Consider the following 95,222-nt stretch of genomic DNA (forward strand, 5'->3'; position numbering starts at 1 on the left):
TCGTTGATGCCGAACAGATAGGATGACCGTGCGGTGCGAATAGTGAAAATACGGGCATCTTCCAAATAGCCGATCGGCACAGCGATCACTCCTCTTAGGTGTAAGTTAATTTATTTATAGATCGTGAAAATCAAATCCGTATCCAGCTGAGGCGACCAGGTTTGCCCGCCGTCGCCGGAATACTGAGCGTTCCCGCCGGCATAAACGTCACCGCTGTAGGCGAAGCCGTATTTGTTATCGGTGGACCCGTCATCCAGCGAATTCGGCGACCGCAGAATAAATCCGTACTTCTTCGTCGTATCGAGTCCGCTCAGCCTCGGGTAAATCGAGTACGGCTGCGGGGAGCCCATGAGATTATAAGGCGGAACGGCCGCGCTAAACAGCTTCTTCACCGGTTGCATGTTGCTACCCAGCTCCACGATGTCGATATACAGATTGTCTTCCGGCACTTTGCTGACATAGCTTTCGTAATAATACACGTCCATCTTAGGCAGAGATTCGCTCGTCAGCGTGAACGTTTGCATCCTCTGCGTTTGCGCGCGGATGTCCGAATAGCTCCAGAACGAACCGTTGCTATCGTCCTGCGCGATGACGGAACCGGTATTGCCCGGAATGTTGTACGCTTCGATTTCATTGACGGAGCCAAGCCAGTGGCTGGATTTCATATAAAGTCTGATTTTCGAAGTCGTGACCGTCTTGAAGTCCAGCTCTCTCCTGTCTCCAAGCGTCAGCCCTTTGGTCAAGTCGACATATTGCGATGCAGCGTCATCCCAATATTGGAGCGCATAATTCCATGTTTCATATTCCTGCTTACCGTAACCGTACTCGCTGACAACGACACGGTTGACGCTAGTCGGAGCGCCGAAATTGATCTCGAGCCACTGGTTGCCAAAATCATTATTCGCCGGCCAGCCTGCGCTCCAGCGGGTGGATAGATTGCCGTCAATCACGTTCGAGGCTTCGAAACCAGCCCCATAGAATGTGGATGCCGAAGCTGTAGCCCCTGTGCCGAGCGCCAAGTTGACGGGTGCTCCCGGGTTGCTGCGTGAGCCTTTACCCGAGATGCGAATCATCACGGATTCGCCTGGTCTTAGCGTGCGTGAATAGCTGCCGCTAAACGTTCCCAGCGTCGTCTGGCTGTACAACTCGGAGAGCGTGTACGCCTTGTCCGCGCCGAGATGCAGATCTTTGAATGGAACTGTTACAGGCTTGCTGTTGTTCATATCCCAATTGGAAATGCCGACGATGACGTCGCCATTCTTATCGTTCAGATACAGGGCCTCCGGCGAATGCTCGCCTTTCAAATAGAAATTCGTCATGCTAAGCGGTCTTGCCGCTTGGCCTAAGTCCGCAACGTCCAGCAGTTCCTTGTTCATGACGAGCGTCTTCATCCGGTCCTCCGAGATGAACGGAACATCGTCGCCAAGCAGCAAATGACCGCCGCCCATCACGATCGCGGTCGTGAGCAGTGTTGCTTGATTCAGCGTATTTTTTCCGTAAACGCCTTGCACGATATTTTCGGGCATCGACATGTCCGCGTCGTTAAAGGCGTATAACGTGTCATTGGTCCACCACGATGCAGCCGCATTGAATGCTTGGCGTTCAATGCCGGAATAACGGATGCCGGCGCCGTCATCGAGGCCGATGGCCGTGTCGCAGCCGGTTCTTCTGCCATGGGCATAGCCCGAAGGCAGCAGCGGCGCGATCGATTCGTCGATGAAGATCTTCTGCCGCGCGCCGAGCAGCGCATCGCGCATAACCTTCATGCCGATCCGGTAGGCCTGTATCCCGTTCTTGCTCTTGTCGTAGAAGCTGCCTTCGTACATGCCGAGATCCAGAAAGTCGAGTTTGACGTAGTCGAAGCCCGGCTCGACTTGATTGGTGTTCATCAGCCACTTCAAGTACGCCTGCCCGCCCTGATGCGTCGCATCGACAATCGGCGTATTGAGATAGGACATGATCGGATTGCCGTTCGTATCCTTCAGCGCGATTTCGCCGAACGTAAAGTTCGTCGTAGGTACAAGATCCGTCAGCTTATTCCAGATCGCAAAAGGCGCTTCATAGGAGCCGGCTTTCATGCCTTTGCTATGGACATAAGTAACGTAATCCTTCAAATTCCGGATTTGCTCCTGCCCTTTGATCCCCTGATAGCTGGCGTCCAAATTCATATAGTTATAGCCAAGCGACTTCAGATGCGCGACGAAGTAATCCGTCATGGCATACATCGCATCGGCTGTGGCGTACTGGCTGTAGAAGTTGTACCAGGTGTTGTAGCCCCTCGGCACGTCGTCTTTCCACTGCAGCATCGGCTCTTGGACGGCGTAGGCTTGTCCGAAAGTCTCAAGGCCCGTCTCATAATCATCGAAATACCCAATAAAGAAGGCATCCGACGACACAGAAGTGCCGCTCTGCTGTCCGCCGGCATTGTAGACGGAGAAGCCGGACAGCGGACCGTTCGGTGCTGCCGCCTGGCCTAGATGCTGCATGCTTTTCCAAGCTTTTGCCGTAGCCGCTCCGGCTATGATGCCGTTCTTTGCCGCATTGTCAAATACCGCCGTAACCCAGTAGCTTGTTCCGTTGAACGCGCTCCACTGATCCTCTACGCCGTAGGGGCGATCATAACCGTTCTGGCTTTTGCCGAAATTATCGACGGGCGCTACGCCGAAATCATAGTTATTGGTATAAGGCGTCGTATAGATCCGTTTGTCCGTGCCCGAACCGATATCCAGATTGTCGGATGCAATCGGCTCCAGCACGTCAATCGTTTGGCTTGCCGCACTGCTCACTGTCATGTCGGACAGAAAATAAGGCTGGTCCTCGTACATCGTCAGCCTCAGCGTGATGGTCGAGCCTGAATCGAGTACGCTCTTGATCGTAATGCGCTCGCCGTGCTTGCCGTATTCGTCATTGCCGATTGCCTCCCACTTCGCCGAACGCTTACCGGGATCGTAGGAATGAATGCGGGAAGTCGTCCCATACAGCTCATAATCGGAATAGAAATTCGAGATCAGCGTTGTACTGCCTTGCTTAAAGCTGCCGCGCCCCGTCGACAAATCGTACGTGAGCGAAATCGAGCCGTTGTCGGCGGTTATGACGGATCCCGTCTGTCCTACAGCTACTTTGGTTGGTTTAGCTTCCGCAACGTTAATAGGTCCAATCATCGTAAATATGAGCAGCAAAACGAACAATCCTTGAAAGCTTCGTTTCATTCTGTACGTCCCTCCCATAATGATGATTCTTCTTTATCCTTTAATAGCTCCTGCTGCGATGCCTTTAATAATGAATTTCTGCATGAAGAGGAAGAACACAATAATCGGAATAAGCCCCATTACGGCATAAGCGAATGCCAAATTCAAGTCGCTGCTGTACTGCCCGAAGAAGTAATACTGCTGCAGCGGAATGGTGCGATACGCTTTATCCTGCAGATACAGCAGCGGGAGCAGGAAGTCGTTCCAAATATACAGCGCATTCAGTACGACGACGGTAGCGGTGACCGGCTTGAGCAGAGGAAGTACGATGCGGGCAAATATGCCCGGTGTCGAACAGCCGTCGATCCGCGCCGCTTCCTCGATCTCAAGCGAAATCCCCCGGATGAAGCCCGCATAGAACAGCACCCCCATCTGAACGCCGAAGCCGCCGTAAATCAAAGCAATTCCCCAGTGGGTATCGATCATATGAGCCATCTTGCCCATCTTATATAGCGGAAGCATGATGACTTGGAATGGAACCATCAGCCCGGAAAGAAACAGCACGTAGATGAATTTATAAATGGGTTTGTTCCGCCGGGCAATAGAGTACCCCGCAAGCGCGGATACGAATATGATCAGCGCTACGGAAATGAGGTTGACCCACAGACTGTTGCGAATCGCGGACGGATACTTCGACGTTTTCCACGCATGCACGAAATTATCAAGATGCAAGGTCGACGGCAGCGCGTAGAAGGAGTCGAAGGTTTCTTTCGCGGATTTCAGCGCCATAAGCAGTGCGACATACAGCGGAAAAACGAAAATGAGCGCCAGCAAGGCAATCAGCGTAAGGACGATCGCATGCGTCAGTTTCATTACATATCCACCTCCCGTCTTCTAAAAATAGCCAACTGCACGATGGTGACAATGACGAGAATGAGGAAGAACAGCATCGATAACGCCGTACCGTACCCCGCTTTAGCGGAGTTGAATGAGACATTGTAAATAAACGTCGAGATGACCTCGGTCGAGAAAGCCGGACCTCCGCCGGTCGTCAGGAAGACGAGATCGAACACTTTAAGCGATCCGGTCAGCACGAGCAGCAAATTAATCGTGATCGAAGGCGCAAGCAGCGGCAGCGTAATATGACGGAAAGCGCCGAACGCGCCCGCGCCGTCGATCCGAGCGCTTTCGGTCAGCTCTCCCGGAATGCCCTGCAAACCGGCAATATAGATGATCATCGGAGAGCCTACCCCTTGCCACAGCGAGATAACGATGAGTGCCGTCATCGCATGATCCGGATTGCCGAGCGGGCTTGTCATATCGACGCCGAAATAGCTGAGCAGCTTCGGCAGACCGTTACTGTAGTTGTAGCTCCAAATATAAGCCGACAGCACCGTGGAGATCGCAACGGGCAAGAAGAAGATCGTGCGGAACACTTTTCTGAATTTCAAATAAGAATCAAGCAATACGGCAAGCAGCAGCGACACGAGGTTCACAAGCACCGTTACCAGTATCGCGTACTTGAACGTGTTGCGAAGCGCCGCCCACAGGTCAGGATCGCGCAATGCCTGCGCGTAGTTATCCCATCCGATATATTTCGCGGTAGGTGCGACGCCGTCCCAATCCGTGAACGAATATTTCGCGCCAATGACTAACGGGACGATCACCGCAAACGCAAACAGACACAACCCCGGGAGTATAAACAGCACATACCACATTTCGCTGCGGATCGATCGCTTTAAGCTATTCATAGACGATTTCCTTTCCTATAGGTAACGGCATAGGCGCCGCCTATGCCGTCATCTGGGATACAATTATTTATGGTTCTTGGACACCCAGTCATCCAGTGCGGAAATAACTTGGTCCGGCGTTTCTTTCTTAAAGAACATTTTTTGCAGATGCTGGATGAGCTGACCGGTCCAATCGATCGTCGTTTTCGACATGTAGGCTTGCGAGTTGTACAGCTGGCCGTTATCGAAGTAAGGCTTTAGATCGTTCAACGCCGGCGCGATATCGGTCGTTGCGCCTTTTACGTAGCTCAGCGTGTTCGTATTCTTAACCCAAGCGTCTCCGCCTTCTTTGCTCGCCATGAACGCAAGGAATTTCATTGCCGCGTCTTTGTGCTGGGATTTGCTGCCGAGCGCAAGCGATGCATCCGGGTTAAACTCCAATTTGTTCAAGCTTTCGTCATTGCTGAATGGATACGGGAAGTACCCGATGCCGGTATTGTACAAATCCGGATTCTTCTTCTGGATATCCGCAAGCGGCCAAGTACCCATGTACATCATGCCGACATCGCCTTTGGCGAACAGGTCGACGACGTCGTTGTAACCGAGACCGAGCTGGTCCTTGTTGCCGAGATCGAATATTTGCTGGGCATGATCAAGCGTTGTTTGCATCGCCGGATTGTCAGCGAATTTGGAGCCGCCCGTCTCCAGCTTGTCGAAGAAGTCCGGCTGGTTCACAGCAAGCGCCGTGTTACTCGGCAAATCGCGGCCGATCCACATGCCGAGCGGCCAGCCGTCCTTCCAACCGAGCGCGAACGGCGTTTTGCCCGCTTCCTTAATCTTCTTCGCATTCTCGATCATGGCGTCGAACGTTCTCGGCACCGTAAGATTCAATTCATTGTATATATTCTTGTTATAGAAGACGGCGATCGGTCCGGCGTTCAGCGGCATAATATAGTTCTTCCCGTCCGTTGCCTGCGATGTCAGCACGTCCGCATCGAAATTGTTCAGGAACTCCTGCCCGGTCAAATCCTCAACATAACCGCCGTCTACAAACAATTTTGCTTGCGCGCCGGCATTCAACGTGAACACGTCCAGGATGTCTCCGCCTGCCAATTTCGTTTTCAGAATGGTGTAATAATCGTCATATTTCACGGGCTGAACATCGACTTTGATGTTCGGATTAGCCGCTTCGAACTGATCAACGATTTTCTGTATGCCGTCCGTCACGTCGCTCTTGAAGTGCATGAACGAGATCGTTACCGGTTCCGTGCTCGCTTCCGGTGCATTAGTCGACGCTGTGTCGTTGGAAGCCGTGTTCGAAGCAGCATTGGAAGTGTTCTCCGTTGAAGACGTATTCGTATTCGAAGCTGCAGTTGAAGATGTATTCTCGGAAGACGACGCATCATTGTTCGTGTTACCGCATGCCGCAAGAGAAAGCATTGCGATAATGGCACTCAGACCGACCAAACTCTTTTTCATTTTCCAGTCCCCTTTTCGTGTATTGTCTGAGGACGTTGTTTCGTCCATGAGTCTATCTTATCGGTCGGCTGCTTTTCGCGTAATGAACTAATTTGTGTTTGCAATGTTCAATTTTTTGTTATTTCCGTTGCTTCAATGATTCCATCCCGGTATTCGGAAGGCGTCTGCCCGGTAAACCGCTTGAATACCTGGCTGAAATAACGCTGATTCTCGTAACCGACCAGCTCGGATATTTCGTTGATTTTGCACTCGGACGATTTCAACAGCTCGCAAGCCTTCTCCATGCGTTTGCGCGTGACATATTCGGTGAAATTCTCGCGCGTGATGCTCTTGAACAGCTTGCTCAAATACGCGGCATCCATATGGAACCGCGTCGCAACGTCGATGAGACTGAAATCCTCAAAGTAATGCTCGTCCAGGAACAGGGCGATTTCGCGAACCGAGCGAACATTCTCCGCCTCACCGGCGCTGGCACAGTAGGTTTCTATAGCTTGAGTAAGCAGGCTGAGGAACGTCTGCAGCTCCTTCATATCCAAAATTCGGGACACTTCTTCAGCGTCGAGCAATACGGACTGCGTTGCCTCGATCCCCTTCAATTCGGACAGCGACAGCTCTATCATCTGTCTCAAATCGCGTTGGATCTGGCGAATGGTGACACGAGGCTGCCTGCCAACCTTCTCGCAGTAATCGTTCAGCAGCCGCTTGAAGTCTTTCGCATTATTGGCTCCGATCGCTTGCCTCATCGATTTCAAATCGAAGGAGCCCAGCAGCTCAACCGGCTGTACCGCTCCCGGGCTTTCAGCCGATGAGAATGCGAATGAATCCCCCAGCAGGCGATTGTTTCGGAGCGCATCATTGGCCCCTTGATAAGCGGCAGGCAGCTCTTCGAGCTTTGCATAAGTACGGCTAAGCCCGGCTACCACGCCGACGAGCAGCATTTTACTGACAGCTTCATGATATTCATTCAATAGCTGCTGAACCCTTTGTTCATCATAGGAAGCGGCGGGGAAGAGCAGGCAAATACGAGTACGGTCATCCGATTTATAGACAAGCAGCTTGTCCTCCCGCATCACTTCGTACAAAATATTTTCCAAACTGAACAAGAACAGATCTGCGTTACCGTGAAACTTGGTTCGGGACACCTCGCTGAACTGCCGAAACATGCATACCGCAACCCGATAACCGCCGTCCACGGCAATGCCGAGCTCTCCAGCCTCCCGCTGTATATCCGCCGTATTCGTAATCCGATGGCTTGTAACGGTTTGCAGAAATGTCTCCCGCTTGAGATGCCGGACTTCCTGATTGAACCGCATTTGCTGCTGAATGCTCATGTACGTGTTACAGGCTTGGATCGCCTTTTTGAGTGCATGCTCGAGATCCGTAACGGATACCGGCTTGAGCACATATTCGCATGCCTGATACGTGACGGCCGCCTTCATATATTCGAACTGCGAATAACCGCTAATCACGATTACCTTGATTTCGCCGAACCGTTCATGAAGCGCTTCCAAAAATTGTTGTCCGTCCAACACCGGCATATTCATGTCGGTCACGACGATATGCGGCCTTCGGATCGGGATAAGCGCAAGCGCCTCCTCGCCGTGCCTCGCTTCCGCGATGACCTCGACATCCAGAGCCAGCTCACTGATCATTTTGCTGATCGATTTACGGCTCCACGGTTCATCGTCCACTACCATCACCTTATACATGCTGCATACCTCTATTCCTGTAAGGGATCGTTACACTCACTTCCGTACCTTCGCCTTCATTGCTCTCGATTCTGAGCCCATAATCGGATCCGTAGTACATGCGAATTCTCTCGTTCACATTTTTCAAGCCGATCGATATGCCGCTGAATACTTCGGTGTTTCTATGCTCCAGAACAGCTTTAAGCCTGGCCAGTTGCTCGGCATCTATACCAGGACCGTTATCCCGCACCTTAATGATGGCCCGATCCGATTGCTGCACCGCTGTTATTTGCAGATGAAGCTGCCTGTCATCGGTTTTACCTAGTACATGCACAATCGCATTCTCTACAATGGGTTGCAGGACGAATCGGATGACGCTGCAGTCAAGCAGCGCATGCTCCACATCGAACTCGGTTACGAGCGATTCTTCGAAACGAAGCTGCTGGATATATAAATAGTTTTTCAGATGCACCATTTCCAGACCGATTGTGGACTCGCTATTCCCTTCGTAGAAGTTATAACGGAACAGATCCCCCAGCGCCCTGCACATTTCATGGATGTCATATTCCCCGATTAATACAGCTTTGCCTCCGATGGTTTGCAGGGTATTGTATAGAAAATGCGGATTGATTTGCATTTGCAGCGCCATAATTTGCGCTTCCTTGTTGCGAATGAGCAGCTGATATTCCTGCTCGATCAATTCTTGAATCTTGTTTGTCATGAAATTAAAGTTTCTTGTCAATTCGGACAAATCGTCGCGCCACGGACTCGGCTTAAGCGTGACATGGAAATCCCCTTTACGGACAGCCCGCATAGCCTTGCTTAGCGACTGAACAGGCCGCGTAATAAACTGCTGCGCCATCGATGAGAATAACGCTATGACGAGCATCACGAGGGCGAAAGCTCCGACCGTCAGCCACAGCGTATTTTTGCGGTTCTCCGCGAGCTCGCTGCTCGAGTATAGAAGCGTAAGCCCGACGTTGCCGTTATCAAGCGCAGAGGTGCTGATTAATGCTTGCCGGTGGTCCGTGAATTGAAGCTCGCGCTTGCCGTAAGTGGCAAAGTCATCGGAGCGCTTATAGGTTTGGACCGCTTCACTGAATTGATCGTTCGTGCGATAGAAGGTTTCGCCTTTATCGTTCTGCAGGACGATATTGTTCGGAGGTCGATTGTAGGTTTCAATCTGCTTCACGAAATCTCTCATTCTCGTATAAAAAACTAACGTACCGTATTTATTTCGATAGAAAGGATCATAGATGGTGATGGCATAAACGAAAAACCGCTCCCCCTGCTCCTTGTCCAAATACGTGAACATCAGGGAATGCTGAAACGGTAAATCCAGCAATTCATCTGCGTGAGGGACGTAATCGCCGAGCCGAATCGAATCATAGCTGGCCGCTCTCGACCATGAATCCCTCAGCTTATTGTCCTGTCCGTACATCATGATCTTGATCACATCTTTATTCTTGCTCTGAACGAGGCGATAGTAGTTGTCGAGCGCATCTTTGGTTTGAAAGATATCCGCATTATTGTAGTTGGCACCGTTACGCATAATATTGACCAATTGATTGAAGCCATAGACCTGCAAAGCAGACGAAGAGAGGCTGCGGAAAAACTGATCCAGGTCATTGGACAAATATTCGGCGTTCTGGTCGGCGCTCCTGACCATGGTACGCTCTAGCGAAAGCGAGCTGGACCTGTAGAAGAGGAAAGAAAGAATGAGCATCGGAATAAGAGAGATGACCACGCTGCTCAAGACGAGTTTGGTACGTATGCTCCGGTTGATAAACAGCCACTTGATCATTCGGGTCTCCTCCGTTAAAGCAGGTATATGGCATGAGCTTCATGTACACATTTATATCTAATCTATTTTACCATCGCGATTCGGCCGAGCAAGAAAAGAAATCGTGTTCTTTATGTTTAAAATTTTGTTGAGACAATAAGTTAACGACTCAGGCGGAAAAAATGAGACAAAAAAGAACATACGTATCCGTATGTCCCAATGGTTCCCAATCATTATTATCTATCGTTCGCAAAGATGTACAAATGTGCGAAATGCAATATCCCACGAAGAGGTTCCTTGAGGAAGATACTCCTGGATGAGAAAAGAATTCTTTATTAACTGCCTCGCTTCAAATCGGTCCGCACAGTGGCCTTCCGCAACGAGTTGCATCAGCATATTTCCAATTGCGCTCGCTTCAACAGGCCCAGCCCATACCGGTTTGTTTAGTGCATTCGCTGTAAATTGACAAAGCAGTTCGTTTTGACTGCCACCGGCTACCATATGCAAACATGGGAATGATTGACCGGTTAATTGCTGCAGCTGCTCGACGGTTTGGCGATAACGAAATGCTAAGCTCTCCAAAATACACCGCGTAATTTCTCCAACGCTCACTGGTAATTCTTGTCCCGTTTCACGGCAATAGGATTGAATTTTGCTGATCATATCGTTAGGTGCATAGAACCTGGCATCATCAGGATTAATCAAGCTTCGAAAAGCTGCCGCTTCCCCAGCTAGGAGGATCAACTCGCTATAATCCGTTTGAATTCCTCTTTCTTCCCACTCCCGCTTGCACTCCTGGAGAATCCACAGTCCCATAATATTCTTTAATAAATCGTACGTGCCGCAAATGCCGCCCTCGTTGGAGAATGCCAGCTCCATGGCTTCCCGGGTCAATAGCGGCTCAGAAAGCTCCGTTCCAAGCAAGGACCATGTCCCGCATACGAGGAAAATGAACGCCTCTTCTTCTGCCGGGATCGCGGCGATTGCCGAAGATGTATCATGGGCTGCCACCTCAACGAGCTTAAGAGGTGGAACATCGAGCTCTTCGCAAACACGCTTTGAAAGCGTCCCAATGGAAGCACCTGATGCTATTGGCTCAAGAAATAGGCTTGCCGGAATCCCGAGCCACCGCAACAACTCTTCGTTCCATCGCCCTTGAGTCGGCTGAAAAAGCTGTGTGGTCGAGGCTATCGTGAATTCGCTCGTTTTCACTCCGGTCAGAAGGTAAGCAATTAAATCGGAAATCATCAGCAAAGTATGCGCGATTCCTAATTTTGGAGACTCGGACTTTCTCATGGCATAGAGTTGGAACAGCGTATTGAAAGGCATATTCTGGAGACCGGTTTGCCGGTAAAGCTCCAGCTCTCCGATCTTTTCAACGCATTCCGCTACGATTCCTTCTGTCTGCGCATCCCGATAATGATAAGGATTTCCGATTAATTCCCCATGCGCATCAAGTAATCCAAAGTCCACGCCCCAGCTGGTAATCCCCATCGAAACGGGAGTATAGCCGGATTGATAGGCTTTACGGATGCCTATTTTCACTTCCTCTAGCAATCGTAAAATATCCCAGTGAAGGCGATCGCCTGCCTGGACTGCTCGATTGGGAAAGCGATGGATTTCGTGCATCGTCAGCTTTGGACATGAATCTTTCCCAGCGGCATATTCGCCGATCAGTGCGCGTCCGCTGCTTGCTCCCAAATCAAAGGAAAGTACAGTCGATCGATTCTCCATCTTCTCTTCCTCCAATCCTTCAGGCGCATCAAGCAGGGCTCAGCTCTTTTAACAAGTCACTCAGCCGCACGCCGTCAACGGGGATGAACCGCCTCCAATAAGCAACGGATTCTTGCATATTCGCCAAAATATCCGCATTCAGCTCGCTGGTGCCGGAGAAAATTTCAAGCGTTAGGTAAATCTCCTCGCACTTGGGAGGAAGTTCTTTGTCGTCCGGCATCCGATAGGCTTCTCCGATCGCCTTAAGCAACCGGTCCCCGGCAATTACACCATTCATATTATTTGCCTCAGTAAACGGCAGATGCGCCGAGGCAAGTCCTGTCGTTTGCTGCAAATGCACAATCGGTGAGTAACATCCCAATTGCGCCAGCCAGCGGTACGTATCACTGTCCGTTTCAGCAGCGAACAGATGTGGATAGCGATCCATTTCCCTCATCAGTTGATCCAGCAAGAGGTTCTGCTCCGATTCGGGTGATTGCTGCAAGAGGTCAAAGATGTCGTACGCTGTCTTTGGCCCCAACCACATCAGCCGCTGGCGCTCGTTCTTCCGGATACCATCCGCCATTTCCGCGACGGCCTGCCGCTCCGGACGAAGAAACTTGCGCTGTCCACTCTGATGACCCGTATCTAAGGTCAAATAAAACGGAGCCTGCGACATGCGATACACTTCCTTCAACAGCCGCTTCGATCCCTCGATCGTCCAGGGAATCTGATGTGGTGTATACATCTGCTCCACGCCGGGCGCCTTGATTCCGCGATCCCGGCAGTAGGCTGCGATTTCAGCTAATCTGGCATACAAATCGGCTTCCGTATCGCGGTAGGCAGCCGGGTTCTGCAGGATGGCGTCCGAAAAAGCGTGGCAGTAAAAGCCGATTCCGGCCTCGACCTCCATGGCGATATCTGCCATCGGCTCGATCCACTGGTGCTGGAACCGTTCGCGTATAGCAAAATCATGATGGGTCAAGCCCAATGTCGCGTATGTGCCGTGACCGGAATACATATTCGCGATCCGAACGCCGGTTCTCACGCTCTCTCGCTTCACGTCATCGATCCACCGCTGTATGTAATCCCCTCCCATATAGAGTGGATCACATTCGTTATCAGCGCTCGCTTCTGCGTAATATACGCCCATATTGCGGATCAGGCCCATCCAATCGGCAGGTTTGGTCCACCGCTTGGACGCAAAGCAATTGTCTATGGCTAAATATATTTTCGGATCTGTCATCGTGTACGCTCCCTTCTCATCATGATCTGGCAAATCTACCTTAAGCAGAAAGGGAAGATGCCGGACATTTCTACCAGCATCTTCCCTTTACGTACTTCCCCGAAGGGGATCCTGGTTTATTGTCGCTGATTTGGCCTGACCGTCGGTACGTCGAATTGGAGCCCGTCAAGGATGATGGTCGAGCCGTTCTTCATCACGCCTTTGATGGTATGGGTACCGTTCTTCAGGCCAGAGACGGTGTAAACGGTCTGAAGGGATAAACGGCTCTCACTGTACAGTCTGACTGTCTTTCGGAATACGCCATCGATATAAACATCCATGTCCCCTTGGGTAGGAGCTTTCGGCGCAATGATGTCGACACCGGTTCCCTTGAATGTGTAAGCGAACGCATCGCCTTTGTTCGCAGTCGCGTGCACATCGTCCAGATTGTCGCCCAAGATGGAAAACTTCAGAGATGTGATGCCCACTGGCTGCAGCGCTAGATATGCCTTCTTGATTCTCACCGTATTGCCCGATATGGTGTAATCTTTACCAGGCCGGAGCGAGGCAGCGCCGTTCGAGATGCCGATCAAATTACGTGCATCGAAGCCCAGTATAGTCGTCACGTCGGACTTATGCGCGTTAGATTTGTCAAAAGAAGCTGTGTCCGGCCCGATCATATCCGTGATTTTATAGCGGAGTTGATCCAGCAGCATGAATTGTCCCGATTTCTTCACTGCTTTGATCGTGTGCTTACCATCTGGCAAACCCGCGACGGTATATACGGTTCGATGGGTCGTTCTCGTTGTGTTAATGTACGTGTCTACCGTTTGCGCAAATTTGCCGTCGAGGTAGATGTCCATTGCGCCATGAGAGGCGTCGAGCTCCGTTATGAGATCAATACCCGTGCCCTTAAATGTATAGGTGAAGGAATCTCCGGCCGTTTCGGACCAATGGATATCATCCTTGTAATCCCCAAGTCCCCTGTTCGTGTTCGGATTCCAGGTACCCGCGTACACAATGCCAGCGTCGTCGTCATTGACGTCCACATACCGGCCGCGAAGCGATTCCGTGACGGCGATCGGCAGCGCCACCGGCTTACCTGCGCTAAACATCATCGTCAAATTGTTCATTCCCGCCGGCAAGCCGTCCAGGTATGCACGGTTGAAATTCACTTGATTGCCTGAAACCGTAAAGTCGTTGCCGGCGACGAGTGCTGTTCCGCCATTTGTGATGCTGACGAGGCTGTTGCCATTCAACGTCAACGTTGTCGAAACATCGGACTGCGCCGCTTTCGTCTTGTCGTAGCTGATCAGTTTAGGAATGATCGAGCTGTTCGGTGCGGTTGTATCCCGGACATCAATCGCCAAGGTCTGGGCTTGGCCGTGATCGAAGACGAATTTCAACTTCGTCAAACCTAGCGGCTGCCCCGCAAGATACGTTTTTTTGATCGTGACATCGCTGCCGGATACCGTATAATCCGCACCTTCCGATAAAACCACTCCGACATTTACGACTCGGTTTAATTGGTTCCCATTCAGCGTCATCGTCGTTACAGCATCCGTCTGCGCGGATTCGTTCTTATCGAAACCTGCCATAGCTGGCGTGATCGTGCTGTTCACAGCCGCGCTGTCTGCTACGTCGATGGCCAACTGCTGTTCAGCCCCACCTGCGAATTTGACGAGAAGTTGGGTCAAATCGACAGGCTGCGCGATCAAATACGCCTTCTTGATCGTCAGCACTCCGCTAGCAGCCGTATAATCGGTTCCCTCTTGAAGCGCGGTTCCTCCGTTGGAGACGCCGTTGACTTCATAACCGGACGAGATCGCTGCCTGAATATCATCCGATGTCGGAGCGCTCTTATCAAATCGGAGTGCTGTAGGGCTGACCAAATCCGGCAGCGTCACCCGCAATTGATCGAGTAGCATGAAGAAGCCGCCGCCTTCTTCCCAGGCTCTCTTCACCGCTTTCAAGGTATGCTGCCCCGGTTGCAATCCGGCGACGTTGAACACCGCATGATGGGCCGAGCGGGAGGTATTGCTCGTATTGACCGTCTTCTGCAAAATATCGTCGACATAAATATCGATTTTCCCTTGGGACGAATCCAATTCTGTAATCAGCTCGATTCCCGTACCGCTGAACGTATATTGAAAGGAATTACCGGTTGTCTCAGACCAGTGAATGTCGTCCTTGTAATCCCCGAGCCCCCGGTTTGTGTTCGGATTCCAGGTGCCCGTATAGATGATCGCCGGATCGTCGTCATTCAGCGAGAACGAACCGCCGACAGACGAATCCTTGATGACGAGGGTAACCGATTGCGCGGCTCCTCCACTAAAGGCGAAGCTGAACTCGCTCGTGCCAATTGACAGCTTTGCAAGAAAGGCTTTCTTGAACGTTACCGCATTCCCGGCGTACGTATATTGTTCGCCTTCTGTTAGCGGCGAGCCGCCATAATCGATGGAAACAAGCTCGTTGCCATTGAGAGCGATGGAGGTCGTCTCGTCTCCTTGGTTCTGGTCACCTTTATCGAAATCAAGCACGGCCGGCAGTACGCTGCTGTCCCTAATCGTTGTATCGCCGACCATGACGGCAAGCGTCTGTATCGCTCCTCCGGAAAACGAGAAGATCAGATTGCTGTTTCCGTTTGGAAGCAAGGCAAGGTATGCCTTCTTGATTGTGACCGTATTGCCGGAGATCGTATAATCGATGCCTTTGGATAGCGGTGTGCCTCCTCGGGCAATGTCGTTCAGCGTGTTCCCGTTCAACGTCAATGACACGGCCACGTCGGCTTGCGCCTCCGCTTTCTTGTCGAACTGAACCGACGTAGGGCTTAGCGTGCTGTTCACTGCTTTCGAATCGCTCACGCTGATTAACAGTGATTGCGCGGACCCCGGAAATTGGTTGCCGTTATTGCGCTCCCAGCTCCCTAAATACTGGATGCCAATGTCATCGTCGTTAACGAACGATGTACCGTTTTGGACGGTCACCTTGAACAGCCTGGAGCCATGCGCGGGCAGATTAACCGCAGAATAGCCCGATTTATAGATGCCCAGCTCCGAATGGCTCCACAAGTCACGAACGGAAGCAGGGCCATCGATGCCGATATCAGCCCAGTTGACATTAATCGTGGCGGCGGAGTTATCGAGATTGAACAAGCCGACCGTATAGGTTCCGTCGCCGTTGTTGGTATACCAAACCTGCTGGTTCGTATCCGTGGACAATGGGCGTGCCGGATGGCCAGCCTGATCGACGGCGATCACCTCGTCGTTCGTCAGCAGCTGCAAGCCGTAATCGTCGAGGTGTGTCAAATCGTTCCCCGAATAGAGCGGTACCGCGGATACGGCGAAGAACGACATCGCCGTTCGGCGCTCCTCTTGTGTTAACCCATCTATCGTGCCATTACCAATATTGAGCGAATCGAAATCGTTCCAACCGCCAGGGCCGGCATGCCGCCACCACTGTGCGGCCGTTGGAAACAGCCTGGAAATGTTGTCCCACTTCGTCAGCGTACTGCAGTAGCATTCGATATCCCAATGCACGCGCCAGCCGTTGGCGTATTCTTTCCACGTATCGGCGTAGTTGATGTCAAGCGCCCACGATAGCTCAAGCCAGATGTGGTGCTTGGCGAGCGCCTTTGACCAGGCCGCCACATTGTCGCGGGTATCGATCGACAGATCGTATCGTCCGGAACCTGGCATCACGCTGTCAAGCTTGATAAAGTCGACGCCCCATTCCCCGAACTTGTCGGCAACCGAATCAATGTAACGCTGGGCGCACGGTTTCGAAAAATCGATCTTATAGCCGAAGCCCCAGTAGTTCGCCTGTTGAAGGGGCTGTGCAACGATGTCCTTCATTGTGCATTCCGTGCCGTAGATCGGCAAATTCTGATCATAGGCTTCCTGCCCCAAACCCGGAATAATGTACAACCCAAATTTCTGACCGTTTGCATGTACATGGTCGATGACCTCCTGCATGCCGTTCGGGAATACTGTCGCGCTCGGCGTCGGGCGGCCATACTCGTCGATGCCGCCATTCCAACCGGCATCGACGTTGATATAGTTGTAACCATGTGACTGCAGCTTCTCATGCATGGCATCGGATTGTGCAATAATGTTCTCGGCAGTCAGCCACGATGCTGGAGAATGGATGACTTGCTGACTGTAACTGCTCCAGCCCATATACGGCTTGGCGCCCAAGCCATTGTCGGCCGCCTCGGCCTGTTTGGGCTGATAAACGAACACCGTGGTTTGAAAGGCTAACAACATGAAGGCTAGAAAACCGTAAAAACCGCGTTTTCTTCGATTTCGATGTGCAATGGTCATGACGTAAACGCAACTCCCTCTATCTAGAAATGTGTGCGCTTTCATAATTCCATGAAGCATTATCGCTGATTCTGCAGCCACTCCGGTTTCGGACCCATACCATACCCCAGCGAAGCTCCGCCGTCCACGTCAATCACCTGTCCGGTGATGAACGACGACGCTTCACCGGCCAGAAACAAGACAACGTTTGCGATTTCATCCGCCGTTGCCGTCCTTCCGAGCATATGGACCAGATCTATCGATTTGCGCAGCTCATCCGGATTATCGTGCTTGTTGAACCATTCCTCCAGAAGCGGTGTCGATACGCCAGCCGGGCAAATCGCGTTGATTCGCACGCCCTCCATCGCACAGTCGATTGCCAGCGATTTGGTGAACGCGATAACGCCGCCTTTGGTCGCGGGATAGAACGGATTGTTCCGCTGACCGATTTCCGCTGACAAAGAGGCCATGTTAATGATTCTACCCTTCGTTTTGCGAAGCTCAGGAAGCGCATATTTCGTACAGAAGATCACGCCCTTTAAATTGACCCCGCACAACCGATCCCACTCTTCTTCCGTTCCCTCGTCCAGACTCTTTGGCATCAGGATCGCGGCATTATTGAAGAGAACGTCGATTCGCCCGTAAGTCTCCACAGCAAACGACATCAGCTTCCGGATATCCTCCACGCTGGAAACGTCTGTCCGGCAATCACTTGCTTCGCCGCCGTCCCGGCGGATTGCGGCGGCCACCCCAGCCGCCTGTTCCGCCTGAATATCGGCAATGATCACCTTCGCCCCTTCCGCGGCAAACCGTTTTGCCGCTGCTTCACCGATGCCGCTTCCGCCACCGGTAACAATGACAACCTCACCTTTGAAGGTCATGAATCGTATCCCCCTCACCCTGCGCTAGCGCGCCAGCTTATATAGTCTCGCCGCATTATTCCCGAACACATCCGCCAGTTCCTCATCCGTCAAGTTCGAGGGAAGCATGTTTCGCAACGCTTCGAGCACCTCGTCGTAGCTGCTGCTTGCCAACAGGCAATAAGGCCAATCGCTCCCGAACATGACGGCTTTCGTCCCAAACACGCGAATGACGTGATTCACATAAGGAGCAATGTCCTCTAGCTTCCAGTGCTTCAAGTCCGCTTGCGTGATCAGAGAGGACAGCTTGCACATCACGTTATCGTGCTTCGCAATGGCTTCCATCCATATCCCCCAGGGCTCCATAATTCGTTCTGCGATATGCGGCTTGGCAGCATGGTCGATTACGGCTCGCAGCGCAGGATATCGGCTAAACAGTTCCGCGATATGCGGCAAATGGCGGGGATGCACGAGCAAATCGAGTGGAAAATCGAACGCAATCAGCAGCTCTACATGCCTCAGCACCTCTTGCCTCAATATCCATGCATCATCCTCCAAGTCCTGGAGCATCGGACGGAGGCCAACCAATTTCGGATTTTCGCGCAGCCGTGCGAACTTTTCCGGAAAGTCATCCGCCGCCAAGTCCAGCCACCCGACCACGCCCGCGACATAATCGGTTTTCTCGGCCAGCTCCAGCAAAAATTCGGTTTCTTCCTCCGTTGGCGCGGCTTGCACGAGAATCGTCCGCGAGATACCGTTATCCCCCAGAATCGACCGCAGATCCTCCGGCAAATAATCCCGGTTCAACACCTTTAAATCCGGCGTCATCCATGGATAATCACCGCGGGAAACCCGCCAGAAATGCTGATGAGCATCGATCATGGTCCTTCCTCCTTCTCCGTTACGTTTTTTTACTTCTGACGTCCATTTTACGGAGCGTTTCCGGCGTCACCACGTACTTGTCTAGTTCTGCACGATTCAACCGCAGGCCGTGTCCGTGTTCTTCGCTTGGGTAGCAATAGCCGTCCTTCACGAGGACAGGCGCTTCAAGCAGCCCCAGCTCCGTTAGCGATCCGCCTTTGACGTTCTCCAAGATATAACCGTTCGGCACTCCGCATAGCAAATGAAGAGACAATTCCATGAGGAAGTGAGGGGCAACCGGCCGCTGCCAAGCATCTGCCAGATGCGCGATCTTAACCCATTCCGTGATGCCGCCCACCCGGGCGACGTCAGCTTGAATGAAATCGACGGCTCCCTGCTTCAAATACTCCAGAAACTGATATTTCGTATACAGACTTTCCCCGACGGCGATCGGCGTACGGATCGCCGCCTTCATCCGTGCGTGTCCCTCAATGTCCGTGTTCGCAATCGGCTCTTCGATCCACCCCAAGCCAAGCTTATCCAGCTCTGCACCGTATTGAATCGCTTGATAGCCGGTCCACTTCTGGTTCGCGTCCACCAAAACCGTCACACCGGGGCCGACGGTCTCCTTCACCCGAGAGATCCGCTCCATATCTTCGGCAATGTCCGCCTTGCCGATTTTCATTTTGATGTAGGAATAGCCTTGGCTCTTGTGTTCATTCATGAAATCCAGCAAGGTGGGCAGGTCCATCTCGAAATCGATGCCGCTGGCATACGTAACGATCCGTTCACGTGAGCCGCCGAGCAGCTTGTATAGCGGCTGTTTATAGTGTTTGCCGGCCAAATCCCATAACCCGACGTCAACCGCGGCCAAAGCAAGCGAGGTGATGCCGTCGCCGCACCTGTGCAGCTGGCCATTCAAATCCTGCCAGATCTCCTCGATGCGGAGCGGATCTTTCCCGATCAGGGAGCTGATGACGTAATCGTCAAGCAGCGCCTTGACCGCCGTCCCTCCGATGCCTACGGTATAGCTGAGTCCGATGCCTTCCAAGCCCGTATCCGTCCGGATCCGCATCTCAATGAATTCGATGCCTGACACGACATGCGTCGAGTCGATCCATGTCATGGCCGGCGGTACACGGTACAGAAATGATTCAGCAGCAATGATTCTCATAACGATTCTCCTTCTGAGATGCGCAGCTCGCTGTCAATCCGGTAGCTGCGTCCGGCTTCATATTGAAAGGGTGCCGTGCGCCCACCTTGCCGCAGGACGGTTTGTCCCGCTGCGTACGCCTTAACCGTTGCTTCTACCATGGCCCCCTCAGACCAGATCACATCAACCTCCAGAGCACCTCTTGCCCGCAAGCCTGAATACTTGCCGGTAGGCCACTTCACGGGAAGAGCCGGCAGCAGATGAAGCTCACCTGCATGGCTTTGCAGCAGCATGTCGGCGATGACCGCCGTACCGCCGTAATTGCCATCGGCGACGTAGATTGCCGTCTCGGCCCCGGCAATACCCGGCTTCGAGTAGGTCAGCAGATTGTCGTAGCAGAGCTCCCCGATGAGATGATAAATTTGCTCATAGGCGCGTTCTCCATCATGCAGCCTCGAGAAACAGCCGGCAAAGGCCGCAACCGTGAACTCGATATCCTCATGGTTGTCGCTCGACTTGCGCGCTTCGAGGGTGACATGAGCGGCAGCGCTTAACGCCGGTGTATGTTGAGGCGTGATCCGGTACGCCGGGAACAGGCTGTGCAGATGCGACAGATGGCGGTGTTCCGGCTGTGCTTCCACGTAATCCTCCAGCCACTCCTGCAGCTGCCCTTTGCTTCCAATCTGAAGCGGAGGCAGCATAGCGATAGCCTGTTTCAGCTTTATCCGCAGTTCTTCGTCCACCTGCAGTTTCTCCGCCGCTTCCAAGCAGAATTCGAACAGATCGGCTACGAGCACCTGATCAAGTGTCGTCCCCATGGATAAATGATGATGTTCCTTTGTTCCGTTGGCATGGAAGGTGTTTTCCGGTGAGATGGATGGCCCCGTTACGAGCCAGCCGTTCTTCGGATGCACGACCATGTAATCCAGGAAGAACACGGCTGCATCCTTTAATACCGGATAAGCCGTTTCTCGCAGAAACGCGTCATCGTGCGTGAATTCGTAGTGATCACGAAGCTGAAGCGCCAGCCACAGACCGCCGGTAACGTTAAGCCCCCAGGATGTCTGCCAGGCCGGTGCCGTGAACCCCCAAACGTTCGAAACGGTATGAGCGGTCCAGCCCTCGCAGCCGTAGAAGTCTCTTGCAGTAGATTTCCCGTCTTCAGCAAGTCGTTCGATATAGCGCATGAGCGGCAAATGAGACTCGGATAAGTTGGTCGTTTCCGTCGGGTAGTAGTTCATTTCCGTATTGATATCGAGGTGATAATCACAGGTCCAGCCCATTCGGCATGCTTGGTTGTCGTTCCAAATCCCTTGCAGATTGATCGGCAGCGGGGAATCCTCTCTTGCTGCACAGATCGTTAGATACCTGCCATATTGGAAAAACAACGCGTAGATTGCCGGGTCTTCGTCGCGTCCATCTGCAAGTTGCCGGATTCGCACATCTGTCGGCAGCTCGCTTTGTAAGGTCTGACCCAAATCCATACCCACACGCGTGTAAAGGCTCCGATAGTCAGCGATATGATCTGCTTTAAGCCGTTCATAGCCTTTGGCTTCCGCCTGCTCCAGCCTCTGGGCAGCCGCGCTCAGCCAGCTGTCGCCTTCTTGGCCGAAACTCGTGTCGACGGCAAAATAGAGAATGGCTTCACTCGCGTTCGTGACCACGATACGACCATTTTCACCTGCAACCTGCCCGCCTTCTGTCGACACACGAATATGCCCCCGGCAACGCACGCCGCATTCTCCGTCACTATGGACCCGCTCCAAGGCTTGGCCGTCAAAGATCAAGCCAAGGGGTTCGTTCCGGCTCTCGAAGCGATCGGTCATCCCTTCCAGATGGACGGAAAATGTAATGCCTTCCGGATGCTCGGTCCACAACCGGCAAACGAGGAGGCCATCTGCATGGGAAGCGAAGAGCTCACGGTGAATCTTTGCATATGCTCCTTGATGAATCGTTCGCGCGATGGCAGTCTCGAGGTCCAGCTCCCGAACGATCTCCCGCTCCTCATCCCCGAATTGCAGATGAACGTTGCACATAGGCAAGTTGGTACCGAAGTTTCCCTTGTCCGGCTCAAGCAGCTCGCGGGCTAATCGCTCCCCGCCTTCGTAATCGCCATCAAAGAAATGCTGCCTAAGCCGGGCCAAATCGATCTTTCCATCCGAGTGGCTGGCGACAGGCTCTCTTTTCCCCGACCAATAGGTCAGCTCCGTGATGTTCCAAATCTCTTGGCTCGCACCGCCGTAGACCATCGCGGCCAATCTTCCGTTACCGATCGGAAACCCTTCGGACCATTTCGCGGCGGGTTTGTCATACCATAGTTTGAATTCGTTCATTCAACGCAGCCTCCATGAATTTGATAGCACACTATCATTCTTGTTCTACCCTAATTGGGATTCCGCTCTTGTACGTTCCCTCCGCTTACCCTTTTACCGCGGACCCCACCGTCATCGCCCGTTCCACCTGTTCACTGAAGAACAAGAACACGACGACCGTCGGCAGACTCGCGATGGTCATAACAGCGCCCATGCCGCCCCAATCCGTACTGTATTGTCCTTGGAAAAACAACAATCCGAGCGGCAGCGTCTTCATCGTTTCATCGGAAATCAAAATGTACGCAAGCAAAAACTCGTTCCAAGCACCCAGAAACTGTAAAATAGCAACCGTCGCCATGGCTGGTTTGACAATCGGCATGATGATACTGACGAATGTTCGATATATACTGGCGCCGTCCATGCAAGCGGATTCCTCAAGTTCGAACGGAATTCCCCGTAAGAACCCATAGAAGATAAGTGAAGAGAATGGCAGTCCAAACGCGATGTAGGGTACGATTAATGCGCCGTATGTATTGATCAAGTGGAAATCTTTCACCAGGATCGCCAGTGGTATCATAATGACCTGAAGTGGAATGAACATGCCGACCATCATATACGCCCTTGCTGCCCCACGAAGCTTCCATTCCATCCTCGCCGCCGCATAGGAGAACATAACGGATAGCAGAAGAATACCGGCCGTACTGATCGTGGACACAACGACGCTGTTTAGAAAATAACGCGGGATGTTGAAATTCATCCAAGCGTGAATGTAGTTTTCGATACGGAAATGCATCGGCAGGCCGAACGGATTCGTGCTGAAAATTTCGTTGTTGTTCTTCAGCGAATACGAAATCATCCAAAATAGCGGATAAACGGAAATGATGAAGTAAAGCCATAACAAGCCTTGCAGCAGTTGCCCGGGCTTCATGATCTTGCTAGCTGAGAACATAGACGTGTTGTTCGCCCCTTTCTGCCCCTAATACGTAATGCGTTCGCGCGCAAACAACCGGTTGATGACTAACGTAGCCAACAGGCTGAGCGCTACGAGAAAGACTGAAATCGCGCAGGCGTAGCCGTATTTCGACTCCATAAACGCATATCGATAAATCATGTAAGTCAAGGTATAGTTGGTCGTTCCCGGTCCCCCGCTTGTCATGATCAGCATCTGAATAAAGGCGCCGATGCCAGAGGTGATCGCCAAAATGAAACAGAATTTATAGGTCTCGGCCATGAGAGGGATCGTAATGCGAAGATGAGCCATCCATTTCGTGCAGCCGTCGATATTCGCCGCTTCCATATACTGTTCGGGAATGGATTTGACTCCCGCATATAGCAGGCTGAATTGAAAGCCCATGAACTGCCAGGCATTCACAAAGGCAATCGCAACAATGGATACGGCAGGCGACGTCAGCCAATTCTGTCGGTACGAAATGCCGAGCAGCTTGAATAGCTGGTTCACGAACCCGCTCGTAGGATCATACATCGCGATCCACAGCTGGCAAACGACGGTGACCGACAGCACGACTGGGATAAAATAGCCTGCCTTCAGAATCTTCCGGCCTTTCACTTTGGGATCGGCGCATACCAATGCGAGCACCGAGCCGATTCCGATTTGGAACACGACAAGCACGAGCGCAAACAGCGCACCGTTCCGCAGCGACCGGGTCAGCAACGGATCGTGAAACAGCTTCACGTAGTTAGAGATTCCGTTAAACGTGCCGCCCCCGAGCCCATTCCAGTCGTAGAAGCTCCGGTACAACGTCTGCAGCACGGGATAGCTGACGATGATCGAATATAGCAGTAAGGCCGGAAGAGTAAACAGTGCGATGGCTTTCCTGTTCCTCAAATAGATCTTCATGATAGTTGTTCCCTGCCTTTACTTAGCAAGCGACCGCGCCGGAACCTGCGTTCCGGCGCGGGTCAGTTCGCTCTAGTTGTTGATTTCCTTGATTACGCGTTCGATGTTGTCGTTGAATTGCTTGTCGGAAAAGCCTTTCACTACCAAGTTCTGCGTATTATCGTCCAGTGCATTGTTGAGCTCCGTGCTTTGATTGAACTTGGCATAGCCTTTAACGTTCGGAAGCACCTCGTCGATCAGTCGCTGCATCATCGCCGGTGGGGTGACGGAAACGACCTGGTCGATCTTCAAGGATACAATCGGGTTACCAAGCTTGAGGTATTGATACTCCGAATATTTGCGGGCGATGAATGCAGCCACCTGGATGGCTTCCTCTTTATGCTTGCTTGTAGGCGATACGGCAAAGCCGCCGGGCGCTGGCGCGCCGTTCATATAATATTTCATCTTCTCGTAAGTCTGTTCATCCTTGGCCGGCCAGTACATCCAGTCAACGTCGGTGCCCATGTTTTTGTCCGAGCCGTAAATCTCCCATTGGCCATTAACAAACATCGCCGCCTTACCGGTATAGAACAAGGCAGAAGCTTGATCGTAATTGGTGTTCGTCGCATTGGCATCGAACAGTCCGGCTTCCTTAAGCGCCTCGAACTCCTTCGATGCGTTCTTAAATGCGTCCGGCAATTGCGTCAGACCTTGCTTTTCCAGTGCTGCATAGCCGTCCGGCTGCTCGCGGGTGACCAAACCTTTGTAGAAAGAATTGGCAATCCATTTCTCTTTCGCAAATATCGCCATCGGAATGATTCCTTTGGCTTTGAATTTCTTGATCGCATCGACCCACTCATCGTATGTCTTGATTGGCGCTTGTACGCCCGCTTCCGCGAACAGTTTCTTGCTGTAATAGAGCAGCTGGAAGTTCGTTCCGCCCGCCGTATAGGCGTAGATATGCCCATCGGGTGCTGCCAGCGAATTCTCGTAGCCCGGATTGAAATCAGCTAGCAAATCCTTTGTCGCCTCAGCCTCATCGAGCATTTCGATATTTTTGGATTCTGCAAAAGCTTTGATAATGCTAAAGTCGGCATCGAATATATCGGGCATATTACCGGTCGCCGCGTAGGTTTTCAGCTTCTGATTGTTATCCTGCTGCATGGGATCCAGTTCCAGCTCGACGTTTGGCATTGCCTTCTTCAATTCGGCTACCGCGTAGTCATACGGCTTCTTGGTGTCGTCGTCGAAATATTTTGCATAGATACGGAGCTTGACCGGCTCGTTATTAGCGCTATTGCCCCCTGCATTATTAGCCGTACTGCTATCCGCCCCAGTCGACGCATTATCTGATGCCTGGTTGTCGTTATTTCCGCTACCGCACGCCGTGAGCGACAAGGCCAGCATCAGCGCCCCTGCGACTGCGAGTGTTTGTTTAGTCTTTCTCATACGGTCTCCCTACCTTCTCGTTAGTTGTTGACCCGCCAGTTAATAGCGATCTCAGGTACATGTTCATTATAAAAGCGTTTGAAACGTTAAAATACGCAACGAACGCGACCAATCAGCAAAAATCGAGACACTTGGCCGGGCTACGCTCAAAAAACGTAAAAAGCCGCACCAGGTGCGGCTTTCGGGTCATTTCACCAGTCTGTTTTCGTATTCAGAGGGCGTCAGTCCGAATTGTTTCTTGAAACATTTGCTGAAGTAATTCGGATCGTTGAATCCGACCTGCTCCGCGATTCCATGCAGCTTAACCGCCCCCATCCCGATTAGCTCCTTCGCCCGCTTCATGCGCACGTAGGTGATGTAATCCGAAACCGATACTTTGCCTTCCCGTTTGAAGATCCGCCGCAAATAGCTGGAGTGGATGAACAATTGGGCGGCGACGCCTTCCACGGACAGCTCGGGGTCGGAAAACTGCTCTTGAATGTAGGTTTTGGCGACGTTGTACAGCTTGAGCGACTTTGACGACCGCTCGCTTGAGGTAGACGCCATACCCTTCTGGTACAATTGTATAATCCAGTCTTTCCCTTGCTGAACCGTCGCCAGTCCCCGGATATGCCGGACCGGTGAGAAATTGGCACCGTACACATCTTCAATCGAGTTGCCGGATTCGATGACGTACGACAAACAGACCGAAATAAGGCCAATCATGATTGTATAGGCGTTCTCGCTAGTCGCCCCTTCATTGTCCATGTAGCCGAACATTGCATCCAGCCGTTCCCTCACCCCGCCCTCGTCTTTGGCACGCAAATGAAAGATCAGCGCCTCGTGCATGTCCACGGGGAAGAAATTGAACTTTTCCGTCCGGTTGCTCAGTCTATCGTACCAAATGAACTTGCCCTGACCTGCGGTGAGCTTATTTTGTAGGCACAGCAGCGCTTCGCGGTACGACTGGTGCAGCTGCTCATATTCGCGGCATTGGCTGCCAAAGCCGATCGTCACCGTAAACTTGAAGTGGCGCTCGACTAGACGGGCTAGTCGCTCGAAGGCATGACCGTCGTAATCGTTAAACTCCCGTTCGCTGTGGAAAGCAAGTATAGATACGATGCGGCCCTCCGAGTCGTGGAAAATATAATGCTCTCCATCGATGTGTACAAGATCGCCAAGCATGTTCGCTACGGTATGCTTCCACAGCATGATTTCCCGTGGATCGCTCCATTGCTCATACAAGTTGTCTATCTCCGTCGCGATAACCCGAAATCGCATCGATGGCAACGAAAGCCGGCAGCGGATCATCGATGCTTCAATCTGAACACGGTCCATATCAAGGCCGGGACGAATCAATTTATTGAGGAAGCTGTCACGCAGCAGTGGCGCGATGTCCTTGGACAGTTCGCTCTCCTCTCGTTCGCCTAGCACGAAGCTTCTCGCTTTCTGCAGCGCCACGACGAATTCTTCGTTGTCGAAGGGCTTGAGCAGGTAGTCTTTCACGCCAATGCGCATCGCTTTGCGCGCGTGCTCAAATTCGTTGTGTCCGGTCACCAAGATAATGAACATGTGAGGGTATTGCCGTTTCAGCTCTTCGGAGAGCTCCAGACCGTCCATGTATGGCATACTGATATCGATCAGCGCCAGATCCGGCCTGAATATCTCCGCTTGTTCAAGCGCGATGACTCCATTGTTTGCCTCGCAGCAAATTTCCAGACCTAGGCTTTCCCAGTCGATGCGCGATTTCATATGCTGCCTGAACAAAATTTCATCGTCCACAATCATCACTTTAAGCAATGCGATTCCTCCGTTCTCCGTCGGCGGGCAAGCAAACACTTACAGTCGTGCCAGCTCCGGGTTGACTCTTGATTGCAATGCCGTATTCATCTCCGAAATAGAGACGAATGCGTTCATGCACGCTGAACAATCCGAAGGAAATGGGCTTCAAGGCCTCGGATCCATGTTTCCCGATCCTAGCCTGCACGTCTTCCGACATGCCGGCTCCGTCATCGGACAGGTGAATCATGATACGGTTTCCTTCTATAATCCCGGTGATTCGGATATGGCCTTTGCTTCCCTTTAGCTTCAAACCATGGTAAATGGCATTCTCGAGAATCGGCTGCAGCGTCAGTTTCGGAATGTCGCACGTTAGAATCGCAGAGTCGATGTCCATGTCGTAGTCGAATACATCGGAATAACGCACGCTTTGAATCGCCAAATAATCGCTGGCATTTTTGACTTCTTCGCTGATCGTAATAATCTCGCTGCCCTTGCTTAGTGCAACCCTGTAGAAATCGGCCAATGCTTTCGTCGTATCCCGCGCTTCATGCTGCAGGTTCATGTCATTCAGCACGTAAATCAAGTCCAGGGTATTGTACAGAAAATGCGGCTTGATCTGGGAATGGATGAGCGCAAGCTCGATTTCCTTCTTCTTGATCTGGTCCGCTTCGACCTGAAGCAGCAAATCCTTAATTCGGTTGATCATTGAATTGAACACGGATGCGAGCAGGCCGATCTCATCGGAGGTCTGGATTTGTGCGGCTGCGTTTAGATCCCCCTCCTTAACCTGGCGCATCGCCTTGGTTAATTTCAACAAGGGATTGACGATCACTTTCGAAAGCATCCCCGCCCCCAGCAGTGCAAATACGAGGCAGACCGCGCCGATAATAAGCGTCATGATGCCATTTTTCCGGATATCCTTTGTAATGAGATCCACCTGTACGATATTGACGAGCCGCCATCCCATCTTGGCGTCTACAACGCTCGTGACGAGATTGCGGCCGGTATCCGTGTTCACGATGAGAGAAAACGAGCCTTTCGATAGCAAGAGGCTGCGCAGTCGTTCATCTCGGAGCGGCTTCAGCAGTTCGGATTTGGTCAGCGACGATATGACCTGACCTTCACGGTCGACAATCATGAACTGCTTCTTGACGCCGTAAACCGGATTCATCTTGGCAAAGATGTTCGAAATCGAGCTCTCCTTGACGTTGACGATCAGCGTGCCGAATGGCCGGCCGGAATCCAGCTTCAATATTTTTTTGCCGATCGAAATGACCGGTTCTTGGGCATTCGTCACCAGGTAGTCCCGGCGCTGCATGGGAAACCAATTATTGACGCCATATCCCGGCATTGCGTTAATCTGTTTCAGCCAATCGCTTGTGACAAATTTACTGTCACTTTCCTTCGTCGGGAAGTAAGACGTGAAAAGGCGGCCCTTGGAGTCTATGAAGGCCGCGGAATCGATATCGGGAAAATTCAGCTGGTTGATGCTGAATTGGGTCTGCATTTGATTGGAAAGCTGTTTTTCTTCAAACGGGCTCGTTGTGTTGGGTAAACCATCGTAGATATGATTAATATCGGTCATCATGATGTTGGCCCCGCTCTGGGCATTCTCGATCATGGTATCGATCCGGGTCAGAATCAATGTCGATTCGTCAGACACGTTCTGCTTCGTCTTGTCGATCAGGGAGTTCGTAAAGAGATTGCTGGTAAAGTACCCAAGAATGAATAACGGGACAAGAATAAGCGGAATGTACACCGCAATAATTTTTTGTCGGATTAGCAAGGTGCGGAAAGATCTTTTTGTCATCCGGCTTCAAGTCCCTTCTCCATGTCATTCGTCTTGCAAGATTCGCTTACTCGTATGGAAATAGTGGGAAACGGCTTGAATAAGCCGTTTCCCATTCAATCGTTCTTATTTCCAAAGCGCCAATCTTGCTTGGTAATTGTCGTTGATGATTTTCTCGACGGACTCGCTTCCCGCCGCCTTCATGTCGGCCAGCATGTTGTCGAACGTGCTTGCAGCTTCCGCTTCCGTCTTGGCATTGATCGCTTTCGTCAGCGATTGGTTCATAATATCCGACAGCTTCTGTGCGGTTAGAATTTCAGGCGTGCCGCCCTGCGGACCGAGATTATCATAAATATCCGTGTTCCAGCCGGAGTCGCCCAGGTTCTTTATCGCCATTTTGTCTACTTCGCCGCGATCGTAACGGGCCACCATGTCGTACACCGTACCGTCTTCGGCTTTGCCGCCCTTGATGAACCAGGTCCACTTGCGAACGCCTGACTCTTTAACGGTGTTGCCGAAATCGGCCTTGAATTTCTGAAGCACCTCCGGACGAGGCACATGCTTGCCGTCCTTCATGTCCCAGTCCACGCCTTCAATCCCCCACTGCAACAGGTATTGTCCCTGTTCGCTGGCAAGGTAATTGATGAACTTCATCGTTTCTTCCGGATGCTTGTTCGCTTTTGTAATGCCGATTGCATCCCAGCCGAGCGAGCTTAACGGTCCGTACGTGGTCTTTGCCGGATCTACGCCAGGCGCGACGACTTTGTACGCATAATATTGCTTGTCTGCTCCGCCGTCCTTTTTGAGCGATTCGTTAGCGGTGCCGAGATCCCAATATGCGCCTAACGTGGCGAAGATGTTGCCCGCCGCCATTTTCTCCAACCACGTTTCCCGTTTGTTGAGCGCCCATTCGGGATCGATCAATCCTTCGCGGAACAGTTTGTTCATATACAGAATCATATCACGATATTGGGGATCCTCGACATCGTATTGTAGTTTGCCGTCCACTTCATAATACGATTTCATGCCGAACATGCCCTTGAATGTTCCGAGAACCGCTCCCATATTAGAGCCGTCCATCGTCATTGCAATGGTCTTCTTCCCGTTTACCTCAGGATACTTCGCTTTGAAATCCAGTAATGCACGCTCGAACTCGTCAGCCGTGAATGGCACGCCTCCGTCAGCTTTATCCGGTGCCAGTTCCTTAAGCATATCCATCTTCAAGTTGAAGCCGAATACCGGTTCGTTCTTGGCGAATCCGTACCAATTGGATAGGAAGTAATTTTTGCCGTCCGTGTACCTTGTCTTATTCAAAGTGTCGCCGTACATTTGCGTGACGTCGGGGCCGTATTGGCTGATTAAGTCGTCAAGCGAAATGAGCGCGCCTGATGCGATGTACTTGTTAAGGATATCGCTGCTCCGGTCGAACATGATGATATCCGGGAAATCCTCGGAGGCCAGCATCAGGTTCAGCTTCTCCGTCGGATTGCCTGTCGGTTGCTGGATCTCGACCGTGACGCCGGTCTTTTTCGTGATTTCGCGAGCGACCGGATCATCGAAATTCTCACCGGTATTTTTGTCGAAAAACGTAATTTTGAGCGGCTCCTTAGCGCTATCGGTATTTCCACCGTTGTTGCTAGCTAAGTTGTCTTCGTTCTGCCCGTTCGCGGCAGCCGCAGGTTCGTTCTTATCATTGCCGGTACTGCTGCAGCCCGCTATTAGCGCAGCGCTTACAATCGTGCTTGCCAAAATCGTTCCTATTTTCTTGATCGATGCCATGGATGGAGATCCCCCTTAATTAATGATAAAGTCCGGACGTCACTGCTACCTGAGACTTGAACCTTCCTACGAATATCACCTCCCCCAATAATACAGCGGCTCAGCTTTTAACAGCGCCAAGCGTCAAGCCCTTGACGAAATACCGCTGCAAAAACGGATACACAAGGATGATCGGGATTGTCGCGACCATCGTTGCCGCCATGCGGATCGTATCCGGCGAAATGGCCGTCCGCTTGAAGGAATCTGCCAATTGGGTCCGGCTATTCGTGAATGAGCTCGTCTGGTATTGATTCAGGATTTTGACGAGTACCGCCTGCAGCGTCTTGAGCTGCGGCTTGTAGGTAAACACATAGGAATCGAACCAGGAATTCCAATGGCCGATCGCCGAGAACAGCCCAATCGTCACGAGCACCGGCAGGCACACCGGCAGCACGATCTTCCAGTAAATTTGCAGATCGTTCGCCCCGTCCATTTTCGCCGATTCCTCTACTTCCGCCGGCAGCTCCTGCATAAATGTTCGAACGATGATAACGAAAAACACGTTCATTAGATTCGGTATGATATAGACGGCGAAGCTATCGATCAGGTGCACGTTCTTCAAGATCATGTAGTACGGAATGAGGCCGCCGCCGAAATACATCGTGAATATAAAGAACAAACCGATCATGCGCCGTCCCACTAAATCCTTCTTGCTAAGCGCATAGGCGAGCAAACTAATGACCATCACCGTCAGCGGAGTGCCAACTACCGTCCGAAGCAGCGTGACTTTAAGCCCGTTCAGGATTTCTCGATCCTGCAAAATTTGCTTGTAACTTTCAAGAGTGAACTCCCGGGGCCAGAACGTGATGCCGCCCCGAACCGTATCGCTCGCGCTGTTAAGGGATAGGGCTAAAATGTTCCAAAAGGGATAGAACGTAATCATGAACACGAATATCAAAATCAAATAGATGCCTGCCGTATAGATTCGCTCTCCCGCACCGCTGATTTTCTCCAAAGCCGGCCGCCTCCTGCTCTTCTTCTCTTAAGCGTTAGTACAACGATTGCTGATTGACCTTTCTAGACCATGCATTTACTAGTACGACTAATAGGAATGCGACGACCGATTTAAACAATCCGACCGCGGCCCCGTAGGAGAACATGCCATTCTGTAAACCGTAACGGTACGTATACGTATCAATAACGTCGGAATATTGCAGCACCGTCGTATTCTGAAGCAAATATTGCTGGTCAAAGCCCGCATTGAGCACGTTGCCGAGCGCGAGAATTAAGAGAATCGTAATCGTCGGCTTGAGTGCAGGCAGCGTGACGTTCACCATCTGCCGCCACCGGTTCGCGCCGTCTACTCTCGCGGCCTCGTAAAGCTCTGCATTGATGCTCGTAATCGCGGCCAAATAAATAATGGCGTTAAAGCCCATCTCTTTCCAGGCATTCGAGAACGCGATGATCCACCAGAACATATGGCCATTCTGCAGGAACAGTACCGGCTCGTCGATGATATGAAGGGCCATCAAAAGTTGATTGAGCGGGCCCTGGGAGGACAGCATCGTAACGATGATGTTCGCGGCGATGACCCAGGAAACGAAATGCGGCAAATACGATACGGTTTGCACGACCCGTTTAAACAAGCCTTGGCTAACCTCATTGATGACGAGTGCCAGTATAATCGGAGCAGGGAAACCTATCAGGAGGGAGAGCAAGCTCTGCGCCAACGTATTTCTGAGAATGGGATAGAAATCCCCGTTATTCAGAAAATAGTGAAACCACTTCAGCCCGATAAATTCACTGTGAAAAAACTGATTGAAAAAAGATCCACCGCCCGGCGAGTAGTTGATGAAGGCCATATATAAGCCAAACATAGGACCGTAAGCGAATACTAGCGTGCATATAAAGCCGGGGAGGATCATAAGAAACAACCATTTCTGCCTCTTCATCCTACTCCACGGCGACGTGCGCTTTTTCTTCGAAATCGCCCGCGCATCCGTAAGATTGCTCTGCTGCAAAGTCACTTCCATAAAAACCTCCTCCTAGAGCGTCCTATAGTCATATTTGTAAGCGGTAACAATTTCTTATTATAAATATCCCCCACTGCATTAAATACGTAGAAATCGAGACAGATCAGAAAAATACGATACCTTAGGGCAAAAAAAATGAACGGCGAAAGCCACTGGGCTTCCACCGTTCATTTTTACTCTATTGTGTTAATAGGTCCTTTGTTCCCCAAAGCCGGCTGCTCTCGCGTTTTATGGAACTATGGCACCCTCTACAAATTAGCTGGCAAGCGGAGACGAACCTCTGTCCCGATACCGGTTTGACTTTCAATCATCAAGCCATAAGCTTTTCCGTGCTGCATTTGTATTCTTCTGTTTACGTTCGCGAGACCGATGCTGCCGCCGATAGCCGATGGCTTCGGCGATTCGCCACCCTCCAAATGCTCACGGATCAGTGCCAACCGTTCCATGGAGATACCCGCCCCGTTATCGCGAACGATAATACTCAGCTCGTTCCCGCTCTTCTCGGCGGTAATCGTGATTGTGCCTTGATAGCCTTTCGTATTCAACCCATGCTGGAAGGCGTTTTCAACAATCGGCTGCAAAATAAACCGGATCACTTGGCACGACCTCAGCGCTTCCGGGATATGAATCGATACCTGAACGCCTTCCCCATAACGAACATTCATGATTTTCAAGTAATTATCGATGTAGGCCACTTCTTCGGAGAGCTTCATGGTCGGCGAACGATCCTTATAAATGGTTCGAAGCATATTTCCAAGCGTTGTAATGCTGTCTACGATGCTAAGTTCATTCCGAACCAGTGCCACCCACTTGATTGTGTTCAAGGAATTATATAAGAAATGCGGATTGATTTGGGATTGCAGCGACTCCATCTCCAGTGTCCGCTTCTCTTCCTCGATCGCTTTGTTCTCCTTGATCAGCTCCTCGATGCTTAGCGACATTTTATTAAACCGTCTCCCAATAATGCCGAGTTCCGTGCTTGGCGTCTCGTTAAGAACAATTCCGACGTTACCCTTCTCCATCTCGCGCATCGCGTAGACCAAGTGATTAAACGGCCTCGTGATCCGATAGATCCAGTAGAAGGATAGAAGAAGCGCCAGAAACAGACTCAATATAATAACCAAACCGATGAGCTGCCGCAAAGTCTGGATATTGCGAATGAATTCCGCTTTCGGCGTTTCGTTGATCAGCGTCCACCCCGTCTGCCCGATCCGATAAAAAGTAACTTGTTTAGAACGGCCCTCGACTTGCGCCGTAAAGCTGCCGTTGGAGATGGAATGGTCGATTCGAGCAGCCAAAGGCGCAATCGATCCGATCCTGCCCAGGTCCGGATGGGATATGATGATGCCGGCATCGTCAATCACATACGATGCTTCATACTTATTTGTGCCTTCACTGCCGCTAAAAAGGGAGCCGAATTCGGATTGCCGAACGTTAACGACCAACACCGCGGATAGATCCACGCGCCCTAGAGCGGTGACATAACGAACGGCTGATAGGTAGGGCAAGGGAACCTCTCCGGGTGAAATCCTTTCCTTCAAATTGAATAAAGAGGAGTCCGTCAACCCGTCCCACAAAAAACCAAACGATTTGTCTGTGATTTCTCGATAGAGGTTGGATGAATAAAAAGGGCTGGATTCCCTGGCATCCTTCTCATACCAACTTCTTGAGCCGGAATCGAAGACCGCTTCTCCGCTTCGGTTATACAAAGCAATGGAATGAACATAGGGATACGTGAGCAGAAAACGGTCCATCGACTTGAGGATCTCCTGCATATTGCCCAGCCGGGTGGCTTCATCCGTTATATCGGGATTTGCGATAAACTCTTGAATCTCTTTATTTATGGCAAATAAGCCCGCCATTTTTTCCAGTTGATCGCGAAAATTAACGATGCTGTATTCGGACTGGCGAAATTGACGAGTGACCATCTCCTCGGATTGCTTATTCAGAATAGACAACACGCTATTATAGACGAGGGCGGAAATCAGACATACGATGATCAGGGTCATCGCCACAAAAGAAGCAATAAGCTGGGTCTTCAATTTGACATTGAAGCTGCGGTCGCTGAAAACACTCAAGATTTTACTCATTCTCATATGCGCCAACCATACCGTTTAACACCTTTGTTTTCCTGAATTCCAAAGGGGAAACACCTGTCGTTTTTTTGAAAATGCGGCTGAAATACGCGCTGTCCGGAACGCCTACGATTTCGGCAATTTCATAGGTTTTGAGTGTCGTGCTGCGCAGCAGCTCCTTTGCCTTCTCGATCCGGCAATCCGTCAGGTACTCGATGAGATTGCGCCCCATTTCTTTCTTAAAGAGAAGGCTGCAATAATTGGGGCTGAGCCGAACATGATCGGATATTTCTTTCAGCGAAATATCCTGGTCGAAATTGCGGTGAATGTACTGCACGGCGTCGGCTACTTCTTTGCTGACGGATTTGATCATGCTCTTTAATTTCGCGGTTTCCGCAAGATGGTTTTCCCAAACCTCTATCGAATCCAGAATCGAGTAGCAGGCTTCGATCCTTTCCTTGCCGGTCAAGCCCATGAGCGGCATGGAATCTTCAGGGATGCTTAGATAGGAATATGTCCACTCCATCAACAAGGTAAAAAGCAGTTTCCAGCTGCGTTCATCGTAAAGAGGCTGCTCCAGCCGCTTCTGCACTTCCTTCTTTAGATCGCCCGCATACGGTTCGTCCAGACTTTCCCAGACAGTACAACCGGCGCTGACCGCCTGTTTCCACTTGGCCAATGCAATTTCTTTGGGCCGATCGGATAACATCTGGATCGGGACTTCGGCGAAATATCGATCTGCCATGCAGGCATTGCATTTTTGATAAAGCCTCTTTAACCCGACTAAGCCTTGGTCGATCTCGCTCACGCATATATGAACCGAAACGTCGAAATACGTTTTTATCGCTCGGAGGACATTCTCGAACAAGCTGATCAGCGTGACCACAACGTCTTCATCCGTGGTCCGATCGTGAAAAGACAGTACGAACAAATAGCGGTTGTCTTTGTCGTGAAACGCTTCCCCCGCACCGTGATTGGCCATGATTTCGTTTAGCACGTTCAATATCGTAAAATGGATCAGTTCGCCGCGATCGTCATTGAACCGTTTCAATAGGCGCGCGTGCTGGTTCGTCTCCATAATGGCTGTCACGACTCTGCCCTGCCCGATGCGCGAATTCAGTTGCTTCAGCAGAACCGTCATTTCCGACTCCGAATAAACGCCGTAAAACAAATAATCCTTTAGCAGCTTCTCCTTCAAAGTACCGATACTTATGTTATTGTTTAATGTCCTAAAGGGCGAGTTTGCCCTGTTCTTCAATTCCTCATAGACGGAGCCCACGATGGATTCCATTTCGTCAAATGTCATCGTCAGCTTCAAGATATAACCGGAAACCTTGAAATTCGCCGCTTTACGGGCATATTCGAATTCCTCGATGCAGGACAGGATCAAGATTCTGGTATCCGCATCTTTCCTTCGCACCGCCGATATCAGTTCCATACCATCCATAACGGGCATTTTGAGATCCGTAATGATGAGATCCGGCTTCTCCTTCTCGTAGACCTCCAGTGCGTCTTTTCCATTGGATACATCGGCGATCACTTCCATCTCGTATTTGCTCCACGGGAAGGAGTTTTTTAGACCAATGCGGACGAGCATTTCATCTTCTACGATCAATACTTTATACATGACAACACCTCGTTTCCAGAGGTCATCAACCGTCTGTTTCAATCCTACTATAGCTTGCTCGTTCCCAATATTGCAATAGAAATACCGGACAGGCAGTTTGCTGCCTGTCCGGTTTCTTGCGGGTACAGTAACGGCGAATACCGCCGGAATTAGTTACCCGAGATAAGCTGTTCATACTTTGCCATGCCGTCTTCAAAGGATTTCTTCCAGAATGCGTCCGCTTCCGCAAAACCGGCTTTGTTTACAAGGTCCATGATGCGTTCCTTTTCTTTCTGGAACGCCTCGTCATCCTTCGCCATGACGGCTTTCGGCGTTTCCTTGATCAGAATTTGCTCAATATTCGCTTCGATTTTGGCGAGCTCGTCATCGCCTTGGGCTTGAAGGGCAGGCAGTGCGGGAATGTATGCCGGACTCAAGCTTTTCGCTTTTCCTTGTTCGACAAGCTTGTTCCAAGCATCGCCCGGATATGCCCCGCCATAGTGAGCGCTATATTCCTCGTCAAGCGGGTTGAGCTTCGTTTTAAAGTACTTGTCGGTCAAACGGAGATCCAAGTAAGAGCCGTCTGTATCTACAGCACTGCCTCCTAGTCCGGCAAACATACCGTAAAGACTAACGCCGGTGTTGGTTGCAAAGCTTGAGTCTTCATTTATCGCCTTTATTGTCGCATCCAGCAATTCGGGTTTGCCGTTCTCGATATCCCAATGCGTGCCCTGGATACCATCCAGCAGAAGACGCGTACCTTCCTGCGAAAAGAAATAATCGAGGAATTCGATGATTCTTTCCGGGTTTTTCGCGTTCTTCGAGATGACGATCCAAGGATCGTTCAAGCCGACGACCGATTGAAGACTGTACGCCTGCGACGTCGCTCCGTCAACTACTTGGGCCACGAAACCCTTGTCGTTTTGTCCTTTAGCTTTGAAGTACGCGTTGGCTCCATCCAGCTCCCAGCCCATATGCATCGTCAAAAGCTGGCCGGCTTTCAGCTTTGCCTGATAATCGGTATATTTTTGCGTGAATGCTTCCTTGTCCAGGATGCCCGCGCGATAGGCTTTATTGTAGAAGGATACCCCCCGCCAGAACGGGCCGTCCGCTCCATACCGATAAACGTACGAACCATCGGGTTTGGTCGTCGTGTTTTTGGTGGATTCCGTCCAACCTTCCGCATAAATAAATGGCACATAGTAAGACCATAAGCCCCAGTCCGTCCAACCGGACAATCCGTATACTTTTTTTCCTTCGTCCGTTTTCGGATGTTTCTTCAGCTCGTCGGCAATCATGGGGATCAAATCGTCATATGACTTCAGTTCCGGGTAACCCTCTTCTTTATAGTAGTCCCAGCGGGTAAACCAGCCGATCCAAGGCGAATAATTGCTGTAAGGCTTTGCTTCAGGAGTGATTGCAACAGGCAGAAAATAGTAGCTGCCGTCCTTGTTGCCCAATCGCGCGTTAATGACGTCCAGTGCGCTTTTGTACTTCGAGATGTTCGGCGCTTTGGCAAGCAACTCATTCAGCGGCATTGCGAGTTTGCCATCAAGCGCATCCTTGGCCCGATCCGGCGGCAGCAGCATAATATCCGGAAGATCGCCGCCTGCGAGCATCACCTTGATTTTATCCTGATCCATGCTCGTAATATCCAAGGTTACACCCGTTTTGGCTTTGATGGCATCGGCCACCGGGTTGCTTTGAACGCCTGGGACGCCGTTGAACTGCTGATTCCAACTCATTCGGAGCGTAATTGGTTCCTGCGCGGCCGGTGCTGCGTTTTCAGATGCGGCAGTCCCCTCCGTATTAGCCGCCGTTGAATTGCCGGTCTCGGCCGAATTTCTGATAGGCTCGTTGTTGCCGCCGTTGCTGCATGCGCCAAGAACGAATGCAAAGCTCAGAATGATAGCAAGCCGTGAAATCGGATTTGCCTTTTTCTTTGTCATGTCCCTTGAACCCTCCCAGTTAATTGTAATCTATATACAGCCTAAATTGGCGGTATAACGGTCTCGATTTTTAACCTTTGATTGCGCCAAGCATGATGCCTTTGACAAAATAGCGCTGCATAAACGGATACACCAGTAGAATCGGAAACGTGACAATCATGGTGATACTCATTTTGATCGTCTCCGGGGTCATTTTAATGTCCTTGGCATTTCTAGTGATGCTGGAAGGATCCATATTCGTGAACGAGCTCGCTTGGCTCAGAAATTCATAGAGGGTCAGTTGAAGCGTTTTCAAATGTTGGCTATGTACAAGAAAGTAGTTATCCATCCATGTGTTCCATTGGCCGACAGAAGCGAAAATCGCCACGGTTGCGACAATCGGCATACACAGCGGGAATATAATCCTGGTAAACAAAGTGATATAGCCGGCACCGTCCATCATCGCCGATTCCTCCAGAGCGACCGGAAGCTGCTCGATGTAGGTCTTGATCAGAATAACGAAGAATCCAACAACGGCAGTAGGCAACACATAAAGCAGGAAGCTGTTGTCCAAGCGGAGCATCTTCATCGTGATATACCAGGGAATCAAGCCCGCGTTAATGTAGAGGGTCACAACCAGCAGCCGGTAGACAAGCTTGCGAAACTTCATTTTTTCTTTTGTCAGCAAGTAGGCAAAGAAGCTGGAACAGACCACGGTAAGCAGCGTACCGATGACCGTGCGGGAAATCGATACGAAAAAAGCATCTTTTATATTAGGCAACGAGAGCATATTTTGATAGGTATCCAACTTGAAGCCTGCCGGTATGAAGAAAATGCCCTGAACGACTTTGGCCGGGTCGCTGACAGAATAAATCAGGACATAGTAAAAGGGATAGATACATAGAAGGACGAAGACGGTCAATACGATGTAATTGACGCCGTCGAACAACCTGCTGCTGAGGCGCATCGAACTCATGGATAGACCTCCTTCCTAAATCATAGATTGACCGCGAACGCGTTTCGAAATGACATTTACCGTAAACAAAAGCACAACGCTGACAAGCGTTTTTAACATGCCGACCGCAGTCGCGAAAGGATAATCCCCGACTTTGATCCCCGAACGATACACATAGTAATCAAGCACTTCGATTTTGTCGGCAACGAGCGGATTGTAGAATACGAAATATTGATCGAAGGAACTGGACAGCATTGCGCTTATATTCAACAGCAACAGCACCAGAAACGTCGGCATGACACCGGGAATGGTGATGTGCCATATGGTTCGGAAACGATTCGCCCCGTCAACCTTGGCAGCGTCATAAAGCTCGGAGTCAATGCCAGCGATAGCCGCAATGTAGATAATGGCGCTCCACCCTAGGCCCTTCCATATGGTAATCGCCGCTTGAAAGTACCAGGTTGCGCCAGCGTTGCCCATCGGATCGACAGTATGATCAATACCGAGCAGCATCAGCGCGGTATTGACAAGCCCTTCCGCAGAGAATATTGCATAAGAAAGCGCATAGACGAGAACCCAACTAATAAAATTCGGCAACGTTGAGAACGTCTGGATGAATTTCTGGTATCTGACGGATCGCAGTTCGTTCAGCATAACGGCAAACACGATGGCTAGCGGAGAGAGCAGGATATTCAGGAAGTTCATCGCAAGCGTATTGACAAGCGCATTTTGCAAATCCGCAGAAAAATCGAATATCTCGCGAATGTGCTTCAGTCCCGAGAACGGTGTATCGGACAAGGGTACGCCGGGTCTATAATCAAAAAACGCGTATACCCATCCATACACCGGAAAAAAACTGAATAAAATCATCAGAACGATAAACGGTGTCGAGAGGAGAAATAAGTTCCATCCATCCCTGCTCTTCTTACCTTGTTCGGATTTCCACGCATTACTTGAAATCATGGTGAAGCCCCTTTCTATGTGCTGCAAATTCATTATAGAAAAGCCTGAGCCTGAACTGAATTGACCTTTTTCCGTCTTCTTGGATATTTGTATCGAAGTCCGTTCCTCAATTGGAATACGGGAGCATCTGTCTTCAACAGGTTTGGATAATCTTCAGATTAATGCGCTTTTTTTCTCATCCGGACGAAGGAGTAGATGGCGATACCGCTCCTCCAATCCCGCTTTGGCAGCCTTCCTTCCATTCTGTTCTTCATACTTCCGGCAGCTTGTTTGGCCCGTTCTATCGTGCGATAAGGATGCTCCACCGTACCCGGGTTCCTATCGTCCCCACTCGTAGAAACAAACCTTTCGTTCCGTGCCGCTCTCGTTTCCATCATTGAACTCCTCGACCCCTTTTCTGCAATTTAGGGTTATTATAAAAAAGGTAATGTGCGAATAGGAATGGATTTAATTATGACTTTCAGTACTTTCTCTTCACCCAGAGATATCGCCTATGCTAGGCGCAAATAAAAAACCGATCAGCTGCTCAGCATGACCGGTTTCGGTTTGTTTATTTATAAATCGTGAAAGTCAAATCCCTGTTTCCTCCGCTTTCCGTTCCCCAAGTAACGCCTCCATCAACCGACAGCTTTTCCAGTCCGTTCGAATACGGATTGCTGTCGCTATAGCCGAAGCCATATTTATTGTTTGTGGAAGCGTCGTCGACCGTGCCCGGAGATCTAAGAATAATGCCGTACGTTTTGGTCGTGTCCAGACCCGTCAATTTCGGATAAATCGAGTAAGGTGTCAAGACGCCCTGGACGTTAAATGGCGGAAGTGCTGCCGTAAAGAGCTTCTGCGACGGATTGCCGCTTGCGTTGAGCAAAACAATGTCCACATACAGATTATCTTCGGGAAGTTTGTTGACATAGCTCTCGTACAGCCACATATCGATTTTGGGCAAACTGGACTGTGTAACCTTGAACGTCTGCATGCGTTGAACATTCGCGCGGATATCCGAATAAGTGGAATAAGCTGAAGTGCTATCATCTTTGTTAATTACATTGCCGGTATTTCCGGTGATATTGTAAGCTTCTATTTCGTTAATGGAAGGAATAAAGCGGGCATGCGTCGCGTATAACCTGATCTTGGTTGTCGATACGGTCGGAAAATCGATCATCTTTACATCTCCAATAGTGAACCCGTTCGACAGGTTCTTGTAGGCCGAACCGTCCCAGTACTGAAGCCGGAAGGTATCGATTTGGAAGTTTTGGTTCCCGTAGCCGTATTCTTTGACAACGACGCGGTTTACGTTCGTAGCGGTACCGAAATTCACTTCGACCCATTGATTGTTGTTCGAACTTCCATCGGCGCTCCATCTCGTTCCCAAATTACCGTCCGTCACCAGTGCAGCCCCGTAACCCCCAGGATAAGTCGTCGATGCAGTAGCGGATTTTCCGATTGCCAGATTGGCAGGCGGTAATGGTAACGAAGACGTGTTGGTCGAGATTCTCAGAATAACGGACTCTCCCGGAGTCTGTATGCGGGTGTAACTTCCACTGAAAGTTCCGAGTTTATTTCCGCTATACAACTCCGTAACGGTATAGGTAACACTAGGACTCAGTCCGAGGTCGGAGAACGTAATCGTATTCGTCGCCGAATTGTTCAAGTCCCAGTTGGAGAGCCCTACGATTTTATCGCCATTCGCAGCGGTTAAATAAACGGCGGCCGGAGAATGCTCCAGCTTATGATAGAAATTCGTCATCTTAACCGGTTTTGCCGCTTTCCCCATATTCACGATGTCAATAAGGGAGGTATTCAACAAGGTCGCCATTCGGTCCTCCGGAAGAAAAGGCGTGTTATCTCCGACGAGGAGGTGACCTCCGCCGAGTACGATCGCTGTTGATAACAGCCTGCTGTTGCTGAAGGAATATTGATTAAAACCGCTCGTAAAACCCGCTGGCATGATCATGTCGGGGTCGTTGTATTGATACAACGTGCCATTCGTCCACCACGAGGCGGCGGTATTGAACGCTTGTCGCTCTATGCCCGAATATAGCGTATTTTGCAGTCCGATGCTCGTATCGCACCCTGTTCTTCTACCATGCGCATAGCCCGAAGGGAGCAACGGCGCGATCGATTCGTCTATATAAATGGGTCTGCCTGCGGCAAGCAATTCGCTTTTCATTGCTTGCATGCCGATCCGATAAGCCTGCATGCCGTTTTTCGAGGAATCGTAAAAACTTCCATCAAACATCCCCACATCCAAGAAATCCAGCTTGGCGTAGTCGAATCCCGGATCTACGAAATATTCCTTCATAAGATACTTGAGATAGATTTGACCGGCGGGATGCGTTGCATCCACGATAGGCGTGTTGATATAAGACATAATGGGATTCCCGCCGGCATCCTTGAGCGCAATATCTTGGAACGTGTAGGTCGGCGCATTTGGAACCGGAGCCGTCAGCGGATCCCAAATCGTGAACGGAGAAGTATAGCTCCCCGCTTTCAACCCTTTGCTATGAACGTAACTCGCATAATTTGTTAAATCGGTCTTCGTTGTCGGCGTAGATGCCCCGCGATAACAGCAATCCAAATTCAAATAGGTATACCCCAGAGGCTGTAATACCCTTGCATAATAATCAACCGTAGCCTTCATCGCTTCAACGGTAGGATAATTCAAGAAGCCGTAATAAGTATTAAAGCCCTTCGGTACGCCTCCGCTCCACGTCATCATCGGTTCTCCGACGGCGTAAACGCTTCCAAATTTCTCTAAACCGTCTTGATAGTCATCATAGTACCCTAGAAAAAACTTATCCGAGGAAACCGACGTTCCGCTTTGTTTCCCCCCGGCGTTGTAGACAGAGAAACCGGTTAACGGCCCATTAGCCGTGCTGGCTTGGCTCAAATATTGCATGCTCTTCCATTTGAAAGTTGTCGCAGCTCCAGCAATAAAGCCGTGTTTATTCGTGTTGTCAAACATCGCGGCTACCCAGTAGCTTTTGCCGTTAAATGCACTCCAGGGAACAGATGTGCCGTATGCACGGTCATCCCCGTTTTCGCTGTTGCCAAAATCGTTGACCGGCGCGACGCCAAAGTCATAGTTATTCGTGTAAGGAGTCGTGTAAATCCTCTTGTCCGACCCGGAACCGATGTCCAAATTGGAGGCGGCGATGGGTTCCAAGAAATCAATGGTTTGAGAAGTGCTTTTCGTGACCTGCATGTCTGCAATGACGAACGGCTTATCTTCGTACATAACAATATTCAGAATAATCGTGCTGCCTGCCGTCAACGCGTTCGTAAGCGTAAGCTTCATGCCGTTTGTCCCATAACCGTCCGTTCCGATTGCACTCCAAGCAGCCGTTCTAGTTCCGGGATCGTAAGAACTGATTCTTGCAGCACTGCCCGCTACGGTGTAATCAGAGTAAAAATTAGTCATGATCGTTGTCGCACCGGCATTGAAATTGCCCTTGCCTATCGATAAATCGTAAGTAATCGTAATCGTTCCGTTCGTTGCCGTAACGATGCTGCCGCTTTGCGAAATGTTGACAGCGGCGGCAAACGTCTCCGAAGTACCGAATTGCAATATACCTATCAAAAGAAGAGACATTACGGCAATCATTTTCATTACGTTCCCGACCCTTTTACCAATCATTAGATTTCGCCTCCTTTAATTGATAACGCTAAGAAACTTCGCGCATTCACATGGGAGTTCCCTTTTATCTCCCAGGCATTCCCCCATCAGCTCCTTTGATTTCTCCAGATTCGCGTCTCCTTTGCTTCTTACTTCAATTCACGGTTATTATAGAAAATACAATGTATCATTAGGAATGGATTTAATTATGACTTTCAGTACTTTCTCTATCTCTTATTTGATCTATCGTAAAGCATAACCGTTCGCCCCAGACGAGAACTAGAATGGACCTTACACCGAACAAAGTTCCAATCTCAGATCTCGCCGGCAGCATGACGTTTGGTCTCGACTACTTCAGTACCTGGAGTGGTAAGAGCGCACAACAAAGATGCCCCCGAATGGATCGGGGGCTTTGGTATTTACTTGGGAGCTGTCTTTGAGACAGCTCCCACTTTTCATTTTTTTTTACAATTCCAAACCTAGATCAAGAATCACATTCAGAGCACGAAGGATCATCGTTACCGACTCAGCGCGGGATGCCGTGGAAGTCGGATCAAATTTACCGTCTCCCTTACCGCCGATAATTCCCGCATTGGCCAATTGGTTGATAGGCTCTTCTGCCCAGCTTCCTTCAATGTCATGGAACTTCGATGCACCTGTTACAGGGCTGAGGTTCATCACCTTCGAAAGAATAGCGACAATTTCTGCACGGGAAATCTCGTTGTTCGGCTTAAAGCTTCCGTCAACGTAACCGTTAATGATGCCGTTAGATTTCAGAGCCGCAATTGCGCTTGCAGCCCAGCTTTCTTCCGCATCCGCAAAGTTATCGGAACCTTTGGCAGTGATGCCCAAAGCCTTCACAAGCATGGTAGCGAATTCTGCACGTGTAACTGATGCGTTAGGATGGAACGAGCCATCCGTATAACCAGTCACGAAGCCGATTTGCGTAGCCAATGCTACGGCATTCGCGCTCCAGCTTGTAGGAGCTTCGTCAGTGAATGTGATCGCAGGAGCGGTTGCAAGCTTGGTTTTGATTGCTTCTACGAGTTTTGCCACATCGACAATGTCAGCCTTCAATACCGGTTTTTCCGGCGTTGGTTGTGGTTTTGTTTCTGGTTTTGTTTCTGGTTCCGATGGAGTTTCGCCTCCACCGCCTGTGTTACTGTTAACTGGAATGTAAGTCCATTTTGCGAATAAAGCAGTATCCGCTGTTACTGTATCCGTTGCAAAATCCCATGGAAGCGTACCTTCAGCATCCCGATACCAACCCGCGAAAGTATAACCGTCTTTTGTCGGCGCTGTTGGTTCTGTAACTGTAGTGTTATATTCCACTGGAATACTTGCCACTTCACTGCCACCCTGGCTGTCAAAGCTAACATTGTAGCTATTGGTTAGCCATTTCACGTATAACGTTGTATCTGCTGTTACTGTATTCGTTGCAAAGTCCCATGGAAGTGTACCCGCAGCATCCTGATACCAACCTCCGAACGTATAGCCCTCTCTCGCCGGAGCTGTTGGTTCTGTGGTTGCAGTGCCATAATCAACTGCCACAGTATCTACTATGCCTCCGTCTTGTGTATCGAATGCCACGTTGAATTTATGGAGCGTCCATGCTCCGTAAAGCGTACGATCCGAATAGATGGAGCTTGTGAAATCCCAAGGATTAGCAAGAGCCTCATCTGCGTACCACACTACATCGTAACCGTAAACAACCGGCTGCGTGATTCTGCGGGATACGATTTGATCTTGGACTCCGCCAAACGGAACATCGACCGGAAGTACGAAATGGACTTGATATCCGTTAATAACCTCTTGGATAAGAGAAACGTCGGCATAACCGGCAGCGCTGATAATGATACTGAAATCTGCCGCTTTCGTGAAGAGACTCTTATCCAGCGTAATTGTACCTGCAGCAGCATCTACTTTATAAGTAGCGCTATCTACAGGCGTACCGCCAATACTAATGCTTGTAATTGCATTGGCCCAAGCAGAATCATTGAATTCAAGGGTCATGTCATTACCAACGACGTTATCCCAATCATCCGGTGAAACAATAGATGCGGCTAAAGCATATTTGGCATATAGGGTCATTGGTTTATGAACAATGCTTGCAAAATCAAATGGCACTGTTAACTCTGCATCCTCATACCAACCAGCAAACCTATACTCGACCTTGATCGGATCAACCGGTCTTGTTACGCTTCTTGTTACGATTTGAGGTGCAATGGAATCACCGCCATTGGACTCAAAGTTTACCAAATAACCGATAACTTGATCCGTAACGATTGCATCTGCATATCCTTCCGATTGAATCACTACATTCACCTTTTGCCCGGCTGTAAATAGGGCATGGTTAAACGTGATTGCATCAGCGGAGATCGTGTAGTCTGTATCACGAACCAATACTTTAGAACCGATCATAACTTTACTAATATTGCTCTTCCATAATCCGTCATCGGTGAAATGTAGACTAATATCGCTGCCGACCGTGTTCCCAAAGACTTGTTTAAGAACAGTTGGCGGCGTTTTCGTCCAGCTTAGATATAACAAGGCATTATCTGTCAGTGCTGCATTACCGTTAAACGTATTCCCGATTGAGCTTGCTGCATCCAGATAAAGCAATGGACTTACAGATAGACCTCCATTGGTTACATGTAATAATGGGCCTGATGTAACGTTCCCCGTAACGGTGTCAACTACTGTTGTCATATTAGGGATGCCAGCTTTGCCGTTTACAAGTGTATCCCAGAAGTAGGTGTCTGTAGGACTCTTTAACGCCCCGCCGTTTAGGTCAATATGACGTCTATAACCCAGCTTGACATCATTGATCAACAAAGTCGTTGTTCCGTCGATGGCTGTAACCTTCAACTGGTAACCGGCAAACGGAGTTGCTTGAAGGCTTGGCGCTTCACTAAACGCAAACAGTTGACCTAGACTCGTTTGCCCAGCTTGTGCCGCTGCTTCTGAAGTTGCAGTCTTAAAGGTAAGCTTGCCTAGTGTACCATTCGCTGCAAAATCATACGTACTTGGATCTAACGTATAAGTTGTAGGCGTCGTTTCAGCTTTGCCATCACTCTTGATCTTGTAGAAGGATGCTTCAATTTTCTGAATGCTCGCCTTGCTCATTAACCAAGGAATATTGGCGGCATATTCCGCAATGCCAATATCCAGATTCCCTTCGCCTAGCACCCAACCTTTCCCGCTGACACTGCCATTCGTCCCGTCGAACTTCAGGCCGTCCGGTTTCGCCGTATCCACAGGAGCATAGTTTTGTGTAAAGCTCATTTGCCATTTGCCATAAACGGTTGCATCTGAACTTATACTTTGATTTGGATCCCAATAACTCGTACCTGCTGGATCGTTATACCAGCCCATAAAGCTGTATCCGGATCTTGTTGCAGAAGGATTTTTAAGCGTCGAGTTCGCTACAAGGTTAGTTCCGTTTCTGCTTTTTGCCGGCGTATTTCCAACCGCAATGGAATTAACCGGAGCACCGCCTTGACTGTCAAAATTAACAGCGTATCCTACAGCTTGCATAGCACCATATATCCCTTGCGGATCAGAGCCTGCAGTAGTGAGCGGGTAAATCGTACCAGTGGTCGCACCTGTTGAATTGAACTCAAACTTATACAGCTGAGGCAAATAATTGGCTCCGCCCGGATTAATAGCCGAAGCTGCAACGACAGGTGATGCATTGGTTTTAAATAGATCTGCCTTAAATGTAATTTGCCCTGGCTGGCTGATGTCATAATATTTATTACCACTGCCATCCAACAAATTCGTGATATCTATTCCGGCTGTGAAGTTTTGTGTTTTCACCACGACTTTAGAGATACCGTTGCGCCAATCTGCACCGGCTGCATCTTCATTAAAGGTAAGCGTTAAATCCTTTCCGATATGGGCTTTGGCCGGATCGGTTACGATCGGAATCGTCGGCGTCGGAATTGGAGTAGCTCCAATCGAGAAGCTAGTCGTTACATCCGCATACCCTGCGGCTTGGATTTTGACAGCATAATTACCGGCTGCTGGGAAGAGCGAACCTGGTAAAGTAATCTTAGAAGGCACAAAAGTCAAACCCTTAATTGGATCGAAATAATTGTAGCCTGCTGTGACTGTTATTTTATCGGTTATATCCGTTGAACCTAGCAGGATCTTCGTTATGGCATTTCTCCAAACAACATCATCTAGAAACACACTGTTATTTGGTATTAATGAAATGGTCGCACCACTTTGCAGGTCACCTAACTTTGGAAGTGTCGTAACTGACGTTGTTTGCGATGGACCTGCAAAATTAAGTTTAGCCAGTACTTCTTTCATGCCGTCTCCAGCATTTAAGTCAATGCTACCCCCATACAGCGTTGAAATGGTAGCAGCTTGTTCCACCGTAAGCTGTGGAGTCGGCGCAGTAGGGATTACACCGAAATCAACTGCATTCTGATTCACTTGACCAAAGTTTTTGAAGATGAAATAGAAGTCATTATAGTCAATTCCATAACCTGAAGAGCCCGGTTTCTTCCAATACACATCGGCATTTCTATGGTCATTCAGGAATACTGTTCTGGATGCTAGATTGCCCGGTGTTGGGTTGTTGAGTGAGTTCAGACTCTTGTAATTTAAATAAACATCGATTTCTGCAAGGAGATCCTTCATGTCAATCACATTATCGCCATTAACGTCTCCGGCTAATAATGAAGGCGTTTGACTAGAAGGGATATCCTTGTATTCTCCCGTTAGATAACCATATTTTGTTGAAGAAACTACAGGGGTTTTAAGGTATCCCTTAAAATGTCCCGGCATGGAAAGCTCGACGGAGTATGGTTTATCACTTACATCCATTGTAACGGCATAAGTACCGGTCATATTACCCAAATATTGAATTGCATTGTTTGTCGATGTAGGATTATCGGTTACATACGATTTGCCATCTTGACTTGTAACCGTAACCTTTGCGCCTGAATCGGTCGTAATGTTTGTGAACAATCCGCTAAGCGTATTCTGTCTGAACGATTCAGCAAACAAACCGCCTGTAATCATAGCTTTAGCCTGTCGCACATAAGGTACATTTGTTGTGAAAGCAGGAACCCTCGACTCTGTACCTGACATCGTAAAGAATGTGTCGTAGACTTTGAAACCCCATGGTCCAGAGATCGGGTCAGGGCTTGTATACGTTGCATCTAATTCTACAATGTTCATATCCCGATCAAGGGCGCCAGCGTCACTAATTCCTGATATCGTAATGTCAGTGGTTAGACCCGACCCATATTTTGAATGTTTATACGGCTGACTTACTGTTAAACCAACAGTTGAAGGGTCAATTCCTTTGCTGCTTAAATAGGTTTTATATTCATCTGTAAGTTTGATACTCGCAAATGAATAAAGATTACTATTTAGCAAAAATTTACCGCCGGTCATGCCAATGCCATGCTTCAAAGCGATCGTTACCTTGAATGGTTTATTGGCATCCATTACCGTCTTATCCTGATACACAGTATCTGTGTTTCCGGCAGATGTAACTGTTACATAAGGAGAGCCTTTTTTAATGAAATAGTACTGTTGCATGGTGGAATCCGTATCGGCTGCACCGGCATAGTCACTTGGGTAGATCCAAAAATCAGTGCCTTGTGGCGTGATGTCCTCTGGACTAATACCAAAATGGAAACGACCTTTCGCATCCGTATTGAAGAATACAGTTGGCCAAAAGCTATCCTGGTACCCCCAGACCGCGTTCAAAGCTTGATCTACAGGTGCTGGTGCTGGATTACCATCCGGACTTTTTACCGAAGTTTCACCGTTATTCTTCATGATGTCGACGTTATTATCATAAACGGTACCATAGAATCCCTGAATCTCTTGCCCAGGCTGATAGCCTGTCGGATCGATTTCATAAATTCCCGGCTTTGAATCACTGTCCATGGCGATCGTAGGCGCTGTCAAATCCACGTACAGCGTATCTTCTGCTGTGTAACGCTTTCCAGCTGAGTCAGTAGCAATCATCTCAACGGAATAAGAGCCTTCCGTAATAATCGCCGGTGTTGTTCCTATTCCGGAATGATCCAGTGATGATGATCCGTCATACGGCTTGGTAAATGGAAGATATCTGCCTCCAACAAGCATTTGTAAAGGACCATAAATGACACCAGGACCTACCGCGCCGATATTAGCTACATCTTGAACGACACCTAAATAATGACCGTTCTTGTCCTTTAATACCAGGTACATGCTATCCATTGCACTATTGACAGAGAAGGTATAGCCCGAACCACCGGATCCGTTTGTATCCGGGTTCCAGTTTCCTGTAATGGAGAACGGAAGTGTAAATGCTTTTATGTCTACACTCATATCGATTCCTTTTTCGGCTACGGTCACCGTAAAGGGAATGCGATAAGACTCCGACGAATCAGCGGCATTAACGAGATGAATATAACCTTCATAAGTGCCATCAATCGCGTTTGAAGGAACCGTAATTTGGGCTGTTGTTTTAACCTTACTGCCTCCGCCAACCGTAATGGATGTCACAGGTGCGTTGCCTGCAGAGAAATCAATTCTGACATCATTGCCGGTTCCCGTACCTACAGGGTGCGAAAGCGCAAATTTAGTGGTAATAAATTGTGTACTGAGTTTAAAAGTTTTACTGCTTGCACCATTATTCGATACGTTAAACGTTTTGGATGAAACCACGTCATCCGAGCCGTCCGTTGCACCCTCTCCTCTTCCTTTAAAGCCGAAGAAAAGACTGCCCGTCAGATTATCCACTTGATGGATAGTCGTATAATCCGTAGGGGTATCATACGTAGAGGTTTTTTCCAGCACTTGAATAGTAATATTAGCCCCAATAGCGCGAGCAGGATCGACAACGCCAGCACCTACTTGATACACGCTATAAGTCTTCGAAGCGGTATTCATATCCTTGGCTGTATTCATTAATGCCGTCTTAACATCGGCAGGACTGTAATCAGGGTGAGCAGCCAGAACCAATGCCGCAATCCCCGCTACATGAGGTGTAGCCATGGAAGTACCGGACATTTGCATATACTGATTCGTATAATCAGGCGTACCTGTGTCTTGCGGCTCATAAACGTCGAATGGAGCTGTAGACAGAATGTCAACGCCGGGAGCGACGATGTCCGGCTTAATTGTCCAATCCTTCACGGGTCCCGTTGAGCTAAAACTTGCCAATTCGTCCCCATTCTTTACGAGCGGCGCGTCCAGAGAAGCCGGGAACGTAATGGTGGCATGATCGGGATCAGCTGCAATCGCTTTCGCGAGCGCTTCCCCTTGGACTCGCGTCAAGGAAACGGAATAAGCATAATCCATACTTAGGCCTAAGTAATTCGGAATATAACCTTCTGTATCGGCATCATCAATATGATCCCAGATAATCATACCCGCTGCGCCTGCGCGATGAGCACTCGCGATTTTGGTCTGCATATACTCGCCGCCGCGTTTAACAAGGGCGATTTTACCGGACATGTTTTTTCCGCTATAGTCATCCATAGTACCTAGACCGACATCAACAATTCGAAGCGTCTGTCCTTTATATTGATCATCGCTTTGAAGGAAACTTCTTCCAAATAAACGAGCCTGATAAGACTTTGTGCCGTTCTTGAGGGTCATAACCGGAATGTTTTCCGGAATCGTACTGGCACCCACGGTAATTGCAAGCGCTGAAGTTCCCGGCGAGCCAACAGTAGCTTGACCAGGACCTGCGTTACCTGCTGCAATTGCACAAACAACACCCTCGATTGTAGCATTGGTAATGGCAATGCTTGTCGGATACATAGGATCGTTCACCGTATTTCCAAGTGAAAGATTGATGACATCCATATGATCCTTAGCAGCTTGATCAATACCGTTCAATACTCCATCTGACGAACCGCTTCCACCTGGACCTAGTACGCGGTACCCGTAAAGATCAACTTTCGGTGCAACGCCGTTGGCCGAATAGACAGCATTATTCGTTGTCGTATTCGCAGCAATTGTCCCCGATACATGCGTACCATGTTCCGTTATGTAGTCCTTATAGTTCCCTGTAGGACTTACAAGTGGATTCGGTTGCTCCTTTGCAGCCAGCCAATCCCGATAAGTGGTTTCCATCGGGTCAAGGTCATCCACGAAAGTTACATTACCGGAAACATCGACTGTATTATTAACAAAGTCATGTCCGCCTTTATAAACGGCCTTTAAATCAGGATGATTGTAATCGATCCCGGTATCCAAGACACCGACTTTAATTCTTTGACCCTTGCGAGGACCCGATTCAATCATACCTGTATGGCCTGCGGCTTGAAGCTTATCAATGCCCATCCAAGTCAACGCCGAAGTCGGGTTGCCGACAGAACCGCCTGTATCTGCAGCGGATGCCGAGCTTTGTTCAGGTACGTCGAATTTAACAACAGACCAAACGGAAGCAACATCCGAATTATCGGCAAGTTTATTCACTTCACTTGCAGGCAAAGATAGAGATACACCGTTAAACGCCTCAGAATATTCTCTGGTAATTCTCATGCTCGTGTTGACAGATTTACCGCCAACGATTGATTTGGCAGGCTGCGTAGTCACAAAGCTTTTAAATCTAGCGTGCGAATCTTTCACTTTTTGTTGCGCATCGGCGTAATCATTCGTAAATGCTGTACCGTTTACCCCAGCACCGCCGTTCGCCAAGGATTGTTTGATGATTTGGATCTTAGCCGGATCCACTTTGAATTGCACGATAACGTTAATAGGCTTGGAGCTGCGCAAATCCTTTGGATCCACATGGATTTTCTGTGCGATGTCCGCTCCGGTCAGTTTGTTAATGCTTGCTTTCTGCTCGGGGGTCAGACTGGCCAGAATGCGATTTACTTCATCTGCATTGAATGTCCCAGTGCTTTGCTGCTGCTGCGGCTCGTTTGCGTCTGCAGCATTTACGCGCGTTAGACTCTGAGGCAATACACCGTTGAATAGAAGCGTACCTAAAGCAATAACGGACAGCATTTGTTTTGCTTGTTTTGATTTCATTTTCATGATGATCCTCCGTTTAACTATTAATTGCTTGTTTCGTTTCTCACAGTTACCTGAATTTTCAGGACCTTAAATCTATGGCATTTCATTGACATAGCAAAAACAATAAGATACATTCGCATATGTGAAATTCTAAGATGCGGATTACTCGCAAATCTCTCTTATTGTCCAAAGTTTCCTATAAAACTTTCGGCATGCCTTGAAAACACTCCATAAATAGGCCAGCAGTTCCCCCTTCTCTAAGCTAAATTGAGTATACAATGTCGACCAAATCCGACTGGATACATATATGATGTTTTGGATACGAATTTAGCTGGAATATTTTATTATAGTAAAAAAGAATGCGTTATCACGTACATTGAAGGTGGTGTGACCGTTTTGTCTCAACAATACCTCCGGCAGAACGATTCCTTTATAGAAAAGTCAACAAGCTTAGCCATTTCGATCGGTACGAGCGTGTATGCTTTAGATGATCAGTTGCAAATCACGTTTGCCTATCACAGCTCGGAAATCTCCCAAGCGCCTGATAAAAACCAGCATCTTTCTATGCTGATCGATTCCTTGCGTTTGAATCGCCAGCAAATCGAAAAGACGTCGAATGGCATTAGCAGGTTTCCTCTAACCTTAAATCGCAGCTTTTTAGTTCTTCATTTTGAAGACAACGCTTCTAATCCATTCTTAGTGTTGGGGCCGATTGAGACAAAGAGCGCAGAAAGAGACAATCATATTGTTAATTTGATTTATTGGTTTTACCATCCGCAGGCAGAAACGGTTCCGTTTCCTTTGCCGTTTGGTGTGCAATGGAATGAGGTCTCCAGACTTGCCAATCTATCGCTCGTTAATATCTATTATGAGAACGAATCGCTTTATCTCCCTGCCGAAGTATTCGCTTTAATCAAAGCTAAAATGGTCGTCGGTGATAACAGTGCGGTCGAGGATATTTTCAACACCAAAATTTATTTAAATTACTTTGTCCGCATCGTCCAGGCCAAAGCTGATCAATTACGTTCTCTTAAAAATCATTTCATATTAGCCTGCTCAGCCCTATCGCAAGTTGCCATCGACAACGGCGTTGAATATACGTACGCCAGAACGATTTCCGAAGAATATAGCCGAATTGCAGAAACCTTTTCGTCCAGTAATGGATTTATTACGCTGCTTAAAGAAGTAACGATGAAATTCACTTCCGCCATTGCCCAATTCTCCAGCCAAGTCCACTCGAATCTTGTCAAAAACATTATTCAATATTTGCGGTCCCATATGTTTGATAAGATTACGCTGGAAGATGTTGCCAAGAAATTCGATAAGAATCCATCCTATATTTCAAGTAGACTGAAGAAGGAAACCGGCTTAGGATTCAATGAAAACCTGAATTATCTCCGAGTTATGGAAAGCAAGCATCTACTGTTGCAAACCCGTAAATCCATCAGTGATATTGCTATAGCCGTCGGCTTCAATTATCAGAATCATTTTGCCAAAGTGTTCAAGAAGTTCGTCGGCGTCTCGCCATTGGATTTCCGTAATAACCAATTAAAGGAATCGAATCCCGCCCGATAGCGCGTCACGAAATGAAAAATATTCATTACCTTATCAGGCAACAAAAGACCCCCATCCATATGGGGGTCTTCATATTAGCCTCTGTTATTGCTTATTATCAGAGTGGCTGCATCGTAAAGGAGCTGAATTGAGCAAAACCCTCTGTCTCTCCGTATACCCCTTTGGCATAGAGGCCAATTCGCGGCGCGGTGAAGCACAAGAAGCGGTTGCTCCGTTCGGGGTACAGAAATTCCGCTGATAATGCGATGCCGGTTTCTTCGAAGACTAGGCCGTCTATCGAATAGAGCAGCGTAATAATCTGTGTTTTCGGCTCTAAGCAGATTTTGAGCCAAAGACGATCGCCAGGCCGTATAGACAGGCGCCATGTTCCAAGCGTTGTCTTTAGCACTTTCACATATTGTCCGACCTCTAAATAGAGGCCTTCGTGTTCTTGATTCTCGTGCAACCGTTTCACGTCAAAAGACTGGCCCGCCGTCTGGCCGAGCCCGTTCCGAACATTGAAGAACAGGAAAGCATCTGTGTCCCGATACATCGTCATCCCGGCTTCCTCGCCCCTGCTCTCAGGATGGAAGGCCACCATGGCTGTCGCCTCAAATCCAAAACTCTGCCAGCGTCTCGTTAATATGAGGGTCGATTGCAGAGAGAATGGGATAAACGGTTTGCAAGCTATCCGAAGCCCTTCGGATGACAAAGAATATCCTTCTTCAACAGGATGTCTAACCCATTCCCAATCGGGGGAAAGCTCGGTACCTGTAAACTGATCTTCGAGATTGCAGGCCAGTGCTTGTGCCACTTCGCTCTGAGGCAGCACTACAGACACGCAGGGTTCTCCTGCGTCTCCGACCGTGAACCATTCATCATCCGTCCATTGCACCGGCTGAAGGAACGTCTCTCTGCCAAGCGGGCAAAAGCCCCCTGGCGTTAATGGCCGTCCTCCGAGGTGGAACATCCACCAGTTGCCTTCCTCATCTTGAACAAGCTTGCCGTGTCCCACCCGCTGTATTGATTTCCCGGAGTCACGCTGCATAAGCACAGGATTATGCGGGCAAGGCTCATATGGTCCCCAAATCGAGCGGCTTCGCGAAAGCGTTTCCATGTGTTCGAAGAAGGTCCCCCCTTCAGCAAGTATGAGGTAGTACCAGCCGTTTCGTTTCAAGATATGCGGCGCTTCCGGGGCAGCGCCTCCCGTTCCCGACCACACCTGCTTAGCTTCACCGACGAGGCTTGAACCGTCATGCTTCATTTCGTGCACCCAGCCGCCACCGAACACTAAATAGCGTTTCCCATCGTCATCGTTGAAGATCGACGGATCAATAAAATGATGATTGAGCATGGTCGCCTCGCTGTAAGGCCCTTCCGGTCTGTCGGCCGTGAATAGCAGTGTCGTGCAGCGCGGCTGACCGTGGTAATAGGGAACGACTACCCAGAACTTGCCGTTATAATACGAAATATCAGGCGCAAATACGCCGAAGGAGTCCGGCATCCCGGTTAGATCTAGTTGACTCCTCCGCGTAATGACATGAGCAATTGGCTTCCAATTCTCCAGGTCGCGGGAATGGAGAACTTGAACGCCAGGGAAAAACTGAAACGTCGACGTCACCATGTAATAGTCAGGGCCTACTCTAACTATCGAGGGATCGGGGTTATCTCCGGGGAGTACCGGATTGAAGACTTGCTGTTTGGCATCGATTATCATGGCGTGCTCCTTCCTCGAATCGGTTGCTCAGGACTCGGATTTGACCAAGGCAAGTCGTACGAAGGTACATTCACGTAACGCTCCATCGACAAACGCAGCGTGATGCTTGTTCCAGCAGGCAGCGAAACGTGCAGCCATTTCCCGTTTACTTCTACGGATTCTAGAACCTTGCCCAACTGGTCAATTATTACTCCAAGGCCAAAGCTGTGCTCGCCGAACACACCTGCCTGAACGATTAACTCTCGGTCATCGAACGAGCTCGTATTGACCAAATGCAATGTCATGGAATCCGACTCTAGCTTCTCTACTAGGGCTGAAACTCCGACAGGCAACCCAGGGCGTTCAGCCATCGCGTCAAAATATCGCACGCGTCCATGCTGCAGCCCTCCATGAGAAATATGCATCGGCCCTCCCAAAGTCAGCTGAACAAGACCTTCAAAGTAGAGCGGACACATCTCCTGCCAAATGTGAATGGCGGAGTACATCCCTTCGCTATAATGCTCCGTCCAGCTGCGCGGATCTCCTTCCGGTGACCGCATTTTGGCCAATTGGTTGCCGATCATCTCGGAATTGGCGCTAAGAATTCGTTCCGGATAGTCCGGATTGAGTCCGCGGATATATTGAAACCAAGGCTGCGTATTGCCAATGTAATGCTTCGTTTCGCGGCCTGTTCTTGGATCTCTTCCGGAGAATGCCGGCACAATAACTTCGTTCCAGTCATGGTCCTTCGCAATTCGCTCGACGCGGTACAGGTCTTCGTCCGCCATCGACATCGTCCATAGATAGATCGGATATTTGGGCAGCGCTTCTCGGAAGTCCGTCCAGCCGGAGTCAAAATGCTTATAAGGAACAAACCATTTGCCTTCTTGCTCTCGACCCAGCTTCCAGTTAGTGTCTAACTGCTCCCTTGCAAGCCTCAGCCCATTCATATCCCCGGTCAGCAACACGGTATTCATGCAAGCGTTCGTCAGCGGTTCAATAATGGTCATGAACCCGTGCGGCCAGCGCCAACCGTAATAGCCGCCCCACCATTTGCCGTCATTATACTCTCCGATTTGCCCTGTCAATCCGATGTTATCGGGAATGATGCCTCCGTTTAAACGAGTCCGTTCCTGCCATGCACCCACATATTCGATCACCCAGTTTTTCAGCTTCTGATCCCCTGTGTGAAGAAACGCATGCGTAATCAATCCCGTTGCGTTCAAATTAAGAGGGACATCGCCGCGGTTCATTCGTTCGTTCATCATTCGGATGATGTGCTCATAGATGCCGTCGTTCGACCAAGCGCATTTCATGTTTTCGAAATCTACGCCCGGAATATCCTCATATGGGGCTAAATAATCGTCGAGGATGCCACGGTGCGTGCTCCAATCCTCTTCATTGACTTCAAAACGCGGTCCTCGGCTCCCATTAAGCGGCGAGCGGATTAGCTTCATATCGGAATCATAGTTTGGCGCTTCCGGATCTTCCCCTGTGTACATGCGCGCGAAATTAACGGCGCGCTGGCGGTCCTTCAGTGTAGCTGGCCCCGCCAACCCAAGGAAATAGAGATATAGATAGCCTTCACCGTGATGCATCCAGTCATAATAGGCATCAAATTCCCGGTAAAGTTGACCGTACTCTGTCCACTGCCAGGTGATACCGTCCCAGATTTTACGCGACACTTCATAAAGCTCGCTGCTTCCGCCAAGCACATAGAGCAGTGCCAGGTTCATGAAGCCCTCGTAAGGATCGTCTGATCCGTCCATACCCGGCCAATGATCAAACCAAATGAGCGTCCCGTCCGGATGCGTGTAACGTTCGACGTATTCCTTGGCCGCCTTGTTTAAGGTTTCGAATAGCAGCTGCTCCTGAAGCGCCCATTGCGGAGGGACTATGCGTGACGCCGCATGTACTTTTGGCAGCGCGTTTATTCTTGATGGCATTTCAATCACTCCTCTAAGAACTAGTCAAACAATGGCTGACCTTGGAACAGATCATAGACGCGCTGAAGTTCTTCCTCTTCCAAGCCCCTCCCATCGCAGTAGGACAGGTTGGTTCGAAGAGACGTTCGCGAGGATGTTCCCGTTAATGTCACCTGAATAGCGGGATGGCTTAAACTAAACCGCATGGCCGGTTCAATAAGTCCCTTTGGCTCCGACTTGCGCAGGAATCGCAGCTGGTCGATGCGGCTTTGCGCTTTACGCGAGATTTCCTCTTCCAGAAAATGAGCGGGAGCATCGGCCAGCATGCCCAGTCCCAGAACGCTGCCGTTGATGACGCCGATACCGGTTTCCTGCGCAAGAGGCATCACTTCATCCTTAGCCGTATGGTCGATCAGCATATAACGGGTATAGAATTGAATGGCATCGAAACTGCCTGTTCTCATATAGTCCATTAGTAGAGGAAGAACACGCGTCGTTACGCCTGTGAAACGAATTTTCCCATCCTTTTTCAGCTGCTCGAGTGCAGGAACAGTTTCGTTCATAATGAGATCGACCGGTTGCGTTTCCACATCGTGCAGCTGCAGGATATCGATCCAATCGGTTTGCAGCCGCTGTAAGCTCTCTTCAACGGAGCGGATCGTGCTGTCGTAATCGTAGCGAAGATCCGAACGGACCGCTTTCGATGCGAGAATAACTTTATTTCGACGCCCAGCAAGCGCTTTGCCGATCCGGCGTTCGGATTCGCCCATGCCATACTTAGGCGCGGTATCGATAAAATTAATTCCGGAATCGATTGCCTCGTGCACGAGGCTTTGCACCTCCGCTTCATCCGTCCTTCCAAAGTCGCCTGCAAGCGGTGCACCGCCAAGGCCGAGTTTGGAGACTCTAAGGCCGGTTTGGCCGAATGTTGTATAAATCATAGCGTTACCTCTTTCGCTGCTTGATGTAAACGAGGAAGATTGCGAATACCATTAGCTTCTATTAACGCGCTGACAGGCGTTGTTTGAATTGGCTCCCAAGGGAAATCGCTCTTCAGACCGATCAAGCTCTGATTGATCGGTGTAAAACCGAGCGCCAAAGCAGGCGAGTCCGAATGAAGTCTAAAATCTCCATTCTCGGCATCCACGAAGAGCGGATCCTTGCCGAGTACGGTATGTGCATCGTGTCCATAAGCCACCTTCCAGTTCTCATAGGAGAGATAAACGGTACTTTTATCGCCCATAAGTACATCTGTTGAACCCATCGGCTCGTAAATGAGATTATGATCGAAACCCGCAATCCTCTCCGGCAGCTCACCATCATAAACAGATGTATAAACGGGATTCCCCGCAAAACCTTCGGGAAGGTGTTCAAAGCCATAAATCGCGGTTGTATTATTGTTGTAGAGGATGTTGCAGCCAAGCTTCAAACCATAAGAGACTTCGGCAAATTCTTGCATCCAGATCGCCCATGTCAAACCGTTATTCGCAATAATGTTATTAAATACCCGATTTTCAATGCCTTTCTCCATAATGCCGAAAGCATGTCCGCCGTGTATGCCATATACGATGTTATTCGTGACTGTCATGTAATCCGAGCAGTCATCCAAATAGATGCCGCCGAACCAGTTGCGCCAGTGGTTGAGATTAACAAAGTCGTGTACGCAGTTATGATCGTATACATTCCCCGTACCTACTCCCCAAGATTCAATGCCTGCTCCGTCCTCGGAGTTCGTCATCACGTTGGAGATGTCATTAAACAAGATCCGATTATTTCGGGTATAAAGAAAATCATAGCGATTGTCTCTAGTCACCGGGATCCCATAGATAGAGCCATGATTTTCGAGGACTCCGTAACGATCGCCTTTCATCGAAATGCCATATCTCGGCGCTCTCAAAATGCGATTATGAGAGATCTCGTTGTCACCGCTTTGATGAAGCTGTATACCGGAGCCTCGCGTCAGCTCGAATTTGCCGCTGTCAAAGATGAAATTGTTGGAAATGATATTGAACTTGTTGACATAAGCATCTTCTGCAGATAGAAACGGTCCTTGGTCAAAGGACCAGCCCGTTAAATAAACCCCGTTTAAACCGGAGCCTTCAATCCAGTTTCCATAAATCTCGATATGCTGTGCATGCTTGTTGAGCCATATTCCGCACACGCCGGCATTCAAGAGCTTGCAATTCACAACCATAATCGATTCCGCATTTTCCATATAAATGAGACCGTGCTTTGTTTCTTCACGCTCTGCGTTGCCGTTTACGAAATCAATGGAATCCACATAATCAAATTGTTGGATAGTATCCGTTAATTGAAGCTGCAGTCCAATAACTTGAATGTTCTTTACCGGGGTAGAAGGCGAGCTTCCAACCAGCCGGAACATATCTGTCATGGTCGGTGCGGCAATTACCGCGTTCGAGATTTCCCCGCTTCGAGGCCAATAGAACAGTTCTCCTTCTTGTGTATCTAAATGCCATTGCCCTGGGCCTGTAAGCGCGCTACTTGCGTAACGAATCCCCCATTCATCGTGTTCGATTAAGGATTGAAATGACCAATTACGACCAACCTTCGCTTTATAGACGCTAAATTTAATGTGCTCCCAGTTTGTAATTCGTTGTCCTCCGTAGAGAATCGGCGTTTCGCCCGGGTAATTGCGGTACTGAACGCTAAATCCGTTTGAACCGCTATCTCGTTCGTCAAGCACGAACTCGCTATCCAGATAATAGATGCCTCCACGTAGATAAACGACGATATCCTTCGTCATTAGGCTATTAATGGAGCGGATGCAGTCGCGCGCCTTCGCAAGCGTCGCAAAAGGTTCATGTTCCGTACCGGGATTCCAATCGCTCCCATGAACAGATACGTAATAATTCAAGTTCAACGTCTCCTTCAACCCGTTCTTAAACAGAAAGCGGCTATATTTGGAGCCCGTAGATTCCAAATATAGCCGCGGCACCCATTGCACTCATGGATAAATCAGTCTGTTATTGAACGTGATATTCTGTATATTTGGATGCTTTTGCAGATGCGGCAGCCAGCTCTGTTTGAGCCCATTGGAAGTTTTTATCCGCACCTAATTGTGTTGCCTTATCGATCAGCTCTTGCTTAAGCTCGTTGAATTGCGCGTCATTCTTCGCGTATACCATTTTCCATGACATCGTTTTGAGGATTTCACCCAGCTTCTGCTGGATAACCTTGATATCATCCGATGGAGCTCCTGCAAGTGCCACTACGCCATCGTCTTGAACAACCGTCAGATTCTTCTTGGCATAGTCGTACACATTCAACGAATTATTCGCGGTTGCCCACTCCTGCTCGGCCGACGTCAGGTTTTTCTTCACGAACTGCGACCAACCTTCATGCGTAATCGACTCGTTCGTTCTTGGATCGATGTTCCATTTATTTAGCATCAAGAAGCTTTCGTAGCCGGCTGTGGAAGGATCGTTCTTCGCCACTTTTTCCAAGTATTCAGGCGCATACTCGGCTTTGCCGTTATTGAGCGTCCATGCCTTGCCTTCGACGCCGTTCATCAGCTCAGTCGAGCCCTGTACCGTTGCGGAATAGTTCAGCAGTTGGATAATACGGTCCGCATTTTTGGAATTTTTGCCGATGCCGAATACGTAACCGCCGCCGACCGGCAATTCTGCTTGTACAAGCATTTTCGCTTCGTCTTTCGGGAACAGCGGAATCATGCCTGCCATCGGATTGGATTTGACGAGATCATTGCCGTTAAAAATTTGCGATTGCCAGCCCCACATCGTCGTAAGTACGCGGCCTTCTTTCGTTTTGCTCTCTGCATTCGGCCATTTTTGGGAGATCGAATCCGGATCAAGGATACCCTGTTGGTTCGCTTTATGGAAGAATTCCACGCCTTTCATGTAATCGCTGGAAGGATCAAATACACTCTTAAGCTGTTTGGTGGTTGGATCGTATTCCGTGAATTGCAGCGTTCCCGAGTTTGCGCTGACACCCATGTATCCCGGAATCGTAAAGTCGACCAAGCTCATACTGATGGAATCCCAATCGCTCCACAGCTGCAATGGATATACTTTCTGACCTTTGTCATTCTTCGGATATTCCGCTTGCATCGTTTTCAATGTGTTCAGCAGATCGTCAAAGGTTTTCAGTTCCGGAGATCCGGCTTTCTTGTAGAGATCATATCTGGAATAGAGAGCCATATGAAGAAGGTTCGTTGGCTGACTGACGCCGATTTGCGATGCCAAGCCATACAGCTTGCCTGATCCGTCGCTATAATTGTCTCTCATGTATTGAAGCATCGAAGGCAGATTAGTTGTGATGTCAGGACCGTACTGCGCGACCAGATCATCCAAGGACATCAGAACGCCTGCCTTGACAGCGCTTTCGAATTGCTTTTTATCCTTGAACTCGATCAGGTCCGGCATATCGCCGCTTGCCATGATTGCGGAGAGCCTTTCGTCGAATTTATCGCCGGCGAAGATATGATCGATTTTCAAGCCGAATTTCTTCTCGAAGATCTCTGTTGAAATCTCATCGCTCTGAACGCCGGAAAGACTGCTTGGCCCAATCAACGCCGAAATTTTGACCGGTTCAATCGGCGCCTTCTCCTCAGTTGAAGCCGTCGTGTTATTCGAATTCGCCGCGTTCGACATGTCGTTCGAAGCCGTATCACTCTTCGTGTTTCCCGTAACATTACCGTTATTCCCCGTGTTCGAGCTTCCACAGCCAGCCAAACTTGCAGTGAGCATCGTAGCGATTGTCACCGCCGCTAAAGCTGAAACCCTCATCTTCATTCTTGTGTGCCTCCCCATTTGTATACATGCGTCTATATTGTAGTTCTACCCTTTCACTGCACCTAGCATAATCCCTTTGGTAAAATAACGTTGCATAATAGGATAGATGCAGACAATCGGGAGAATAACAACCATGGCAATCGTCATGCTGACCGCGGTCGGTGTGAGCGTGAAATTCGAGGCTGATAGGCCCGCTCCGCCGTTAACCATAATTTTGCTGGCTAACGCATCCGCTTCCGACATGAACTTGTACAAGACAAATTGCAGCGTATTCAGCCGTGAATCTGTGATGAGAAACAAATTATCGCGCAGGTTATTCCATTGATTGACCGATTCGAATACGGCAACCGTGGCCAGAATCGGTTTGGACAGCGGTACTAAGATGCTCCAGAATACCCGAAATATACCGGCTCCGTCGATTTGCGCCGACTCCTCCAATGCGCTCGGGATGCTCTCCAGAAACGTCTTGATCAGAATGATATAGAACGGAGCAACGATGTACGGAATGATATATACGGCGAACGTATTCATCAGATGAAGGTTTTTTATGTTGATAAACCATGGAATCAAGCCTGCATTAAAGTACATCGTGACCAGCACGAACCGGTATAGAAATTTCCGCATAAACATGTGAGGCTTTGTGAACAAGAATGCAAGGAATGACGAGCCTGCGAGCGTACAAGCTGTACCGACAACCGTTTTGAGAATCGTAACCCACAGCGCCATGCCAATTCCATCAAGCTTGAGAACATGAACATAGTTCTGGACATTGAACCCCTTCGGGAAAACGACCAGCGCACCGGATGCTACCCATTTGTTATCGCTCACCGTAAGGACGAAGATGTAATACAAGGGAAAAATACAAAGCAGCGCGAACAGGATAAACGCCGTACTATTGATGAAGCTGAAGCTGAAGCTCCCGAATGATGCCTTTTGTTTCATGATGGGCAATCCCCTCTTTAAATGATTCCTTCTCCGCGAACCTTCTTCGAGGCAAAATTCACCGAGAACAAGAGCGCAATGCTGACAACCGACTTCAAAATGCCGACCGCCGTGGCAAACGAATAATTATAGCCTGACATGCCGTTTCGTATGCCGACATTGTACACATAGAGATCGAGCACCTCGATGGAATCGGTGTTCAGTGCGTTCTGGAAAACCAAGTACTGATCGAGGCCGTTATTCAAGAAGTTGGCTATGCTAAGCATCATCAATACGAAGAAGGTAGGCATCAAATGCGGTATCGTGATGGACCACATGATCCGGAACCTCCCGGCGCCGTCGATCCTGGCCGCTTCATACAGCTCGTTGTCAATCGACGTTACGGCGGCAATGTAAATAATGGCTGTCCAACCTATCGTTTTCCAAGCCAAGTACGCCGTTTGAGTCAACCAGACATGGCTCGAACTAACCAAGAAGCTGATCGGATCTTCAATGATATGGAGCTGTATCAGCAGCTTGTTGATAAAGCCGTCTGATTCCGAGAACATAGAGAATGCGAACGCATACACCAACGGCCAGCTTAGGAAATTCGGAAGCGTCGTCAACGTTTGAATAGCTTTCTTCAGCGGCTCAAACTTCATCTCCACGAGGAATAACGCGAATATTAGCGGCAATACTTGAACGAGCAAGCTTAAGAAACTAATGCTTAGCGTATTCGACATAATCCGCTTCACTTCGTCGACTGTGATCGGATCGCTTAAAATCATTTTGAAGAAGAAGAACCCTTTGAACTCCGAATCGAATAACTTATGGCCGAGCTTGTAATCGAAGAACGCGTACATCCATCCGTACAGAGGCAGGTAGCTGAAGACAAATACCAGCGCTATGAATGGCAAAGCCATATAAAACAGTTTCTTGCCTTCCTTCTCGGAAACGGTTACAGTTTTACTGCTTGCTGTGCTGCTCATGGTTGAGTGTCACCTCCCTTGACACTAATGGTAACGGAGGTGGAGGATGACGCTCAATTGTCAAAACTCTCAATCGAACTGTCAAAACTCTAGAGCCTTTTCACACGATCATCAATTGTGCTATCTTAGATGCTAACTGGAGGGACCTGCCACATGTATAACGTGCTGATCGTAGATGATGAACCGATCGTAGTCGAAGCATTGAGGAAATCGACCGTTTGGGATGATTTTGGCCTTGAAGTAATTGGGGACGCTTACAACGGAATTGAAGCCCTTGCGTTGATAGAGAAACACCAAGTCCATCTTCTGATTACGGATGTTCGTATGCCGCAAATGGATGGAATCGAACTCATTCGCAGCATCCATCAACGCGGATGGGACATCAGGATTCTTATCCTGAGCGGCCATGACGATTTCTTATATGTGAAGCAGGCCGTCAAGCTTGGTGTCGAGAATTACATGCTGAAACCGCTGGATAAGAACGAATTCGTTGCAAGCATCTCAGCGATAGTCGAGAAACTGCAGGATACCACGAATCGTCAGATCGGACTTGCCGAACAGTTGAATGCATTTCGCGAGAACCTCCTGCTTCGATGGGTGACAGGTTCAATCTCAAGAGCCGAATTGCAAGAGAAATCACAAATCGCTCAAATCGAGCTAAATCTCGATTGTTTTCGCATTGCGTTAATTAAAGTACTGAGCGGCGAAGATAACGCGCAGAAGCACAGGGTTGCCTTAATGATCCGCGATCAACTGGCTCAATGGTTTAACCACGAAACGCTGCGTTTGTCTTTCTGTGACTCTTCTCACGACGTGGTTACCATATTCTCTGAACCCACTGAAACAAGCGACGGCGCTCCCCTTCTTGGCCAGCTAAAACTATTTCTTTCCGAGATTAAAGCTCGAAATGACCTCCAAATCTTAATCACGATCGGGCAACGGACAACCGATCTGCTTGGCGCAGATTTCAGCTATCAGTCCGCCAAAGAGCTGCAAGGCTACAGTTTTCTATTGCCTCCGAACAGTCTGATCGATTCCGACGATGATACGAAGAACCACTCCGGACTAGAACAGATCCCGAGCCTTCCTTACGAAACCATCAATAACCTGATTTTGGCCGGAAGGAAAGAAGAGTGTCTGGCATTGACGCGGGCCGCGTTAGGAGGTCTGCAAGACGCATCGTATCTCCCGCTTTCACAGCTCAAGAATGAGCTGCTTGAGCTGCTGTTTCAAATCGCCAACACCGTGAAAAAGTCCGTTGTTAATCCGCAGCATGTTCCGGATCAGTTCAAGCATCTTTACCTTCGATTCGAGTCTTCTACCCGATTCGATGATCTAGCTAAGCTTGTATATGACACTGTTGCCCTCGCTTCGGATCTCTTCGGCGATAAGAGCGGCACTGCCAACGCGACGATAAAACCGATCTTGGACTATGTCTTGCAGCACTCCAATCAAGATTTATCGCTAAAGACGTTGTCCTATAAATTCAATATTAATGCGTCTTATTTGGGTCAGCTGTTCCGGAAAGAAACCGGGATCTTGTTCAGCAGCTACCTGAACCATCTGCGAATCGAGAAGGCCAAGGAACTGCTGTTGCAAACCGACATGAAAATGACGGACATAGCAGCCAAAGTCGGTTACTTGGAACCCAGCCATTTTTATAAAATTTTCAAAAAGGCGACCGGTGTGTCACCGGCAGAATTCAAATGAAAAAACGGATACGTATCAAGCTGTTTACCCGAATCCTGCTGCTCTATATTCTGGTTCTATCCGTTGCGCTCTATATTTTCACAGGGTATGTGTCCAGAAACTCCTACGCATTGCTGAAGGAAGGACAAATCGGAATCCATCAGCAAATTATCGCAGCACTGCAGAATACGATGAACGACCGTACAAAAACGATTAAAGACATCCTGCTCAAAATATACGATGACGAACAGTTATTTGCTTATATCATGAGTATGATGGACGTTACAGACCAGTCAGAATCTGTGCCCTTAGACTCCTATGAGAGAAAGAACATGGCTTACAAACTCGAAGACCTATTAAGCCTTGACCCTAACATTAACAACCTCATCTTCTATAACAGCCATTCGCAGAAGGCTTATTTGTACATGTATGATTTGGACTATGCCTTCTTTGACCATACGGAAGCGATCCTGCAGAACATTCCCCGTTTACGGGATGCGTCACAGGAAAGCTTTATCATTCCTGCCCATCCGGGGGAATATGTGGCCTCCCAAGCATCCAAGAACTACTTTGACGTCGCCAGTAACTTTTACTACCCGAGCTCCAGTCTCTTTCTTGGCCGTTTCATCGTAGAATTCAGGATGGACGATCTGCAATATACCATCAATCAGTTCGGCAAAGACATGAAAGGCTATCTGCTTGTGTTAACGAGGGATGGAGAGGTTGTGTTCGACTCGTCTTCGACCTATTACGGGCGAAAATATCCCTACTTCGAGCAGCTCCGCCAATCGTCGGATTCCGTGATGTTGGCCGAGGACAGCATTGTCAGAATGTCCAGCTCCGATAAAGACCCTTTTATCTATGCTGCCGTATTGCCCAAGTCAGCATTGAAGAAGCAGCTGAATATTTTTAACAACTCCACTTATATCGCAGCCATCATTCTGTTGCTCTTCATCTTCTCGGTTTATTTTCTTGTGACTAGCATCATATCCAAGCGGGTTAACCGGATCGTCAAAGCGATGAGCAAGACGGTTGAAAGCAATTTGGCTTACCGAATCCCTTTAAACAATAAAGATAATGAATTCGAACAAATCGCCATCCATTTCAACAAAATGTGCGACAGCCTGCAAGACCATATTAATAAGTCTTACGTCTACGAGCTGCAGCAAAAAATCGCGGAGATGAAAATTCTCGAGAACCAGATCAATCCGCATTTCTTGTACAATTCGTTAGAAGCGATACGAGCAAGACTGGAGATCGACGGGAACGACGAAGGCGGAGAAATGATTCAATCGCTCGCTGCTCTCTTCCGGGCATCGCTCAAAGCGGATTCGGTCGTCACTTTAGCCGAAGAAATCGACTTATGCAACATGTACCTCACAATATTCAATGCGAGATATCAAAACTTCTTTCACTACCAGATCGAAGTCGAACCGTCGATTATGGGGTACGGCATCATTAAATTGATTCTCCAGCCGCTTATCGAGAATTACCTCATACACGGCTTCGACCGTAAGCGTCAGAACAATCTGCTTACGATCCAGGGTTATAGGAATGAGAATGATCTCCGTATCACAATAGTCGATAACGGAAGCGGCATTGGACCGGAGAAATTGAATGAAATCAGGCAAAAACTGACACGCTCATCCCAATCCTCTGATAGAGGAAGCATAGGATTGTACAACGTTAACGAGCGGATCAAGCTTTTGTTTGGAGTGGCCTACGGTTTGGAAATTGAGAGCTCCGAGCTCATAGGAACGACGATTATCGTACGAATCCCTTGCAGACAACCGCATGAGATCAAAGCGGCCGAGCTCGAGATTGGCAACGTTTAATTAGTCAAGGCAACACCAAGAAGGCCACTCCTTATCCATGATAAGGAGTGGCCTTCTTGGTGTTTTTACGCTATGCCAAACAATGTTACAACTAGTGCCAAAATGAATTACAACTCACAATTAATAAGCAGCGCAACCTACTCCACATACCGCCGCTGCCTCAGCGCCTCATACAACAGAATCGTACTCGCCATCGCCACATTAAGCGACTCCGAATGACCATACATCGGGATGATGATGCTCGTATCCACTTGCCCCAGTACGTCCGCTGATAATCCTTGCGATTCGCTGCCCATCAGCAGCCAAGTTGGCCCGCTCCAGTTATAGCCGTAACAGGTAGCCGAAGCTTGCAAGCTTGTCCCGACAAGGGAAATTCCGTGCTTCTTAGCCTCCGGCAACAGCTCGCTGAGATTCCCTTCGATGACCGGAAGATGGAACAACGAGCCCATCGTAGAACGCACCGTCTTCGGATTGTAGAGATCGACGCAGCCTTGTCCGAGCACCACTGCATGTGCGCCGACCGCGTCCGCGCTTCGGATGATCGTGCCTACATTTCCGGGATCGCGCACGCCATCCAGCACGACAACCAGCGAGTCCTGCTGATACAGCTTGGACACATCCGCATAAGGCTTCGCAGCCACACCGAATACCGGCGGCGGAGAGTCCGTGCCCGTACATTTGGCCATAACAGCCGGAGTAGCTTCAATCAGCTCGCAATCGGTTTGGCTGAGCAGCGTACGGAGCTCGCCCGGTACACCGCGTTCCATATCGATCACGATGGTTTCCACATCGGCACCGGCTAGCAGCGCCTCCTGCACCAAATGGACCCCCTCGATAATGAAGCGGCCCGAACGGTCCCGGTGCTTCTTCTCCAGCAAGGCAGCCATCGCTTTCACTTTCTCATTTTGCACTGAAGTAATGCTCATCATTCGTTTATTGTTCGTTTGCACGCTAGTATCAGCCTTCCGCATAATCAAGCTCTAATTCAGATAAATGTTCACTCTTGCCCACTATAACCAGCACATCGTCCGCTTTAATAACATCCTCCGCATAAGGAGAAATATTGAGCTCGCTCCCTGTCTTGATCGCGAGTACATTACATTTGTATTTGGCGCGAATATCAAGCTGCTTCAAGTTTTTGCCGACGGCGAAGGCTGGAGTCTTGATCTCGACGATGCTGTAATCCTTAGACAGCTCTATGTACTCCAGGATGTTGGGGGAGATCAAATGATGGGCAACACGCATGCCCATATCCCGCTCGGGAAATACGACTTTGTCCGCACCGATCTTCGTCAGCACCTTGCCATGCAGCTCGCTTTGCGCTTTCACGATCAGCTGTGGAACGCCAAATTCCTTCAAAATAAGCGTCGTTAGAATGCTCGCTTGAATGTCTGCGCCAATCGCCACAACGACAACATCGAAGTTACGCAACCCGAGTGAGCGCATCGTATCTTCATCCGTGGAATCCGCAGCAACGGCATGCGTCACCCAATTGGACACGTCTTCGATTTTCTGCTCATTCGAATCGATCGCCAGTACGTCAAACCCAAGCTTTGACAGCGATTGAGCGACGCTTGTACCAAACCGCCCCATGCCAATTACCGCGTACTGCTTATTCGGCAAGACTTCCATCTCCCTTGAAGCAATTTGAGCTTATTATAGCACAATTTCCTTATATATCCGAACGCCTCGCGTCATCATCCGGCATGAAATCAAGGCCATAAGGAGATATTAAACCTCGAATCTGTATGTGATGGAGGGATCAGATTGAACAATCTTGATTTGCGGCAGGCAATCGTTCGTCGGGTAGAAAATTTAACAGGGGAAGAATTGACCGACGTCATTGAAGGCTCCATCGGAAGCGATGAGAAAGCACTCCCTGGACTTGGAGTACTGTTCGAAATGATTTGGAAAAACAGCGGCGAAAGTGACCGCAACCGCATGGTGCAGGTGCTCTACGACGAGCTCCATCCTGCGGCGGAAACGGCATCCCCGAGTCCTAGCTGACGACTCCGTTCCCGAATATTTGCTGTAAATGATGCTCCATATGATCGACATAATCATCGATCAGCCACTCTAATGTGACCGCAGCTCCACTTGGAAACTGTCCTGTACGTGCTAAGCTTGATGACGATAAGCCTGTTATGACTCGCAAGACGGATTGATTAAGGCTCACCCATAACGAAAGTACATCTTCCGGGGGAGCATCAACATATCGCTGAACCTTCACCCAATTCTCTTGGTCGTAGGGAACGATGACCGGTATTGCTTCAGTATGCCCATCGATTTGAACAAATCGGCATAAATTATGGATGGATGAATCGCATAGATGCCCCAGCAGCTGTAGGCGCGACCATTTTCCTTCCGAAAGGGGCTGCACGATTTCGTTACGATCAAGTGATCGGAATCGTTGTGGTACGGAAACCAGCATAGCTTCCATGCTGCGAATGGCATTCGAGATCATTAGCGACCCTCCTATAGATAGAAAAATGACATTCAAACCAAGACGCGGTTTGAATGTCTTTTTCTGTGTATCTTATACGACAGCTGTATCGCTTTCAAGCGCAGGCATCGGCTCCGGACGGTCGCAGGTGCTCTCCATCACGTAGTGTTTGCCGTCACGGGATGCATCATGGAAACCATGCATCGCTTCAAGAACATGATAAGCCATTGCCCCATTAGCGCGGTGTTGACCGCCTTCAACAATCGCACGAGCCATATCCGCTACGCCGATGCCGCGGTTATTATCGGTATTGCCATGCGTGAACGGAACCTCTTCCCAATCTCCGCCAAGGCGGCGCAGCTTAATTGTACCGCCGAACATATTCGGGTCCGGAACAAGCAAGGAGCCTTCGCTTCCATGGATCTCAATGTTCGGAAGCGATGTGCCGGCTTTCGTATCGAAGCTCGTAATCAGCGTGCCAACAGCTCCGCTTTGGAAGTCGATTACGCCTGCAATATGCGTTGGCGTCTCTACTTTCATCACTTTGCCATTCTTCTTCTCACTCGTGATCGTACGCTCGGGATACGAAATGACTGCCGAACCTGTCACGCGGCGGAACGGACCCAACAGCGCGATGTAAGCTGTCAAATAGTAAGGCCCCATATCAAACATCGGGCCGCCGCCAGCTTCATAGAAGAACTCCGGATCCGGATGCCAGCCCTCTGGTCCTCCGCCAAGCATGAATCCGGTTACGGAGATCGGAGTGCCGATTGCACCGTCGTCAATCAGCTTCCGGCAGGTTTGAATGCCGCCGCCAAGGAATGTCTCGGGTGCGCTTGCTACACGAAGGCCTTTCGATTCCGCCAGTGCAAGCACCTTCTTGCCTTCTTCACGTGTAACCGCCAGCGGCTTCTCTACATAAACATGCTTTCCAGCTTCCAGCGCTTGCAAGCAAACCGATGCATGTGCTTTCGGAATCGTTAGATTCACGACAATCTCAATCTCCGGATCTGCAAGCAGCTCCTCTACCGTATAAGCTTTAGAGAGACCGAATTCCTCCGCACGCATCTTCGCGCGCTCCAAATCGATATCTGCCGCAGCAACAAGATCAATCTCGGGGTATTTCTTTAAATTCGTAAAATAGATTTGGCTGATATTGCCGCAGCCCACAATGCCGACTTTCACTGGTCTCATGAACGAATCTCCTTTTATGTAACCTAAATAATAAGTTTGAAAATGATCAGCCTACCCGAGCGAGCGGGCAGGCTGCGTGTCTCATTCCATATTATCGTTATTGGGACTGTGCTTCAAGTGCCGGCATCGGCTCAGGACGCGCACAAGTGCTCTCCATGACATAATGCTTCCCGTCGCGCGAAGCATCGTGAATGCCGTGCATCGCTTCGAGCACATGGTACGCCATTGTGCCGTTAGCACGGTGCTCGCCGCCTTCGCGAATTGCGCGAGCCATATCCGCTACGCCAATTCCGCGATTGTTGTCGATGTGGCCATGTGTCAGCTCGATCTCTTCCCATTCTCCGCCAGCACGGCGAAGCTTCACTTTGCCTCCGAAGCCGTTCGGATCCGGAACAATCAGCGACCCTTTGCTGCCGTGAATCTCGATGTTCGGCAGCGATGTGCCTCCCGGTGCATCGAAGCTCGTGAGCAACGTACCGATTGCCCCATTCTCGAAATCGAGAACGCCTGTAATATTAGTCGGCGTTTCCACTTGAATAAGCTTGCCGCGTTTCTTCTCGCTTGTGATTGTCCGCTCAGCATGCGTAATCCGTGCCGAACCGGTAACGCGGCGAATAGGTCCAAGCAACGTAACGAATGCGGTTAAGTAGTAAGGTCCCATATCGAACATCGGGCCGCCGCCGATTTCATAGTAGAACTCCGGATCCGGATGCCAGCTCTCGTGACCGCCGCAGAGCATGAAGCCCGTTGCGGATACCGGCGTACCAATGGCGCCTTCGTCAATAAGCTTCCGGCAAGTTTGAATGCCGCCGCCAAGGAACGTCTCCGGCGCGCTTGCGACACGCAGGCCTTTCTTCTCCGCCAGCTCAAGCACTTGTTTGCCTTCTTCGCGAGTAACTACGATCGGCTTCTCCACATATACATGTTTGCCGGCTTCGAGCGCCTGCAAGCAAACAGAAGCATGTGCCTTCGGAATCGTCAAGTTAACGACGATTTCGATTTCCGGATCTGCGAGCAACTGCTCTACCGTGTAAGCTTTGCTCAAGTTGAATTCAGCGGCACGTGCTTTAGCACGCTCAATATCGATATCCGCCGCCGCGACAAGATCCACCTGAGGGTACTTCTTCAAGTTTGTAAAATAGACATGGCTGATATTACCGCAGCCGATAATACCGACTTTGACTGGTTTCATGAAACGCCATTCCTCCCGCAAAATAAATTTCAAATAAGCTATGAAAAGTGCATCGCTTTATACGACTTCTCCCAATAAAACTCTCTTACGCTTCCTGACTGCGAGCGGCCCACAGGAATCCGCGGCGCATCAATTCAAGCGTTTGCGGCATCGCCACGATGTTGGCTTGATGACCCAGTGAATTGTAGTACACGCGGCCTTCGCCCCATGACTTCGTCCAAACAATCGGCATTTTCACATCGCCGAACGACGTCGTGGCATGTACCTCATTGGCCGGGTCTACATGCATGTAGTACTTCTCGGTGCACACTTCAAAATCGCCGATGCCGCTTGTAAGCGGATTGTCCTCGCGAACCATATTCACGTCGTACACAACGCCGTCATTGCCCGGATGAGCGACCCACTGACCGCCAACCATGAACTGATAATCGACATCGTTGCGGAAGGAGTCGCCCATGCCGCCATGGCAGCCCGCGATGCCGCAGCCCGCACGTACGGTATCGAGCAGCGGACGCAGCTGCTCCTGCGTAATCGAGCCCATCGTCCATACAGGTACGATTAGATCCAGCTGCGCCATGAGCTCCGCATCCTTATAGGCGTCAAGCGTGTCCGAAACGGTGACTTCGAACCCTTCTTTATTCAACAAATCAGCAAAAATACCCGCTACTTCCTCCGGCTGATGTCCATCCCAGCCGCCCCAAACGATTAATGCTTTTCTCATGCTTCCCATCCTCTGCTCCAATAGTTAGTCCGTTTTCTTTATCTTAATTCTGAAATCGCTACCCAACGGCGTTCCGCGATCGACTTATCGACAGCCTCCAGAACGGCTTGGCATTCTACGCCGTCTACGAAGTTCGGAACAGGCTGACGATCTTCAGCCAGTGCCAGCATAAACTCGTGTATCTCATGCGTGAATGTGTGCTCGTAACCGATCGTATGTCCAGCCGGCCACCATGCTTCACTGTAGGCGTGAGGTGCATCCGTTGCAATAACGCGGCGGAAGCCTTGGACATCCGCAGCATCGTCCGTAAAGTACACTTCCAGTTCATTCACGCGCTCAAAATCAAACTTGATGCTGCCTTTGCTGCCGTTGATTTCGAACGAGTTCGTGCAACGGTGCCCCGGCGCGAAGCGCGTCGCTTCGATGCTGCCAAGAGCTCCATTGGCAAAACGGGCTAGGAACAAGGTCGCGTCATCTACAGTTACCTGTCCGCGAGGCGCATCTTTCTCACCTTTGGCACTAAGGCCGCTAAGGCCGATCGTAGCCGTTGGCAGCGGGCGCTCCTTCACGAATGTTTCGCTCATCCCGATCACTTCTTGGAATTCGCCGACGAGGAACCGAGCCATGTCGATGACATGCGCGCCGAGGTCGCCATGCGAGCCGGAACCGGCAATTTCCTTCTGCAAGCGCCATACGAGCGGGAACTGCGGATCTACGATCCAATCCTGCAGGAAGAATCCGCGGAAATGATAGATTTCACCGATACGGCCATCGGAAACCAGCTTCTTCGCCAGCTGCACAGCCGGCGCAAACCGGTAGTTAAAGCCAACCATATGCTTCACGCCGGCTTTCTCAGCAGCATTGAGCATCTCGATCGAATCCGCTAGATTTAGCGCCAATGGCTTCTCGCAGAAAATATGCTTGCCCGCTTCAGCAGCAGCAATCGCAATCTCCTTATGTGCGTCGCTCGGTGCATTGATATCGATCAAATCGATATCATCGCGCGTAACCAGCTTACGCCAGTCTGTCTCTGCGCTTTCCCAGCCAAACTGCTCGCGAGCATGCTCTAAGCCAACTGCATCCCGGCCGCAAATAACAGCCATTTGCGGGCGAGTTACTTTAGGGAAGAACATCGGAAGTGCTCTATAAGCATTGCTGTGGGCTTTACCCATAAATTTGTAACCAATCATACCTACTCTAATTGTGCTCATCGTTTTGTTCCGCCTCTCATAGAATTAGGTTAGCGATACTGTGAAACTTCCTCAAGTATTAAGCGTGAAACCGATAGGTTCCCCTATGTATCACGTTAGGTTGTCGTCGTTCTCGTTGTCTTGGAGGAAGCCCTTTCAATCAACTTTACGGGCAGCTTAACTTCAAAAGGGGACGATGGTTCGGTCTCCGTCATCATGTCCAGAAGACGGGATGCCGCCTCGCAGCCAACTTCGTAGAACGGAACACGAATGGATGTTAGCGGCGGCTCTGTCATCCGCGAGACATCGGAATCGTCGCAGCCAACAAGCGCAACGTCCTCTCCTACGCGTATGCCAAGCTCCTTCAGTCCTTGCATGAGCCCGATCGCCATACGGTCGTTCGCGGCAATCACCGCATCGACATCGCCGCTGCGGATGAGCTCCGCTACCTGTGCAGCCTGCTGATAGCCGCTTTTGCGGCTATAATTCCCGATCAGCACATGCTCGGCTTGGAATTGCACCTGCGCCTCAACGAGCGCTTGCTGGAAACCCTTCAATCGATCCAGACTGTTCGAGTATTCTGCCGGGCCATTCAGAAAACAGATCTTCCGAAAGCCTTGCTGCAGCAGATGTCTGGCCGCATGCCGGCTTCCCATTCGCTGATCGGCATCCACCGTGTTGAAGGCTTCTCCCTCAAAGCGCTGATTAACGAGGCAGAAGGGATGATCCCCTTCCTTGAGCTCGGCAAGCGCCTCACGTTCCGTCGGCACATCTTGAGCGCCTAATATAATGCACCCGTCAATCTTCTGCGTCCGAAACAGATTCGCATAGTCCCGCGGCTCGTCAGCTTCCCGAAACAAGAGCAGCAAATCATAACCGCGCTGCTTGGCAGTAACCCCGATCCCGCTTAATACTTCGGAGAAGTAATAAGTCGAGAAGAGATTCACCTTAGGCAATAACGGCAAAATAACGCCAAGATTACCGCTTCTGCGCAGCGCAAACCGCTGTGCAAGCGCACTCGGCACATACCCAAGCTGCTTGGCGGCATCCACGACCCGCTTCGCCGTCTCATCCTTTACTGTCCCGGCGCCGTTTAGCACACGCGATACCGTCGCTTCCGACACTCCTGCTAATTCAGCGACTTTTTTACGGATAAGTCCTTCCTCCCATCCAAGTTAATTATCGAATGTACACGCGTACATTTTCTCATGCAAGCGGTTACCTGTCAATCCTTTTAGCGCTTATTTTAACATTTTATTACAAGGGAGACCTGCATCGATGATAACGTACAACATCGCCCAAAAGAGTCAATTAGACGCTCGCGAGCTGATTTTGCTAGATCAAGAAGTGAGAAATCAAGGCAAAAACATGCTTGTCGCCTATATACTATGGTTCTTCCTAGGGAGCTTCGGCGCCCATCGCTTCTACATGAAGAAGACGGGTTCAGCCATTGCACAGCTTATCCTAACCATTACGGTTATCGGATACATCGTTTCGGCAATTTGGGTCTTAATCGATGCCTTTCTGCTGCATGGTATGGTGAAAGAAGAGAATCAACGCGTCGAGGGTCAAATTATAGATGAGCTGCTCGGACAGAAGCATTTCAACAATGCGATGAGACGTTAAGCAAAGGAGAAGGAGAAGCGCATGCTGACCAAACATGACTTGACCTTAAATGAGCTGCTTATCCTAAACTCAGAACTACGCGGTGCCGAGAAATCCACTGCAGTCGCCTATCTGATGCTGCTCGGCGGTCATCTTGGCCTGCATCGCTTCTATCTGAAACGTGTAGGTTCAGGTATTGCGCAGCTTCTCCTCTTCATTGCCGCAATACTCTTCTACATCGTAGGCACTGTTTCTTCAGCCGTTACCACTGCATTCTCCGCTGCATCCACTTTCACCATTTTAGCGATCGTCCTATGCATCCTTTCAGGAGCCTCCCTATTTGTCTGGGTAATCGTAGATCTGTTCCAGCTCCCTGGGATGATTCGTTCCTATAATGAAGATGTGAAGCAGCAAATTCTGGCCGCCATCGAGCATCATCGCCGAATGGAGCAGCTGGCAGGCAGACCTATCCCCGATTTGATCGACTGACGCAAAAAGACCTCAACACCGTTAGCGAACTAACGGGATTGAGGTCTTTTCCTATTAAGGAGCCATCTCCAAGAACTTGGAGGTTGGGTTCTTATCCATTGCGGTACGCATCGCATATTCATTCTCGAACAGCGCTACGTAGTTGTCTTTCTTATCCTTCACCAGTGTGGAATTAATCCGGTACTTGGAAGGATCAATCTTATCATCGACAATCCAGCGGGCAAACTGGAACTGCATCCGGTGCAGCTGAATTTCGACGCCATATTCCGAACGCATCCGATGCTCGAACACCTCGAATTGCAGCTGTCCGACAACGCCGAGAATGGTTTCATCGAAGTTGCCAGTAGAATGGAACACTTGAATCGTTCCTTCTTCAGTCAGCTGATCGATCCCCTTCTGGTATTGCTTATGCTTAAGCGCGTTCTTCACGGTAACTTTCGCAAACAGCTCCGGCGAGAAGGTTGGCAGCTCGTCGAATACGACATCGCCGCCTTGTGACAAGGAATCTCCGATTCGGAAGATACCCGGATCGAACAAACCGATAATATCACCCGGATAAGCATTTTCTACGATATCCCGATCCTGCGCCAGAAATTGCTGCGGCTGCGCAAGCTTGATATCCTTGCCGTTACGCACATGGCGGACACTCATGCCCCGTTCGAAACGGCCGGAGCAAATGCGTAGAAACGCAATCCGGTCGCGATGGGCCGGGTTCATGTTCGCTTGGATTTTGAAGACATAACCTGTAAACTTCTCGCTCATCGGATCGACCGGCCCGCTCGTGCTCTGACGCGGCGTCGGTGATGGAGCAAGCTGCAGGAAGTTCTCCAAGAACGTCTGCACGCCGAAGTTGTTAACCGCACTTCCGAAGAAAAGCGGCGTCAATTCGCCTGCACGGACTTTCTCGTAATCGAACTGATCCCCAGCGACATCAAGCAGCTCAAGGTCTTGAATCAATTGATCCGTCAAGAAGTCGCCCGCCATCTCGCGGATATGAGGATCGTTATAATCCTTTACCTTCACGACTTCGATCGTGGAATGATCATTCCCTTGGAACAGCTCAACTTGGTTCTTCATCCGGTCGTAGACGCCGCAGAGCTCGCGTCCCATGCCGATTGGCCAGTTCATCGGAACCGCCCGAATACCAAGCACGCGCTCAAGCTCTTCCATTAATTCAAATGGACTTTGTCCTTCGCGGTCGAGCTTGTTAATGAAGGTGAAGATGGGAATGCCTCGCTTGCTGCACACTTGGAACAGTTTAATCGTCTGTGCCTCGACGCCTTTCGCGACGTCGATAAGCATGACGGCGCTGTCGGCTGCAGTCAGCGTACGGTACGTATCTTCACTGAAATCTTGGTGACCCGGTGTATCGAGAATGTTCACGCGATGACCGCTATAGTCGAACTGCATGACGGAAGACGTAACGGAGATTCCCCGCTGCTTCTCGATTTCCATCCAGTCGCTCGTCGCATGGCGGCTTGCTTTACGCGCTTTTACCGTACCGGCTTCACGAATGGCTCCTCCGAATAGAAGGAGCTTCTCCGTTAGTGTCGTTTTTCCCGCATCGGGGTGAGAAATGATGGCGAATGTACGCCTTTTCTCAACTTCTTGTTTAATCTCATCGGTCATTGTTTTACTCATGATAGTTCCCTTCGTCCTTTACATGCCGCCGATCAAGAAAGCCCGGGCAGGAGCTGCGTCCAGCCCCGTAAGCTTAAGCGGCGCAATGGCCATAAAATAGTTGCCGGCAGCGACATCCTTCAGCCGCAATCCTTCTACAATAATAATATTATTGCGGAACAGAGAGCGGTGCGTCGGATATTCCGGCTGTGCGCGCTCGATGCCAAGTGCATCCGTACCCAAACCGCGGATACCGAGCTCCACTAAATAACGAGCGCCGTCTTCGCGCAGGAAGACAAAGTTGAAATCAAATGCTTCCGAGAACGAATTGCGAGTCTTGAACAAAACCCACTCATTACGCTGCAGGTGAAGCGGCTCCAAATCTGCACGTGTGATGCATTCCTCGCAATGCGTCAGATCGACAACGCGAGCATAGCCTATGAGCTGCTCCAGACCGATCGTTTCAATCGTCTCGCCATCCTTCAGCATATGCAGAGGTGCATCCACGTGCGTACCGCAGTGAACATCCATATCAAGACGGGATTCGTATACAGCCTGCCCGTTGTCATGGTTAGACACATTCGTGATGATCGGAATCTTGATTTCTTTATTCTTATACACTTGCATCGATGGATCGATTGTCATCGAAATATCGTAAATTTTGAACATCGTCAAAGTCTCCTATGTCGTCCTGCATGCAATCATTTAGGTCCGCCAGAGATCCAAATTACGTTATCCTCAGCTTGACCGTTTACCGGCCACCAGTGGAAGCCATCTTGGGCAAGGAGTTCATCCGTGCGAGCAGGTCCCCATGAGCCTGCAGGATAGAGCTGCAGATCAGCGCTGTCTTCACGCCATGCTTCAGCGATCCGATCCACGAAGGACCATGCCTGCGCAACCTCGTCCCAACGCGTGAAGTAGGTGGATTCGCCGCGAGCCGCGTCATAGATAAGGCGCTCATAAGCTTCCGGCGTATTGATGCCGATCATGCAGCTCTGGCAGAACTCCATCGAAACCGGCTGTACGACATTGTCGACGCCCGGCTTTTTCGCATTGATTTTGATATAAATGCCTTCCATCGGATTCACGCGGATGACAAGCAGGTTTGGCGCCAGATCATGACGACGCGCGAATAAGATATTGTCGGGCACATTCTTAAACTCGATAACAACCTCAGTTGTTTTGACCGGAAGGCGCTTACCCGTACGAATATAGAACGGAACACCTGCCCAGCGGAAATTATCGAGGAACACGCGAGCGGCAAAATACGTCTCCGTCGTCGACTCCGGATTGACGGAATCCTCTTGGCGATAGCCGCTAAGCGGTTTGTCTTTCGCCGAACCCTCATCATATTGACCGCGAATGACATGCTGACTCACTTCGCCAGCGGAAGCGAACGGACGCAGCGAACGCAGTGCTTTCACTTTCTCGTCGCGAATATCCTCCGGATGCAGCCTGCTTGGCGGCTCCATTGCAATCATCGCCAGCATTTGCATCATATGGTTCTGAACCATATCCCGCAATGCGCCGGATTTATCGTAATAACCGCCGCGCTCTTCAACGCCTACTGTCTCGGAGAGGGTGATTTGTACATTAGCGATATGCTTATTGTTCCACAATGGCTCAAAAAATGCGTTGGAGAAACGAAGCACCTCAATGTTTTGCACCATTTCCTTGCCCAAGTAGTGATCGATCCGGTAGATTTCCTCTTCCTTGAACACTTGGCTAAGCTGGCTGTTCAGCTTACGCGCCGATTCGAGATCATAGCCGAACGGCTTCTCGATAACAAGACGGTTCCAGCCGGGTGATTCCAGCAAGCCGCCATCACGCAGGTTGAAAGACACAGGCCCGAACAAATTCGGTGCCAGCGCCAAGTAGAACAATCGGTTGCCCGGAATTTTGAATTTCTCATCCAGCCCTTGCGACAAGCGGGCCAGCTCCCGGAATCCATCTACATTATTAATGTCGAGGGACATATATACAAAATGCTCGGCGAACCGGTTCCAAAGCTCGGCATCATCCGATTTGTAACGTGAAAACTCGCTGATCGATTCGTACACGTCAGCTCTGAACTGCTCATTCGTCCGCGGTCTGCGTGCAAGTCCTACTACGGCGAAATCCTCGGCCAGCTTGCCTTCTTTATATAAGCTGAATAGCGCAGGAAATAGTTTCCTACGCGCCAAATCTCCTGTAGCTCCGAATAAATAATAAACCGCACCCTCTGCGGCAACTGATTCATGTTTGCTCACTTCGGTCATTTCCCTCATTCTCTCTTATGTATTTTCATACAACGATTGGTAAGATCATGTTATGTAGTTTAGCATATTGAGGCAATAGATGCTATTCATGCAAACATAAAAAAAACGAATCGGTTTCCAAACTTCTAGTTATTCGGCAGCGAATAATCCCCTGTAATTAAAGGTACTCCGATGATTAATTCCCCGCTCTCCCCTGCCGACGCAGACGATTCAGCCAACTGCAGATTCACTTTCGCGGAGCCGCTTTGTACACTGCTTTGCAGCCCTCCGCTGAAATACGTGATGCTCTCCGTGTGCCCGTCGTTATAGGATTCAATCTCCTTGGCCGCAGCTGAGACCGCAATTCGCGCAGCACCGCCTTCACGGACCGGTACACCGCGCAAGGTAAAACCACCCTGGATATCAAGTCCCTCCGTTGCCCGCTCCACTTTGCCGATCATCTCTGAAATCGTAGTACGGCTCGTGCCCGCTGCCGCATCCAACAGCAGGACAAGCTCAAACGGCTTATCGTCGGTCTGTTCGTCTGTGCTCGGTCTTGTATGAATCCATAGCTTCATATGTCCCGCTTCATTAGATGCCATTACATCGACAGTCTCCTTTCCGTCCAGGTCTGTCGTCAAATGGAACCCAAGCGAAGCGGCTAAACGCTCCGCTTCCTTTCGATCGGAAGCACTATCCCAGCGGAACGTCCAATTCGCCTGCTCCACACCGCCTTTATATACACTGCCGCTCCATGTCCACACTGCCTCAAAATCATGCCGGAGCCGCTCACCTGCAGTGATTGGAGCCTCTTTGTTGTTGGCATAGTAGGCGCTCCACAGCCCAGCAGCCAGCAGTACCAGCAGAGCAGTCAGGACGCCCCATTTCGGGGTGCGCTTCGGACGGCGCAAGCTTGGGACAATATTGTCCTCGGAACGGGAAACGGCCATATCATTTCACTCCTTGTTAGGTAAATAACCATACGCTTTCGCCTGTAGGTGAATAGACTGTATCCAAGAACCCAGGGGGAGGTATCAACTAAAAGTGGATCAAATTTACCCGCTCCATGAGGATCATATTAAAAACTTTTGCGGCATGGCCGTTTGTGCCGTTACACATGATGGTCAGCGACATTACGGTATTCTGAGTCGGTGTCATGGCGGCAAGCTGATGTTCAATGAACAGGCAGGCGCTCTGAAGCATGCCAGCTCGCAAGCACAAACGCCTCAACAGAGCAAAGTGACGAATTCGAAGGTGAAAAGCAAGAAAGGAAGCAAAAAAGCGGTGACGGAAGCTAAACCGAAAGATGCAGCACAAACGCAGGCTTATTATCCGTACGATCCGTACTATGGTGATCCGTATTATGGATATGGCTACGGCTATGGTTACTCACCATTCGGAGATGTGTTTGCCCTTGACTTGGCTTCCTTGGCTTTTCTGTTTTTACTCATATAACCGCGGCGATTCGAAGCCCGAGGCCTGGTGTGTTTTATGCTGCGAGGTACGGGCTTTTTGTCTGCCGAAAAACAAAGATCTATCATCGACAAATTGGAAAATTTTATTTAATATGATGGTAGTAGACCTATGAACGGAGGGCATTGATATGGTTATGCCGTATGCTATACCCGCTGTATTCGGAACCGTACGAAGGACGCAAGAGCCCATTATTCCGGTAGAAAGGTACGCGCTTTACCCGAATTTCAATTCTTGGCCTTTCTCTCGTCAACCACAGAAGGCTCCCACCGGCTCCGGGAAACTGCTTAGTTCGATTGGCAGCTTTGGTTTGCCGAGACAAGCCCAAGATACATTGAAGGCTGCCGCGGTAAGCTCTGCTGCATGGCTGGCGCAAGGAAACAAGGTTAAAGCTGCTGTCACGGACATGATGATGAAGGATAAGAGTGCTTTTGGCAATCGGATTGTGAATGTTTCGGATAATATGAATAGCAGTAAAGTGACGGGACATGCAGCTTTCGGCGCCGAACGCTCCCAGTATGACATTCAGGTTGATTCTGTGGCACGCGCCCAGAAGAATATAAGCTTTGACTTGACCAAGAATGCCCCCTCCATTATGGGTACGGGTACACATACTTTCACTGTTAAAGCCGGGAACGAAACAAGAGCTTTTTCGACTTCCATTAAATACGGAGAAACGAATGAAGTCGCGCTCGGTAAGCTCCGCGATACCATAAACAATGCCAAGATGGGTGTGACCGCTTCCGTTCAAGAGGATCGGACAACCGGTACCGTGAAGCTCGAGCTCTCCTCGAATCCGATCGGCAAGATGTTTTCTTTCGAGATAAGGGATCAGATTGGGGATCTTATTTCAGCCAGCGGGATTGGACGTATTTCTGTGCATGCTTCGGATGCGAGGTATCGGGTAAATGGTGAGCCTTTCATTGATTCGTCGTCGAATGACATATCCCTGCAACAAGGTAAAGTATCGGTGTCGATCACTAAGCTGGATACACCTGCAGATTTCACCGTAATGGTGGAGCATGATGTGGATGCAGTTGCACAACAGCTTAGCGGAATTGTCGATGAGGTCAATTCGCTCCAAGCCATCTATGACGATGCATCCGGCTACTTGAACCCGATGCTGCGGAACCGGATCCAGGACGCCGTTCAGAGTTCCGGTGCTGATGTTATTGGGTTATCCCGTGCTTCGGATGGCAGCTTTCAACTGGATACGGAGAAGTTCGAGACAGCAATACAAACGCGGCCTGATGAGGTGAAGCGACTCCTAACGGGCAGAAGCAGCTTGACCTCGCGACTAAAGGAAGCACTGGATCGATTTACAGGGCTGCCGACCGAAGCTTTGATTAGTTCGAAAGCCGGCGGTTTTCAATCTTTTACACTGTACGGTGCTACTTCTAAGTCGTACTTGCAGCTGCCGCTTGGCGGCTTGTATGTGAATTCGTTTATGTGAAATTATCGTTTATGCGAAAATATGAAAACCCGCCAGTTGTGCTGCCGTCGTTGATGTCGGCTTCATGATGGCGGGTTTTATAGTGATGAATGGTTATAGAGGAACTAATTTAGTGAAGCAGATTATAAAAGGATAATATCGACGGTCGTGTCGGCCGCCGTTCCTTCTGGACTTGCCTTCAAGCGGATGAGCCCTTCGGCTTCCGGGATGGAAGCCATCATGCTGGATTTGCCGAAAGCCAACGGGTCGGCGTAGAGCATTCCTTCGCGGGAGAAAAGCCGAGTGCGCACGAATCTCTCGTGCGGACTTCCTTTGTCAAAAGGAGAAGCAAGCTTAGCCGTCACCTGCTTCGGCAGCGACTCGTTCACGCCCGCTCCTTGCAGGCGCTGAATCGCCGGCTTGGCGAACAACTCGAAGCCAACGAAACACGCTCCGGGATTGCCCGACATCGCAAGCAGCAGCTTGCCCTCGATGACAGCCGCCGAAGTCGGACTGCCCGGCCGCATCGCCACTTTGTTGAACAGCAGCCGGCTTCCTTGTGGAAGCTTGGCTTCGAAGGGATGCGGCGGTTTCAGCGAGGCAGCGCTCTCAGTCACGGATGGTGGAGCCGATGAATCGCCCGGGGCTGAGGCAGACTGCTGCAGGGGCGCTTCTCCGGCAGGCACGGACGCTGGCGGTTGGCCAGTGGCTGACGCCACTTCCGCAAGATCCGGCGCCGACACTGGCGATTCGCCGCTTGGCTCTAAGCCGCGCAACAGGCTCGCGATGACATCATAATCCCCAACTGACACTCCGCCGGTTGTGATGATGAGGTCACATTGCGCCAGCGCTTCGGAAATTGCGCGAGCCGTAGCTTCCGGCTCGTCAGTCACGCGGTCCAGCACCAGAGCTTCGCCGCCGCATTGTTCCACCAATGCGGCGACCATGGCGCTGTTGCTGTCGCGGATGCAGCCCGGCGCGAGCATTGCTTCAACCGGCAGCAGCTCTGCGCCGGTTGCCAGCACTGCAACGCGCGGGCGCGCATACACCGGCACGTCGGCGTAGCCAAACGTGCCGAGCAAAGCGACGTGGCCCGGTCGCAGCCGCGTGCCGGGCTCCGCAATCACGCTGCCGCAGCGAAATTCCTCGCCGCGGGGCGCGATGTTCTGCCCGGGCTCGGCGGTGCGTTTCACCTGCACCGCCGGCAGCCCGTCAACCCAGGCGTCCGCCGTCTGCTCCAGCATGACGACGGCATCCGCCCCCAGGGGCACCGGTCCGCCCGTCATAATGCGGACGGCCGTCCCCGGTGCAACAGCCGCCGAGGCGAGCTCGCCCGCGGCAACTGAACTGACAACGCGCAGCGTCGCCGGTGTACTCGGCGACGCCTGCGCCGTATCCGCGCTGCGGACGGCGAAGCCATCCAGTCCGGATCGCGCAAAAGGCGGCCAGTCCGTCGTCGCCGTAATCGCCTCCGCCAGCCGCCGACCTGCGGCTTGCCGCAGCGGTACCATCTCCCGCCGCCCCGGCACAGCCGCTTCAAGGACAAGCCGCATTGCTTCCTCAACTCTGACTGCGCGTCTACGAAAACGCGTCTCTCCCTGCGGCTGCTTCACGTATACTTCTCCTCCACTCACTCTATCTCATGTCCCACCATTGTATCAGAATGTGGCAAACCCGCGATACGCTTATGCTATACTCGAATCAACATATAAACGACTCTATATCCATTCCCAAACAAGGAGCAACTTTCATGACCTCTCATTCCAATACACTTCGCCGCGCTGCCCCATTCGTCCTTCAAATCGTCGGCTACAAAAACAGCGGCAAAACCACGATGCTCACTACGCTCACTACGCGCTTGAAACAAGCAGGCTATACAGTGGGTACCGCTAAGCACGATGCCCATGATTTCACGATGGATACACCGGGAACGGACACATGGCGGCATCAAGAAGCAGGTGCCGACATCACCGCAATCAGCTCTTCTTCCCGCAGTGCCATCATCAGTTCTCGCCCTGAGCCGCTTGCCTCCCTTATTGCCCATATGCAGCATGTCGATATCGTGCTCGTCGAAGGTTTTAAGCAAGAGCATTATCCCAAGCTAATCCTTCTTCGTTCAACAGAGGACGTATCCTTGCTTACGCTTACGAATCCCGTCATGACGGCAGCTTGGCCTCAGGCCGGTACACTCCCATCAAACCATATCCCACACTACGATATTAACGATATCCCCGCCATTTATAATCATCTCCTCACTCTCCTTTAACAAAAAAACGGCTCCGAAAGTCAACCAGACTTTCGGAGCCGCCGCTATTTGCTTTTGCTTTTGCTTTGCTCTCTCTCTTGCTCATGCTCTTGCCCTTGCCCTTGCCCTTGCCCTTGCCCTTGCCCTTGCTCTTCCCCCTGCCCCACAGCCTTCCCCTCTACCCAACCTCCCCCGAATAATGAAAAACCTCCGTAATCTCCCGCACAACTGCGCCGTCCTCATTCTTAATCAACAAATCCGCCATAAACTGCTGCCAGCGGATGTTCGCCGGATGCGTACTAAGCGCCTGCATGGCCTGTTCGAAATCTTCTACCTCCATATAAGCGAACAGCTTGCCGCCATCGATAAAAATACTATACGTTCGAATGCCGACCTCCCCAAATGCTTGAAGCAGCTCCGGATCGACATTGCGATGCCGTTCGATATACACCTCACGATTACGCTCATCAATTTGCAAAATAAAAGAAACCCGCTGCACCGCCACTCACTCCCCTTAATTGTTTTTGCACAATGTCACATGACGTAGCTGCAGCAGCTCCGCTACTTTCTTGAACTGAGCCGCCCTGCTCCCTACCGCAATGGCGCAATGATGTGTTGGCGCTTCGGTAAACCATTTCTCCATATAGTCATCGGGATGAACATCGAATTTCACATGCGTCTGGGTATTGCCAATTTGCATGATCTCCCCGTTTGTCGCCTGCCCTTCACTCACAATCATGGCAAGCTTCCCGTCCCCGGTCTGCGTCATATTCAGCGTCGTAATAGAGCCCCGCTTCACCTTCGCTTCGACGGACACGCCAGTCCCTTTCTTCCCATGATACAGTCCCATCCCGCGCAGGATCGGCTTCTCGCTTGCGATCGCAATATGAAACGGCCCGTCATGTCCCAGCAAAATCGTTTCATCCACATAATCCACCACGACAATTTCAGAGAAGCTGCCACCGGCTCCGAGAATATCGCATATTTTCATCCCAACGGCCGTCTTCATATCTCCTTCGCCAGAGCATGGGATACCCCGCGCCGTTAACAGCGAATGTCCAACGATAAAACCAGCCTGCAGCTTCTCGTACTCATTGCCGTCCTGGCCATGATAATAGTACGTAAGGGCATCCAGGTCAAAGGCCCTCACCAGCTTCTCTTGTGCGACTGCCACCTGCGCCGACCATTCGAGCTGTTCCTGTGTTGGTTTCTTGGCGATTGGATCCGAAGGGGAATCCCCGCTAATCTCGAACATTTCATATACTTCTTCAAGCTTTGCTTCAATCTCCTCCGGCGTCACTTCCTTCAGAAAGCGATCGAGATCGCACATCTCGAGCACCTCCACATGCAAGCCAAGCTGTGCCTGAAGCATCGCAAAATCACTGTACATGTCGAGCATGCCGCTATAGGTGTTCCCAAGAAAACCAAACCGCGCATGGCGTAGTGTCCGAACAACCCCCGCCGCTTTAATCCATTCCTCAATCTCGCGCAGCGCCTTTATGGCCTCTGGACGTTCGTGCGTCACCTCATCCGTCAATGAAATAGCAGGCGTATAGTCGAGCCCAAGCAAACCATTAATGACACGGAATCGAATACCGGCCCGGTTGAACGCATTGGATATTTCCGGAACCGGACAAGCTACGCAGTGCGCCAGCCATTCGCCTGTCGTCGATTGCGCATAATTGATTCGCGCAGTCGGCTGCAAATTCAGGACGATAACAGGCTTGCTGCAAATCTGATGTATCGGCAGCACCGTGGAGCTCGTAGAGTATGTAGCCACATGGCAGAAAACAAGATCTACGTTTTTCTCATTAAACCATTCACCCGCCTGCCGCCCCCTGCCCTCCGAATCGACAAGTCCGAAATTGAAGATCTCCCCATGATGAGACATCTTCTTCTCCAAATGACTCCCATACGCCATAAGCCGTTCTCGCAGTCCGGGAAACTGCGGCCAGTAAGCTTCCAGACCGATCGAATATAAGCCGATGCGAGGTTTTTTTGCCGGTTTGATAGGCGTGAGCAAGGTCATCGTCGTTTCCTCCAATGAATAAATAATAGATTTATACATTCATTGTATTAGGTGAATTCATAATTAACATCGCGCTATATTGCTTCAAAATACCAGAATATTGCTATCTTCTCTAAAGCGTCAGATAATGAGGGTAATAGCCTGATTAGGAGGAGATTGCACATGCCGCAGTATACGGAGAATGCCTCACATAGCTGGACGCCTAATTCCGTCCGTCTTATTACTTCGCCCAGTGTTGCAGCCCGATCAGCGTTGATGTATGTGCAGGAAGCCGGCTATTTCTGGACACATCCGCCTTATTTTACAGAACGTCAGCATCTGCCTTCCTATCTGCTTGTCTACACCGTCTCCGGAGAAGGGCGGCTCGATTATGGCGGGCAAACCTACAGCCTGCAAAGCAAATCGCTGTTCTTCATCGACTGCATGGCACATCAGCATTATCGGACAGCCGAGAAGGGCCACTGGGAGTTCGCTTGGGTTCATTTCTATGGCGGAGCCAGCAAGCATTACTACGAGCTGTATGCGCAGCAAGGCGACCCGCGTCTGCAGCTGCAGCAGCAGTCCCCTCTACTCAGACAAATCCAAGCGCTAATCGATATTCACGAAAATAAAACCGTCCATACCGAGCTCCTCGCCTCCAAGCTTCTGACCGAGTTAGTAACCGAGCTCATTCTCTCCGCCCATGTCAGAGATGCCGATTCCGACAAAATGCCGACCTATATAACCGATGCAGTACGCGAGATGGAACGTCGTTATTCAGAACGATTACGGATGGATGATTTGGCCAAGGCGCTTGCCGTGAGCAAATATCATTTCACCCGCGAATTCAAGAAGCATATCGGGATGTCGCCCAATGACTACCTCATCTATCTCCGCATAGTGAAAGCCAAGGAACTGCTCAAATACACCACTCAATCCATCGCAGCCATCGCAGATGAAATCGGCATCGATAATGTCAGCCATTTTATCAATCTCTTCAAGGCTCGCGAAGGACTTACCCCACTCGCCTTCCGCAAGAAATGGAGAACCTTATAACTTCCCATGCTCCCATCAAAAAAAGGCCGCTCTCCCAGAAGTCCGGGAAACGGCCTTTATCCATAAGTACTACTCCGCCAAACCGTGTTTGTGCGCATAAATAGCCGCCTGCGTCCGATCATCCACGCTAAGCTTCGCAAAAATATTCGTAACGTGGAACTTCACCGTTTTAATTCCAATGAACAGCTCTTCGGCGATCTCTTGGTTGGATAACCCTTTCGCGACGCATTTCAGCACATCCATCTCCCGGTCTGTCAACTGTTCATGAAGCGGACGTACGGCATCCACCTTGGGCTGACGGAATCGGTTCATCATCTTCGCGGCAACCTGTGATTCCAGTACGGACTGCCCTCTTGCCGCAGCACGAATCGCATCGGCAATTTCCGTCGCACGCGATGTTTTGAGCAAATAGCTGAACGCGCCTGCTTCGATAACCGGATACATTTTGCCATCATCTAAGTAACTGGTGAGCACGATTACTTTGCAGTCTGGATAGAGCTCCAAGAGCTTGCGAGTCGTTTCGACACCGTCCATGCCTTCCATAACCAAATCCATCAAGACGACATCTGGCCGGTACGCTTGCGCAAGGCGGATCCCTTCCATCCCATTGCTTGCTTCCCCTACGACCTCAATGCCATCCTCTGTATTAAGCACAGCGGCAAGTCCGATTCGCACCATCTCGTGATCATCCACGAGTAATACTTTAATAGGTTGTTCGATGCTGTCCATTCGTTCGATCGCTTCCATTCGGTGATATTCCTCCTCCATCATGCCCAGCCGCAGGCACCCATATGTCTATTAAAACGCCATTTCCCGGTGAAGTGATTAGTTTTAGTGAACCCCCGAGCACATTGACGCGCTCCTCCATCGTTAATAATCCGTAAGAGGTCTGCTTCTTCTCCTCCAGGTTAAAGCCGGTTCCATCATCCTGCAGCGTCAGCCTAACGTAAGCACCGGCGTGCTGCAAATAGATATTGAGATGCTCTGCCTTGGAGTGGCGGAGAGTATTGGAGAGCGCCTCCTGTGCGATACGGAACAAATGGTCCTCCGCTTCCGTATCCAGTTTAATCGTTGGATCTGCCTCAAGCGTAATCGCCATCGGCACCTTCTGCTTCAGCTCATCAATTAAGCTGTGCAGCGCTTGGCCCAGGTTTTTTCCATCCAGATGAATCGGCCGCAAATGAAGCAGCAAGGCGCGCATCTCGGATTGCGCAACAGATGCCATCTCCTCGATTAACTGCACCTGGCGTTTGGCTCGTTCCCAGTCCTTCTCCATCGTCCGGCTGACAGCCGTCGCTGTCATGGATATTGCGAACAACTGTTGACTAACCGCATCATGAAGCTCGCGTGCAAGCCGTTGCCGCTCCTCAATGACCGCGGAGAAACGCACCTGCTCCGTCCATGCTTCATCCTCTTCTGAGAAGGAGTCGGGCGCCTGCGCCTCCCCTTCTTGGTCAGGCAGTGTCACCCGCTGGCGTTTACGGCGCTGCTGCTCCGTGAGCCGCTTCATCGCCTCACGGAGTTTCACGCTTTGCAAATAACTATACGCGGCAGCCAGCACCAGAGAGAGGGCAATTACCGTCAGTCCGATCAGCGCTGCTTTACTTTGCAGTGCAAACAGCTTCACATAACCGGTTCCTTGCAGAACCAGCACAATTAAGCCGAGAATAACGAGTATCCATAATACAGTCTCAGCTGCATTTCTTCGTTTCTCCGTTTGCATGGCTGAAGGCGGCCCTTCATTCCGATACGCCGGAAACATATCTTGTGCTGCCGGTGCGGTCATCGTCCTCGAAGATCGTTCCTTCTCAGCCTCCGCTTTCGGCGAAGATGCTTCTTCCTTCACTGCGGTACCCCCTCATCTATGTATAACCGCAGACAAGCCAGTGGTCGATGCCTGAATAGCGCATCGACCCTGTATGGCTTGTTTGTAGCTTTTTATGATTATTGGATATGCTATCGTTTAGCCCTACTCGCCGGCAGGCGGGTTAAGCTTGTTCTTGAGCGCTTGCAGCTGCTCTTCAATTTGAAGCTGCTTTGCAGGGTCTACAGAGCCTGCTGCCGCCGCAGGTGCATTGTAAGCGCCGTAAGGAACGCGCATTACATCTGCTTCAGCTTCCAATTGCATGATCTTCTCTTCCATACGGCTAAAGCCGCGCGATGCGTGGCCGCTCTCGATGGAATGTACAGCCGATACTTGCGCCATTTGTTTCTTTGCCTTTGCCATTTGGGCACGGGCAGCCAGCTCATTGCGTTTGTTGCGAAGCTGGTAGTATTCGTCTTTCATGCTGTGTAGCTGTGTCATGAGATCATCGGCTTGCGTTTTAGCGCTGGCATGCATCTCTGTGTATTCCACTGTTTTCTGATCGAAGAAGATTTTCTCCTCAAGCAGCTTGCGTGCCAATTCCTCTTGACCTGCACGAAGTGCCGTTTCTGCTTTCGCTTCACGGTCTGCACCGCTGCGAATCGCTTCATCCAGACGCTGCTTCATGCGGCGCTCACTTGCCATTTGTTTCGCTACAGTGAGCTCAGCCGTATGGATCTCAGCCTCCATATCGCGTAAGTACTGATTGAGCATTACAACCGGATCTTCCATTTTATCAAGCAGCTCATGTAACGATGCCTTCGTCATATCTTTCATTCTTTTGAAAATACTCATGTTAAAACTCTCCCTTCTCATGTTTCGCTAATTTAGCACGAAGCTCTTCAATTTCTTTACGCAATGCACGTTTCTCCAAATCTTCCATCATGGCATCTATATTAGAAGCCGACTGTGCCGGCGGCGACTGCCAATTCGCTCCGCCTGAAGCTGGTGGCTGAGGCGGGTTGTTGTACGAGCTTTTATAACCGAAGCCATGATCCTGACCCGTGTAATTGCTGCCATGCGGCCCGTTATTCCAATTCCCGCCGCCATTATAACCGCCCGGTCCATATCCGCCGTAGTGGTATGGATCTTTAGGAACAACTAATCCGGCTAAAATATAAACAAGTATTAATGCACCGCTTGTAAAGACAGTCACCACGATCAGAAGAATCCGCAGCAGCGTCGCATCAACATTCAGCATTTCGGCTAGACCGCCGCATAAGCCAAAGAGCTTCTTGTCGCGGCGCGAACGATACAGTTTCTTCATTACGGCTTCCATCCTTCCTGTTGTAATTTGCGTTTCAATTGCTCCATCTCACGTTCGATAACGTTCTGAAGCGTATGTCCCGCCTCGGTAATAAATTCTTGCCCTGCTTTACGCAGATCACGCAAGCTGCGTGCTTCCAGCTCCATATCCGAAATCCGGTCTTCCAGCTTGCGGAACATCCCGCTCGGCTGTTGTCCAGCCGAACCGTACGTGCTGCCGCCCGTATAACGCTCATTCATACGCTGCTGTAAGCGAAGCGACTCCATTCGTGCGGCAAAATACTCCCGTTTCTCATATACGGTTTGATATTCACTGCGAAGCTCGCGTAGCTGTTCTTCCAATTCTCTCGTGCCTTGCAGCGATTGATCATAGAGCTCGCGGTACTGCATCGCGCGTTCCTCACTGGACGCTTTCTCCATCAGGGCGATGCGGGCAACTTGCTCCTCGCCGGCTTTCAACGCAATAATGGCTTGCTGTTCCCGCTTTTCTTTGAGCTGCTCTGCTTGCAGCCACTGCATTTTCAAATGATTGTTATGACCGGCGCATTGCTGATAAAGCTTCTCTGCACCGATAATCTCTTCTCTTGTCGACCAGAGAAACTGATCGATCAGCTTTACGGGATCTTCCGCTTTCTCCAGACGCTCATTCAGCGTCGCAACCGTCATATCCCGCACTCTCCGCATGATACTCATCGTACTTGCCTCCTTCGTCCACTGCTATAAAATAATGTTCTTTAGTTCAACCGTTAGATCCTGTTTCTACGATTCTTGAATAAGGAGACGCCCCATACGATAAGTCCGACTGCGAGCAGCAGAGCGAACAATCCTGCTAATTTGCCAATCAGCATAATAGCTCCGACTACGATCAGAATGCCACCGATGATTTTGCTGTTATTGCGAATACCTACCACGCCAAGACCGATTAAGATGAATGGCATGATCATTCCGATAATCCATCCTAAATGGATTCCTACAAACTTCATGACCATCAATGCACCAATCACGACTAGAATTGCACCTAATGCAGATTTTCCGTTCATTGTTATGTCACCGCCTCTCCATGTTTAAATGCTGTTACTTCTCAGTACGCTTTGCTTTGTTCGTTTGTTTCGTTTCTTGCTTATGTTCTTATTCTAGGTTATCTTCGGCGATTCCAAAACGGACCCGCGACGGTTTTTGTTACTGGACCTCAGGCGGGGAACATGCCGACCTTAAGGCTGAAAGACAATAATGGACCGTCCTGAGGTATTCAGTGCAGACCTTTTCTTTGACTGCTAGCCATTGTTTCAAAATCAAATGGCATATGTTATTGATAAACACTAAAACAACAAAAAACCTGCAAGATCATAGATCCTACAGGTTGTCTTATTTAATATGGTGCCGGCGAGAGGACTCGAACCTCCACGGTTTCCCTCACGATTTTGAGTCGCGCGCGTCTGCCATTCCGCCACGCCGGCAAATTGATGGCGTGCCCTAAGAGATTCGAACTCCTGACCTTTTGATTCGTAGTCAAACGCTCTATCCAGCTGAGCTAAGGGCACATATTAAACTGTAAAGAATTGTGGAGGCGCCACCCAGACTCGAACTGGGGGTAAAGCTTTTGCAGAGCTCTGCCTTACCACTTGGCTATGGCGCCATAAAAGATGGAGCGGAAGACGGGAATCGAACCCGCGACCCTCGCCTTGGCAAGGCGATGCTCTACCGCTGAGCCACTTCCGCATAAAATGGCTGGGGATCTAGGATTCGAACCTAGGGATGACGGAGTCAAAGTCCGTTGCCTTACCGCTTGGCTAATCCCCAACGCATAAGTGTACTTTGTAGTTGTTATGGGGCGACCGATGGGAATTGAACCCACGAATGCCGGATCCACAAACCGGTGCGTTAACCACTTCGCCACGATCGCCATACAACTAATTAATTGGCAGGGGCAGCAGGAATTGAACCCACACCAACGGTTTTGGAGACCGTTGTTCTACCCTTAAACTATGCCCCTAAGTAAAGAAATGGTGGAGGATGATGGATTCGAACCACCGAACCGTGAGGAAGAGATTTACAGTCTCCCGCGTTTGGCCACTTCGCTAATCCTCCATAATGGTGCCGGCGATAGGAGTCGAACCCACGACCTACTGATTACAAGTCAGTTGCTCTACCAACTGAGCTACACCGGCATATGAACTTACAATTTAAAATGGTGGCTCGGGACGGAATCGAACCGCCGACACGAGGATTTTCAGTCCTCTGCTCTACCGACTGAGCTACCGAGCCGAACTTTTGAAGAAATGGCGGAGCCGACGGGATTCGAACCCGCGGTCTCCTGCGTGACAGGCAGGCATGTTGGGCCACTACACCACGGCTCCGCGTTATTAAATGCTCGGTATGTACTACCGAATTGTTTTGGTTGCGGGGGCAGGATTTGAACCTGCGGCCTTCGGGTTATGAGCCCGACGAGCTACCGAGCTGCTCCACCCCGCGTCATTAAAAGGTACTTCTTATGAAGTTAAATGGTGGAGGCTGACGGGATCGAACCGCCGACCCTCTGCTTGTAAGGCAGATGCTCTCCCAGCTGAGCTAAGCCTCCGTGTTGAGCGACAAGTAATATCATAACTCAATTACTTGTGTCATTGCAAGTCTTTTTTTGAAGAATTTTTAGAGAAAATGGTGACCCGTAGGGGACTCGAACCCCTGTTACCTCCGTGAAAGGGAGGTGTCTTAACCACTTGACCAACGGGCCATATCTGGCGGAGAGCGAGAGATTCGAACTCTC

At 50.0% G+C, this 95,222-nt stretch carries 68 protein-coding genes, 14 tRNA genes and 1 pseudogene (1 of these 83 cut by a window edge); 10 read left to right on the plus strand and 73 right to left on the minus strand.

All coding sequences use genetic code 11. The features are described from left to right. The 30 genes from AC50Y3_RS19070 to AC50Y3_RS19215 form a co-directional block, all read right to left on the minus strand. Positions 1-80 carry the start of an alpha-galactosidase gene (locus tag AC50Y3_RS19070; RefSeq protein ID WP_494820308.1) on the minus strand. Its footprint begins 2,032 nt before the window's first position, so only the first 80 of its 2,112 coding nucleotides appear in the window; it begins with the start codon at positions 78-80; its stop codon lies off the left edge, out of view. Between the two features lie 30 nt (positions 81-110). Continuing rightward, entirely contained in the window at positions 111-3,209 is a 3,099-nt protein-coding gene (locus AC50Y3_RS19075; RefSeq protein ID WP_494820309.1) for a discoidin domain-containing protein, read from the minus strand. 33 nt (positions 3,210-3,242) lie between these two features. Next, the gene (locus AC50Y3_RS19080; RefSeq protein WP_240548348.1) at positions 3,243-4,061 is read right to left on the minus strand and encodes a carbohydrate ABC transporter permease; all 819 of its coding nucleotides are present in this window, start codon (positions 4,059-4,061) and stop codon (positions 3,243-3,245) included. Continuing rightward, positions 4,061-4,939, minus strand: a complete 879-nt coding sequence (locus AC50Y3_RS19085; protein ID WP_494820310.1) for a carbohydrate ABC transporter permease — start codon at positions 4,937-4,939, stop codon at positions 4,061-4,063. The genes AC50Y3_RS19080 and AC50Y3_RS19085 overlap by 1 nt, the downstream gene beginning before the upstream one ends. A gap of 63 nt (positions 4,940-5,002) precedes the next feature. Next, positions 5,003-6,397, minus strand: coding sequence for an ABC transporter substrate-binding protein (locus tag AC50Y3_RS19090; protein ID WP_494820311.1), 1,395 nt, complete (start codon positions 6,395-6,397; stop codon positions 5,003-5,005). 107 nt (positions 6,398-6,504) lie between these two features. Next, a complete protein-coding gene (locus AC50Y3_RS19095; RefSeq protein ID WP_494820312.1) occupies positions 6,505-8,106 on the minus strand; it encodes a response regulator in 1,602 nt (533 codons plus the stop codon). Further along, the gene (locus tag AC50Y3_RS19100; protein ID WP_494820313.1) at positions 8,099-9,889 is read right to left on the minus strand and encodes a sensor histidine kinase; all 1,791 of its coding nucleotides are present in this window, start codon (positions 9,887-9,889) and stop codon (positions 8,099-8,101) included. Before AC50Y3_RS19100 ends, AC50Y3_RS19095 begins: the two co-directional genes overlap by 8 nt. 219 nt (positions 9,890-10,108) lie before the next feature. Beyond that, positions 10,109-11,602 carry a rhamnulokinase gene (locus AC50Y3_RS19105; RefSeq protein ID WP_494820314.1) on the minus strand — a complete coding sequence of 498 codons (1,494 nt, stop codon included), beginning with the start codon at positions 11,600-11,602 and terminating at the stop codon, positions 10,109-10,111. A 28-nt stretch (positions 11,603-11,630) separates the two neighbouring features. Further along, on the minus strand, positions 11,631-12,827 hold the full coding sequence (locus tag AC50Y3_RS19110; RefSeq protein ID WP_494820315.1) for a TIM barrel protein: 1,197 nt from the start codon (positions 12,825-12,827) through the stop codon (positions 11,631-11,633). A 116-nt stretch (positions 12,828-12,943) separates the two neighbouring features. Further along, entirely contained in the window at positions 12,944-17,128 is a 4,185-nt protein-coding gene (locus AC50Y3_RS19115; protein WP_494820316.1) for a X2-like carbohydrate binding domain-containing protein, read from the minus strand. Between the two features lie 59 nt (positions 17,129-17,187). Further along, a complete protein-coding gene (locus AC50Y3_RS19120) occupies positions 17,188-17,988 on the minus strand; it encodes an SDR family NAD(P)-dependent oxidoreductase (RefSeq protein WP_494820317.1) in 801 nt (266 codons plus the stop codon). Between the two features lie 24 nt (positions 17,989-18,012). Further along, positions 18,013-18,849, minus strand: a complete 837-nt coding sequence (locus AC50Y3_RS19125; protein WP_494820318.1) for an amidohydrolase family protein — start codon at positions 18,847-18,849, stop codon at positions 18,013-18,015. Positions 18,850-18,868: 19 nt separating this feature from the next. Beyond that, a complete protein-coding gene (locus AC50Y3_RS19130) occupies positions 18,869-20,002 on the minus strand; it encodes a mandelate racemase/muconate lactonizing enzyme family protein (RefSeq protein ID WP_494820319.1) in 1,134 nt (377 codons plus the stop codon). Continuing rightward, positions 19,999-22,314, minus strand: a complete 2,316-nt coding sequence (locus AC50Y3_RS19135; RefSeq protein WP_494820320.1) for a glycoside hydrolase family 95 protein — start codon at positions 22,312-22,314, stop codon at positions 19,999-20,001. Before AC50Y3_RS19135 ends, AC50Y3_RS19130 begins: the two co-directional genes overlap by 4 nt. An 85-nt stretch (positions 22,315-22,399) precedes the next feature. Then, positions 22,400-23,242, minus strand: a complete 843-nt coding sequence (locus tag AC50Y3_RS19140) for a carbohydrate ABC transporter permease (RefSeq protein ID WP_494820321.1) — start codon at positions 23,240-23,242, stop codon at positions 22,400-22,402. A 27-nt stretch (positions 23,243-23,269) separates the two neighbouring features. Beyond that, a complete protein-coding gene (locus AC50Y3_RS19145) occupies positions 23,270-24,151 on the minus strand; it encodes a carbohydrate ABC transporter permease (RefSeq protein WP_494820322.1) in 882 nt (293 codons plus the stop codon). Between the two features lie 72 nt (positions 24,152-24,223). Then, entirely contained in the window at positions 24,224-25,579 is a 1,356-nt protein-coding gene (locus AC50Y3_RS19150) for an ABC transporter substrate-binding protein (RefSeq protein WP_494820323.1), read from the minus strand. A 186-nt stretch (positions 25,580-25,765) separates the two neighbouring features. Continuing rightward, positions 25,766-27,349, minus strand: coding sequence for a response regulator (locus AC50Y3_RS19155; RefSeq protein WP_494820383.1), 1,584 nt, complete (start codon positions 27,347-27,349; stop codon positions 25,766-25,768). 1 nt (position 27,350) lies between these two features. After that, entirely contained in the window at positions 27,351-29,150 is a 1,800-nt protein-coding gene (locus tag AC50Y3_RS19160; protein WP_494820324.1) for a cache domain-containing sensor histidine kinase, read from the minus strand. 105 nt (positions 29,151-29,255) lie between these two features. Further along, entirely contained in the window at positions 29,256-30,908 is a 1,653-nt protein-coding gene (locus AC50Y3_RS19165; protein WP_494820325.1) for an extracellular solute-binding protein, read from the minus strand. A gap of 100 nt (positions 30,909-31,008) precedes the next feature. Next, complete coding sequence (locus tag AC50Y3_RS19170) at positions 31,009-31,902, minus strand: carbohydrate ABC transporter permease (RefSeq protein WP_494820326.1); 894 nt, start codon at positions 31,900-31,902, stop codon at positions 31,009-31,011. A 34-nt stretch (positions 31,903-31,936) separates the two neighbouring features. After that, positions 31,937-32,920: an ABC transporter permease gene (locus AC50Y3_RS19175; protein ID WP_494820327.1), complete on the minus strand. Its 984-nt coding sequence runs from the start codon at positions 32,918-32,920 to the stop codon at positions 31,937-31,939. A 248-nt stretch (positions 32,921-33,168) separates the two neighbouring features. Further along, the gene (locus AC50Y3_RS19180) at positions 33,169-35,010 is read right to left on the minus strand and encodes a cache domain-containing sensor histidine kinase (RefSeq protein ID WP_494820328.1); all 1,842 of its coding nucleotides are present in this window, start codon (positions 35,008-35,010) and stop codon (positions 33,169-33,171) included. Further along, entirely contained in the window at positions 35,003-36,622 is a 1,620-nt protein-coding gene (locus AC50Y3_RS19185) for a response regulator transcription factor (RefSeq protein ID WP_494820329.1), read from the minus strand. Before AC50Y3_RS19185 ends, AC50Y3_RS19180 begins: the two co-directional genes overlap by 8 nt. A gap of 149 nt (positions 36,623-36,771) precedes the next feature. Next, positions 36,772-38,550 (minus strand): type 2 periplasmic-binding domain-containing protein, encoded by a 1,779-nt coding sequence (locus tag AC50Y3_RS19190; protein WP_494820330.1) that lies wholly within the window; start codon positions 38,548-38,550, stop codon positions 36,772-36,774. A gap of 70 nt (positions 38,551-38,620) precedes the next feature. Next, a complete protein-coding gene (locus tag AC50Y3_RS19195) occupies positions 38,621-39,505 on the minus strand; it encodes a carbohydrate ABC transporter permease (protein ID WP_494820331.1) in 885 nt (294 codons plus the stop codon). Positions 39,506-39,520: 15 nt separating this feature from the next. Further along, positions 39,521-40,447 (minus strand): ABC transporter permease subunit, encoded by a 927-nt coding sequence (locus AC50Y3_RS19200; RefSeq protein WP_494820332.1) that lies wholly within the window; start codon positions 40,445-40,447, stop codon positions 39,521-39,523. Between the two features lie 158 nt (positions 40,448-40,605). Then, positions 40,606-40,824 carry a hypothetical protein gene (locus AC50Y3_RS19205; protein WP_494820333.1) on the minus strand — a complete coding sequence of 73 codons (219 nt, stop codon included), beginning with the start codon at positions 40,822-40,824 and terminating at the stop codon, positions 40,606-40,608. A gap of 173 nt (positions 40,825-40,997) precedes the next feature. Further along, positions 40,998-44,081 (minus strand): discoidin domain-containing protein, encoded by a 3,084-nt coding sequence (locus tag AC50Y3_RS19210; RefSeq protein ID WP_494820334.1) that lies wholly within the window; start codon positions 44,079-44,081, stop codon positions 40,998-41,000. A 444-nt stretch (positions 44,082-44,525) separates the two neighbouring features. Next, positions 44,526-53,063: a S8 family serine peptidase gene (locus AC50Y3_RS19215; RefSeq protein ID WP_494820335.1), complete on the minus strand. Its 8,538-nt coding sequence runs from the start codon at positions 53,061-53,063 to the stop codon at positions 44,526-44,528. Positions 53,064-53,357: 294 nt separating this feature from the next. Between AC50Y3_RS19215 and AC50Y3_RS19220 the strand changes: the two genes are divergently transcribed. Continuing rightward, a complete protein-coding gene (locus tag AC50Y3_RS19220) occupies positions 53,358-54,617 on the plus strand; it encodes a helix-turn-helix domain-containing protein (protein ID WP_494820336.1) in 1,260 nt (419 codons plus the stop codon). A 97-nt stretch (positions 54,618-54,714) separates the two neighbouring features. On the opposite strand, the gene AC50Y3_RS19225 is transcribed toward AC50Y3_RS19220, so the two are convergent. The 7 genes from AC50Y3_RS19225 to AC50Y3_RS19255 form a co-directional block, all read right to left on the minus strand. After that, entirely contained in the window at positions 54,715-56,313 is a 1,599-nt protein-coding gene (locus AC50Y3_RS19225; protein WP_494820337.1) for a glycoside hydrolase family 43 protein, read from the minus strand. Next, the gene (locus AC50Y3_RS19230) at positions 56,310-58,238 is read right to left on the minus strand and encodes a DUF8034 domain-containing protein (protein ID WP_494820338.1); all 1,929 of its coding nucleotides are present in this window, start codon (positions 58,236-58,238) and stop codon (positions 56,310-56,312) included. The genes AC50Y3_RS19225 and AC50Y3_RS19230 overlap by 4 nt, the downstream gene beginning before the upstream one ends. Before the next feature lie 20 nt (positions 58,239-58,258). After that, positions 58,259-59,158: an aldo/keto reductase gene (locus tag AC50Y3_RS19235; RefSeq protein WP_494820339.1), complete on the minus strand. Its 900-nt coding sequence runs from the start codon at positions 59,156-59,158 to the stop codon at positions 58,259-58,261. Beyond that, on the minus strand, positions 59,155-61,092 hold the full coding sequence (locus AC50Y3_RS19240; RefSeq protein WP_494820340.1) for a right-handed parallel beta-helix repeat-containing protein: 1,938 nt from the start codon (positions 61,090-61,092) through the stop codon (positions 59,155-59,157). Before AC50Y3_RS19240 ends, AC50Y3_RS19235 begins: the two co-directional genes overlap by 4 nt. A gap of 109 nt (positions 61,093-61,201) precedes the next feature. Beyond that, a complete protein-coding gene (locus AC50Y3_RS19245) occupies positions 61,202-62,989 on the minus strand; it encodes a type 2 periplasmic-binding domain-containing protein (protein ID WP_494820341.1) in 1,788 nt (595 codons plus the stop codon). Positions 62,990-63,034: 45 nt separating this feature from the next. Next, on the minus strand, positions 63,035-63,931 hold the full coding sequence (locus AC50Y3_RS19250) for a carbohydrate ABC transporter permease (protein ID WP_494820342.1): 897 nt from the start codon (positions 63,929-63,931) through the stop codon (positions 63,035-63,037). 17 nt (positions 63,932-63,948) lie between these two features. Next, the gene (locus tag AC50Y3_RS19255) at positions 63,949-64,899 is read right to left on the minus strand and encodes an ABC transporter permease subunit (protein WP_494820343.1); all 951 of its coding nucleotides are present in this window, start codon (positions 64,897-64,899) and stop codon (positions 63,949-63,951) included. 153 nt (positions 64,900-65,052) lie between these two features. On the opposite strand from AC50Y3_RS19255, the gene AC50Y3_RS19260 reads away from it, so the two are divergent. Together AC50Y3_RS19260 and AC50Y3_RS19265 are read left to right on the plus strand one after the other, a co-directional pair. Beyond that, on the plus strand, positions 65,053-66,609 hold the full coding sequence (locus tag AC50Y3_RS19260; protein ID WP_494820344.1) for a response regulator transcription factor: 1,557 nt from the start codon (positions 65,053-65,055) through the stop codon (positions 66,607-66,609). After that, entirely contained in the window at positions 66,606-68,423 is a 1,818-nt protein-coding gene (locus AC50Y3_RS19265; RefSeq protein WP_494820345.1) for a sensor histidine kinase, read from the plus strand. The genes AC50Y3_RS19260 and AC50Y3_RS19265 overlap by 4 nt, the downstream gene beginning before the upstream one ends. Positions 68,424-68,560: 137 nt before the next feature. Here AC50Y3_RS19265 and AC50Y3_RS19270 read toward each other — a convergent pair whose 3' ends face one another. Further along, positions 68,561-69,349: a TrmH family RNA methyltransferase gene (locus AC50Y3_RS19270; protein ID WP_494820384.1), complete on the minus strand. Its 789-nt coding sequence runs from the start codon at positions 69,347-69,349 to the stop codon at positions 68,561-68,563. Positions 69,350-69,380: 31 nt separating this feature from the next. Further along, positions 69,381-70,046 (minus strand): potassium channel family protein, encoded by a 666-nt coding sequence (locus AC50Y3_RS19275; RefSeq protein ID WP_494820346.1) that lies wholly within the window; start codon positions 70,044-70,046, stop codon positions 69,381-69,383. 144 nt (positions 70,047-70,190) lie between these two features. Between AC50Y3_RS19275 and sspI the strand changes: the two genes are divergently transcribed. Next, positions 70,191-70,430: a small acid-soluble spore protein SspI gene (gene sspI, locus AC50Y3_RS19280; protein ID WP_494820347.1), complete on the plus strand. Its 240-nt coding sequence runs from the start codon at positions 70,191-70,193 to the stop codon at positions 70,428-70,430. On the opposite strand, the gene AC50Y3_RS19285 is transcribed toward sspI, so the two are convergent. The 6 genes from AC50Y3_RS19285 to AC50Y3_RS19310 form a co-directional block, all read right to left on the minus strand. Then, on the minus strand, positions 70,423-70,887 hold the full coding sequence (locus AC50Y3_RS19285) for a DinB family protein (protein ID WP_494820348.1): 465 nt from the start codon (positions 70,885-70,887) through the stop codon (positions 70,423-70,425). The two genes, sspI and AC50Y3_RS19285, sit on opposite strands and share 8 nt — an antisense overlap. A 72-nt stretch (positions 70,888-70,959) precedes the next feature. Continuing rightward, positions 70,960-72,060 carry a Gfo/Idh/MocA family protein gene (locus AC50Y3_RS19290; RefSeq protein ID WP_494820349.1) on the minus strand — a complete coding sequence of 367 codons (1,101 nt, stop codon included), beginning with the start codon at positions 72,058-72,060 and terminating at the stop codon, positions 70,960-70,962. 97 nt (positions 72,061-72,157) lie between these two features. Continuing rightward, positions 72,158-73,252, minus strand: coding sequence for a Gfo/Idh/MocA family protein (locus AC50Y3_RS19295; RefSeq protein WP_494820350.1), 1,095 nt, complete (start codon positions 73,250-73,252; stop codon positions 72,158-72,160). 85 nt (positions 73,253-73,337) lie between these two features. Further along, positions 73,338-73,973, minus strand: coding sequence for a ThuA domain-containing protein (locus AC50Y3_RS19300; RefSeq protein ID WP_494820351.1), 636 nt, complete (start codon positions 73,971-73,973; stop codon positions 73,338-73,340). Between the two features lie 38 nt (positions 73,974-74,011). Beyond that, on the minus strand, positions 74,012-75,184 hold the full coding sequence (locus AC50Y3_RS19305) for a Gfo/Idh/MocA family protein (RefSeq protein WP_494820352.1): 1,173 nt from the start codon (positions 75,182-75,184) through the stop codon (positions 74,012-74,014). Between the two features lie 95 nt (positions 75,185-75,279). Next, positions 75,280-76,317: a LacI family DNA-binding transcriptional regulator gene (locus AC50Y3_RS19310; protein WP_494820385.1), complete on the minus strand. Its 1,038-nt coding sequence runs from the start codon at positions 76,315-76,317 to the stop codon at positions 75,280-75,282. 124 nt (positions 76,318-76,441) lie between these two features. Here AC50Y3_RS19310 and AC50Y3_RS19315 point away from each other — a divergent pair, with 124 nt between their 5' ends. Then, positions 76,442-76,789: a TM2 domain-containing protein gene (locus tag AC50Y3_RS19315; protein WP_494820353.1), complete on the plus strand. Its 348-nt coding sequence runs from the start codon at positions 76,442-76,444 to the stop codon at positions 76,787-76,789. 21 nt (positions 76,790-76,810) lie between these two features. Beyond that, positions 76,811-77,257, plus strand: coding sequence for an NINE protein (locus AC50Y3_RS19320; protein WP_494820354.1), 447 nt, complete (start codon positions 76,811-76,813; stop codon positions 77,255-77,257). Between the two features lie 54 nt (positions 77,258-77,311). On the opposite strand, the gene AC50Y3_RS19325 is transcribed toward AC50Y3_RS19320, so the two are convergent. From AC50Y3_RS19325 to AC50Y3_RS19340, 4 genes are all read right to left on the minus strand, one after another. After that, positions 77,312-78,898: a peptide chain release factor 3 gene (locus AC50Y3_RS19325; protein WP_494820355.1), complete on the minus strand. Its 1,587-nt coding sequence runs from the start codon at positions 78,896-78,898 to the stop codon at positions 77,312-77,314. Between the two features lie 18 nt (positions 78,899-78,916). Then, positions 78,917-79,546 (minus strand): cyclase family protein, encoded by a 630-nt coding sequence (locus AC50Y3_RS19330; RefSeq protein WP_494820356.1) that lies wholly within the window; start codon positions 79,544-79,546, stop codon positions 78,917-78,919. Between the two features lie 32 nt (positions 79,547-79,578). After that, positions 79,579-81,135 carry a glucose-6-phosphate dehydrogenase gene (gene zwf / locus AC50Y3_RS19335; RefSeq protein ID WP_494820357.1) on the minus strand — a complete coding sequence of 519 codons (1,557 nt, stop codon included), beginning with the start codon at positions 81,133-81,135 and terminating at the stop codon, positions 79,579-79,581. A 125-nt stretch (positions 81,136-81,260) separates the two neighbouring features. Further along, positions 81,261-82,064 (minus strand): YwmB family TATA-box binding protein, encoded by an 804-nt coding sequence (locus AC50Y3_RS19340; RefSeq protein WP_494820358.1) that lies wholly within the window; start codon positions 82,062-82,064, stop codon positions 81,261-81,263. 94 nt (positions 82,065-82,158) lie between these two features. Between AC50Y3_RS19340 and AC50Y3_RS19345 the strand changes: the two genes are divergently transcribed. Next, positions 82,159-82,569: a hypothetical protein gene (locus AC50Y3_RS19345; RefSeq protein ID WP_494820359.1), complete on the plus strand. Its 411-nt coding sequence runs from the start codon at positions 82,159-82,161 to the stop codon at positions 82,567-82,569. Between the two features lie 148 nt (positions 82,570-82,717). Continuing rightward, the gene (locus AC50Y3_RS19350; protein WP_494820360.1) at positions 82,718-84,040 is read left to right on the plus strand and encodes a hypothetical protein; all 1,323 of its coding nucleotides are present in this window, start codon (positions 82,718-82,720) and stop codon (positions 84,038-84,040) included. A 122-nt stretch (positions 84,041-84,162) separates the two neighbouring features. On the opposite strand, the gene AC50Y3_RS19355 is transcribed toward AC50Y3_RS19350, so the two are convergent. Next, positions 84,163-85,068, minus strand: a complete 906-nt coding sequence (locus AC50Y3_RS19355) for a molybdopterin molybdotransferase MoeA (RefSeq protein WP_494820386.1) — start codon at positions 85,066-85,068, stop codon at positions 84,163-84,165. 27 nt (positions 85,069-85,095) lie between these two features. Beyond that, positions 85,096-85,653: pseudogene (locus AC50Y3_RS19360) on the minus strand (MoeA family protein); the annotation flags it as partial. 116 nt (positions 85,654-85,769) lie between these two features. Here AC50Y3_RS19360 and mobB point away from each other — a divergent pair. After that, positions 85,770-86,285, plus strand: coding sequence for a molybdopterin-guanine dinucleotide biosynthesis protein B (mobB, locus tag AC50Y3_RS19365; protein ID WP_494820361.1), 516 nt, complete (start codon positions 85,770-85,772; stop codon positions 86,283-86,285). Between the two features lie 157 nt (positions 86,286-86,442). Here mobB and AC50Y3_RS19370 read toward each other — a convergent pair whose 3' ends face one another. Then, positions 86,443-86,763: an L-rhamnose mutarotase gene (locus AC50Y3_RS19370; protein WP_494820362.1), complete on the minus strand. Its 321-nt coding sequence runs from the start codon at positions 86,761-86,763 to the stop codon at positions 86,443-86,445. Between the two features lie 15 nt (positions 86,764-86,778). After that, positions 86,779-88,293 carry an L-arabinose isomerase family protein gene (locus AC50Y3_RS19375; RefSeq protein ID WP_494820363.1) on the minus strand — a complete coding sequence of 505 codons (1,515 nt, stop codon included), beginning with the start codon at positions 88,291-88,293 and terminating at the stop codon, positions 86,779-86,781. 162 nt (positions 88,294-88,455) lie between these two features. Here AC50Y3_RS19375 and AC50Y3_RS19380 point away from each other — a divergent pair, with 162 nt between their 5' ends. Next, positions 88,456-89,328 (plus strand): helix-turn-helix domain-containing protein, encoded by an 873-nt coding sequence (locus AC50Y3_RS19380; RefSeq protein WP_494820364.1) that lies wholly within the window; start codon positions 88,456-88,458, stop codon positions 89,326-89,328. A gap of 69 nt (positions 89,329-89,397) precedes the next feature. Here the strand turns inward: AC50Y3_RS19380 and AC50Y3_RS19385 are convergent, their stop codons facing one another. The 20 genes from AC50Y3_RS19385 to AC50Y3_RS19480 all read right to left on the minus strand — a co-directional run bounded on the left by AC50Y3_RS19385 (position 89,398) and on the right by AC50Y3_RS19480 (position 95,189). Beyond that, positions 89,398-90,075 carry a response regulator gene (locus AC50Y3_RS19385; RefSeq protein WP_494820365.1) on the minus strand — a complete coding sequence of 226 codons (678 nt, stop codon included), beginning with the start codon at positions 90,073-90,075 and terminating at the stop codon, positions 89,398-89,400. Then, positions 90,032-91,174, minus strand: a complete 1,143-nt coding sequence (locus AC50Y3_RS19390) for a sensor histidine kinase (RefSeq protein ID WP_494820366.1) — start codon at positions 91,172-91,174, stop codon at positions 90,032-90,034. Before AC50Y3_RS19390 ends, AC50Y3_RS19385 begins: the two co-directional genes overlap by 44 nt. A gap of 123 nt (positions 91,175-91,297) precedes the next feature. Next, a complete protein-coding gene (locus tag AC50Y3_RS19395) occupies positions 91,298-91,987 on the minus strand; it encodes a PspA/IM30 family protein (protein ID WP_494820367.1) in 690 nt (229 codons plus the stop codon). Between the two features lies 1 nt (position 91,988). After that, a complete protein-coding gene (locus AC50Y3_RS19400) occupies positions 91,989-92,459 on the minus strand; it encodes a PspC domain-containing protein (protein WP_494820368.1) in 471 nt (156 codons plus the stop codon). Beyond that, positions 92,459-93,151: a PspA/IM30 family protein gene (locus tag AC50Y3_RS19405; RefSeq protein ID WP_494820369.1), complete on the minus strand. Its 693-nt coding sequence runs from the start codon at positions 93,149-93,151 to the stop codon at positions 92,459-92,461. The genes AC50Y3_RS19400 and AC50Y3_RS19405 overlap by 1 nt, the downstream gene beginning before the upstream one ends. Positions 93,152-93,204: 53 nt before the next feature. Further along, positions 93,205-93,498, minus strand: a complete 294-nt coding sequence (locus AC50Y3_RS19410) for a LiaF transmembrane domain-containing protein (RefSeq protein ID WP_494820370.1) — start codon at positions 93,496-93,498, stop codon at positions 93,205-93,207. 335 nt (positions 93,499-93,833) lie between these two features. Continuing rightward, positions 93,834-93,915: transfer RNA gene (locus AC50Y3_RS19415), tRNA-Leu, on the minus strand. Positions 93,916-93,922: 7 nt separating this feature from the next. Then, a tRNA-Arg gene (locus AC50Y3_RS19420) sits at positions 93,923-93,999 on the minus strand. A gap of 21 nt (positions 94,000-94,020) precedes the next feature. Then, positions 94,021-94,094 (minus strand) — tRNA-Cys (locus AC50Y3_RS19425). 8 nt (positions 94,095-94,102) lie between these two features. Then, positions 94,103-94,177 (minus strand) — tRNA-Gly (locus tag AC50Y3_RS19430). Between the two features lie 6 nt (positions 94,178-94,183). Next, positions 94,184-94,258, minus strand: a tRNA-Gln gene (locus AC50Y3_RS19435). A 27-nt stretch (positions 94,259-94,285) separates the two neighbouring features. After that, positions 94,286-94,361 (minus strand) — tRNA-His (locus AC50Y3_RS19440). 16 nt (positions 94,362-94,377) lie between these two features. Then, positions 94,378-94,451: transfer RNA gene (locus AC50Y3_RS19445), tRNA-Trp, on the minus strand. 11 nt (positions 94,452-94,462) lie between these two features. Further along, positions 94,463-94,546, minus strand: a tRNA-Tyr gene (locus AC50Y3_RS19450). Positions 94,547-94,550: 4 nt separating this feature from the next. Beyond that, positions 94,551-94,626, minus strand: a tRNA-Thr gene (locus AC50Y3_RS19455). Between the two features lie 21 nt (positions 94,627-94,647). Continuing rightward, positions 94,648-94,723, minus strand: a tRNA-Phe gene (locus tag AC50Y3_RS19460). A gap of 15 nt (positions 94,724-94,738) precedes the next feature. Continuing rightward, positions 94,739-94,815, minus strand: a tRNA-Asp gene (locus AC50Y3_RS19465). Between the two features lie 38 nt (positions 94,816-94,853). After that, positions 94,854-94,930, minus strand: a tRNA-Met gene (locus tag AC50Y3_RS19470). Between the two features lie 30 nt (positions 94,931-94,960). Continuing rightward, positions 94,961-95,036: transfer RNA gene (locus AC50Y3_RS19475), tRNA-Val, on the minus strand. A 78-nt stretch (positions 95,037-95,114) separates the two neighbouring features. Then, positions 95,115-95,189, minus strand: a tRNA-Glu gene (locus AC50Y3_RS19480). Between the last annotated feature and the right edge of the window lie 33 nt (positions 95,190-95,222).

The sequence above is a fragment of the Paenibacillus sp. J22R98 genome (assembly GCF_059383835.1).

Coding starts and splice junctions, on each gene's coding strand:
- AC50Y3_RS19075 (WP_494820309.1), bottom strand. CDS start 3,209: ATGAAACGAAGCTTTCAAGGATTGTTCGTTTTGCTGCTCATATTTACG.
- AC50Y3_RS19080 (WP_240548348.1), bottom strand. CDS start 4,061: ATGAAACTGACGCATGCGATCGTCCTTACGCTGATTGCCTTGCTGGCG.
- AC50Y3_RS19085 (WP_494820310.1), bottom strand. CDS start 4,939: ATGAATAGCTTAAAGCGATCGATCCGCAGCGAAATGTGGTATGTGCTG.
- AC50Y3_RS19090 (WP_494820311.1), bottom strand. CDS start 6,397: ATGAAAAAGAGTTTGGTCGGTCTGAGTGCCATTATCGCAATGCTTTCT.
- AC50Y3_RS19095 (WP_494820312.1), bottom strand. CDS start 8,106: ATGTATAAGGTGATGGTAGTGGACGATGAACCGTGGAGCCGTAAATCG.
- AC50Y3_RS19100 (WP_494820313.1), bottom strand. CDS start 9,889: ATGATCAAGTGGCTGTTTATCAACCGGAGCATACGTACCAAACTCGTC.
- AC50Y3_RS19105 (WP_494820314.1), bottom strand. CDS start 11,602: ATGGAGAATCGATCGACTGTACTTTCCTTTGATTTGGGAGCAAGCAGC.
- AC50Y3_RS19110 (WP_494820315.1), bottom strand. CDS start 12,827: ATGACAGATCCGAAAATATATTTAGCCATAGACAATTGCTTTGCGTCC.
- AC50Y3_RS19115 (WP_494820316.1), bottom strand. CDS start 17,128: ATGACCATTGCACATCGAAATCGAAGAAAACGCGGTTTTTACGGTTTT.
- AC50Y3_RS19120 (WP_494820317.1), bottom strand. CDS start 17,988: ATGACCTTCAAAGGTGAGGTTGTCATTGTTACCGGTGGCGGAAGCGGC.
- AC50Y3_RS19125 (WP_494820318.1), bottom strand. CDS start 18,849: ATGATCGATGCTCATCAGCATTTCTGGCGGGTTTCCCGCGGTGATTAT.
- AC50Y3_RS19130 (WP_494820319.1), bottom strand. CDS start 20,002: ATGAGAATCATTGCTGCTGAATCATTTCTGTACCGTGTACCGCCGGCC.
- AC50Y3_RS19135 (WP_494820320.1), bottom strand. CDS start 22,314: ATGAACGAATTCAAACTATGGTATGACAAACCCGCCGCGAAATGGTCC.
- AC50Y3_RS19140 (WP_494820321.1), bottom strand. CDS start 23,242: ATGTTCTCAGCTAGCAAGATCATGAAGCCCGGGCAACTGCTGCAAGGC.
- AC50Y3_RS19145 (WP_494820322.1), bottom strand. CDS start 24,151: ATGAAGATCTATTTGAGGAACAGGAAAGCCATCGCACTGTTTACTCTT.
- AC50Y3_RS19150 (WP_494820323.1), bottom strand. CDS start 25,579: ATGAGAAAGACTAAACAAACACTCGCAGTCGCAGGGGCGCTGATGCTG.
- AC50Y3_RS19160 (WP_494820324.1), bottom strand. CDS start 29,150: ATGACAAAAAGATCTTTCCGCACCTTGCTAATCCGACAAAAAATTATT.
- AC50Y3_RS19165 (WP_494820325.1), bottom strand. CDS start 30,908: ATGGCATCGATCAAGAAAATAGGAACGATTTTGGCAAGCACGATTGTA.
- AC50Y3_RS19175 (WP_494820327.1), bottom strand. CDS start 32,920: ATGGAAGTGACTTTGCAGCAGAGCAATCTTACGGATGCGCGGGCGATT.
- AC50Y3_RS19180 (WP_494820328.1), bottom strand. CDS start 35,010: ATGAGTAAAATCTTGAGTGTTTTCAGCGACCGCAGCTTCAATGTCAAA.
- AC50Y3_RS19185 (WP_494820329.1), bottom strand. CDS start 36,622: ATGTATAAAGTATTGATCGTAGAAGATGAAATGCTCGTCCGCATTGGT.
- AC50Y3_RS19190 (WP_494820330.1), bottom strand. CDS start 38,550: ATGACAAAGAAAAAGGCAAATCCGATTTCACGGCTTGCTATCATTCTG.
- AC50Y3_RS19195 (WP_494820331.1), bottom strand. CDS start 39,505: ATGAGTTCGATGCGCCTCAGCAGCAGGTTGTTCGACGGCGTCAATTAC.
- AC50Y3_RS19200 (WP_494820332.1), bottom strand. CDS start 40,447: ATGATTTCAAGTAATGCGTGGAAATCCGAACAAGGTAAGAAGAGCAGG.
- AC50Y3_RS19205 (WP_494820333.1), bottom strand. CDS start 40,824: ATGATGGAAACGAGAGCGGCACGGAACGAAAGGTTTGTTTCTACGAGT.
- AC50Y3_RS19210 (WP_494820334.1), bottom strand. CDS start 44,081: ATGATTGGTAAAAGGGTCGGGAACGTAATGAAAATGATTGCCGTAATG.
- AC50Y3_RS19215 (WP_494820335.1), bottom strand. CDS start 53,063: ATGAAAATGAAATCAAAACAAGCAAAACAAATGCTGTCCGTTATTGCT.
- AC50Y3_RS19225 (WP_494820337.1), bottom strand. CDS start 56,313: ATGATAATCGATGCCAAACAGCAAGTCTTCAATCCGGTACTCCCCGGA.
- AC50Y3_RS19230 (WP_494820338.1), bottom strand. CDS start 58,238: ATGCCATCAAGAATAAACGCGCTGCCAAAAGTACATGCGGCGTCACGC.
- AC50Y3_RS19235 (WP_494820339.1), bottom strand. CDS start 59,158: ATGATTTATACAACATTCGGCCAAACCGGCCTTAGAGTCTCCAAACTC.
- AC50Y3_RS19245 (WP_494820341.1), bottom strand. CDS start 62,989: ATGAAGATGAGGGTTTCAGCTTTAGCGGCGGTGACAATCGCTACGATG.
- AC50Y3_RS19250 (WP_494820342.1), bottom strand. CDS start 63,931: ATGAAACAAAAGGCATCATTCGGGAGCTTCAGCTTCAGCTTCATCAAT.
- AC50Y3_RS19255 (WP_494820343.1), bottom strand. CDS start 64,899: ATGAGCAGCACAGCAAGCAGTAAAACTGTAACCGTTTCCGAGAAGGAA.
- AC50Y3_RS19260 (WP_494820344.1), top strand. CDS start 65,053: ATGTATAACGTGCTGATCGTAGATGATGAACCGATCGTAGTCGAAGCA.
- AC50Y3_RS19265 (WP_494820345.1), top strand. CDS start 66,606: ATGAAAAAACGGATACGTATCAAGCTGTTTACCCGAATCCTGCTGCTC.
- AC50Y3_RS19270 (WP_494820384.1), bottom strand. CDS start 69,349: ATGAGCATTACTTCAGTGCAAAATGAGAAAGTGAAAGCGATGGCTGCC.
- AC50Y3_RS19285 (WP_494820348.1), bottom strand. CDS start 70,887: ATGATCTCGAATGCCATTCGCAGCATGGAAGCTATGCTGGTTTCCGTA.
- AC50Y3_RS19290 (WP_494820349.1), bottom strand. CDS start 72,060: ATGAGACCAGTGAAAGTCGGCATTGTGGGCTGCGGCAATATCAGCCAA.
- AC50Y3_RS19295 (WP_494820350.1), bottom strand. CDS start 73,252: ATGAAACCAGTCAAAGTCGGTATTATCGGCTGCGGTAATATCAGCCAT.
- AC50Y3_RS19300 (WP_494820351.1), bottom strand. CDS start 73,973: ATGAGAAAAGCATTAATCGTTTGGGGCGGCTGGGATGGACATCAGCCG.
- AC50Y3_RS19305 (WP_494820352.1), bottom strand. CDS start 75,184: ATGAGCACAATTAGAGTAGGTATGATTGGTTACAAATTTATGGGTAAA.
- AC50Y3_RS19315 (WP_494820353.1), top strand. CDS start 76,442: ATGATAACGTACAACATCGCCCAAAAGAGTCAATTAGACGCTCGCGAG.
- AC50Y3_RS19320 (WP_494820354.1), top strand. CDS start 76,811: ATGCTGACCAAACATGACTTGACCTTAAATGAGCTGCTTATCCTAAAC.
- AC50Y3_RS19325 (WP_494820355.1), bottom strand. CDS start 78,898: ATGAGTAAAACAATGACCGATGAGATTAAACAAGAAGTTGAGAAAAGG.
- AC50Y3_RS19330 (WP_494820356.1), bottom strand. CDS start 79,546: ATGTTCAAAATTTACGATATTTCGATGACAATCGATCCATCGATGCAA.
- zwf (WP_494820357.1), bottom strand. CDS start 81,135: ATGACCGAAGTGAGCAAACATGAATCAGTTGCCGCAGAGGGTGCGGTT.
- AC50Y3_RS19340 (WP_494820358.1), bottom strand. CDS start 82,064: ATGGCCGTTTCCCGTTCCGAGGACAATATTGTCCCAAGCTTGCGCCGT.
- AC50Y3_RS19350 (WP_494820360.1), top strand. CDS start 82,718: ATGGTTATGCCGTATGCTATACCCGCTGTATTCGGAACCGTACGAAGG.
- mobB (WP_494820361.1), top strand. CDS start 85,770: ATGACCTCTCATTCCAATACACTTCGCCGCGCTGCCCCATTCGTCCTT.
- AC50Y3_RS19375 (WP_494820363.1), bottom strand. CDS start 88,293: ATGACCTTGCTCACGCCTATCAAACCGGCAAAAAAACCTCGCATCGGC.
- AC50Y3_RS19380 (WP_494820364.1), top strand. CDS start 88,456: ATGCCGCAGTATACGGAGAATGCCTCACATAGCTGGACGCCTAATTCC.
- AC50Y3_RS19385 (WP_494820365.1), bottom strand. CDS start 90,075: ATGGAAGCGATCGAACGAATGGACAGCATCGAACAACCTATTAAAGTA.
- AC50Y3_RS19395 (WP_494820367.1), bottom strand. CDS start 91,987: ATGAGTATTTTCAAAAGAATGAAAGATATGACGAAGGCATCGTTACAT.
- AC50Y3_RS19400 (WP_494820368.1), bottom strand. CDS start 92,459: ATGAAGAAACTGTATCGTTCGCGCCGCGACAAGAAGCTCTTTGGCTTA.
- AC50Y3_RS19405 (WP_494820369.1), bottom strand. CDS start 93,151: ATGAGTATCATGCGGAGAGTGCGGGATATGACGGTTGCGACGCTGAAT.
- AC50Y3_RS19410 (WP_494820370.1), bottom strand. CDS start 93,498: ATGAACGGAAAATCTGCATTAGGTGCAATTCTAGTCGTGATTGGTGCA.